The 115,343-nt window shown below is 60.0% G+C and carries 89 protein-coding genes (2 of these 89 cut by a window edge); 38 read left to right on the top strand and 51 right to left on the bottom strand.

The window, feature by feature from the left end:
- Positions 1-216 carry the final stretch of a class I SAM-dependent methyltransferase gene (locus IEW09_RS02655; protein ID WP_229739038.1) on the top strand. Its footprint begins 792 nt before the window's first position, so only the last 216 of its 1,008 coding nucleotides appear in the window; the start codon falls outside the window, past its left edge; its stop codon occupies positions 214-216.
- Between the two features lie 230 nt (positions 217-446).
- The gene (locus IEW09_RS02650; protein ID WP_188552586.1) at positions 447-950 is read left to right on the top strand and encodes a YybH family protein; all 504 of its coding nucleotides are present in this window, start codon (positions 447-449) and stop codon (positions 948-950) included.
- 152 nt (positions 951-1,102) lie between these two features.
- On the opposite strand, the gene IEW09_RS02645 is transcribed toward IEW09_RS02650, so the two are convergent.
- On the bottom strand, positions 1,103-1,741 hold the full coding sequence (locus IEW09_RS02645; protein WP_188552585.1) for an NAD(P)-dependent oxidoreductase: 639 nt from the start codon (positions 1,739-1,741) through the stop codon (positions 1,103-1,105).
- Positions 1,742-2,635: 894 nt separating this feature from the next.
- On the opposite strand from IEW09_RS02645, the gene dnaN reads away from it, so the two are divergent.
- Entirely contained in the window at positions 2,636-3,793 is a 1,158-nt protein-coding gene (gene dnaN / locus IEW09_RS02640) for a DNA polymerase III subunit beta (RefSeq protein ID WP_188553185.1), read from the top strand.
- Between the two features lie 165 nt (positions 3,794-3,958).
- Here dnaN and IEW09_RS02635 read toward each other — a convergent pair whose 3' ends face one another.
- Positions 3,959-7,225 carry a TonB-dependent receptor gene (locus IEW09_RS02635; RefSeq protein ID WP_188552584.1) on the bottom strand — a complete coding sequence of 1,089 codons (3,267 nt, stop codon included), beginning with the start codon at positions 7,223-7,225 and terminating at the stop codon, positions 3,959-3,961.
- Between the two features lie 967 nt (positions 7,226-8,192).
- On the opposite strand from IEW09_RS02635, the gene IEW09_RS02630 reads away from it, so the two are divergent.
- Positions 8,193-10,067, top strand: a complete 1,875-nt coding sequence (locus IEW09_RS02630; RefSeq protein ID WP_188552583.1) for an arylsulfatase — start codon at positions 8,193-8,195, stop codon at positions 10,065-10,067.
- A gap of 75 nt (positions 10,068-10,142) precedes the next feature.
- Positions 10,143-11,348: a formylglycine-generating enzyme family protein gene (locus tag IEW09_RS02625; protein WP_229739037.1), complete on the top strand. Its 1,206-nt coding sequence runs from the start codon at positions 10,143-10,145 to the stop codon at positions 11,346-11,348.
- A gap of 221 nt (positions 11,349-11,569) precedes the next feature.
- On the opposite strand, the gene IEW09_RS02620 is transcribed toward IEW09_RS02625, so the two are convergent.
- The 5 genes from IEW09_RS02620 to IEW09_RS02600 all read right to left on the bottom strand — a co-directional run bounded on the left by IEW09_RS02620 (position 11,570) and on the right by IEW09_RS02600 (position 17,323).
- On the bottom strand, positions 11,570-14,221 hold the full coding sequence (locus tag IEW09_RS02620; protein ID WP_188552582.1) for an ABC transporter permease: 2,652 nt from the start codon (positions 14,219-14,221) through the stop codon (positions 11,570-11,572).
- 1 nt (position 14,222) lies between these two features.
- Positions 14,223-14,579 (bottom strand): PadR family transcriptional regulator, encoded by a 357-nt coding sequence (locus tag IEW09_RS02615; RefSeq protein ID WP_188552581.1) that lies wholly within the window; start codon positions 14,577-14,579, stop codon positions 14,223-14,225.
- A 380-nt stretch (positions 14,580-14,959) separates the two neighbouring features.
- The gene (locus IEW09_RS02610; RefSeq protein ID WP_188552580.1) at positions 14,960-15,487 is read right to left on the bottom strand and encodes a GNAT family N-acetyltransferase; all 528 of its coding nucleotides are present in this window, start codon (positions 15,485-15,487) and stop codon (positions 14,960-14,962) included.
- A 51-nt stretch (positions 15,488-15,538) separates the two neighbouring features.
- Positions 15,539-16,012, bottom strand: coding sequence for a cupin domain-containing protein (locus IEW09_RS02605; protein WP_188552579.1), 474 nt, complete (start codon positions 16,010-16,012; stop codon positions 15,539-15,541).
- Between the two features lie 261 nt (positions 16,013-16,273).
- The gene (locus tag IEW09_RS02600) at positions 16,274-17,323 is read right to left on the bottom strand and encodes a hypothetical protein (protein WP_188552578.1); all 1,050 of its coding nucleotides are present in this window, start codon (positions 17,321-17,323) and stop codon (positions 16,274-16,276) included.
- A gap of 314 nt (positions 17,324-17,637) precedes the next feature.
- Here IEW09_RS02600 and IEW09_RS02595 point away from each other — a divergent pair, with 314 nt between their 5' ends.
- The 6 genes from IEW09_RS02595 (at position 17,638) to IEW09_RS02570 (ending at position 29,760) form a co-directional block, all read left to right on the top strand.
- Positions 17,638-19,026, top strand: coding sequence for a ThuA domain-containing protein (locus IEW09_RS02595; RefSeq protein ID WP_229739036.1), 1,389 nt, complete (start codon positions 17,638-17,640; stop codon positions 19,024-19,026).
- A 333-nt stretch (positions 19,027-19,359) separates the two neighbouring features.
- On the top strand, positions 19,360-20,913 hold the full coding sequence (locus IEW09_RS02590; RefSeq protein WP_188552577.1) for a glycosyl hydrolase family 28 protein: 1,554 nt from the start codon (positions 19,360-19,362) through the stop codon (positions 20,911-20,913).
- Positions 20,914-21,084: 171 nt separating this feature from the next.
- Positions 21,085-22,626 carry a hypothetical protein gene (locus IEW09_RS02585; RefSeq protein WP_188552576.1) on the top strand — a complete coding sequence of 514 codons (1,542 nt, stop codon included), beginning with the start codon at positions 21,085-21,087 and terminating at the stop codon, positions 22,624-22,626.
- A 567-nt stretch (positions 22,627-23,193) separates the two neighbouring features.
- Complete coding sequence (locus tag IEW09_RS02580; protein WP_188552575.1) at positions 23,194-26,529, top strand: outer membrane beta-barrel protein; 3,336 nt, start codon at positions 23,194-23,196, stop codon at positions 26,527-26,529.
- A 94-nt stretch (positions 26,530-26,623) separates the two neighbouring features.
- A complete protein-coding gene (locus tag IEW09_RS02575; RefSeq protein WP_188552574.1) occupies positions 26,624-28,195 on the top strand; it encodes a hypothetical protein in 1,572 nt (523 codons plus the stop codon).
- A gap of 47 nt (positions 28,196-28,242) precedes the next feature.
- Positions 28,243-29,760: a hypothetical protein gene (locus IEW09_RS02570; protein WP_188552573.1), complete on the top strand. Its 1,518-nt coding sequence runs from the start codon at positions 28,243-28,245 to the stop codon at positions 29,758-29,760.
- A gap of 45 nt (positions 29,761-29,805) precedes the next feature.
- Here IEW09_RS02570 and IEW09_RS02565 read toward each other — a convergent pair whose 3' ends face one another.
- Positions 29,806-31,398 carry an alpha/beta hydrolase gene (locus tag IEW09_RS02565; protein WP_188552572.1) on the bottom strand — a complete coding sequence of 531 codons (1,593 nt, stop codon included), beginning with the start codon at positions 31,396-31,398 and terminating at the stop codon, positions 29,806-29,808.
- 175 nt (positions 31,399-31,573) lie between these two features.
- Between IEW09_RS02565 and IEW09_RS18755 the strand changes: the two genes are divergently transcribed.
- On the top strand, positions 31,574-31,702 hold the full coding sequence (locus IEW09_RS18755) for a hypothetical protein (RefSeq protein ID WP_263369043.1): 129 nt from the start codon (positions 31,574-31,576) through the stop codon (positions 31,700-31,702).
- 104 nt (positions 31,703-31,806) lie between these two features.
- Here IEW09_RS18755 and IEW09_RS02560 read toward each other — a convergent pair whose 3' ends face one another.
- Both IEW09_RS02560 and IEW09_RS02555 read right to left on the bottom strand, forming a co-directional pair.
- On the bottom strand, positions 31,807-34,017 hold the full coding sequence (locus IEW09_RS02560) for a choice-of-anchor Z repeating domain-containing protein (protein ID WP_373282786.1): 2,211 nt from the start codon (positions 34,015-34,017) through the stop codon (positions 31,807-31,809).
- A 302-nt stretch (positions 34,018-34,319) separates the two neighbouring features.
- A complete protein-coding gene (locus IEW09_RS02555; protein WP_188552570.1) occupies positions 34,320-34,895 on the bottom strand; it encodes a TetR/AcrR family transcriptional regulator in 576 nt (191 codons plus the stop codon).
- A gap of 149 nt (positions 34,896-35,044) precedes the next feature.
- Between IEW09_RS02555 and IEW09_RS02550 the strand changes: the two genes are divergently transcribed.
- Together IEW09_RS02550 and IEW09_RS02545 are read left to right on the top strand one after the other, a co-directional pair.
- On the top strand, positions 35,045-35,983 hold the full coding sequence (locus IEW09_RS02550) for an NmrA family NAD(P)-binding protein (RefSeq protein ID WP_188552569.1): 939 nt from the start codon (positions 35,045-35,047) through the stop codon (positions 35,981-35,983).
- Positions 35,984-36,061: 78 nt separating this feature from the next.
- The gene (locus tag IEW09_RS02545) at positions 36,062-36,583 is read left to right on the top strand and encodes a DUF8737 domain-containing protein (RefSeq protein ID WP_188552568.1); all 522 of its coding nucleotides are present in this window, start codon (positions 36,062-36,064) and stop codon (positions 36,581-36,583) included.
- A gap of 29 nt (positions 36,584-36,612) precedes the next feature.
- Here the strand turns inward: IEW09_RS02545 and IEW09_RS02540 are convergent, their stop codons facing one another.
- On the bottom strand, positions 36,613-36,756 hold the full coding sequence (locus IEW09_RS02540; protein ID WP_188552567.1) for a hypothetical protein: 144 nt from the start codon (positions 36,754-36,756) through the stop codon (positions 36,613-36,615).
- Between the two features lie 110 nt (positions 36,757-36,866).
- Between IEW09_RS02540 and IEW09_RS02535 the strand changes: the two genes are divergently transcribed.
- Complete coding sequence (locus IEW09_RS02535; RefSeq protein ID WP_188552566.1) at positions 36,867-37,274, top strand: OsmC family protein; 408 nt, start codon at positions 36,867-36,869, stop codon at positions 37,272-37,274.
- A gap of 91 nt (positions 37,275-37,365) precedes the next feature.
- Here the strand turns inward: IEW09_RS02535 and IEW09_RS02530 are convergent, their stop codons facing one another.
- Positions 37,366-40,632: a TonB-dependent receptor gene (locus tag IEW09_RS02530; RefSeq protein WP_188552565.1), complete on the bottom strand. Its 3,267-nt coding sequence runs from the start codon at positions 40,630-40,632 to the stop codon at positions 37,366-37,368.
- Between the two features lie 272 nt (positions 40,633-40,904).
- On the opposite strand from IEW09_RS02530, the gene IEW09_RS02525 reads away from it, so the two are divergent.
- On the top strand, positions 40,905-42,083 hold the full coding sequence (locus IEW09_RS02525; protein ID WP_188552564.1) for an ROK family transcriptional regulator: 1,179 nt from the start codon (positions 40,905-40,907) through the stop codon (positions 42,081-42,083).
- Between the two features lie 131 nt (positions 42,084-42,214).
- Here the strand turns inward: IEW09_RS02525 and IEW09_RS02520 are convergent, their stop codons facing one another.
- Positions 42,215-45,742: a TonB-dependent receptor gene (locus tag IEW09_RS02520; RefSeq protein WP_229739035.1), complete on the bottom strand. Its 3,528-nt coding sequence runs from the start codon at positions 45,740-45,742 to the stop codon at positions 42,215-42,217.
- Between the two features lie 278 nt (positions 45,743-46,020).
- Here IEW09_RS02520 and IEW09_RS02515 point away from each other — a divergent pair, with 278 nt between their 5' ends.
- Positions 46,021-46,500, top strand: a complete 480-nt coding sequence (locus tag IEW09_RS02515; RefSeq protein ID WP_188552563.1) for a GAF domain-containing protein — start codon at positions 46,021-46,023, stop codon at positions 46,498-46,500.
- On the opposite strand, the gene IEW09_RS02510 is transcribed toward IEW09_RS02515, so the two are convergent.
- The 5 genes from IEW09_RS02510 to IEW09_RS02490 all read right to left on the bottom strand — a co-directional run bounded on the left by IEW09_RS02510 (position 46,497) and on the right by IEW09_RS02490 (position 54,082).
- A complete protein-coding gene (locus IEW09_RS02510; RefSeq protein ID WP_229739034.1) occupies positions 46,497-46,826 on the bottom strand; it encodes a CHY zinc finger protein in 330 nt (109 codons plus the stop codon). The genes IEW09_RS02515 and IEW09_RS02510 overlap by 4 nt on opposite strands.
- A 50-nt stretch (positions 46,827-46,876) precedes the next feature.
- Positions 46,877-47,566, bottom strand: a complete 690-nt coding sequence (locus tag IEW09_RS02505) for a M24 family metallopeptidase (RefSeq protein WP_188552561.1) — start codon at positions 47,564-47,566, stop codon at positions 46,877-46,879.
- Positions 47,567-47,597: 31 nt separating this feature from the next.
- Positions 47,598-48,437, bottom strand: coding sequence for an XdhC family protein (locus IEW09_RS02500; protein ID WP_188552560.1), 840 nt, complete (start codon positions 48,435-48,437; stop codon positions 47,598-47,600).
- A gap of 208 nt (positions 48,438-48,645) precedes the next feature.
- On the bottom strand, positions 48,646-50,511 hold the full coding sequence (locus IEW09_RS02495; RefSeq protein WP_188552559.1) for an alpha-amylase family glycosyl hydrolase: 1,866 nt from the start codon (positions 50,509-50,511) through the stop codon (positions 48,646-48,648).
- Positions 50,512-50,605: 94 nt separating this feature from the next.
- Positions 50,606-54,082 carry a TonB-dependent receptor gene (locus IEW09_RS02490; protein WP_188552558.1) on the bottom strand — a complete coding sequence of 1,159 codons (3,477 nt, stop codon included), beginning with the start codon at positions 54,080-54,082 and terminating at the stop codon, positions 50,606-50,608.
- Positions 54,083-54,331: 249 nt separating this feature from the next.
- Here IEW09_RS02490 and IEW09_RS02485 point away from each other — a divergent pair, with 249 nt between their 5' ends.
- The 4 genes from IEW09_RS02485 to IEW09_RS02470 all read left to right on the top strand — a co-directional run bounded on the left by IEW09_RS02485 (position 54,332) and on the right by IEW09_RS02470 (position 61,156).
- Positions 54,332-56,500, top strand: coding sequence for a winged helix-turn-helix domain-containing protein (locus tag IEW09_RS02485; RefSeq protein WP_188552557.1), 2,169 nt, complete (start codon positions 54,332-54,334; stop codon positions 56,498-56,500).
- 140 nt (positions 56,501-56,640) lie between these two features.
- On the top strand, positions 56,641-59,181 hold the full coding sequence (locus IEW09_RS02480; RefSeq protein WP_229739033.1) for a glycoside hydrolase family 31 protein: 2,541 nt from the start codon (positions 56,641-56,643) through the stop codon (positions 59,179-59,181).
- A gap of 33 nt (positions 59,182-59,214) precedes the next feature.
- Positions 59,215-60,342, top strand: a complete 1,128-nt coding sequence (locus IEW09_RS02475) for a glycoside hydrolase family 130 protein (RefSeq protein WP_188552556.1) — start codon at positions 59,215-59,217, stop codon at positions 60,340-60,342.
- Between the two features lie 13 nt (positions 60,343-60,355).
- Positions 60,356-61,156, top strand: coding sequence for a hypothetical protein (locus IEW09_RS02470; RefSeq protein WP_188552555.1), 801 nt, complete (start codon positions 60,356-60,358; stop codon positions 61,154-61,156).
- On the opposite strand, the gene IEW09_RS02465 is transcribed toward IEW09_RS02470, so the two are convergent.
- From IEW09_RS02465 to IEW09_RS02435, 7 genes are all read right to left on the bottom strand, one after another.
- Complete coding sequence (locus IEW09_RS02465; RefSeq protein ID WP_188552554.1) at positions 61,157-64,237, bottom strand: efflux RND transporter permease subunit; 3,081 nt, start codon at positions 64,235-64,237, stop codon at positions 61,157-61,159.
- Between the two features lie 2 nt (positions 64,238-64,239).
- On the bottom strand, positions 64,240-65,361 hold the full coding sequence (locus tag IEW09_RS02460) for an efflux RND transporter periplasmic adaptor subunit (protein WP_188552553.1): 1,122 nt from the start codon (positions 65,359-65,361) through the stop codon (positions 64,240-64,242).
- The gene (locus IEW09_RS02455; protein ID WP_188552552.1) at positions 65,358-66,623 is read right to left on the bottom strand and encodes a TolC family protein; all 1,266 of its coding nucleotides are present in this window, start codon (positions 66,621-66,623) and stop codon (positions 65,358-65,360) included. The genes IEW09_RS02460 and IEW09_RS02455 overlap by 4 nt, the downstream gene beginning before the upstream one ends.
- A 47-nt stretch (positions 66,624-66,670) precedes the next feature.
- Positions 66,671-67,084 carry a hypothetical protein gene (locus tag IEW09_RS02450; protein ID WP_188552551.1) on the bottom strand — a complete coding sequence of 138 codons (414 nt, stop codon included), beginning with the start codon at positions 67,082-67,084 and terminating at the stop codon, positions 66,671-66,673.
- A 140-nt stretch (positions 67,085-67,224) separates the two neighbouring features.
- The gene (locus IEW09_RS02445) at positions 67,225-68,724 is read right to left on the bottom strand and encodes a hypothetical protein (RefSeq protein ID WP_188552550.1); all 1,500 of its coding nucleotides are present in this window, start codon (positions 68,722-68,724) and stop codon (positions 67,225-67,227) included.
- Between the two features lie 8 nt (positions 68,725-68,732).
- Positions 68,733-69,734 (bottom strand): UbiA family prenyltransferase, encoded by a 1,002-nt coding sequence (locus IEW09_RS02440; RefSeq protein ID WP_188552549.1) that lies wholly within the window; start codon positions 69,732-69,734, stop codon positions 68,733-68,735.
- Between the two features lie 209 nt (positions 69,735-69,943).
- A complete protein-coding gene (locus IEW09_RS02435) occupies positions 69,944-72,514 on the bottom strand; it encodes an endonuclease MutS2 (protein WP_188552548.1) in 2,571 nt (856 codons plus the stop codon).
- A 117-nt stretch (positions 72,515-72,631) separates the two neighbouring features.
- Here IEW09_RS02435 and IEW09_RS02430 point away from each other — a divergent pair, with 117 nt between their 5' ends.
- The 11 genes from IEW09_RS02430 (at position 72,632) to IEW09_RS02380 (ending at position 82,223) form a co-directional block, all read left to right on the top strand.
- Complete coding sequence (locus tag IEW09_RS02430) at positions 72,632-73,186, top strand: zinc ribbon domain-containing protein (protein WP_188552547.1); 555 nt, start codon at positions 72,632-72,634, stop codon at positions 73,184-73,186.
- Between the two features lie 210 nt (positions 73,187-73,396).
- Positions 73,397-74,386 (top strand): porphobilinogen synthase, encoded by a 990-nt coding sequence (gene hemB, locus IEW09_RS02425; protein ID WP_188552546.1) that lies wholly within the window; start codon positions 73,397-73,399, stop codon positions 74,384-74,386.
- Between the two features lie 292 nt (positions 74,387-74,678).
- Positions 74,679-75,125: a lysozyme gene (locus IEW09_RS02420; protein ID WP_188552545.1), complete on the top strand. Its 447-nt coding sequence runs from the start codon at positions 74,679-74,681 to the stop codon at positions 75,123-75,125.
- A gap of 257 nt (positions 75,126-75,382) precedes the next feature.
- Positions 75,383-76,801 carry a dihydrolipoyl dehydrogenase gene (lpdA, locus tag IEW09_RS02415; protein WP_188552544.1) on the top strand — a complete coding sequence of 473 codons (1,419 nt, stop codon included), beginning with the start codon at positions 75,383-75,385 and terminating at the stop codon, positions 76,799-76,801.
- A gap of 133 nt (positions 76,802-76,934) precedes the next feature.
- Positions 76,935-77,363, top strand: coding sequence for a lysozyme inhibitor LprI family protein (locus IEW09_RS18850; protein ID WP_373282785.1), 429 nt, complete (start codon positions 76,935-76,937; stop codon positions 77,361-77,363).
- Between the two features lie 57 nt (positions 77,364-77,420).
- Positions 77,421-77,666 (top strand): hypothetical protein, encoded by a 246-nt coding sequence (locus IEW09_RS02405; protein WP_188552542.1) that lies wholly within the window; start codon positions 77,421-77,423, stop codon positions 77,664-77,666.
- Positions 77,663-78,097 (top strand): type II toxin-antitoxin system VapC family toxin, encoded by a 435-nt coding sequence (locus IEW09_RS02400; protein WP_188552541.1) that lies wholly within the window; start codon positions 77,663-77,665, stop codon positions 78,095-78,097. The genes IEW09_RS02405 and IEW09_RS02400 overlap by 4 nt, the downstream gene beginning before the upstream one ends.
- Positions 78,097-78,837: a lipoyl(octanoyl) transferase LipB gene (lipB, locus tag IEW09_RS02395; RefSeq protein WP_229739032.1), complete on the top strand. Its 741-nt coding sequence runs from the start codon at positions 78,097-78,099 to the stop codon at positions 78,835-78,837. Before IEW09_RS02400 ends, lipB begins: the two co-directional genes overlap by 1 nt.
- A gap of 79 nt (positions 78,838-78,916) precedes the next feature.
- On the top strand, positions 78,917-79,918 hold the full coding sequence (locus tag IEW09_RS02390; RefSeq protein ID WP_229739031.1) for an alpha/beta hydrolase: 1,002 nt from the start codon (positions 78,917-78,919) through the stop codon (positions 79,916-79,918).
- 181 nt (positions 79,919-80,099) lie between these two features.
- Complete coding sequence (sucB, locus tag IEW09_RS02385) at positions 80,100-81,701, top strand: 2-oxoglutarate dehydrogenase, E2 component, dihydrolipoamide succinyltransferase (RefSeq protein ID WP_188552540.1); 1,602 nt, start codon at positions 80,100-80,102, stop codon at positions 81,699-81,701.
- Positions 81,702-81,773: 72 nt separating this feature from the next.
- Positions 81,774-82,223, top strand: coding sequence for a hypothetical protein (locus tag IEW09_RS02380; RefSeq protein WP_188552539.1), 450 nt, complete (start codon positions 81,774-81,776; stop codon positions 82,221-82,223).
- Positions 82,224-82,276: 53 nt separating this feature from the next.
- On the opposite strand, the gene IEW09_RS02375 is transcribed toward IEW09_RS02380, so the two are convergent.
- The 22 genes from IEW09_RS02375 to IEW09_RS02270 all read right to left on the bottom strand — a co-directional run bounded on the left by IEW09_RS02375 (position 82,277) and on the right by IEW09_RS02270 (position 103,692).
- Positions 82,277-82,441 carry a hypothetical protein gene (locus IEW09_RS02375; protein ID WP_188552538.1) on the bottom strand — a complete coding sequence of 55 codons (165 nt, stop codon included), beginning with the start codon at positions 82,439-82,441 and terminating at the stop codon, positions 82,277-82,279.
- Between the two features lie 2 nt (positions 82,442-82,443).
- The gene (locus IEW09_RS02370) at positions 82,444-82,773 is read right to left on the bottom strand and encodes a hypothetical protein (RefSeq protein ID WP_188552537.1); all 330 of its coding nucleotides are present in this window, start codon (positions 82,771-82,773) and stop codon (positions 82,444-82,446) included.
- Positions 82,774-82,776: 3 nt separating this feature from the next.
- Positions 82,777-83,106 (bottom strand): hypothetical protein, encoded by a 330-nt coding sequence (locus tag IEW09_RS02365; protein WP_188552536.1) that lies wholly within the window; start codon positions 83,104-83,106, stop codon positions 82,777-82,779.
- Between the two features lie 75 nt (positions 83,107-83,181).
- A complete protein-coding gene (gene purK / locus IEW09_RS02360) occupies positions 83,182-84,378 on the bottom strand; it encodes a 5-(carboxyamino)imidazole ribonucleotide synthase (protein WP_263369036.1) in 1,197 nt (398 codons plus the stop codon).
- Positions 84,375-84,881: a 5-(carboxyamino)imidazole ribonucleotide mutase gene (gene purE / locus IEW09_RS02355; protein WP_188552535.1), complete on the bottom strand. Its 507-nt coding sequence runs from the start codon at positions 84,879-84,881 to the stop codon at positions 84,375-84,377. Before purE ends, purK begins: the two co-directional genes overlap by 4 nt.
- Positions 84,882-84,952: 71 nt before the next feature.
- On the bottom strand, positions 84,953-85,168 hold the full coding sequence (locus IEW09_RS02350) for a hypothetical protein (protein WP_188552534.1): 216 nt from the start codon (positions 85,166-85,168) through the stop codon (positions 84,953-84,955).
- A 12-nt stretch (positions 85,169-85,180) separates the two neighbouring features.
- Positions 85,181-87,499: a hypothetical protein gene (locus IEW09_RS02345; RefSeq protein WP_188552533.1), complete on the bottom strand. Its 2,319-nt coding sequence runs from the start codon at positions 87,497-87,499 to the stop codon at positions 85,181-85,183.
- Positions 87,496-88,758: a phage portal protein gene (locus IEW09_RS02340; protein WP_188552532.1), complete on the bottom strand. Its 1,263-nt coding sequence runs from the start codon at positions 88,756-88,758 to the stop codon at positions 87,496-87,498. The genes IEW09_RS02345 and IEW09_RS02340 overlap by 4 nt, the downstream gene beginning before the upstream one ends.
- 103 nt (positions 88,759-88,861) lie before the next feature.
- Positions 88,862-89,716, bottom strand: a complete 855-nt coding sequence (locus tag IEW09_RS02335) for a DUF3037 domain-containing protein (RefSeq protein ID WP_188552531.1) — start codon at positions 89,714-89,716, stop codon at positions 88,862-88,864.
- An 11-nt stretch (positions 89,717-89,727) separates the two neighbouring features.
- Positions 89,728-90,591: a HipA family kinase gene (locus tag IEW09_RS02330; RefSeq protein ID WP_188552530.1), complete on the bottom strand. Its 864-nt coding sequence runs from the start codon at positions 90,589-90,591 to the stop codon at positions 89,728-89,730.
- A 235-nt stretch (positions 90,592-90,826) separates the two neighbouring features.
- Positions 90,827-92,314: a phage terminase large subunit family protein gene (locus IEW09_RS02325; protein ID WP_188552529.1), complete on the bottom strand. Its 1,488-nt coding sequence runs from the start codon at positions 92,312-92,314 to the stop codon at positions 90,827-90,829.
- A gap of 96 nt (positions 92,315-92,410) precedes the next feature.
- Positions 92,411-96,925, bottom strand: a complete 4,515-nt coding sequence (locus tag IEW09_RS02320; RefSeq protein ID WP_188552528.1) for a hypothetical protein — start codon at positions 96,923-96,925, stop codon at positions 92,411-92,413.
- A gap of 40 nt (positions 96,926-96,965) precedes the next feature.
- Positions 96,966-97,937 carry a hypothetical protein gene (locus IEW09_RS02315; RefSeq protein ID WP_229739030.1) on the bottom strand — a complete coding sequence of 324 codons (972 nt, stop codon included), beginning with the start codon at positions 97,935-97,937 and terminating at the stop codon, positions 96,966-96,968.
- Positions 97,934-98,428 (bottom strand): hypothetical protein, encoded by a 495-nt coding sequence (locus tag IEW09_RS02310; RefSeq protein WP_188552527.1) that lies wholly within the window; start codon positions 98,426-98,428, stop codon positions 97,934-97,936. Before IEW09_RS02310 ends, IEW09_RS02315 begins: the two co-directional genes overlap by 4 nt.
- Positions 98,429-98,574: 146 nt before the next feature.
- Positions 98,575-99,006 carry a hypothetical protein gene (locus IEW09_RS02305; protein ID WP_188552526.1) on the bottom strand — a complete coding sequence of 144 codons (432 nt, stop codon included), beginning with the start codon at positions 99,004-99,006 and terminating at the stop codon, positions 98,575-98,577.
- 4 nt (positions 99,007-99,010) lie between these two features.
- Complete coding sequence (locus IEW09_RS02300) at positions 99,011-99,634, bottom strand: hypothetical protein (protein WP_188552525.1); 624 nt, start codon at positions 99,632-99,634, stop codon at positions 99,011-99,013.
- 214 nt (positions 99,635-99,848) lie between these two features.
- Positions 99,849-100,820, bottom strand: a complete 972-nt coding sequence (locus IEW09_RS02295; protein WP_188552524.1) for a hypothetical protein — start codon at positions 100,818-100,820, stop codon at positions 99,849-99,851.
- A 251-nt stretch (positions 100,821-101,071) separates the two neighbouring features.
- Positions 101,072-101,488: a hypothetical protein gene (locus tag IEW09_RS02290; protein ID WP_229739029.1), complete on the bottom strand. Its 417-nt coding sequence runs from the start codon at positions 101,486-101,488 to the stop codon at positions 101,072-101,074.
- Positions 101,489-101,539: 51 nt separating this feature from the next.
- Positions 101,540-101,926, bottom strand: coding sequence for a hypothetical protein (locus IEW09_RS02285; protein WP_188552522.1), 387 nt, complete (start codon positions 101,924-101,926; stop codon positions 101,540-101,542).
- Between the two features lie 262 nt (positions 101,927-102,188).
- On the bottom strand, positions 102,189-102,698 hold the full coding sequence (locus IEW09_RS02280; RefSeq protein ID WP_229739028.1) for a hypothetical protein: 510 nt from the start codon (positions 102,696-102,698) through the stop codon (positions 102,189-102,191).
- Between the two features lie 164 nt (positions 102,699-102,862).
- Positions 102,863-103,066, bottom strand: coding sequence for a hypothetical protein (locus IEW09_RS02275; protein WP_188552521.1), 204 nt, complete (start codon positions 103,064-103,066; stop codon positions 102,863-102,865).
- 134 nt (positions 103,067-103,200) lie between these two features.
- On the bottom strand, positions 103,201-103,692 hold the full coding sequence (locus IEW09_RS02270; RefSeq protein WP_188552520.1) for a sigma factor-like helix-turn-helix DNA-binding protein: 492 nt from the start codon (positions 103,690-103,692) through the stop codon (positions 103,201-103,203).
- A 679-nt stretch (positions 103,693-104,371) separates the two neighbouring features.
- Here IEW09_RS02270 and IEW09_RS02265 point away from each other — a divergent pair.
- The 5 genes from IEW09_RS02265 to IEW09_RS02245 all read left to right on the top strand — a co-directional run bounded on the left by IEW09_RS02265 (position 104,372) and on the right by IEW09_RS02245 (position 109,269).
- Positions 104,372-105,079 (top strand): hypothetical protein, encoded by a 708-nt coding sequence (locus IEW09_RS02265; RefSeq protein WP_188552519.1) that lies wholly within the window; start codon positions 104,372-104,374, stop codon positions 105,077-105,079.
- Positions 105,080-105,300: 221 nt separating this feature from the next.
- Positions 105,301-106,494 carry an alpha/beta hydrolase gene (locus tag IEW09_RS02260; RefSeq protein ID WP_188552518.1) on the top strand — a complete coding sequence of 398 codons (1,194 nt, stop codon included), beginning with the start codon at positions 105,301-105,303 and terminating at the stop codon, positions 106,492-106,494.
- A gap of 157 nt (positions 106,495-106,651) precedes the next feature.
- Entirely contained in the window at positions 106,652-107,917 is a 1,266-nt protein-coding gene (gene glyA, locus IEW09_RS02255) for a serine hydroxymethyltransferase (RefSeq protein ID WP_188552517.1), read from the top strand.
- A gap of 353 nt (positions 107,918-108,270) precedes the next feature.
- Entirely contained in the window at positions 108,271-108,792 is a 522-nt protein-coding gene (locus IEW09_RS02250; protein ID WP_188552516.1) for a DUF4126 family protein, read from the top strand.
- Between the two features lie 279 nt (positions 108,793-109,071).
- On the top strand, positions 109,072-109,269 hold the full coding sequence (locus IEW09_RS02245) for a Thivi_2564 family membrane protein (RefSeq protein WP_188552515.1): 198 nt from the start codon (positions 109,072-109,074) through the stop codon (positions 109,267-109,269).
- A gap of 106 nt (positions 109,270-109,375) precedes the next feature.
- On the opposite strand, the gene IEW09_RS02240 is transcribed toward IEW09_RS02245, so the two are convergent.
- From IEW09_RS02240 to coaBC, 4 genes are all read right to left on the bottom strand, one after another.
- Positions 109,376-110,698 carry a GGDEF domain-containing protein gene (locus tag IEW09_RS02240; protein ID WP_188552514.1) on the bottom strand — a complete coding sequence of 441 codons (1,323 nt, stop codon included), beginning with the start codon at positions 110,696-110,698 and terminating at the stop codon, positions 109,376-109,378.
- A 378-nt stretch (positions 110,699-111,076) separates the two neighbouring features.
- Positions 111,077-111,910: a pantoate--beta-alanine ligase gene (gene panC, locus IEW09_RS02235; RefSeq protein WP_188552513.1), complete on the bottom strand. Its 834-nt coding sequence runs from the start codon at positions 111,908-111,910 to the stop codon at positions 111,077-111,079.
- Between the two features lie 147 nt (positions 111,911-112,057).
- On the bottom strand, positions 112,058-112,981 hold the full coding sequence (gene panB, locus IEW09_RS02230) for a 3-methyl-2-oxobutanoate hydroxymethyltransferase (RefSeq protein WP_188552512.1): 924 nt from the start codon (positions 112,979-112,981) through the stop codon (positions 112,058-112,060).
- Between the two features lie 439 nt (positions 112,982-113,420).
- Entirely contained in the window at positions 113,421-114,668 is a 1,248-nt protein-coding gene (gene coaBC, locus IEW09_RS02225; RefSeq protein ID WP_188552511.1) for a bifunctional phosphopantothenoylcysteine decarboxylase/phosphopantothenate--cysteine ligase CoaBC, read from the bottom strand.
- Positions 114,669-115,046: 378 nt separating this feature from the next.
- Here coaBC and IEW09_RS02220 point away from each other — a divergent pair, with 378 nt between their 5' ends.
- Positions 115,047-115,343: the start of a TonB-dependent receptor gene (locus IEW09_RS02220; protein ID WP_188552510.1), read on the top strand. The gene runs 2,361 nt beyond the window's last position; only the first 297 of its 2,658 coding nucleotides appear in the window; it begins with the start codon at positions 115,047-115,049; its stop codon lies off the right edge, out of view.

The following is a 115,343-nucleotide window of genomic DNA, read 5'->3' as shown; positions in this document are numbered from 1 at the left end:
GGGACGATTGCGATTGGCGAGTTTCTGGTGAACAAGGATCGGACCGGGCCGGTGGGGTCGCTGTTCTTTGCGACGAACATGCTGGTGAATACGGATGAGGGCGATACGTACTCGTTCGAGGAGATTGGCGAGTGGCTGCGGGAGGCGGGGTTTGTGGATGCTCGCCTGCTGGAGGTGCCGGGGCCTTCGCCGCTGGTGCTGGCTACGAAGGCTTAGCGGGTTTGGGTAGAGCTTGAGTGGAGAGACAACTGCAAAATACAGGGGTCTCTCCACTGCGGCGTGCGATGAAACCGCACGCCTCCGGTCGAGATGACGTGAGTTTGTGGTGGCGTGTGGATGGTTCAGCCCATGTCCCAAAAGCGGGATGTGGGGCCCCCGCATGACGTGCGACTGTGGTGGGTGCGCTTCGCGAAACTTCGGTATCGATACGGCATCTTATGGCTACGATGGCTGATACTACGGATCTCTCTTTGTCTCCTGTTCAGACTGCTGTTACCGGCTCGGAGTTTTTGGGTGAGCGCAGGGAGCCGCTGGAGGCGCTGGCGGAGTTTTATTGCGCTTTGAATGCGCGCGACATGGCGTTGATGGAGGCGCAGTGGGGAGCGTCACCCTCGGCGGAGATGGACAATCCGCTGGGCGGGATACGGCGGGGATGGGATGACATTCGCGCTGTCTATGAGAAGCTGTTTGCCGCGCCGCGTGAGTACCGCTTCGAGTTCTGGGACTACACGCTGCATCGGCAGGGCGAGGTCTTTTGGGTAGTGGGGCGCGAGCGCGGCTATCTGGAGACGGCGGAGGGCAGGATGGAGTTGGCGATCCGCACGTCGCGTCTGTTTCGCTGGGACGGGGTGCGGTGGCGGCAGGTGCATCATCATGGGTCGATCGAGTATCCAGAGATGCTGGCGGCTTATCAGGCGGCGGTGCTGGGGAAGGTTTCGGTGCCGGTGTAGGGTTGGGGGTGGTTCGGAGAGGAAATACAGGGGTCTCTCCGCTACGGCTTCGCCTCCGGTCGAGATGACGTGTTTTTGTGGTGGTTCAACCCATGTCCCAAAAGCGGGACGTGGGGCACCCAGGGTTTGGGTGGTTCTTCTCTGCTTGCGGCTTACCAGGAGATGTAGACGGCTTTGCCGATCCATTGGGGGTTGTCGATCTGCTGCATCATGAAGTCGGCTACGTCTTCGCGGGAGATGCGGTTGGCGTTGGGCGGGAGGGCGTCGGGGTCGATGCGCCACTTGCCGCGGCCGCGGCCATTGGTGAGCATGGGCGGCATGACCATGGTCCAGTCGAGGTGGCTGGCGGAGAGGGTCGCGTACTGGCTGCGCTGCGAGGCGACGGGCCATTTGAGGAAGGTCTTGTAGACGAGGTTTTCTACGATCCAGCGGCGCCAGGCGGGTTGCTTGTCGAGCGCGTCGGGCTTTGCACCGGCGGAGCCGAGGACGATGATGCGGCGCACACCTTTTTGCTGCATGGCGGTGACGATCTGGGGGACGGCGCGCTCGAGGACATCTTCTTTTTTGAGCGAGTTTGCGCCGAGGGCGGAGAGGACTACGTCGGCACCTTCGATGGTTTGGGCGACGGCGGAGAGGTCGAAGGCGCTGCCGGGCACACTGCGGACGATCAGGCGCAGAGGGAAGGTTTCGGGGTGGCGCAGGAGCGCGGTGACATGGTGGCCGGCATCGAAGCAGCGCTTGGTCAGGAGGCGTCCGGTGGCCCCGCTGGCTCCAAAGATGGCTACGTTCATGGTGGCTCTCCTTAGTTTTGATGTAAGGCAAAGGCGAAATATAGGAGTCTCTCCACTGCGGCTTCGCCTTCGGTCGAGATGACGTGCGGTTGGGGTGGTTCGGCCCATGTCCCAGAATCGGGACATGGGGCACCCGCACCCGTCTTTGGCACCCGTCTTTGGTCGAGGTTACGTGCTTTTTGCTCCCCTTTTTGTTGCTGCGTTTTTGGTGCATGGCCGGGATGCGCTTGCTGGTGGGGCTTCTGACGATTTGGAGTGAGTTTTCCTCTGCGGGGTTGGATTAGTGTGAAAAACGTGTGTATAGCAACTGCCTGCGTTTTGTTTTGGTTGGGAGATATTCCCACGATGGGGGCGGGTCTTCTCAGATCGGGCCGAAGGGGGCTGTGGATAAATCGGATAATCGGACGGGTTTCAGGGTCCGGGTGTCGGGTCTTCCTCGGGATGCATTTTTGACGAACAGGTTTTCTAAAACGTGTACCGTTGGGAAGTGATGGGTTGTCAGTCAGATAGGAAGGTTATCCACTTTTCCGACGACAATGATTATGAGGGTGAGTATTTGTTCTGTTTAAGTCTTGTTTCATAACAACACTCGCGCCACAGGCAGTAGTTTGTGCACTGGTATCAGCTGAGCGGCAGCGACAGACGGTCGTCCCCGACTCTCACATAAACCGCCTGTTTCCCACAAAGAAAGTTGTCGCGGTGGAGAAGGTTCGCCCCTAGAATCGAGCCAATGCCGGAGCGCGGACCGGGTGGGGAATGCACGCGGGCTGCGATTCGGTGTAAAGTTTTTGCAAGCGACGCATGCCTGAAATCCGGCGCTTGAGATTTGATGACTGAACCTACGGAGAACCGACAGTGACGACCGCGACCACCAGTGCGACCCAGGAGACCCCGATGGATGAGACAGCAGCAGCAGCACCCACCGGCAACCTCGAAATCACCGTCTCGCGCGCCGAGCTGTTACGCGAGCTGACGGCGGCGCAGTCGGTGGTGGAGCGCAAGACGACCATTCCGATCCTGTCGAACTTTCTGTTCGAGGCCGACGGCGATAAGCTGACGATTACGGCGACCGATCTGGACCAGAGCCTGCGCACGAGCTGCACGGCCAAGGTGAAGAAGGCGGGCGCGTGCACGATTCCGGCGCGCAAGCTGTACGACTACATCAAGCTGCTGCCTGAGGGCGACATCTCCATCAAGCTGATGGACAACCACTGGGTGCAGATTCGCGCTGGCCGTTCAAACACGAAGATGGTCGGCATGGCACGCGCCAACTTCCCTCAAGTCCCGGAGTTTCCCGCGTCCTCCGCAGTCAAGATCTCGGTGCCGTCGCTGAAGAACATGGTCTCGAAGACGATCTTCGCCATCTCGAACGAGGAGTCGCGCTACACGCTGAACGGTGCGCTGCTGGTGCTGAAGGCGGAGTCGATGGCGATGGTGGCGACGGACGGACATCGCCTCGCGCACATTGAGAAGCTGGGCGAGACGCTTGAGGGCATCTCGGGTGAAAAGAAGACGCTGATTCCGCGCAAGGCGCTGGCAGAGATCTCGGGGTTGCTGGGAAGCACGGAGGCGGAGTCGCTGGAGTTTGCCGACGACGACCAGACGCTGTTCTTCAAGATTGGCGGGCGCGTGCTGACGAGCCGCAAGCTGACGGGGCAGTTCCCGAACTATGAGGCGGTGCTGCCGCGCGACAACACCAAGTTTGTGATTGTGCGCTCGGAAGATCTGATGGGTTCGATTCAGCGCGTAGCGCAGTTTGCTGACGAGCGTTCGGGCGCGATCAAGATTCGGCTGGAGCAGAACGAGCTGAAGCTGTCTTCTTCTTCGACGGACGCTGGCGAGTCGGAAGATACGATTGAGACGCCGTACAACTACGATCCGCTGGTGGTGGGCTTCAACAGCCAGTACCTGATCGACTTTTTGAAGGCGATCGGTAACACCGGTGAGGTAAGGCTGGAGTTCAAGGACGCGCAGAGCGCCGGCCAGATGCGGCCAGAGGATGCGAACGAGGATGTGAAGTATCGCTACATCCTGATGCCGATGCGGATTTGAGAATCGGCTCGCTGGCGGTCGGCAGATTCAGCATAAGCTTCACAGCAGCAGAGGAATCCTGTTGAGCTTGCAAACAAGCCTGTCATGAAGTGGAAACGGTGGACGAACGCAGGTTTCTGTGTCGTCCACCGTCTTCAACGTGCGTCAGTTTGTACCCCGGGCCGATCAGAAGACGATCTTGGCAGCAAGCTGAATCTCACGTGAAACCCTCTGCAGTGTGGTTGGAGATCCAGCCGAGGAAACGGTGCCAAACCCCGGACCCACAGTCGCATTGGGATTGTTGAATTGCGGAGAATTGAAGAGGTTGAAGAACTCCGATCGTAACTGCAGGCTTGTCGTCTCATGGAGCGGGACGGTCTTGAACACAGAGAAATCCACGTTCTTCGTACCCGGCCCCTCTAGAATGTTGCGGCCCGAGTTGCCCCATTGCTGCGTGCCCGGATTGGCGAACGCTGCAGTATTGAACCACTGCTTCAGCGTCCGTTGCCCCGAAGGAAGCGAGCCATTTCCTGTTGAGCCAATGAACTGTGCGCGCGGCACGATACCGTCGGCAACGCCGAGTGAATTGGCGCCGGAAGACACTGAGAACGGGATACCGTCGGAATACGTTGCAATGGCATTCACCTGCCAGCCCTGCACGAGTGGCCGATACACTCCCGAACCACGGAAGGGCAACGTGTAGTTCACGCTGCCGACAAATCGACTGGGAATATTCTGATCGGAGTTTCCGTAATCGGCATGCTTGTTATAGGAATTCACAATATTGCCGGGGTTGGATGAATTTTCGTCGAGCGCGTGGCTGTAGGTGTAGGAAAATTGATAGCCCAGGTTCTTTGAGCGCCGCTCCGCCGTCACCTGCAGACCGTTATAGTTCGACACCAGGTTGGTCTGCAGTTGCCAGATCTGCGAGAAGTAAGGGTAAGGACGACGCGTGGCGATCGGCGTCGTTCCCGGCGTAGCCTGGTTGATGTCGAGAAGCCCATCGAGATGAACGCCCACATTCCCGACGTAAGCGACCGTGATTCGGTTGGATTCGCCGATCTCCTGTTGCACACTGGCATGCCACTGCTCGCTGTAGGGCATCTTTGCATTTGGATCGATAGCATAGAGCGGAGCACCTGCAGGTGCGCTGGTGGTTGAGCGCGTGTGAACGAAGCCATTCGAGACATAATTGAATCCCGCGGCGCCATAAGTCGTGTTGTTGAAGGCCCAGTAGTCAATCGCCGGGGCATTCGCGCCCAGAGTATACGAATTCGCAACCTGAGGTGCCTGGTAATAGATGCCGAACCCGCCATGAACAACGGTCTTCGATGCCACCTTGTACGAGAAGCCGACGCGCGGCGAAAAGTCGAGGTTGTTGCCAAGGACGCCGCTCCGCGGAATACCGTGAGTGCCTACCTGAAACACTGCTGTGGTCGAGAGTGCGGGATCGAATTGATACTCGCGGTTGTTAACCTCTGTCCACGGCCAGCCGAGGAAGTTGTCGTAACGCAGGCCGAGAGCCAGCGTTAGCCGATCGCTCACTTTGTAACTATCCTGCCCATAGAACGAAAGATCCAGTTGGCGAAATCCCCTTGTGCCCGGCTGGTATTGATAGACGCCCGAGGTGGGTGCGCCAAGAAGCAGGTCGGCCAATCCGAGTCCGGTGAAGTTTCCGGTAAAGGCCATCGTGCCGTGTTCCGCAAGAGTCTGATACATGTTGTATTGCAGCCGAACCACCTCAGTGCCTACATCGATGGAGTGTTTTCCGTGAACAATCGTGACGTTGTCGTTCCCCTGATAGTTATTGGTGCCGATCTGCGTTGGGCTGTTGATGGAATCACCGATTGCTGTAGCGCCGACGATGCTCATGTACGGCAATCCATCGGTATGCGCTTCATCTCCGGGAACGATGACGCCAGGAATACCCAGTTTTGTAGGAAGGTTCAGGCCAGCATCAAAGTTCTGCGCGGTAATGAAGATGCGCGACCATCCGAAGCGGGCAGTGTTCAACAGTGTCGGAGAGAACACATGCGTTTCACTCAGTACGGCCTGATGCGCCGGCTGCTGGGCAGGCCCGGATACTGCCGCTCCAACAAGTGGGGTCGGTAACAGGCCCGGCTGAAGGATGTCATCGTACGAGTGACTGTAACGCAGGAACGCGCTGTCATTGTCTGTGAACTGATGATCCACCTTCACATCGAAAGCATTGCCGTTATCGATGCGCTGCGGACTATAGAGATAGTTGTTCGCTGTCGTAGTTCCGGCGATGTTGGACTTTACACCGCTGCTGGCGAAGAGGGCTAAGATGTTCTGGCCAACTTGCGATTGCACGCTGGCTAAGTACGATGCTGGAACTACGTTTCCAGGGAAAGCGACTCCGGTCACAGGATCGTGCACTTTTTGCGAGTAAAGCGAAAAGTCGCCGACACCCTGCGGTCCCCACGCCGGGATTGAGTTCACATTGGTCAAGCCCTGGCTGGTTCGCACGCCTGCGTAATCGACAAAGAAGAATGTTCGCGGATTCTTGCTCGGGAAAACTGGTCCACCGAACGTTGCGCCAAAAGAGTGCATATGAAAGGGTGGTTTTTTGCCGCTATCGAAATAGTTCTTGGCATCGAGCGCGGAGTTGCGAAGGAACTCGAATGCTTCGCCATGGTAGTGACTTGTTCCCGACTTGAAGACAAGATTGATGATGCCTCCGGCCGCTCTGCCATAACGCGCATCGGCGTCGGTGGTCTGCTCACGAAACTCTTCCACTGCATCGATGGGCGGAAAAATCACCACACCCAGGCCGTTATGGTTTTCGTTGTCGCCGATACCGTCGAGCAGAAAACGATTGTCGGTCATGCGCTGGCCGTTGATGGCATACGCAGTTGGGCCGCGCTGCTGCGCCAGCGGAACGACGCCGGTCATCTGCGACTGTCCCGGAACCACACCGGCGCCCAGGCCAAGTAACTCCGCAAAGTTGCGTCCATTGAGCGGAAGATTGTGTACGGCCTCTTCCGTGCGCAGGTTCGAAATCGTTGCTGTCTCCGTGTCGAATTGCACAGTATTCGCCTGCACATCGACGGATTGACTCACATCGCCAACCGCGAGTGTCGCATCGACTGTCAAACGCTGCGCAACATCAAGGCGAACATGGCTGATCGAGCCGCTGTACCCAGGCGCGGCGATCTTTACCTCGTAGTCTCCCGGATTCAATGGCGGCGAGACGTAAATTCCTTCACCATTGGTGGTGGTAGTGGTGGGGAGTTCCGTCGCTACGTTTCGTAGCGTCACCTGCGCGTGATCGACCAGGGCACCAGAACTATCCTTGACCTGTCCGGTGATTACTCCCTTTTCCACCTGTCCGTAACTGCGATGGCTCGCAACGAAAATCAGTAAAAGTACGATGAGCGCGAGCAGCTTATTGGCTCGCGCATGAACCTCATTGGATCTTGACAGCAACATCATTGCCTCCAGGTTGCGATCAACGTGTGATCGCAAAGAACATTGGGCGCACGGCCGCGGCCGCAAGCCGGGACACTTTGCCTTGTGGCTACTGCGTCCGATGGATTGTGTTGAAGCAGCCCGTGATGGCGAGCTATCTCAGTTTTTCGGAGAGGTAACTAGCGACAACGCGAAGTAAGACGGCGAATAAGCACCTGGTTGCTCCTTGCGTAGGTGAGCGCAAAACGATGAACTGTAGTAGCTACACGATCGCCGTGCATTCACGGATGACGATCGTGCAGCAACACTGCTATCGCAGCGACTCTCAAAATTTTGTGGGGATGTCTCGGTACAGAGGAATCAACAACAGCTACACGCGCGGCGGGGAGCCGGCGTTGCACACTTGACCGTTGAACTGAATCGCAACTTACTCTGCATGATGCGTATCATGCCATAGAAATCGAGAATCGCCAAGCGTGTTTCACTGACGTGATATTGAGGACTAAATTCGCTCACGCTCTTGACACGAAATCTTCTTCCGTGCACTATCTGAATAACTCATCGCCAAATTAGCAAACTTAATTTGAATCCGCGAGAGTAAGTCAGCATGACAAAGAAACTCCAGTTCCGCAGTTGTTGTTGTCGCCCTGTCTCCCTCTAAGACAGTTGAGCGACTTCGCGGAATTACGCTGACGGCTTCCGGACATTGATTCGGACTGGATCCTCAAGGCGCACCCACGAGTCGAACTCGTGGGTTTTCTATTGGAGCTTCGCTCCTTCGCTGGAAATAAGGAACCAGTTCGCATGAAGCCGTTTCCTGTCATGGCCTAGCGGCACAGGCCAATCTGCAACCTCAATTGCACTTACTGCTACTACCTGGAGAAGGGAAACCTCTTTTCGGGCAGAAGGCACGGGTTTCGTACGGGCCGACGATGGGCTCGATACGTACTCGAATCCTCTTTGAATAACTTGAACCAACAGGAGATCTATGAAAGAGAAAAGCGTACTGAATAAGTTGATCTCGACGTTAATATTTACGACGAGTCTGAGTCTCTCACTGCATGCTCAAACGCCACAGCCGTATCAGGGAGTCGTTGGCAGAACCCTCGCCCAGTCAAAAGAATGGTGGCCGGAGCCTGTGAAGGCACCTGCAGGTGCCCCCAACGTAGTGTGGATCCTCCTCGATGATGTGGGCTTTGGCGCTGCCAACACATTCGGCGGCCTCATCCAGACTCCCACGTTTGACAGTCTGGCTAACAATGGTTTGCGTTATACAAACTTCCATACAACCGCGATCTGCGCCCCAACCCGCGCAGCGCTGCTGACTGGCCGTAACAGCTCCTCCGTGCACGAAGCTGGATTTTCACACACGGTTATGTCCGCCGGATTCCCCGGCTGGGATGGCAGAATTCCGTCCTCAGCCGGAACCATTGCAGAGATCCTTCGTGCGAATGGCTACAACACATTCGCAGTTGGAAAATACGGTGTAACTCCTGACGAAGATGCGACCGATGCAGGGCCATTTGATCGCTGGCCAACCGGAAAAGGTTTTGACCACTTCTTCGGATTCCTTGGTTCGCAAACCGATCAATACAAGCCGGACCTGGTGGAAGATCAGGCCCACGTCCGTCCCGATGGCCGCCACCTGAACGCTCAGATCACCGATAAAGCCATCAGCTATATCGATCGTCAGGAGAGGGTAGCTCCGGAAAAGCCATTTTTTCTTTATTACGCACCCGGCGCCACGCATGCTCCGCACCAGGTAGACAGATACTGGAGCGATCAATACAAGGGCAAATTCGACAAGGGCTGGGATGCTTATCGTGAGGAGGTTTTTGAACGTCAGAAAAAACTCGGCGTTATTCCTGCCGATGCAAAACTTCCTGAGCGCAACCCGGATATTAAGGCATGGGACCAGTTATCACCGGACGAGAAAAAACTTTATGCACGCTTCATGGAAGTGTACGCAGGCTACTTGACGTACACAGATTATGAAGTTGGCCGCTTGATCAACCACTTAAAAGAGATCAACCAATTGGACAATACGCTTATATTCATTTCGATTGGCGACAATGGCGCAAGCAAAGAAGGCACTTTGAACGGGGATATCGATCGCTCTTTAGTGAGCGCTACTTTACCGGAAAAAGAAAACATTGCTTATAACTTGAGAAAGATTGGGGAGATTGGTACGCCCGCTGCTGTCGAGGGGAATTATCCACTTGGTTGGGCACAGGCCGCAAATACTCCTTTCAAGTACTGGAAGGAGGACGCGAATAGTGAAGGCGGTACTCACAATCCGCTTATTGTCTTTTACCCGAAAGGAATTAAGGACAAAGGAGGAATTCGTACTCAGTACAGTCACGTAATTGACATTCTTCCGACGACACTCGATCTTGTTGGCGTCAAGGCGCCCGACGAGATCAGGGGAATCAAGCAGCAGCCCATTGAGGGAACTTCCCTGGCGTACTCGATCAATGATGCCAAGGCGCCCTCCCGCCACACCGTGCAGTACTACTACATCTTTGGCTCAAGAGCGATTTATAAAGATGGGTGGAAAGCCGAATTGCCTTATCCCAACAGCCTGATCACTGGAAACGCGGCGAGCAAACAAGCCTTTGATGAAAACGCGTGGGAACTCTACAACCTGAATGACGACTACACAGAGCGAATTGACTTAGCCAAAAAGTATCCCGAGAAGTTGGCTGAACTAAAAGCTCTGTTCGAAGAGCAGGCCAAAACTCATAATCTCTATCCCTACATCACATGGGACGATGTGATCAACGGGAGGATTCACCGCACCAAAGACTCCAAGTCGTTCTTCGATGCTGTGAAAGATATAACCAAGAGCAGTGAAAACCAATAGCTAGCCAAGAGAGGCGGAGGAAACTCCGCCTCTCTTGTATGACATTTCGTAACCCGCGAATGTCGAGGACCAATTGTGAAGACATATTCTCCAAGCGCTGCCCCAACTCGAGTGCTCTCTGCATTAGCTCTTGCGGTGGTTGCTTTCGCTTGCCTGGGAAAGTCCGGGACGCAGGCTGCTGTCCATCCATCGTCCGCATCGACCACTTCTACGACGCGTGCATTCTTTCTGCCAACGGTGCAGAATCGTGGCCCGGCTCCAGGGAATCCTCCGGCTGGGATGGTGTGGATTCCTGGCGGAGAGTTCTCCATGGGGAGCAAAGATCCGCGCACTCTGCCCGATGGCGGGCACGAAGCGATGAGTGATGCGCGCCCGATCCATCGGGTGTATGTTGACGGCTTCTGGATGGATAAGACCGATGTCACCAATGCGCAGTTTGCAAGGTTTGTGAAGGCGACGGGTTATGTGACCGTAGCGGAACGAAAACCCAGGGCCGAAGACTTTCCGGGTGTGCCCCACGAGAAGCTGGTCGCAGGATCGTTGGTGTTTACTCCTCCCCAGAATCCCGTTTCTCTCGACGACTATTCGCAGTGGTGGAGTTATGTGCCCGGAGCGAATTGGCGTCATCCCCTTGGGCCCAGGAGCAATATCGCAGGGAAGGAAAACTACCCGGTCGTGCAGGTTGCCTATGAAGATGCGGTTGCCTTTGCCAAGTGGGCCGGCAAGCGTCTGCCCACAGAGGCGGAATGGGAATTCGCGGCGCGCGGTGGTCTTACTGGAAAGACGTATGCATGGGGCGATAGCATGCACCCCGACGGCAAGTGGATGGCCAATACGCATCAAGGCCATTTTCCGGACCATGACAGCGCTGAGGATGGGCATGCGGGAATCGCGATGGTTTCGCAATATGCCCCCAATGCTTATGGCCTCTATGACATTACCGGGAATGTGTGGCAGTGGACCAGCGATCTATATCGTGCCGACTACTATGCAAAGCTTGCCGTTTCCGGAAAGGTGTCGCAAAATCCGCAAGGGCCGGAGACGTCGCTGGATCCTGATGAGCCCGGAGCTGTAAAACGGGTGCAGCGCGGCGGCTCGTTCCTCTGCACCTCTCAGTACTGCTCTCGCTATATTGTTGGAACACGCGGCAAGGGTGAGGTCAACAGCGCGACGAATCATGTTGGCTTTCGCTGCGTAAAAGATCGATCAGATGCGGTTGTGACCAAGGTGCGCGAATGCCCGAATAATCGCCGTGCGCTGCTTCTGCACGCTTCAAAGTGATCACCTGCGAAGCGCACTTACTGGGCTATTGAACAGTTAGCGTTACTTCTTGCCGAGTCCACCTTCGTCCAATTAAACCAACAGTGCGATACCGATATCGCTCACGCGTCGACATCCGTGTTCCACCTACTGAGTTTCGCGCAGGCTCGTTCCTTGGGAATCGCAAATACTCGCTATCAGAATGCCCACGGATGGTTTTCACCGGATTTCCTGGCAATTGCTTATTCTGTTCGCAGCGCCTGCATCGGTTCCACTGCTGCCGCACGACGCGCTGGCAATAGACATGCGATTGTCCCTACCGCTAGCAGTACGCCTACCGCGCCAACACTCAGCACCGGATCATATGGGCTGACCTGAAAAAGCAGACCACTTACCATACGCGCCGATCCGAAGGCCACAGCAATTCCCGCAACTGCACCGAGTCCAACCGGCAGTAGTCCGTCGGTGAGAATTAGCCAATATAGGTTCGTCCGCTGCGCTCCAAGCGCCAGGCGCAACCCCATTTCGCGATAGCGTTGCGATACTGAATACGTCAGAACGCCATAGATGCCTAGTCCCGCAAGAAACAGTGCGCTAACAGCGAAGAGAAGCAAAAGGTCCATCTCAAAGCGCCGGTTTGCTATCGAATCCGCAACAATGCCCCCCAGCGCACGCACTGTTGGAACAGGTACACCTCGGTCAATACTCCAAATAGTCTGCCGAATCGCATCTGCCATTTCGGAAGGGTCTTGATGGGTCCGGATTATCAGGCCGCCCATCGATTCGCAGCGATACCAATACGGTACGTAAATCAGCATCGGGTCCGGTTTCGCCAGAGACACCGTCCGGGCGTCTGCTACAACACCGACGACGGTAAATGGTTTTTCAGTGGCCGGATCCTCCAAATTGAATTGCCGCCCAAGGGGATCTTTTCCGGGCCACAGCGTCTTGGCCGTTTTCTCCGAAACCAATGCCAGGTTCTTGCCCCAGTCATCCTCTCCGAATGATTTCCCCGCGATCATTCGGAGACCAATCCCCGAGAAATATTGAGGACTGACAGAGCGAACGGTCTCAAGCGGCAACTGCGTCACGGGCCGACTATCTCCGGTAACCCGTGCCATAAGTCCCCAGCCACCCGCCGTCAACGGCAAAGTACTCGTGAAGGCCGCATGCTCCACCCCGGGCAGCCCATTGATACGCTCAAGAACTTCGCGGTAAAACGCTGCGCGATGCTGGTCATCGCGATAGGACTCTGACGGCAGGTTCACCGTGGCTGCGATGGTCCGCTCAGTTGTGAATCCAGAGTCTACATCCATCAGCTTTACCAGGCTCGCCGTCAACATCGCGGTCATTAGTACCAGAGCGACGCTCACTGCAACTTCAGTTCCTACCAAAAAACGGCGCGCTCGTCGGCTCCCAAGTGATTCACTGGTCAGTCGCGAATCACTGTGCAGAACTTCCTGCGGAGCTGTACGGGAGATCATGAACGCTGGCGCTGCGCCTGCTGCCAAGGTAGCAAGTACAGCCAGAAACAACGCACATCCTACTCCAACCCAGTCCAGATGCAGAGGGCCGCGAAAGTTAAGCGCCGGCGGCAGATATCGCTGCATGCCGGGAACGATGCTGGCTGCCAGCAGAACACCCAGTCCACCTCCCATCACGGCGAGCACAGCGGTTTCACGAATTGCCATACGCACCAACTCGGCACGGCTTGCACCCAATGCGGCTGCCACCGCCATTTGTCGCTTCTGGCTGACTGCGCGAGAAAGCAGTAAATTCGTGACGTTCACACAACCCACCAGCAGCAAACCCATAACAGCCCCTAGCAGGATCATCAGTGGTTGGCGGCTGTTTCCTACCAGTTTTTCCTGGAAAGGCATGATCTGAGCAGAGAGAGTCGCTTTCTCATCCGCAGGCAGATTTGCGGCGATTGTGTGCTGGAGCGCATTCAACTCAGCGTTCGCCACCGCAATGGATGTTCCGGTTTTCAGACGTGCCAGTCCGAAGTAATTCAGATCACCCATCTCTTCGGCGAGCCGCTCCTTCGAGAAGGCCAGTGGCACCAGGATCCCAATGGGCAGCTCGTGGTTGGTACTGCCAATGGTAGCCATCGTCTGTATCGAAGGCATGTGGAAAGACTTTGGCATCACTCCAATGACTGAGTACGGAAACCCATTCACCAAAATCGTCTTACTCAGAATGTGGGGATCTCCAGCGAATTGCTCATGCCACAAGTCATACGTAAGAACTGCAACATGCTCATGTCCCTGTTGCGCTTCATCAACGGTGAATTGCCGCCCCAGTTCGGGCTGCACCCGGAGAACCGAGAAGATTCCGGGCGTGGCCCACAACGCTCCTACTTGTAGGGACCGCCCGCTGGCTCCGAATGGCACAGAGCCTTGCTGCATGACCGCCATTGAGTCGAAACTGCGGTTGTGCTGTTGCCAGAAAGTGAAGTGATTTGCGCTTACCGGCAGGGCCGGATAGAGATTGCTCCATTCCGCGACTTTCTCTTCGATAGTCACAATCCGATCCGGCTGCGCGAAAGGCAGCGGGCGCAGCATCACGTCATAAACCAGCGTGAAAATCGCCGTTGTCGCGCCGATACCAAGTGCAAGCGTCAGCATCACAACGATGCTGAATCCCGGGGCCCTCCATAGTTGTCGAATTGCGTAACGCGCGTCCTGGAGGATTCGTTCCACTGGCGCCCAGCCCCATGCCTCGTGGATGTGTTCCCGAATGAGAGTCGTATTGCCGAAGGCGCGCCGGGCGGCCCGATGTGCTTCCTCCGCAGACAAGCCGTTCGCGCGCTGCTCTTCTTCTTCCAGTTCGAGGTCAGATTGCAGTTCTCGCTCAAGGTCCGCATCGCGCTTCCGAATCTGCCACCCTTTCATGTCAGCTCTCCTCGGGCGCGGGCCACATGACGCGCGCAACCGCTTCCGCCATCTGCTTCCACTGCGACTCTTCGACCGAAAGTTGCTTTTTCCCCTTGTCCGTCAATCGGTAGTACTTGTATTCGCGGTTTCGATCGGGAGCGGTCTCCCATTTGGCGCTCACCCATCCTCTTTCTTCCAGACGATGCAGTGCGGGATAGAGTGACCCGTGCTGCATCTGCAGAAAGTCATTCGTGGTTCGCTGGATATGCTTCCCTATCTGGTGACCGTGTGCGGGCCCATACAGAAGCGTCCGCAGAATAAGCATGTCCAGCGTGCCTTGGAGCAGGTTTGCGCGTTGCGGTGTCTGTTTCGCCATAGAAGACAGTCGACCCTCGATATAACGGCTAGGGTAGACATTCGACTATCGACTGTCAAGGGCTAAGTGGATTTTAATGCTGCTTCAGTCCTTAGCCCGTTTCCATAACACGGGTAGTCTCGAAATGCGCCACAGCGATTACCTGCCTGCGAACTGTAAGCACTTCGATTCTCTGAATGAGCCACGAAACCATTTTTGGACTCCGATGCCTTCGCAATTATCGAATAGGTACACGCGGATGTATTCGTTCAATGGGACAGGCGGACGGCGGTTCGATCTGCCTTAGACGCCGGGTATGTCGGCTTCAACTGTTGATATCAGAGGAATGCACTCATTGAGGATTGATCGTGTCCGATTACTCCCGAGGAATGCGTTTATGGCTACCGCTTCGCCACGCGCCAGGTCTGCGCAGTCATCGCCCACATGCACACCTCGATCTTCTTCGGCCCCCACAGAATGTCGTGCGTGTACTTGAATCCCACCCGCTCCAGCAGCTTTCGCGAGTTATCGTGTGCGGTTCCGTGCCCGGCGACGATGACCGGCAGGCCCAGCGTATCGAAGCCGTGCGCGAGTACAGCGAGCAAAGCTTCCTCGCCCAGGCGCAGTCCCCAGGCAGACCGCATGAGGTTAACGCCGACCTCGATTGTCTCAGGGTCCATCGACCACGGCCGCAGACCGGCACACCCTGCAAATTCGCCTGTCTCACGCAGGAAGATTGGCCAGTACTGTATATCGAGAGAGATGTCACGCTCACGTTCGACATGAAGCCGATCACGAGCCTGTTCCCGGCTCATAGCGCCACCGAAGAAGCGAGTCACGTCAGGATCGCACCATAAGGCTTCGGCCAGGGCGGTATCTTCATCCGTCCAGCTTCGAAAGATCAGACGCGCAGAGGGCGCGGGTACCATGGTTCCTCCTGTGAAGTCGGCTTATGGGCAGCTACTCAGGCGAACAAGCACTTATGAAGTGTGCTTTCCCATCATCTTGATGAAGTAGAAAGTCATACGCGTCTGGCCCGTATTCCTCACGCCATGCAACACATTGGCTTCGGCAAACACCATGTCACCCGTTTTTACCTGCGTGGCGACCCCGTCGATGGAAAACTCTCCGGTTCCTTCGCCCACAATCATGATCTCTTCCTCAGGATGGCGATGCGGTGGATGGGGCTGCGCTCCTGGCTCCAGCGTCACCAACCCCGAGGCAAGCGCAGCGAGCTGCTCCGTGGGACCATTGAAGTGCACGTAGGCTTTTGCTCCGGGCGCGGCTCCCTCCGGCTGAAGACCTTCAGTCTTCACGACACTGCTCCGCAGCAGAGCGCCACCGGTTCTCGTGTCCACATGAGTAATGGGTTGCACGGACTGCGCCAGCACTTCCGGAAACATAGTCGCCCCCGGCAACGCGACCGCTGAGATCAGAAATCCTCGTCTGTTCATTGTCCCTCTCCGTAGCAAGTTTATATCCCTACGCAATCCATCTTCAGTGATGACGGCAACAAGGATTTTGTCTCAAATCGGATGTGCGAAAGCTTGGCCGGACACTCTTTCTAAATCTAAAGAGCAAACGGGCATCTGTGATTGGGCTTCCTGCAGATCAACTTTCGAGAAGGGCGTTTCTCGGTAGTAATCCGATTCCGGTTGCAAACGTCGTTCACAACATCAGCTACGCCAATAACACGCAATCAACGCGACATGTAGCTACGGTAGATCGTATAGATGGAGTTGCATCCCATCTTGCTCAATCACCATGTGGCCGTCTGGAGAAATCTTAAGCACCGCTCCCACTGCGTAACTATGCCGGAAAACGAGCCGTCCATCGGTCGAGTCGAATACGGCGAAACGGTGGAAGACCTCGCCGTAACAATCATCAAAATCACCGAGGAGACAACCTTCAACGCTGTACAAAACGCGACGCGGCTCCATGGCCGATAGCTGCACATCGCTGGTGTCTATGAATGGCGGCCTAATTTTTGTGAGATCAGCCATAGTGGTTTTGTCACCCGTCGGCGTTAGCGTGTAAAGGCTCTTACCACTTCGATCGGCAACGAGAAGCTTGTCTTTCGTTATCAAGCCAGCAATATCGTTTTGAAATGCAGGTTCGGATAATGGAGGAAAACTTCGTACCACTCCCGAAGAGCCGAGAACTTCGCACCGAAGTTGTTTGCAAAGCAGTAGTCCGTCATCAGCGACGGCCCGAACGTTATATCCCTTCGGTACTTCTACTACTGTGTTAGCGGATGGTGATAGCCGATATAGATCGAAGTGACCTGTGCTTGAAATGGCGATGACATTTCGAGATGGATTCAACGCCCCATAGAAAGAACAGCGACTGATGGTCTTTTTTCCAGAAAGTGGAATTGATGCCAAGACTTCTAAGCTGGACGACAGCAGTTCGATTCGGTCGCCCAGGCAAACGCTTATCGTGCCGAGTGGCCCTGCCGATGTTTTGATGACGTCAGATCTCTTGGTGCTACTTAGCGTTCGGCCCTGCCGATCTATCACGGTAATCGTGGTGTCGGTAGGTGAGTCCCACAGACTTTTCTCACATTTCGAGATCGAAGGAGCAATGAGCGCAATATGGTCGTTGTCCAGAAACTCAACGTCGGAACTGCGCCAAAGGCATTTGGTTTTTGTAAATCCGTACTGCCCCAAATCGATCTTTGAAGTGTGTGGAACCTGCGCGTAATTGCTACCCACACAAAACAGCGCAGACAGTATGATGAAGAAGCAGAATCGCAAGACTCTCATACATTTAGATAATATGCGTGTGGTTCTCAATGGAACTGGATAGCGTTGAATGAAAGACCTATGCGGTTAGTATCGATAAGTCGGCTTCTCGGAAGTAATAAGTTCACTCGAGGGCATTGGCGATTTATCGCTCGTCATTCTTCACCGAAATATCTGCTGTCTCGTGTTGGATAGTGATCTTCTTCAAATCACCAAAAACTGCCCAAATATTTTTGACCTGACTCGAAGATCGCACTCGATATAGACTCATTCCGACGGATTTTATGAGACATATCAGATTAATCACAACGACTTGTATCTCGACTGGTGCTGCTGTGCTACTCGCATTTGGTATCGCGGGGTTACAGGCGCAGGGACCGCGCGGTGGCCAAACAGCTCAGGCGCTATTTGCTGCCCTCGACACCCATAAGGACGGAGCGCTGACACGGCCCGAACTGGAGTCTGGCTTCAACTCCTGGTTTACAGCCTGGGACGACACAAATAGCGGAACTCTCACCCAGTCTCAGATTGTGGCCGGGATCAGCAAGCTGCTGCCTGCGCCGCCCGCCGTGAAGCCCGGGCAAGCCAACACTTTTAATCCGGCGGGTAACTCGACGCCGATCCCAGTATCGCAAGCTGCTGTGGATGCGATGATGGCAGCGTTGCCGACTACCCCTGGCGCCAAGCCGCTGCGCCCGCGCAGGGTGCTGGTGCTGGCCCATACGGGCGCGGGAGGGTTTGTGCATGCCTCTATTCCGCTGGCGGCGAAGGCGGTGGAAGAACTCGGGAACCGGGGCGGTCTATGGACCACGACCGTCAGTTACGACGCGGCGGATATCAACACCGATAATCTCAAGAAATACGACGCTATCTTCCTGGACAGCACCACTGCGTGTTTTCTCGACGATCCGAATCCCGCTGTGACGGCCGCGCGGCGAGCGGCATTCCTGAGTTTCGTGAGAGGTGGAAAGGGTATTGCTGGAATCCACGCGGCGACAGATGCGTACCACACCGATTGCCTGGCAAGTGAGGCTGCTATAAAGAACGGCGGTCCCGGACGGAATCTGGGGGCGTTGGTTTTAGCATCGCGGTTCGTCACAGCAGCCGACAAGGATAAGGACGAAACCGTCAGCCGGCAGGAGTGGACCGCACTTGCCGATGATTGGTTCCAGAAGTTGGATACCGGCAATACGGGTAAGATCACCCGCGCCGATTTCGTGGCGCATTTCAATTCCTTGTTACCTCCGCCGGACATGCGTAGTCTGCACCTGGAATCGAAGCCTGTCCTGCAATGGCCGGCGTTCAACAAGCTGATTGGCGGCTACTTCAAATTTCACTGGCCCGATCCGCAACTGATTACTGTCAAGATCGATGACCCGAACAGTCCTTTGACGGCCATGTTCCATGGCAAGGAGTTCGAGATCCATGACGAGACCTATACCTTCGAGCAGGATTCGTTCTCGCGGAAAAACGTGCATGTATTGACGAGTATCGACTACGGCAAGATGAGCGCTGCCGATAAAGCGAAGGAAGTGAATCCGCGAACCGATGGCGATTATGCCTTGAGTTATATTCGTCGCGAGGGCAAGGGGCGAGTGTTCTACGAAGGGCACGGCCACAGTGATCGGGTGTATGCCATGACCCCGATGCTGGAACACATTCGAGCTGGAATTCAATACGCGCTTGGCGACCTGAAAGCAGATGATAGCCCCTCAGTGAAGTAAGCAGTCGGCTGAAAAGAACCAGGCAAAAATGCACTGCACCCTACGCCAATCTGGGTGCTGAGCCTAGACCCTCAGCACCTTTCGGACACTGTCGGAGCGTGAAAGCGTTGCGGAAGGCAAGGTATAAGCTTATGGAATCAATTGGCCGTGATTCAGGTTATTCTTCAATGAGAGATAGACAGAGTCTGGCTCTGTCCCTTCTGGCGCGATCCAAGGTGTAAGTACGAGAGCAGCTTCAAACTTTAAAGGTGCAGCAAAGACACTGTGAACTGCCAACGCGATACGAGCATAAGTCTGTTCGATAGACGCCGCTTCCTTAGGGGAGCGGGCTTGTTGGCGGCGGGATCGTTTTTCGGGGGCGCTGTAACGGGCTGCGGAGCGTCGGAGTTATATATTCCGTGCCTGGGGCCAGCTGACGCGCCCGTGCCTGTAGCGGGAATGACGTATATTCGGGCGTCCGAGATCGGCTGCGCTCTGGATTGCAACCTGGAGAATGGGCGTCATAAATACACCGGCGGCGTTGCTACGGATGATGGACCGCGTATCAATGCAGCTATGGCAGCGGCGAGTGCGAACCATCCGATCACATTGATTATCGATGGAAGCGCGCTGATCTCTGGGCTGTTTCTTCCGGCCGGCGGCTATTGGGGCATTGCGGGACTGGGCTGCGGCACGGGATTCTTTGTAAAAGAGGGCACAAACAACGACGGCATTCACAATGGGCTTCCCAATGCAAATGTGCCATCCGATCCTGGACCGCCAGCGCCGGCGCGAGGAATGAACGTCTCGCTCAGCAACTTTACGCTGAACGGCAACCAGGGAAACGGTTTGAATGGAGACTCGACAAGCAAAGTGCGGCAAGGGTCGGCAAACCTTTGGTACTTCGGTATCAATCTGATGAACCTGGATAATATTTCTCTGAATAACGTGGTTGTCGTAAATACGCCCGCGTATCAAATACGGCTTTCTAATGTCGGTCATGTCACGGCTACGGGATGCGTGATGAGGAGCTTCGGTGTAAACACGGACGGATTGCACTTTGATGGTCCGGCGAACGACATTACGATTTCGGGTTGTGACTTCACGACGGGCGACGACGCAATTGCTTTCAACGCTCCGGAGGGTTACTCGGGCAATATCTCTCGGGTTGCGGTGACCGACTGTACCTTCAACAGCTTCTCTATGATGCGACTCTATACGGCAAATGGGAGTCCTCAGTTAAGCGTCGACACGGTGAGTGTGAGCAATTGTAAGGGGACCTTTTCAGAGGCTGTTTTTAATATTGGCTTTCAAGCCAGCGGCAGTTACCCGAATCCTGTCACGGGCTTGACGGTCTCAAATTGCATCCTGACCGCTCCTGTTGTATTTGCAGTGACAGAAAATTTTGGCAGCATCCAACTGAATAACGTTACCTATATCCCCATTAAAGGGGACCAGCCCTGTGCCATTCTTGCACCCTCTCTCTTCTATCGTGCAAAGATTCACGGGTTGAGCCTGACGCTTAACAATTGCGTGATCTATCGGCTTTCAGGGATAGAAGTCGCCGCTGTGATTCTCGGAGATGGTTCGGCGATCGACAATCTGTCATTCAACGGGTTTGCCCTGCAGGACGGAGGATCTTATTCTCCGGCGTTGGCGCTGATTAATGTAGGGTTGGGCTCGATCGGGCAACTGGTCCTGAACTCTGTGAATGGCGAAAATATCGAAGTTCCAATTGTGATGGATCGATTTGCGAGCGTAGGGTCGATCTCCGGATCAGGAGTGCTGGCGACCGGCTGGAAGTTTGCCGATTCCATGATGGCGAACGGTGTGCCCTATCTCTCGGCGAACTCGAATCAGCCTTCGATCAAGGTGGAGGATGTGGTCGAGCCTTACTCGGCTCCATGATTTGTATAGGATGACGCGATAGCGGTTTGAACGATTGTCCGGACTCTCTGTGACGAGGCTTCTTTCGGCTCCAGTTCTGATTTGCCGGTGGATGGATCGCGTTGGAAGCTGCGCCGTGCGGGGCTGCGCGGGTTTGTCCGGCGTAGCGGCAAACTGCTAAACTTGCGCCGGGTGTCGAGTGAAACGGAATTGACGAACCTTCCACTAATATCTGCTGCCAGGGGCGAAGAGCTTTCCGTTGAGCAGAGCCAGCAACAACTGCAACGAGTCCTGCAATCCAATACCCTGCGCAACTCGCCGACACTGCAACAACTGTTGCAGTTTCTGGGTACGCGCGGCCTCGATGGCAATCCCGAGGGGCTGAAGGAGTACACGATTGGGGTGGAGGCGTTTGGGCGCAAGCCGGACTTCGACCCCAAGACCGACACCATCGTTCGGGTGCAGACGCATCGGTTGCGGCAGAAGTTGAAGGAGTATTACGAGCAGGAGGGCATTCGCGACCATATCCTGATCGAGATTCCCAAGGGGCATTACTACCCGGCGTTTCGGCTGCGGGCGGGCGCGACGGAATCGGCTGAGGCTGGAGGCGAGAGCAGCGGTGGTGCTCCTGCTTCGACTGAAGTTGTTCCGGCGGCGGAGGGAGCTTTGATCTTGCAGCCGGAGTCGAGGCTGGAGGCAGTATCGGGACCTGTTGGCGACAGTCGCTGGGGATGGCTGTGGTCGGGGCCGGTGGTTGCGACGGCCGTGGTGCTGCTGGCGATTGCGGTGGGATATTTGGCGGGCAACCTTCAGGCGCGAACGGCGGTCAGTGGTGTGGCGGCGACGGCAGTCCCGTTCCACCGTTATCCGGCTGACCCGGTGAAGAGCTTCTGGGCGGCTTTGATCGGCAACGATCCTTCGCCGATCATCGCTTATCCGAATGCGGTGTTTCTGCTGGACGACTCGAACGACCTCTTCCGCTTTCGTCAGGGAGCGAGCGACAACCGGGGCGCGCGGGTCGATCCGCACCTGGCAAAGGAGTTTGCCTCGAACCCGGCGCTGGTAGCGAGTGCGGGCCAGCTTTATTACGAGGACGGCTATACCGGGACGGGCGAGCTGGAGGGCGTGGCCATGCTGGCGGGGCTGTTCGCGCAGATGGGGCTGACGCCGACGATCAAGACGAGCCGCAACATTACTCCTGAGGATTTGCAGCAGCATACGGTGATTCTGTTGGGGTCACCGTTTCAGAATATTGCGGTGGCGCAGTTGATGGCGGCGGGGGATTTCCGGTTCGACAATCCGGACTCGCGGCGGGAGGAGTGGCGGGCGTCGATTGTGAACTCGCGGCCGCTGCCGGGGGAGAGCGCGGCCTACCATACGGAGCGCGATCCGGAGACCGAGGTGCTGAAGCTGGACTATAGCCTGATCTCGATTCAGCCGGGGGTGGTGGCCGGACACAACATCGCGGTGTTGGGCGGACTGGATACAAAGGGGACCGAGGGCGTTACGCGGTTCATCACCTCGCGGGCCGGGGTGGAGTCGCTGACGGCGGCGCTGGCGGCCAAGGGGTTGAAGGTGAGCCGGGGCGGGGGTGGGATGCCGTGGTTTCAGGCGCTGGTGCAGGTGCATCTGGAGAAGGGCGACCAGGTGCTGAGCACGGAGCTGGCGGCGGTACATCCGTTTCCTCTGGGTGGGGTGGGTGGGGTGATTGCTCCTGCTGCTGCGAAAAAGTAGGGTGGGTGCTGGGTGGGGTTTGGTTGGTCTTGGTGAAAGGTGTGGGGAGGCAAAGGCGAAATACAGGGGTCTCTCCACTGTGGCTTCGCCTCCGGTCGAGATGACGTAGTTTTGTGGTGGTAGTTTCGGTTGAGAGGACGAGCGGTTGTGGTGGTTCAACCCATATCCCAAAAGCGGGACATGGGACACCCCCCTGACACCCGCCTTTGGTCGATTGGGATGATTTGGTTTGGATTGTGGTCGGTCGGGTTGCGTTAGCGGTGACGTCGGTGGGGAATTTTATGCGGAATCAAGGCGTGTAACGCGACGTAACGTTCTTGTAACTTATAGTGTTTATTGCAGATATCAGCGGAGTTGGATCCGTTGTAGCACCGGGGTATCTGCGTTTATCTAGACTGTTCTTCTTTTCAGCCTCTACTGTTCTCTGGCTATTGAAAACTCCGATTCGAAGGATGTGAGTGGTGCCGGATCTTCGGTTAACACCAGCGGCTTCGATGTAAGCGGATACATGTCGAGAGAGTCCGCCGCAGGAGTGAGATTTTCCGAAAGCCATTTTAAGGAGGCAGTATGCAATCCCCAATGAAATTCAATCAGATGTCCGGCAACGCTGGATGGTTAGAGCAGATTTTGCGGCTTCGCGGCGTGGTGCTGAGTGTGGTGTGCCTGCTGGTTTTTGCGGCGGTGTCGTTTGGGCAGGGCGTTAGCGGACGTCTGCAGGGTACGGTGGCCGACTCGACCGGAGCGCTGGTTCCGGGGGCGAAGATCGCCGTCACAAATCAGGACACGGGGGTGGTGAGCCACCTTACCTCGGACAGCCAGGGGGAGTACATCGCCAACCTGCTGCCTCCGGGCAACTATAAGGTAGAGGCGAGCGCGCCCGGATTTCAGACGACGGTTTCGACCGGCAACGTAGTGACGGTGGATGGCACGACGCGCGTGGATGTAAAGCTGCAACTGGGCACGTCGACCCAGTCGGTTGAAGTGACGGGAGACAACCCGCTGGTGAATACGTCGAGCTCGTCGATGGGCGAGGTGCTGAACACGCGGGCGATTGTGAGCCTGCCACTGAACGGGCGGGTCTTCTCGCAACTGGTGCAGACGGTGCCGGGATCGGTGGCGACGGGATTTGGCAGTGCGCCGGAGGCGGCTGCTGGTGCCGGCGCTTCGGGCTCCATTACGGCGAGCGTGAACGGGCTGCCGTGGGGAGGAACGACGTACACGCTGGACGGCGTGAGCAACATGGAGCTGCTGAACGCCTTCATCAACGTGACGCCGGCGCTGGACTCGTTGCAGGAGGTGAAGGTTTCGACCAGCAATGCGGATGCGACGGTCGGCACGTACGGCGGCGCGCAGGTGAATGCGTTTGTGAAGTCGGGCACCAACCAGTTTCATGGATCGGCGTATGAGTTCTTTCGCAGCGACAGTTTGAATGCGATTCAGTGGCAGGCATTAACGAAGGCACCGTATCGCTCGAACGAGTTTGGCGGATCGCTGGGCGGACCGATCATTCGCAACAAGGCGTTCTTCTTTGTGGACTACCAGGGACTGCTGCTGAACAACGGCATCGCCTACAACCTGACGGTGCCGACTGACTTGATGAAGCAGGGCGAGTTTCTGACCAGCCAGTTCCCTACTCTGTATGATCCTTCGACGGGCAATCCGTTTCCGATTGTGACGACGAGCCAGGGGCCGGCTTACCAGATTCCGACGTCGCGCTTCGATCCTGTGGCGGCGAAGATGGTGGCCGACGCGTCGATCTGGCCGGAGGCGATCAACCAGAACAGCATCAGCCAGAACTACAAGGCGAACACGTCGGAGACGGACAACAACCACCAGTTCGATGTGAAGGCGGACTATCAGTTCGGCAACGGCGACCGGCTGTTTGCGCGTGAGTCGTATCAGCGGCGCGATCTGACGGCTCCTTCGCCGGGGACGCGGTTCATCCAGATCGGCGATGTGAACGCGGCTTCGCGTGATCACAACACAGCGGTTGGATATGACCATACCTTCTCGCCCAAGGCGACGAATGAGTTGCGCTTCGGCTTCAATCGTTTCTACACGAAGGACTTTGGCAACGACTTTGGCACGAACGAGAATACAGCGCTGGGGATTCCGAACGGCAACGACTCTGCGTTTGCGGGCGCGTCGGGCATGGCGATCTTCAACGTCGGCAACATTGCATCGACGGGGTCGCAGGACTGGACGAACTCGCACCGCATCACGAACGTGTATCAAATTACGGACAACTTCATTCGGGTCTTCGGCAAGCACACGGTGACGGTGGGCGAAGACTATCGGAGGTTGCAGGCTTCGCTGACGAATGCGAATGCGAGCCAGAACGGCAGCTTCTCATTCAATGCGGACTATACGAGCAGTTGCACGGGCCAGCCGAATTGCAGCAGCAGTACGGGCGGCAATGCGTTTGCGAGCTTCCTGCTGGGGTTGCCTTCGTCGCTGTATCGCGGCTTTGTCGATACCGATCCGGCGACGCGCGCGCACCTGGCGGGCGTGTATGCGCAGGACGAATATCACATGTCGAAGTCGCTGACGCTGAACCTGGCGCTGCGCTGGGACGTGATTACGCAGGCGATCGACAAATTCAATCGGCAGTCAAACTTCAATCTGTCGACGGGGCTGCTCGATATCGCGAGCAACAACAACCGCGCGCCGAATGTGGACAACTACTATGGCAACTTTGCGCCGCGGGTTGGCTTCTCCTACTCACCTAATAACGGACGGACGGCGGTGCGCGGCGCGTTTGGTATCACGACGTTTCCGGGAAACTTTGGAGCGATCGGCGGCAACCTCGAGCGCAACTTCCCGTTCTTCCAGCAGTACTACCTGAATCAGCAGCTTGCCTATACGCCGTTTACGCAGGTGAGCGTGCAGGGATTGCCTGCGTTCATTCCGCTTTCGACGAATGCGCCGGTAACGCCGCAGCCGAACTCTTCGGTGACGCTGATACCGAGAAACTTCCGTCCCGACAATGCGTATACGTGGAACTTCGGCGTGCAGCAGCAGATGACGCCGTCGACGGTGTTCAGTCTGAGCTATGTGGGAACGAGAGGAATCAATCTCTATCGCGACTACAACATCGACACGCCTGCGCCGGGGCCGGGAGACCTGACGACGCGGCGGCCGTATTACAACATTGCGCCGGAGGTAACGTCGATCAACTATGCGACGTCGGATGGGCAGTCGATCTATCACGCGCTGCAGGCTGAGCTGAAGAAGAACTTCTCACATGGGCTGGAGGGTCGCGTCTCGTATACGTGGTCGAAGGAGATCGACGATATGAACGTCTTCTATCCTCTGCACGATAACCTGAACCGCGCAGTGGGCACGAGCCAGGCGCCGAACGTGCCGAGTAACTTTATCGCGAGCTTCGTCTATCAGCTTCCGTTTGGGCATGGCAGAACGTGGCTGGCGAACAGCTCGCGGCCAGTGGATCTGCTGCTGGGCGGCTGGCAGGTGAGCAGCATTACGACGCTGCAATCGGGCCAGCCGTTGAGCTTCGGTATCTCGAACGACAATCTGAACAGCGGATTTTCGAATCGTGCGGAACTTGCGTGCCCGACGATTCGCAAGATCGGCAAAACGTCGGAGTGGTTCGATACGACGTGTTTGACGACGCCTGCGCAGTATCAGTTGGGCAACTCAGGCGTGGGTAAGGTGCTGGGGCCGAGCTACAGAAACTCGGACGTGTCGCTGTCGAAGACGGTGCGAATTCGTGAGCAGATGGGCGCGAGCTTCCAGGTGGATGCGTTCAACCTGACGAACACGCCACACTACTCCAACCCAAACACGACATGCTGCACGGCGCAGAACCCGAGCTTCGGGCAGATTACTGGCACCAACGGCACGCCGCGCGAGATACAGTTAGGCGGACGCTTCACGTTCTAAGGCGGCTGTGTCTTGATTCTGTGGCTGGCATCGCGCAACACAAAGCGATGCCAGCCTGTTTGCCGGGTTGCATGAAGCACTTAAGGGACAACGAATGAGAATGAGCAGACGGCGGTTTCTCGGCGCATCGGTTGCGACGACTGCGACGACGCTGGCGACGACGATACCGGGCCTTTCGCAAAGCAGAGCAGGGCGGAGGACGAACCTTGTGCCAGTGAAGCCGTGCGATGCGCCGAACTACTGGTGTACGTGGGCGGTGCAGAACTATATGTATGGGCATGGCCTGCGGTCTCTGGACGCAACGCTGCTTGAAGGTGATGCTGGCGCGCAACTAGCACGTGCTGCGATGACCGAGAAGAATGTGTTGGGCGATGCCGGATGGGCGAAGACGTTTTATCCGAAGGTGCGCGGCGATCTTTACCTGATGCTCGATGATGGATGGGAGAGCGGCGGCATGGCGACGTTTGAGGTGGCGACGGCGAAGTTTCCATCGTTCACCGGCGATGCGACGGAGCGGCTGCGTGGCTTGAATCATGCTGTAAAGACGACGGGATGGCGCAGCGCGGCGTTATGGTGCCGCAATCCGCCGGATGGCGACAGCGGCAGGCGCTTAGAGAAGTTGAGCGATGCTGCGGGGATTCCATACTGGAAGATCGATATCGGCGATCCGAATTTTGAGATGGTGCAGATGCGCGATGAGATGCGACTTCCGTTGCGGTTCGAGCATGTGCATGGAGAGTCGGCAGTTAATGGGGATTGGCATAAGGATGGGCGGTTCGGCGTGCAGCCGTGGGGCTCGCGGCGGATGGTAATTCTGCGCAACACGGATGTATATCGAACGTACGATGTGACTTCGATTCTTTCGTTGCCGACGACGCTTGATCGGTTGGCGGAGATGTTGAAGGGGACGCAGGGCCACCCCGAAGTGAAGGCTCTGCTGAATGTCGAGGACGAAGTTTATGTTGCTGCGGCGATGGGATGCACGATGGGAGTGATGCGGCATCCGCTGACGGGATTGAGGCCGGGCGATGATGCCGATCTCTTCTTCAACGGGCCGCGACAGGCGAAGCGGCGCATGGACGAGGTGGTGCGTGCAGTGCGCTGGCAGCGGATTGCGGCGCCGTTTTCTCCGGGCATAGGAACGGTTGCGATTGACGATGAGATTCTGACCGATAGCTGGCGGTTTGCAAAGGGGCAGAGCTGGGAGAGTGATCTGATTGGCGCGGAGGTGCGGCAGGGCGCTCCGGCGCGCATGGCTCGCGGCATGGCGCTGCCCGAAGTGAAGGCGAAGGGCGAGAGGCCGTTTGCTTTTGCGACGCGCTTTCCGAATGGCGCGGTGGCCGTGGCTGCGCAGGAGAGGACGCGCGTCGGCGAGGCGTGGTACATGCCGGAGTGCGAAGTGACGCTGCCGGTTGCCGATGCTCCGGGGCCTTATGGCGTCTTTGGAAATTTCAAAAGCCTGACGATGGTCTTCGAGGCGCCGCTGCATGGGAAGCGTGTGTTGGCGCAGGACCTAGCGGGCGATGAGGCCGTCGATATAACTGGCGACGTGCAGGTTCGCGGCAAGGTGTTGCATTTGCCCGGAGAGGTGCTGCGCAGGGTGGGATTGCGGAGTGCTACTGCGGGCGATTTGTCCTCGCCAGGACTGGTGATTGCGCTTGTGTGAGGCTGCGCGGCGTGGCTTCGACTAAGCTGATCTGAATGGAGGAGAGGATGTTCTTTGAGCGTGCGGCATCGCGAGGCGGTGTGACTCGTCGGCAGGTTAATAAGGCGCTGTGTCTTGTTCCGTTTCTGATGTCGGCGTCGTTGCGAGGCGAGACGCACGATGCGAAATCGGAGCTGGAGTTTGATTCTTCCGATATTGCACTGGTCAATAGTTTTCGTTGGGCGAAGCAAGAGGCGATGTCGTATGTCTTCGACGGCGACCCGGTGGGGCCGTGGTACGAGGCCGCGCTGCCGGGGCGGCATGCCTTCTGCATGCGCGATACGTCGCATCAAGCCGACGGCGCGCAGGCGCTGGGGCTGGCCCGGTACAACCACAACATGCTGCGTAAATTTGCGGAGAACATTGCGGCCTCGCGGGACTGGTGCAGCTATTGGGAGATCGACCGGCTGAACCGGCCAGCGCCGGTGGACTATAAGAGCGATGCGGAGTTCTGGTACAACCTGCCCGCGAACTTCGACGTGCTGGATGCGTGCTATCGCATGTATCTGTGGACGGGAGATACGTCGTATATCGAAGACCCGGTGTTTCTGAACTTCTATGACCGCACGATGACCGACTACATCGAGCGCTGGCAGTTGAGTCCGGAGCGCGTCATGAAGCGGACGAGCAATATCGAGACGCCTCCTTTCTTTCGCGGTGATCCGACGTATGAGGAGAGCAGCCGCGACAACCTGGTAGGCATCGATCTGCTGGCAACGCAGTATGCGGCCTATCGTGCCTATGCGGCGATCCAGTCGATTCGCGGCAATGGGCAGGCAGCGCGGCGGTCGATGGAAAACGCTGCGGAGATGAAGAGGCTGATCAACACAACGTGGTGGAACGCGGCGGGAGGGTACTTCTATGCGTTCTTTAACAAGCAGCATCAGTTCATCGGGCGCGCGGGAGCGGACGTTCTCTATCGCGATGCAGCGGAGGCGGGGCCGAAGACGGCGAGCGCATTGCAAACGTTGTTGGCGACGATGAAGACGGAGCCAGTGAGCGCGGTGGAGGCGAAGTCGCACTATGCGGAGATTCTGTACCGCTATGGTGATGCCGCGGCGGCGCGTGCGCAGATCCTCGATCTGACGCGCGAAGGGCGTGAGCGGCGAGAGTATCCCGAGGTCTCTTATTCGGTGATGGGCGCGATGACGATGGGGCTGATGGGCGTTCGCGTGGAGCCGACGCAGCCGCCGGCGAAGATTGCTGCGGGCAGGCATCTTGCTGTTGTGGTGGAGACGATGCCGCGTTTGACGGCGGCGACGGGATGGGCGGAGCTGCGTAATCTTCCTGTGCAGGGCAGCGTGATCGGCGTGCGCCACGAGGGCGAGCGCAGCACGAAGCTGACGAATCAAGGCACGAAGGCGCTGGTGTGGAGAGCTGTGTTTCCGGGGTCGTTCGCTGCCTTGTTGGTTGGGGGTAAGCCGCTCAAGGCTCATGCCGGATCGGCATACCGGGGCGAAGCTACAAGCTCAGTCGAGGTGATGGTTCCGGCGGGAGATACGGTTGCAGTGAGGGTAGCGTCGTAGACGATGAAGAAGATGCTGCTGCGGATCGATCGGGTGGATTCACTTTCAGTGTTGAAGCCTGGTCTTCTCTTCGCTTAAGAACGTTGCTCTCGCCAGCGGGAAATCGAAGGATGGGTCAGAGGGAGCAAGTTCGATTGCGTGTTCTACGGCCTGCCTGGCATGCACGTTGTCGCCAACGGCGGAGAATCCGTCGGCGAGGCTGTCCTGCAGGTTGGCGTTGCCTGGATGCGCCCATGCATTTAATGAGAAGACAGCGAGGGCGTCTTTTGCGCGGTGCTGTCCGAGCAGGTTATAGCCCCACGTGTTGAAACGATCGACCTCGATGCAGGACGCGATTCCATCGGCTCCGCAACTGGCGAGAAATACCGCCTTTGCCTTGTCGATCCCTTGTGCAGCAACGAGCGTTGCTGCCTCCAGCGGCGATGGCGGCGGCGGAGTTGCGGATTCGTGCCGGATGGTCATGCCGGGCTTTTGTTCGATGGACGCGGTTGCGTTGGCCTTGAGCTTTGCGTCGAGCTCGGAGCGCAAAGTTCGAGCGACCGATTCATAGCCGTCGCGGCCGGTTTCGCGGTTCCAGCCATTGAGGGGATAATCGGTCGGCAGCGGTGTGTGAAAGTAGTCCGCGACCATAGCGAAGGAGGTAAAGTCGCTGTGATGCATGCGGTCGATGGTGATGAAGGTACGGTCGGCATGACGAAAGGACTCTACTACCGATAGGTCGAGCGGCTCGTTGCCTTGAGCTCCTTGAGCGCGGCGCAGATCGATGAAGGCGGCCCTCATTTTATTGGGATCGTATCCATAGGAGTGGGTCAGCACGCCCGAGAGACCGGCGAAGCCGTATGTGCCGTCGAGCCCGATGACAACGGACACGTTGGAGTTGCGCAGGCCGAGAATCACAGCTTCGATTGCGCCTACGCTGTGGCCGAGAGCAGCGACTTTGGATGGGTCCACATTGCTTTCCTGTTGCAGGATCGACCACGCAAACTCCATGTCGCGTACCGATGCCTCAAGGTCATCGGAGGTTCGCGATTGGAAGGCCTGCTCGTTCGAGGGACCGAGCAGAGAGACGCTGGCGAAGATGTAGCCGTGGCTTGCGAGGTATTCGGCAAGGACAACATTCGAATTGATGGGTGCGTTCAGTCCGCCAAAGTAGAGCACCACGGGAAAACGCCCCGGAGCCGGTTGGGCATCGCGTCGTGCGAACATCTGCATCTTTTGCAGATCGGTAATGCGATCGCGCGGAACCGAGTCGATGGCGTCGTCGCGATTGCGCTGCCGCATGATGTCGTTGAATGCAGCGAATTGGGCCGGGGCGGTCTGATCGACATAGTCGTCGAAGGCCATGCTTTGGCCTGTAGATGGCAGCGCCGGATACCACACATTGATTTGAATGGGCCGTCCGTTACGGTCGGGCGAGAAGGCGCCATCGTAGGTGCGCGTGATCTTCCATGTGCGCGAGGTGTCGTATTGGAACAACGTCTTCAACCCCGCACCGTATGGGCCGGGCGTGAGCGTGTCCCACAAAGCAGGCGCGACCGCGGATGATTGCGCCGTCGGCGATGGGGTCTGAGCAGGTACGCAGGGAATGAGAACGAGAGCGCAGAGTGCGGCACATACGAGTTGGCGCAGGATCGGCATAAGAGCAGGTACGAGATCGAGGTTCGCATGGTTCCCGAAGCTATAGGATGTTGCTGGTTCGGCCGCGAGACGCGGGAGCGCGCGGGGTCTTTCACCTCTTTGAAAGCTTGATAGAGCTTTAGTTATTGACGAGATCAGAAGCTGCTTAGAAGAAACTCGCGTGCGGCGGCCGGGCATGAAGGGGAGCATTCTGTCTCTGTACTTCACGAGCCCGACGATGATCGGGCCGCGCATCTGCGGATCGACGCGTGCCATCTCGACGGCGACGGCGGCGGAGATTACGGTTGCGGCGGGAGAGCGTTGAGGTCAAGGTGGTGGCGTAGGGAAATGGAGTATCGCCGAAGGTTGATTGTAAAAAGCGAAGGCCGCTCCAAACGGAGCGGCCTTTTGTTCTGCGCTATTGTTTGGTTATTGCACCTGGACAGTGAGTGAGGCGGATGCCGGTGCGCCGGGGTTGGTGGCGACGAGCGTGCCCGTGCCAGCCGCAGCGACGTCGGATGCGGGAATGGCGACGGTGACATGCGTTGAGTCAACGATGGTAGTGGTGCGGTAGCTGCCGTTCCAGGTGACGGCGACGCCGGGAACAAAGTTGCTTCCGGTTAAGGTGAGCACGGTGTTGCCGGAGCCTGCCGTGATGGTGCTGGAGGAGTCCGCAGTGATGGATGCTGCCGTGTTGGTGTTGAGCTCCTGCGGGACGACGAAGGGGCCGCGCAGCAGATAGAGGAGGGCGCTGCCGGTTCCGAGGTCGTCGCGCAGAAGCAGAGCCAGACCGTCCTGACCCCAGCGATAGAGATCGTCGGAGTAGTAAAGATTACTCGAGCCGGGGACCACGCCTGGTGTCGGCAGCATCACGATGGAGTTTACCTGGTTGGTGTCAGTCGAGGCCGACGTCAACGCCTCGGGGCCATTGCCGCTATAGACGCTGCCGAAGAAGACCTGATGCAGCGAGAGGTCCGGTGCGACCGGCGTTCCGTTGAGCGCGACGACGGTGGTTGGAGAGAGGTTGATGGTAGCGTTCTTGGTGATGGTTGTGGGGGTGAAGGCGTAGACGTTGCCGGTGGTGCTGTAGCTCACGCTGCCTGCAACTTTCATGCATCCGGATTCTTCCGTAGGCGAGGTTGAGGTGTATGAGGCTACCGCAGATCCGAGGCCGGTGCTCGATACCGGATAGAGGTTAATGTCGGAGAGAGTGTTATATGGGTTGATCAGGTAACCCGCGTTCAGGAATACCGGGCAGTATCCATAGTGCGATGGGAAGCCACTTACGTTTCCTGAGCGGGCCGTTACCGTGTTGGTGGCTGTGTCGTAGTCGAAGACCTGAATCTCAGTCGAACCGGTGGTCGATGTTCCTAGTACCAGCTCGTTCTCTGTTCCGGGAGCGATCGAAAAGCTCTGCGTCTGTATCGTGGTACTTCCGCTTATGCCGGGAACGGTGGCGATGGTGACGGTGTTGGTCGTCATGTCATAGCGGGTGACCACGGTGGAGGTCAGAGCGTAGAGCGTCTTGCCGGAGTCGCTGAGTGCGATTGCGTAGGGCATGCTGGCGAGCAGGACGGGAGTTCCGATGGTCCCGGTGGCGGGGTCGATGGATACGAGCGAGTTGCCGGCCAGTGTGCTGGTTGCCGCCCCGATCGTTGCCCACAGCTTGCGATTGTAGGGATCGTAGACGATGTGGTTGACATTGAGCGCGAGCGTCATAGCAACCGGAATTGCGATGGTTGCAGAGGGGGAGGGTGCTGACGGCGTATGCACCGAGAGAGCAAGCCAGCCGAGCGATGTGAGATTGGCTGCAGGAATTACTGCCGTCAACTGCGTGCTGCTGACATAGGTGGTGGACAGCGCGGTGGTTCCGATCATGGCTACGCTGGTGGCGTAGAAGTTCGTTCCGGTGATGGTGATGGTGGTGTCTGTGGAGCCTGTCAGGATGCTGTTGGGGCTGGCGCTGGCGATGGTGGGCGATCCGGCGGCGACCGTGATGTTGAGTGATGTCGATGTTCCTCCGCCGGGCGCGGCATTGCTGACGGTAACGGCGAGCGTCCCGGGCAGGGCGATGTCTTGGGCGGTCAGTGTAAAGCTGAGCTGCGTCGCGTTAACGAAGGTCGTGGTGCGGGACGAGCCGTTGACGAGTACGCTCGAGGAACTGACAAAGCCGGTCCCTGTAATCGTAATCGCAACGGGCGTGCTGCCGGCGGCGATGGTTTGAGAAGAGAGCGACGTGACTGCGGGAGCAGGATTGTTCACCGCGAAGGCTACTGCAGCGGAGGCGCCCGAGGTGCCACCATTACTGGCGGTGATAGAGAGCGTTGCCGCAGTGGCAAGCTGTGCCGCCGGAATGGTCGCCTTCACCTGAGTTGCGCTGACGTAGGTGGTGGCTTCCGCAGTGTTGTTGGCGCTGACCGTCGTTGTGCTGGTAAAGCCGGTTCCGGCAAGCGTCAGGGTGGTGTCCGATGCACCAGCCACCACGGTAGAGGGAGTGACACTGCTTATCGTAGGTGCAGTGGCTGTGCCTCCACCGTTTGAAGAAGAATTGTTGTTAGAGCACCCATAAAGGGAGCACGCACAAACGATAACGATTGCACAGAAAAATCTGTAGGGATGTGAGTTGAACTTCGGCAGCAAGGGTCACCATCTCTTTCTGGCCCAAAACTTACAGTGTTTTGCCTTACGGAAGGCTACTGGATCAGGCAGTGTTCAACAATACAATTCAACGGCAACGACTGCAACATTTTCCCGTTTGGAGACGGATAAATATGTTGTGAATACGATATAGTTTCCAGCCAGCCGGGAGACCCCGGAGGCTTTGTTATGCGGGCTCGCGCCGGGTGGGAAAGAGCGGATTCCTCCGCTTCGCTGCGGAATGGAAATACAAAAAAGAAGCGGAATGGTGATGTAAAAGAGAGCGGAATGGTCGCCGGGAGTAGTCAGAAGCTGCTTAGAAGAAACTCGCGTGCGGTGGCCAGGACCTTTTCCTGCACGGCTCGGTCGGGCAGCATGCGTGCGACCTCCACGGCGCCGATCATGGTGGAGAAGATGACGAAGAAGGCGCGCTCACGCTCGCTGGCGCGGCGGCCGGGCATGAAGGGAAGCATCCTGTCTCTGTACTTCACGAGCTCGACGAAGATGGGGCCGCGCATCTGCGGATCGACGCGTGCCATCTCGGGAGCGAGCGCAGGCAGGGGGCAGCCGCGCTCGGCGTGGTCGCAGTACTCGAGGCTGAGGTAGGTCTTCACGATGGCCTTCCAGCCGGACCCGGCGCGGGCCTGTTCGGCGGCGTGGGTGAGGGTGTCGGCGATCTCGGCAAAGGCATCACGCAGCGACTCGAGCACAAGCTCGTCCTTGTTTTCGAAGTGCTTATAGAAGCCTCCGTGGGTGAGGCCGGTGTCGCGCATGACGGCGGCGACGGCAGCGCCGCCGAGGCCTTCGGCGCGCACACGACGCGAGGCGTCTTTGATGATCTTCTGGTGGACCTCGGCTTTGTGCTCGGGGCGGTAGCGCATGGATGCTTTCCTGATGCTCCTTAATTGCTCCTAAGGTGCTTTTAGGATGCGCGAGATCATCCTTTGATGCAACCGGCTGCTACTGCTTCAAAAAAATCTGAATCCGTAGGATGATATGAGTAATCCTATGCGGGAAAGGAGAACTTCCCGTGCCTGATTCCGTCCACTCCCATCCCATCCTGATTACCGGCGCCGCCGGCGGGCCGCAAGGCTCGACCGGGCGCGTCGTTGCGGGCCTGCTGCTGCGGCAGGAGATTCCTGTTCGTGCCTTCGTGCACAGGCTCGATGAACGCTCGGAGGAGCTGCGCCGCGAGGGCGCGGAGATCTTCGAGGGTGATCTGCTGAACCCGGCCTCGGTCGAGGCGGCGATGCATGGGGTGCGGCGCGCCTTCTTTACCTATCCGGTGACCGATGGGTTGATGGAGGCGGCGACTATCTTTGCTGCTGCGGCACGCGATGCAGGGCTCGAGCTGGTGGTGAATAACTCGCAGTTTCAGGGCGCGCCGGACGACGCCGATTTTCGCGATCTCTGGGCGGCCCCGTCGTTTCGGAACCTGCAACACCGGCTGGCGGACCGCGTCTTCGACTGGGCCGGGGTGGGGGCTGTCCATCTGCAGACGCCGCCATATTACGAGAACCTGCGTGCTCTCTTTCGCAGCGTGGCCGAGCAGGATGCGGTGTTTGTGCCATGGGGCGAGGGCGATGCGGTGCTTCCGCTGGCCGGTGCGGAGGACGTATCACGCGTGGCTGCGACGTTGCTGGCCAACCCCGGCGCGCCGCGCGAGCGTGTCTACGCACTGGTGACCGAGACGCCGACAGTGCGGGAGATTGTTGCAGCGCTTGGCCGCGCGCTGGGAAGGACGATTCGCTACGTGTCCATCACGGACGAGCAATGGGCCGAGGCGGTGCGAGAGCGACTTGGCGCGCATGCTCTCGACCACCTGAGCCACCTTTGGCAGTTCTACCGCAGAAGCGAGCGGCGCTATCGGCCGACCGATGCAATTCGCACGGTGACTGGTCGCAGCCCGCAGACGCTCGAAGAGTTTTTTCGCGCCAACGCGGGACTCTTCCGTAACGCAGGCGCGTGAAGTTCTCTTGCGATCACGCGCAGAGCCGCACCCGCTTATGAAATGACGTACATCATCCTATCGGACAGGAGAAAGAACATGTTGCCGCAGAACCTCTTCCAGATACATCTCGTTGCAGGCTATATTGCGTGCCTGCTGTTATTCAGTACCTACATCTTGCCCAGGCTGCGGGCGATGGGCCGCTTCGAGGCGCAGCGCGCTATTGCGACGCTGCACAGCTTCCGCTTCTTCGGACTGGCGTTTCTGCTGCCCGGCGTGGTCGGGCCGGGGCTGCCTGTGGGCTTCACAGTGTTCTCCGCTTATGGCGACTTTGCGACTGCGGTGCTGGCTATGCTGGCGCTGCTTGCGGCGCGGGTTGGGGCAAGAGGGCTGCGCCCGTTCTTCTGGGTCTTCGTCGCTGCTTTTAATGTTGTGGGCGTGACCGATCTGATCGTCGACTACTACCACGCCATCCATCTGAACCTGCCTGCGCAGGCCGGGCAATTCGGCGCGATGTATATCGTTCCGGTGATCTATGTGCCGATGCTGATGATCACGCACATCGCGGCGCTCTACTGGCTGGTGCGCCCCGAGGCCAGGGCAAAGAGCGTGGCGGCATAATCTTCTTTGTTCGGCGGCCTAGCCTGCAGTTACAGCTTTGAGCCGCCGTCGACCGGGATGCTTGCGCCGGTGATCTCGAGTGGCTGTTGCGGCGAAGCTTCGCGAGGGAATCCTGCTGTGGCTGCGTGATCTTTCATCGCGAGCTGGTTCGCTTTGGGGCTTTGCGTTGTCATATCTTCGGCTTGTGGAACGTTGTGCGGAGACCTACGATGGAGAGAGAGGTTGAGTGATGCGGCTTCCGTTCGCTCTTCTTCTGTCTTAATTATCTGCAAAGGGAATCGTTATGGTCGCCATTGAGATTGAGTATCAGGGAGAGTTGCACTGCAAGGCGGTGCATGGGCCTTCGCACACGGAGCTTAACACCGATGCACCGAAGGACAACCAGGGCCGCGGTGAGAGCTTCTCCCCTACGGACCTGGTCGCAACCGCGCTGGGCTCGTGCATGCTGACGGTGATGGGCATCATGGCCTGCACGCTGAACGTCGATCTGAATGGAGCTACGGCGACAGTCGAAAAGGAGATGACCGCTGCGATGCCGAGAAGGATTCAGAGCCTAACGGTGAGGATTCATGTGCCGGGTTCGGTGAGCGAGGAGAACCGGCAGAAGCTCGAGCAGGCCGCGCATACTTGTCCCGTTCACAAGAGCCTGCACCCGGATGTCCGGATTCCGATTGCATTTAGCTGGGGATGAAAGTGTCGTTCGAGTTTCGATAAAAAAGGCCCCCTTCCTTTATTCAAGGAAGAGGGCTTTGAGTTTGCCCTGGTTCTGCAAAAAAAATTGGTTAGAAGACGAACTTTAGTGCGAGCTGAATCTGCCGCTCGGTGGAGACGGTGGAGGTGATCTGGCCGAAAGCGTTACCCGGCGAGACGTTGTTGGTGGGCGGTGCCAGGCTGGTGGTGTTGAGCACGTTGAAGAAGTCGGCACGGAAGTCGAGGTGCTTGTCTTCGGTGATGTTGAAGGCTTTGCTGAGCGCGGCATCGAGATCGTGGTAGCCTGGTGCGCGCTCCGAGCCTACGCTGGCGGTGCCGAGGCCGGTCGATGACTCCTCCCCGTAGGCGCAGACGCCTTTGTCGGCGTCGGTGATGCAGGGAGTTGCGGAGGGATCGGTGCCGAACCAGTGGTCGACGGAGCGGTTTTTGATAACGAGCTTGCGATAGTGATTGGCGCGGTCGGTGCGCTGGTTGACCGAGTAATGTTCAGCCGACATCATGGTGATGGGCATGCCGGTGTGGAGGCTGGCGACGGTGGCCAGCTTCCATCCGCCGACGGCGAGGTCGGCGAAACGATTCATGTTGCCTCCGAACTGCTTGCCGCGACCGAAGGGAAGATCGTAGTAGCCGGAGAAGGTAAAGATGTGGGTGGTGTCGAAGAAGGCAGGGCCGTAGTCCGTTCCGCCGTCGTAGGAGTTTTGCCAATAGGCGCTCTGCGACGCGCCTGCACCGCCGCCCGCGCCGTAGTAGCCGAGGTTGTTGGTGAGCGACTTGCTCCATGTGTAGTTGGTGAGGAACTCAAGCCCGCGGCTGAGGCGGTGCCGCCCCGTGATCTGCAGCGCGTTGTAGTTCATCATCGAGTTCGATTCGGTGTAGCTGACCAGTGTAACCAGTGAAAGTGCAGGCGAAAGACTTGTAACCGGATACGGGCAGGTGGGGCAAAGTTTCTGATTGGCCTCTCGTGGATCGACGAGATGATCTCCATCCTGTCCGAGATAAGCGACGACTAACGAGGTGGTGTTGTTAAGTTGATATTCGGTGGTGAGGTTGTACTGCTGAATCAGAGCGGGCTTCAGGTTGGGGTCCCAGGCACGAATATTGCCGAAGAGTAGAGAGGGGTCGGCGGGACGGGGGAAGCCATTTTGGGTCTGGAAGAATGTGGTCCCATCGGACGACTTGGAAGAGTCGATGAAGAAGGGCGGGTTGAGGGTGAGGCGCAGGTTGGCGCCGGTGCCTTCGAGGAAGTTGGTGATGCCGTATCCACCGCGAACGACGAACCTGCCGTTGAGATTGCTAGGAGAGTAGGCGAAGCCGACGCGCGGCATGAAGCCTCCCCAGAAGCCGTGGTAGAGAGCGCGGCTGTTGCCGTTCTGCCCGGCGTACTCGATTGCTCCGGTGGTAATGCTGATGTTGGCCTGCTTGTTGTTGACCTCATACATAGGCTGGTCCCACTCCCAACGAACGCCGAGGTTGAGGGTGAGGCTGTCGCTGACTTTGAAGTCGTCCTGCACGAACAAGGCGTCGCGCCACTGGCGCTGTCCCCAGCGTCCGGTGACGGCACCCTGGCCAAAGCTGAAGGCGTCGTTCTGAAGGAAGTCGGCCCATGGATCGCCGGAGGCAGTACCGGTGTATTTAAACCAGCCGAGTGAGCCGTCGTTGCCGGAGTAGTAGCGGTTCTCCTGATAACGAAGCCACTGCGCGCCGAATTTGAGCGCGTGGCGGCCATGCTGCCAGCTCAGGTTGTCGCCATAGGTAAAGGCGTTGACGATGCTGTCGGAGTCGATGCCGGCGTAGTTGCCATTGGTCTGTGCCTGCTTCGTGGTGCCGATGGGATCGACCGACGCAGCGGTAACGTCGAAGGTCGAGATGCCGGGCACGATCTGTGTACCGGGAATGCCGAGCTTCTGGTTGCCGGTGAGGCCGAACTGGCCGCTGAGGTCGGTGGGCGTGGCGATGTAGCGCGTGCGTCCAACACCTGCGCGAGCCTCATTTACGATGCTGGTCGAAAAGATGTGTGTCCAGTTGACGATGAAGCCGGTGTAGGGGTCGGAGTTGTTGGTGGGAATGTCGGTGGGGAGGGAGACCTGGCTATAGCCGTCGTGCTCGCGGCCCATGGTGAAGCGGCCGGAGACGCTGTCGCTGTTGGTGAGCTTGGCATCGAGCTTAACGTCGCCCTGATCGTTATGAGTGGCGTTGGCGTAGGTGCCGCGATAGTCAAAGGTAGTGCCGTAGGGGCCGCTCCCCGTAACATTAGGAGCCGGATAAAGCTCCGGGTGAGCGAACAGGAACTGCGCGACCGGATTGGTGATCGTAACGTTATGACCGAGCACCGGAGCGTATCCTGCGCGCATGGCCGACGTGGGGACGGAGCGCAGCTCGGAGGTGCTGGCGTGCTGGCGCGCGCCCTGGTAGTCGACGAAGAAGAAGAGCCGGTTGCGAATGATGGGGCCGCCGAGGGTGCCGCCGAAGATGCCGCGATTGAGCGCGGGGACGGGGCCGATGGCGGAGGCGGGGAACGTGTGTTTATTCGTCCAGCTATTGGCGTTGAGGTTGGTGTTCTCGAGGAACCAGTAGGCGTCGCCGTGGAACTGGTTGGTGCCGCTCTTGGTGACCATGACGACCTGGCCGCCGTTGGCGTTGCCGTACTCGGCGGTGGCGTTGCCGCTGATGATGTGCAGCTCGCCGATGGCGTCGACATTAGGGCTGTAGCCGATGTAGTTGTCGATGGCCTCGTTGATGTCGGCGCCGTCGAGCGTGTAGTTATTGGACTGCTCGCGATTGCCGTTGATGAAGAAGCCGCCGTTGTATCCGCTGCGGCCGACCATGTTCTGTGCCGAGGGGTTAGGGGTGACTGCGCCTGCAACCAGAGTGGTCAGCGAAGAGAAGTTGCGCGCCTGCAAGGGAAGCTCGGTCGCCGAGGCAGAGGTGATGGTGTCGCCGGTGGTTGCGTTCTGCGTGTCGAGGATAGGCGCTGCGCTGCTGACGACGACGCTCTCATTCACCGATCCGACGGTCAGGTGCACATCGACCTTGGCCTCCTGCGAGACCTCGAGCGCGAAGGGACCGGCGCTGGCAGGCGCAAAGCCCTGCGCGGTGACGGAGATCTTGTAGTGACCGATCTGCAGGAAGTGGAGCGTGTAGATGCCGTCGGCGTTGGTGGTCGCGGGCGTCTGCACGCCAGTGTTGACATTGATTGCGGTCACCTTGGCGTCGTTGACGGCGGCGCCGCTGGGATCGGTGACGGTGCCGGTAATGGAGCCGGTGATCGTCTGCCCGAGCGCCATGGAACAACTGAGGAGAAACAGAGCCAAACTGCGTAAACCAAACCTTGCTTTCATGGGAACCTCCGTAAAGTTTGCGGTGCTGATGTGGTTGGGGCGACGACCGCTCGAAGCGGTCTTTATGTCTGTCCTTGTCTCGTGCCGGTGCCCTTTCGAGGTGCGCTGTTCGCGTGCAGGATTTATTTACTCCGAAAATACGAATTAGTTATCGTCCTGCTAGATGGTATTGTCAAGAGGATTCGTAAACCACTCGGATAATTTAATATGATTTATGAAATAAATTCAGATGATAATGAGAGAGTAGAAGGTACATACCATCAAGAATCGGAATGCACTCTGTGACTAAAAACAACAGAAAGATCTACGGCACCACCTCGTCGAGGCTGGCGGTCATCGAGGCGCTGCTGCAGTCGGGGCCGATGTCGCGTTCGGCGCTGGCGGAAGAGACGAAGCTGGGACGGTCGGCATTGACCGAGATCAGCGATGCTCTGTTGCAGGCGGGGCTTCTGCTCGAGGTTGCAGTGGTTCGCAACAGTCCCGGCAAGGGGCGGCCTTCGACGCTGCTCTCGGTGAACCCGGAGCGCGGCTACTTTGTCGGCGTGGACGTTGGCGAAAACCCAATGCTGATGGTGCTTACGAATCTGGCGGGCGATATTGTCAGTCAATACCAGATACCGGAGAAGAACGATCCGCAGAAGATCGCCGACGCGATTCGCCGCGGCATCAAGCATCTGGTCTCGCCGAAGGAGAGCTCGTCTAAGAAGATTCTGGGGCTGGGCATCGCTCTCTCCGGCGTGGTGGCGCACGATACCGGCGTCTGCATTCACTCTTCGGCGCTGGGCTGGCATGATGTTCCGATTGCGGGAATTGTGACGCAGGCCACGGGCATTCCGACTTATGTCGATAACGACGCCAACGCCGCGGCAATTGCGGAGAAGCTATTCGGCAAGGCGCGCGAGGCGAGGAACTTCAGCGTGGTGACGCTGGGCGCGCGTATCGGCTGCGCGCACTACGTTCGCGGGCGGCTCTATCGCGGCAACGACGGCGGCGCGGGAGAGATCTCGCACATCACGGTCGCACCGGGCGGCGATCTTTGCCCGTGCGGCAAGCGCGGCTGCCTTAACATGCTCGCGGCCAGTGAAGAGATTCTGGAGAAGGCGAAGGCGGCGAAGCTGCCGGGAACGAGCGTTCGCAGCATCGAGGTGCTGGCGACCAAGGGGAACCCGCACGCGATTGCGATTCTGCGTGCGGCGGGCGAGGCGCTGGGCTTCGCCGTGGCCAGCGTGATTCAGGTGAACAACCCTGAGCTTGTGCTGTTTGAAGATATTGCCGGTTTCGACAGCGGCTTGTTTACCGTGACGGCACGGCAGACGATCGAGAATAATATTCTGCCGCGGTTTCTATCTTCGACACGGCTGTTCTTTCATCATGTCGAGCCGACGTTTCTGGCGCGCGGTGCGGCGAGCGTGGCTGCTCATAAGTTTTTGTTTGAGCAAGCTACCCGGTGATGGTGGTTCAACCCATATCCCAAAAGCGGGACATACGGCATCCGTCTTTGATTGGGAGATGACTGGGTGGATGTTAAATAAAAATGTGCCAGCCACAAACATGTGGCTGGCACATTTGTTTTTGCGGCTGGTTAGTAGAGGATCTTCAGGCCGAATTGCAGGATGCGCGGCTCAAAGGTGCTGGTGATCTGGCCTCCGCTGGTGGGCGTGGCTCCGAGGGTTCCGCCGAGGCCGCTGCCGGGCAGGTAGAGGTTGGTGTGGTTGAAGAGGTTGTAGCTCTCTGCGCGGAACTCGACCTTGAGGCTCTCGATAGGAGTGCTGAACTTCTTGTTGAGAGCAAGGTCGGTCTGGTAGAAGGCCGGAGTGCGACCGGGGTTACGCGAGGCGTTGCCGAAGGGGCTCAGCAGCGTTCCGCTTGCGTTGCGGGTTGCAGGCAGCGTGTAGGCCGCGAGGTTGATGTACTGGATGTAGCCGCTCGCGAGCTTCGTCTTCTTGATGACCGGCTGACCGGCGACGACATTAGGACGATACTCGTTGGCTCCGCGATAGGTTGCGGAGATCTGTGGAGAGACGGCGTTGGCCGAGTTGGGCGAGTAGCCGATATTGAACGGCGTACCGGCCTGCATGGTGTTGATGCCGCTGATCTGCCATCCGCCGATCAGTGCATCGACCGCGCCGTTGCTGCTGCTAAGGAAGCGTCGGCCATGGCCGACGGGCAGCTCGTAGACGAGGCTGGTGACGTTGGCCACGGGTAGGTTGTAGTCCGACTGGCCATAGTCAGCCTTGATGTTGTTGGCGTCCTGCGGCGAAGGCGTGTTGCCTTCGAGCGAGGCGCTGGCGTTATCGAGCGAGTGCGACCAGCTAAACGAGTTGAGCAGTGTCAGCCCGGCGACGAAGCGCTGTTCGTAGCGAACCTGTAGAGCGTCGTAGCGAGAGACGAAGACGTTGGGAGCTTCGGTGATGTCGCTGGGCCAGTTGCCGAAGGGCCGCGCGAAACCGTTGGCCGGGTTCTTCTGGTTGCCGTTGAGGAAGCCCTGCAGCTTGAGGCCGCGGTTGCCGACGTAAGCGATATCGAGCAGCGTGTTCTTGGCGACCTGCTGCTGCACGCTGAGGAAGTAGCTCTGCACATAGCTGTCGCGCGTGTCCTTGGGCACCCAGGTGATGTTGTCGGTGGCTGGGTTGAAGGTGGTCACAAGGCCCGAGGGATATCCCTGATCGACCGTCGCGTAGCAGCTTGGAGTGGTGCTGCCGGAGCCGGGCGTGATGATCTGGCTGGGCAGCGGGTTGCAATGGTTGGTGGCGTTAGGTGTGGGCTGGGTAACCGAGGCGAACTGTGCCTGCGGCGCGTTGATGGCGAGGATGTCGCCCGAACCGGCGCGGGTGTAGTGGACGTAGCTGATGCCATAGCCGCCGCGCAGCGCGGTCTTCGGCGTTGCAGCGTAGGCAAAGCCGAGGCGCGGAGCGAAGTCGTTGAGGTCAGGATTGACGAGCGTGCTGCCGTAGACGCCGCTGCCGCTGACAGGCGTGATGCCGTTGCCCTTTACAGCGCCGGGGGTAATAGTGAGGACGGTCTGCGTGGTGGGATCGAAGTTGGAGATGAACTTGTTCTGCTCGGAGTAAGGCGAGCCGTACTCCCAGCGGAGGCCGAGGTTAAGCGTCAGCTTGGGATTGACCTTCCAGTCGTCCTGCGCGTAGGCGCTGTCGAGCGTCTGGCGGAGATGCGCGACGAAGTAGTTTGCCAGCGAGTAGTTATTGGTGTTGCCGAAGAGGAAGTCGGCCCAGTAGTTGTCGCTGACGGCAGAAGAGTTGCCGCCTACGCAGCTTGAGCAGAGGCTGTAACCGCCGCCGTAGCTGAAGGAGCCGTAGAGCGGGTTGTTGTCGTTGACGGCCATCCAGATGTGCTCGTACTCGTAGCCGAACTTGAGCGAGTGATTGCCCTTGACCCACGTGAAGTTAACCTTCGGATCGAGCAGAGCGGGGTTCTGCCACTGTGGGTTGGTGCTCTGACGACCGAAGGCGGTGAAGCCGGTGATGCTGGTAGAGGGAAGTCCACCTGCTACGACCGGGTTGGTCGGCAGGCCGGGGATGGTGATGGCGTTGTTGCCGATGGAGAGGCTATACTTGCCAGCTTTGGTTTTCGAGAGGGCAACGCGGGCATCGAGAATCTTGTTGGAGCCGAAGAGATGCGTGTTACCCAGCACTACCTGCTGATCAAGCACGCGGATGGTGCCGTTGGTCTGGCCGTCGATCGGCAGAGGCAGCGCAGGATAGTTGACGCCGGTCTCCTTGCGGTCGCTGATGCGGAGGAACCAGCTGCTGCTGGCGCTCTGCTGATAGTCGAGGCGCAGGTCACCCTTGTCGGAGTTGTCGGTGAAGGGAACCTGCTTCGAGTAGTCGTTGGTGGCAAGGCCGGTGCTGGGAAGACCTGCCGTGGGCAGGCCGGGGATTCCCTTGAAGTAGCTGATGATCTGCTGCGAGATGGGATTGATGGCGGTGCTGGGGATGGCGGTGTTGGCCTGGTAGACGGTGCCGGTGATGGGGTTGCGCACGGGCACAACGAGGATGCCGTTCAACTCATTCTGCGTGGGCAGGGTAAAGACGTTGAGCGGCTTGAGCGTCTGGCGGAAGCCCTCGTAGTCGAGGAAGAAGAAGAGCTTGTCCTTGCGGATGGGGCCGCCGACGTTCATACCGAACTGGTTGCGGTTGAAGGTCGGCTTCTGGAATGGGATGACGTTGCCGGTGTTGCCGACGGTGGTGGGCTTGAAGTATCCGGCGGCGTTGAGGTCGGTGTTGCGGATGAACTCGTAGAGCGTCGCGTGAAAGCGGTTGGTTCCACTCGCCGACGCGGCGTTGATCGTGGCTCCTGAAGAACGGCCATACTCGGCGCTCTCGTTGTTGGTGACGACCTGGAACTGCGCGACGGAGTCAGGCGGAATGGCGATGATCTGGTTGTCGAAGCCCTGGTTGCTCTCGCCGTACGCGTTGTTGTCCATGCCGTCGAGCAGGAAGTTGTTGAACATGCTGCGCTGGCCGTTGATGTTGTAGGCTCCGGCGCGGACCAGGCTGTTGACCGAGCTTGTCGTCGCTGCCGTAGGTGCCTGACGTGAACCGGTAATCAGGCCGAGCAGGTCGGAGTAGTTTCTGCTGACCAGCGGAAGCGCCGCGCTCTGATACTGCGTAATGGTCTGGCCGCGCTGACTCGAATCGGTCTCGATCTGCAACGCAACGTCGCTGACCTCGACTGTCGTCTGCGCTGTGCCGACTTGCAGCGTGAGATCGATACGTCCGCGCACGCCGACCGAGACGGTGATGTTGTTCGCGACCGCATCGGCAAAGCCGGGGGCCTTGGCGGAGATCTTATAAACGCCGACGCGCAGCGAAGGAGCGTCGTAGTCGCCGGAGGCATTCGTCGTTACCGTCGAAGTTGCCGACGTTGCGGTGTTGGTGATGGTGACGACGGCGTTCGGAACGGCGGCTCCGCTGGCATCGTGAATAGTGCCGACGAGGCTTCCGTTGTCGTACTGAGCGAAGGCGCTCAGGCCGGGGAGGAGCAACAGCAGTGCCAGCGCGAGCGAGAGCCGGCGGGCGATGCTTCCTCTGTTTTTACTGCTGCTTTGGTTTTTGTTGTGAACATAGGTCCGGCTACTTTCCATCAGCATTGAATCTCCTGCCTCCAAATAAATTGATTGCCTGCATCAGTCTCTTCGCCGAAGACGGACACAACGGTACGCCCGGCTTTGATCTCGGTCAATAACGAAGTTACCGATAACGTTTTAGCAGGAAGGTATTAACGAAACATTTATTTATCAGGGGTTTATGGAGAATTTTCGAGAGTAACTCGCCTTCTGCTCTCAGGCTTTGTCTGCGCTGCCGAAACCGGACAGATTTGGAAGAGGCAACGGCGACACGAACCTCGGTTACGCGGGACAATAGAGCTATGGGCACAGCTATGTTCCGCGAGATTCTCTCTGACCTCGAAAAATTTCTGACGACCGCGACCGAGCTGGCTGCTGTGCAGCGGTTTGCGGTCGATGCCATCGCTACCCGGCTGCCCCACTATGACTGGGTGGGCTTCTACATGCTCGATCCCGACGACCGCACCATGCTGGTGCTGGGGCCGTTTCACGGCGCTCCAACCGAACATGTGCGTATTCCGGTGGCGAAGGGCATCTGCGGCGCGGCGGTGGCGCTGGGCGAGACCATCGTGGTCGATGACGTTGCCGCGGACCCGCGCTATCTCTCCTGCTCCATTGAGACGCGGTCGGAGATCGTTGCGCCGATTCGCGTGCGCGGCGAGATCGTCGGCGAGATCGACATTGACAGCCATGCGCCGGCAGCGTTCGGTGCAAAAGACCGTACCTTCGTCGAAGAGTGCGCCGCGCTGGTGGGTCGATTTATGGAGCGCTCTGCGAGTTAAGGCTCGCTCTCGAAGTAGAGGTGGTAGTGGTTGCGGCAGCCGGGGTTGAAGGCGGCGTCGCAGTGCGGGCAGCGGTAGCCGCTCTGCATGTACTCGTCGATGGTCAGCTCGTGGCCGCAGGCTCCGCAGAGGATGGCATGCTGGTCCCACTCGGTGCGCGGCCAGACCTCGATGGGATGATCGGCCAGCGCGGCGTGGCAGTCCTTGCAGGCGTAATAGACACCGCAGCACTTCATCCTGATCGCGATAATGTCGGACGGCGTGCGGTAGTGAATGCAGCGCGTCTGCGGATCGAGATTGATGCCGCGTACTTCGGAGCGAGACATAGACATAGGTTATCGGATCGCGATGGCATGAAGCCACGTAGACGCGATGATTAGAGGGTCAGAAGCTCTTCGTAGAATCCGCCGATCTGGCGCGCGCGGTCGACGAAGTGGATCTCGAGGATCCAATGCCGTGGCTCACCGTCGGTTCCCGGCTCGCGCATCCGCAGAGAATTTTTCGGGTGAACGTAAAGCGAAATTTTATCTTCGGGAATGCGCTCGTGAGGAAACTGGCCGATGAGGTGCCCGGCGATGGGGCCGCCGAACTCCCAGCCAAAGCTCTGAGCCAGTTCGACAGCGTATTGAAAAAGCTCGTTAGCGCGAAGGTCGGGATGCTGCTCAAAGTATCGTTTGCCTGCGGCAAACGCTTCGCCTACGTCATGGCGCAGCTTATGCTTTATCGGGTCGGAGCCGAGAACGAAGGTGCGGCCAAAGTCCGCCTCCCACTGCTCGAAGACAGGGCCGAGGTCGAGGAAGAGGATGTCGTCTTCGCCGAGTGTCAGGTCGGGAGGATTTTCTGCATAAGGCACCAGCGTATTTTTTCCGGCGCGGACGATACGCTTGTGCCAGTAGGTTGTGATGCCGAACATCTCCTGTGCCAGCGCGTAAATCTCGGCGTTCAGCGCGGCTTCGGTGATGCCTGCGCGGATGAGGCCGCGAGCCTCCACCTCCTCGAAGAGTCTCTTCGCATTGTGCTGAGCGCGCAGCAGCTCCTCGGTGCGTACTTGTTCTGGCTCTGTCATTCGCAGCGTCCCTTTGTAATTTTCCTTAATCTTACGAGACGCGTGTCAGCATCGCGATGGCCTTGCCGCTCTTGAGGTGTTGCGCTTCGGCGCGATGGCCGCGACGCACGGCGATCAGCTCGGCGGTGACGGAGACGGCGATCTCCTCCGGCGTCATCGCGCCGATGTCGAGGCCGATGGGTGCGTGTACCTGTTCGAGCAGATGTCGAGGAACACCGTCGGCGGTGAGGTGTTTGAAGATGGAGATCACCTTGCGCTCGGAGCCGATCATCCCGATGTAGCGCGCGTCGGTGCCGATGGCCCAACGCAGAATCTCCATATCTTCGCTGTGGGCGCGGGTCATGATGACGATGAAGGTGTCACGATCGATGGTGAGTTGGGGAAGCAGTGTTGCAGACGCTCCGAGTATTCTCTCGGCGAAGGGGAAGCGCTCTGCGTTCAGGTGCTCGGGCTGGTCGTCGATGACAGTCACATTGAAGCCCGCAAGCTGCGCGACGCGATAGACGGCCATGGGTGTCTGTCCCGCGCCGAAGAGTAGCAGCGTAGGCGGTGGAACGATCGGTTCGAGGTACAGCTCCATCGAGCCGCCGCACACCATGCCGCGGTCGGCGGAGAGATGCTGGTTCAGATCGAAGGAGATTTTTCTGGGGCGCTCGGCCTTCAAAATCTCGGGCGCGAGCCTGCACGCCTCCGCTTCAACGAAGCCGCCGCCGATGCTGCCCAGGGTGCTGCCGTCTTCGCGTATCAGCAGCTTCGAACTGGCCGTGGAGGGCACGGAGCCTTTGCCGTTGATGATGGTCACCAGAACGGCGCGACGTCCCATGCACCTGAGGGCGACGATCTCTTCATAGATATCTAGTCGTTCCTGCATCGACATACTTCTCTCTCTTCAAATGATTTGAGGTTTCGTAACTGGAAAGACTCTTCGTCGAGGAAGGATGTTGCAACGTCGCGCAGCGGGGACAGGGCTGGTAGAGCGGCCGAAGCTCTTCGTCGGGGAAGAAGGTGGCCTGTAATAAGGCTATCACTTGAAACAGCATGAAGCGAAGACACCACGACACACAGAGTCGCGGCGTCTGCTAATCGAAGGAGGCGATGGCCGATGCGTTGGCAGGGATGGTGATGCTGACTGCGTCGTCCTTAACCTTGAACGCTGCGTTCGTTCCCCACAGAGGCTCTTTCACGCTGCATCCTTCGAGCGCGGTCATGGCTTCGGGAATGGTGAGTGTCTGCGGCTGATCTGCTTTGTTCACCGTCACGACGACGCGTTCGCCGGAATCTTTTGCCGCACAGCCCTGTTGCAGTTGATTGCCGCGAACGTAGACCAACACATTAGTGTCTGCTTTTAGAATCTGTTCCTCTCCTGTCTGTAGAGCTGTATGCGCGCGACGCAGCGTGAGCAGGCCCTGCACCCAGTCGTGCATCTCGTTTTGCGCGACGGTGCGTGTGGCGGCATTGAAGGCGTTGGGCTGCGTGCTATCGGGGAAGCCGCCGGGGAAGTCGTGGCGGTTGTCGGGATCGTCTCCTCCGGTCATGGCGATCTCATCGCCGGTGTAGATCTGCGGCATGCCGCGCATCGTGAGAACGATCGTGAAGGCGAGCTTCGTCTTCGCGGGCGTCGAGCCAGCCTCGCTGATAAAGCGCGGTGTGTCGTGGTTGCCCAGAAAGGAGACCAGCCGCTCGGGGTGAGGATAGAGCGCGTCGAGCCGCCACAAGTCGGCGAGCTTCGACATGGGCGCGTCATGCAGCAAGACGTCGCACAGGGTGAAGTAGCTGGGATAGTCGAAGGGCGTGTCGAGCCCGGTATCGACACCGTTGCGCGTGACACCTGCGGCGAAGGCCGAATTGATGGTGGCATCAGGCGTGTGTACCTCGCCCACCATCGTCAGGCGCGGATAGAGCGCGTGAAGCTGTGCATCGTATCCGTGCCAGAATGCGCGGCCGACGTAAGGAAAGGTATCGATGCGCAGGCCGTCGAGTCCTGCCTCTTCGATCCACCAGACGGCGTTCTGCGTCAGGTACTGCGCGACGTCGGGGTTCTCCTGATTAAGATCGGGAAGGATGTCGGCAAACCAGCCCTCGGTGATATCGCGCTGCGCGCTCCAGGGCGCGTGCGGATCGGTGAGCGGCGCGAAGTCGCCCTGCGCAACGTGATGATGTTGTCTGGTGCCGTGAAACCAGTCGGGCTCGGGTGGATCGTTGGCCCAGGGATGCGCGGGGCCGACGTGGTTGGGAACGGTGTCGAGCACGAGCTTCATGCCGCGTTGGTGTAACGATGCGGCCAGCGTCTTGAGATCTGCGAGCGAGCCGTAGTGCTCATCGACGGCGTACATATCGGTCGCGCCGTAGCCGTGATAGCTCTGGTCTTCGTGGTTCTGATAGACGGGCGTGATCCACACCGTTGTTACGCCAAGCTTTTGCAGGTAGTCGAGATGCTGCGTGATGCCGCGCAGATCGCCGCCATGCCAGCCGCGCGGCTTGGTGCGATCGACGCCAGCATCGTTGGTGAGATCGCCGTCGGCAAAGCGGTCGGTCATGATGAGGTACATCACATCCTTGGAAGAAAACCCTGCGAAGCCATCGCGGGTCTTGCGCCGTACTGCAAAGGTGAAGGGAAAAGTCGCGTTGCCAGCGGCATTTCGTGCTACAACGGAGATCGTCTCAGGCTTCGCGGGCGATGCGTTCAGCCATAGCTCGGCCCAGTGGCCATTCTTCGAGATGTGGGTTTTCTGAATCAGCAGAGCTTTGTCGCTCACATGAAACTGCGCGCCTTCGAGATGTTCGCCGCGCACCAGCAGCATGGGCTTCGGCATCGCCGCCCACCAGTTCGGCGGATCGACCTTGATCATGATGGGTGCTTGAGCCTTATGCTGCAACGGCTCTTGTGCACTCCCAAAGCCATGTATCGACAGCACAGCAAATACAAGAACAGCAACAGCCGGCATCTTCATAGAAGGCTCACAGTATCAGGAATAAGAGGAATGAAAGAAGTGCCGCAGCATAGTCTGCTACGGCACTTGTAGTAGAGCAAGACGCCGGTTAGAAGGTGAAGCGCAGGGCGAACTGTACCTCGCGCTCGGAGAAGTCGCGCGTCGCGTTCACCACGCCGAAGCCGCCGCTGCTGCTGGGCGCATCGCTGATGTTGCCGTCAGGATTGGTGAACTGCGGCGTGTTGGTCAGATTGAACGCCTCTGCACGGAATTGGCCCAGAACGCGCTCGGTCACGTTGAAGTTCTTGAACGCGGAGACGTTCAGCGTCTTGTGACCGGGCCCGTAGAACTGGTACGGCTCGACTGTGCCCGGACGATAGTACACGCCAGCCGCATTCACCGGCGGAGCGGCGAAGGCTGCGGGATTGATGTACTGGAAGCCATGTGCGAGGTTGATGCGTTCGCCTACGTCGGGCGTGCCCACAAGGTCAGGACGATTGCCCGGCGAGATCGATCCGCTGGGCGCGTTGACGCTCAGGTAGATCGGCGTGCCGGTGCCGAGGCTCACCAGCGGATTGATCTGCCATCCGCCGATAACGTAGTTGAGCGCCTGGTTGACGTTGCCGCCGAACATCTTGCCGCGACCAAACGGCAGCTCATAGAGCGCCGATGCCGTGAAGGAGTGGCGCTGATCGTTGACGGCGTTGCCGCGATTGAGATCGAGGCGCGGGCCGCTAGCGTCGATGAAGACGTTCGAGGTTGTCGTCTCCGACGGGCTGCCCGCGGAGTTGTCCGTGGCGTGCGACCAGGTGTAGGCGACCGTGAACTGCAGGCCGTTCTGCAAGCGGCGATTCACGCGCGTCTGCAAACCGTTGTAGTGCGCGGTGCTGTTGTCGGCGTTCAGCGTAACGTTCAGGCCCTGCGGCTGAAAGAACTTCGCGCCGGTGCCGAGCTGGTTGTTGGTGTAGTTGATGGCGTTGGCGAGATGGTCGGACTTGGTGCCGACGTAGGCGATATCCATCACCGTGTTAGCGTCGAGCTGCTGCTCGACCTGCATGTTCCACTCCTGAATCATCGAAGTGGGGTTGTGCTTCGGATAGGAGATGACATTGGCATTGGTCGGTGCGGCTTCGTCGATGTTGACGATCTGCTCCGGCAATGCGGCAGTCGCATCGAGGCTGTTGTTGTCGCAGACGCTCGCGTTGTTGATGCAGTTGGACGTCGGCGGCAGGTTGGCGGTGTTCTGCCCGGTGAAGGTGATGCGGTAGCCGTTCTGCGCGTTGTAGGTGGAGGTGCCGTTGAACTCGGGGTTGTTGCTCAGCTCGTTGCCGACGCCGCCGCGATCGAGGAAGTAGAAGATGCCGTAGCCGCCGCGAACCACGGTGCGGCCGTTGTTGCCCACGTCATAGGCGAAGCCGACGCGCGGCGCGAAGTTGTTGAAGTTGGTATCGACGAGGCTGCGTGAGTTGCCGTTGACTCCGGCGCGCAGCAACTGTCCGGTTGCGATGTCGAAGTTCGATTGCAGATTGTGCGTCTCGTACGGATGCGTGTAGAGGTCGTAGCGAACGCCGAGGTTGAGCACAAGCTTGCTGCTGATCTTCCAGTCATCCTGCGCGAAGTAGCCAGTCTCATAGCTGGCGGTGTGGAAGTAGGAGCTCGAGTTTGAGATCGAATACGAGTTGATGAAGCCTGCGAGCAGGTCGGTCACCTCGTAGCCGGTGAACTCGCCGGTGCCGGGGCCGATGTTGAAGAAGCCCTTCGCATCGTTGCCCTGGAAGAAGTCGACCTCGCGCTTCATCACGCTGCCGCCGAAGCGGAAGTTGTGGCGGCCATGCGCCCACGAGAGCGTATCGAGATACTGAAACGACTTCTGCGGAACTTCGTACGGGCCGCCGTCGCCGGTGTAGCTGATCTCAGAGTTGTAGCCGCCGATCAGAGCGCCGCCGCCCAGCAGCGCGTTGCGGTTCGCGTTCTGGATGCCGAGGTTTGCGGAGAAGGGCACGCCTTCAAACGGGTTGATGTAGCCAAAGAACGGACGCGAGTAGCCGAAGCGGAAGTCGTTGACGATGTTGGCGCTGAAGGTATGGGTGTAGCCTGCGGCCACGCCGCGCGGATGGGTGATGTTGTTGCCCGAAGCGAAACCCGAGGGCATCCCGGCCACGCTGACGGTCTTGTCGTACTCGTCCTGGCCATAGCTGTAGCGGGCGAAGAGAAGGTTCTTCGCGCTCAGTGTGTAGTCGAGGCGAACGTCGAAGTCGTTGAAGTGGCGGATGTCGTGCTGCACATTCGTGTAGTTGTTTTCGATGTTGGTGTTGTTCGCATCAGGCAGCGGAAAGGCGTTGAGGTAGGCGAGACCGGCCTTGTTGATGCGACCCGGATCGATCACGTTGGGCTGGCCGTTGTAGTCCCACTGCTTGCAGGTGGTGGGGTCGTAGATTGCGCCGCGAACCTTGGTGATGCCGGTGCAGGCGGTATAGCCCGGCCCGTTGACGGGCAGCGTGGTGAAGTCGGTCGACTGCGTCAGCAGCTCGGAGAAGTCGCCGGTGCGCATCTTCGCCGTGGGCACGGTGTTGGTGGCCACGCCCAGCGGACGGTCCTGCCGCAGTCCTTGATAGTCGCCGAAGATGAAGAGGCGGTCCTTAATAATAGGCAGTCCCAGCGTGCCGCCGAACTGGTTGCGTTTGAACGACGACTTCGGCGTGGTGGGCGAGAAGTAGTTGGGGCTGGCGTCGAAGGCGCTATTGCGGATGAACTCAAACAGCGAGCCGTGGATGCTGTTGGTGCCCGACTTGATCGAGGTCTGGACGACGGCGCCGCCCGCGCGTCCGAACTCTGCCGGGGCTACGCTGGTGTTGATGCGGAACTCTTCCATCGCCTCGACCGGCGGGAAGAAGTTGATGGTGTTCACCAGCGACTCGTTGTTGTCGACGCCGTCGAGGATGAAGTTGTTGGCCTGCGGACGAAGGCCGTTGACCACCAGTGCCGCGCCGCCAGTCTCGCCGTTGCGGAAGGTCTCGGAGTTGCCGCCGACGCCGCTGGCCGCGCTGCCGTAGGCTCCCTGGGTCACGCCGGGCGACAGCAGGGCGAGCTGCGCGAAGTTGCGTCCGTTCAGGGGAAGCTCGGAGAGCTGGCGTCCCTGCACGACCATGCCGGTCGAAGAGGTCTCAGTGTCCACCAGCGGGGCAGCGCTTGAGACCTCGACCGTGGTGGTGGCCGCGCCGACTGCCATTCTGAAGTTGAGCGCCTGTACCTGCGAGACCGTCAGCGTGAAGTTCACGGTCTGGGCCGCGAAGCCGCTGGCGGCCGCCGAGGCCTGGTAGCTGCCACGGGGCAGCACAGGAATGCTGAAGATGCCCGATGGGTCGGAGGTCGCTTTATAGACCGCTCCGGTCGCCGTATTGGTGACCGTGATTGCGGCTCCGGGGATTACGGCGTTCTCCTGATCGGTGACCGTGCCTTCGACGCGCCCGGTGTCGGTCTGTGCTCGCATCACGCCGGTCAACCCCACACCGAAGATCAGGCCGAGGGCCAGAAGTGTCTTCGAGAGCTTACCCGTCATCGACCTTGTATTAAAAATTCGCTTCATACTGCCTCCCAAATAGGTTCAACACACGCCTGTCTCTGTTGAGATCAGGCCGCAGTCCAGGCTGCGGGAAGAACCATCGTCGGTTCGAAGCGATCACTGCAATGCTCCTTTCCACTTTTCTCGTTCAATTCTTTATCCACTGACAAATGCTTTGATTTCATCAACATAACTTGACCCTATCAACACCTTTCGGGTCATGGCAGGGCTTGTGACAACGTGGTAAATTCGTCCCAAGAGGTATTTGGTTCCATGGTTTCGTCAATCGAGAGTCCGTCCAGAGTGACCTTTGGGCTCTTCGAGGCCGATCTGCAGACCGGCGAACTGTGGAAGGCAGGCAAGCGGATCAAGATCCAGAGCCAGCCCTTCAAAGTGCTCTCGGCGCTGCTGGAACATCCGGGCGAGGTCGTCACTCGCGAAGACCTGCAACTGCGTCTCTGGGGCAAAGACACCATCGTCGACTTCGAGCACTCGCTCGGCACAGCTATTAATAAGATCCGCGAGGCGCTCGGCGACTCCGCCGAAAATCCCCGCTTCATTGAGACGCTGGCGCGGCGCGGCTATCGGTTCATCGCACCGGTCAGTTATCCGGTGGCAGTCACCGCGCTCGCAAGCCCCGCCGTGCTGGTTCCGTCAACGGAGCAGAACGCGGTGTCGGCAGCGGCTCCTCTGTCCATTAATCGGTCGCGTGTGTGGCCCTTGCTGTATCTCGTTGGCGGAGTCGCCGCGCTGGCCGCCGCGGCAGGCATCGGTATCTATATAGGAAGCTCGCGTGGCTCCGTCACTCCGGCGCGGATCACGCAGATTACGCACAATGGCCGCATCGCTCCCGGTGCTCCCTCGATGGAGAGCCTGCCCGCCACCGCCACCGACGGCGTTCACATCTTTTCTTCGGTTATCCAGAATGGCCGCGCTGTGCTCTCGCAGGTCTCGATCGCCAACGGCGATGTGCTTCCGCTCTCGATCCCCAGCGATATTCCCGCGCCCTCGATGGGCGATCTCTCGCCCGATGGCTCGAAGCTGCTGCTGCGCAACCATCTCTCCCCCGAATCGGAGCAGCCGCTGTGGGTCGTTCCCGTCGATGGTGGCAGCGCGCTGCGAGTGGCGAACATTCTGGCGCACGATGCGACCTGGATGCCCGACGGCGACGGCATTCTCTATGCGGCGGGCAACCAGCTCTTTGTGACGCACCTTAAAGATGAGGTCTCGACCGTGCTGGCCACAGTGCCGGGCCGCGCCTTCTGGCTGCGTTGGTCGCCCGACCACAAGCTGCTGCGCTTCACCATCATCGACCCGCTCGATCACACCACGTCGCTGTGGGAGTTGGCCGCCGGAGGCCACACCGCGCGTCCGGTACTAGCCAAGTGGAGCAGTCCTGCCTCCGACTGCTGCGGGACGTGGACGGCGGACGGCAAATACTTTGTCTTCCAGTCGGCGCACGATGGCAGCGACGACCTGTGGCGGCTGAACGGAAAATCCACCTCAGATCCGGTAAAGATCACGAATGGCCCGCTGCGCTACGAGGCTCCGTTGGCAGCGCGCAACGGGCATCGCATCTTCTTCCTTGGCCTCGATGCGCAGTCGGAGCTGCTGCGCTATGCCGCCGACCGCAAGGAGTTTGTGCCCGAGAGCAACTTCCTCTCGCTGGCCAATCGCGTGGACTTCTCGCGCGACCACCAGTGGGTCGCATGGACGGACGCGCAGGGTCGGCTGTGGCGCGCTCGCACCGACGGCACCGAGGAGTTGCAGCTTACTCCCGACGCCATGCAGGTCTTTCTCGCGCACTGGTCGCCCGACGGCAAACAGCTTGCGATGATGGCGCGCGAGCCTGGTAAGGCGTGGCACCTCTACTCCGTGCCTGCCGACGGCGGCAGCCCGCAGCTTCTGCTTAAAGAGGACCGCAACGCCGCCGATCCCGGCTGGTCGCCCGACGGCAACTCGCTGGTCTTTGGCCGCGTGCCCGACCTGATGGGCAAAGAGAGCGGTCCCCGAGCCATCCAGCTTCTCGACCTTCGCACCCATGCCGTCACCACGTTGCCGGGGTCGGAGGGTCTGTTCAGCCCGCGCTGGTCGCCCGATGGCCGCTCCATCGCCGCCATCTCGTTCGATCAGCGCAAGCTGATGCTCTATGACGTCGCCGCGAAGACCTGGCGGCTGCTCACGGAGACCAGCGCCGCCGATCCGGTGTGGAGCGCCACCAGCGACGCTATCTATATCCATGCCTTCATGGCGCCCACCCAGCCCATCTATAGAGTTGCGGTGCCCAGCGGCAAGCTCGACGAGGTCGCCAACCTGGCCAGCTTTCACAGCGGCGAGGCGGCAGACTATTTCTTCTGCGGCATCACCCCGGATAACGTCCCGCTGGTGCGCGCGCGGTCGTCCACAGGCAACCTGTACTCGCTCGATCTGGACGCAAAATAGCGCAGCGCGGCCGTCCAGAGCGATTCAACAGCGGCTATATCATGCTGATTCGCAAGCGCTTGCGTGTTGATCGAGAAATGATGGAGAGAGTACCGCCTTTGCATTGCGGCGAAGGTAGCCGATACGATTCTCTGTCTCCCATGAGCCTACGTTCCCAGACTCTTCACCGGACTCTTCGCATGAGTCTCGCTCCTTTGCGCCTTCTGTCGGCGCTCGCCGTGATCGTCTTAGCTGCCTCCGCGCCGTGCGTCTTTGCACAGACCGGTCTTCAGGTAGAGCCTCTCGCCAACGGCGTCAGCGTCACCGGCGGCGGCACCACCTTGCAGATCACCGCCCTGCGCGACGACGTGCTCCGCGTCCGCGAGAGCCACGGTAGTGAAAATCACGATGCGCCGCTCCCCGAAGACGCCTCGTGGGCTGTTCTCCCGGCTGCGCGAACCGCCTCGGTCGCGGTGACGCCCGAGAGCGACGGATTCCAGACCCACGAGCTTCGCGTCCGCATCAGCCCCGACCTCCGCATCACCGTCAGCGACCTCGCCGGAAAGATTCTCCAGAGCGACAGCCGCCCCGCCGAGTGGCACGGCACCGCCTTCCACGTCTACAAGCAGAAGTACGGGGACTCGCACTTCTTCGGCCTTGGCGACAAGCCCGGCCCGCTCGACCGCGCCGGCGAGGCGTTTGTCATGTGGAACACCGACTCCTTCGGCTGGCAGGAGTCGACCGATCCTATCTACAAGAGCATCCCCTACTTCATCGACGACCGCGAAGGCCGCGCCCTCGGCGTCCTCTTCGACAACACCTGGCGCACCTTCTTCGACTTCGGCAAAGAGGTGCCCGACCAATATTCCTTCGGAGCGCCCAACGGCCCGCTCGACTACTACCTGATGTACGGTCCCGACCCGAAGCACGTGGTCGAGACCTACGCCTGGCTCACCGGTCCCACGCCGCTGCCGCCCATGTGGACGCTCGGCTTCCAGCAGTCGCGCTACAGCTACTATCCACAGTCGCAGGTGATGGAGATCGCCGACCGCCTGCGCAAAAACCGCATCCCCGCCGACGCCATCTATCTCGACATCGACTACCAGGACCACAACCGTCCCTTCACCGTGGACAAGCAACGCTTTCCACACTTTGCACAGATGATCCACGAACTGGCGGAGAAGAACTTCCACGTCGTCGCCATCACCGACCTGCACATCGCGAAGCTGCCCAACGCGGGCTACGCTCCCTATGACTCCGGCATGGCTGGCGACCACTTTGTGAAGAACCCCGACGGCAGCGTCTACACCGGTATCGTGTGGCCGGGGCCGTCGGTCTTCCCCGACTTCACGCAAAAGATTACGCGGCAGTGGTGGGGCACGCTCTACAAGGGCTTCGTCGACGACGGCGTCTCTGGCTTCTGGAACGACATGAACGAGCCGGCCGTCTTCACCTATCCTTCGAAGACGATGCCCGACGACGTGCAGCATCGCATCGACGAGCCCGGCTTCAAACCACGTACAGCAATTCATCTCGAGATCCACAATGTCTACGGCATGGAGAACTCCCGCGCCACGCACGACGGCCTGCTCGCGCTGCGGCCCAACCAGCGCCCCTTTGTGCTGACGCGCGCAAGCTACGCCGGTGGCCAGCGCTACGCGGCGACGTGGACGGGCGACAATAGTTCCACGTGGAACCATCTGCGCATGACTGTGTCGCAGATTCTCAATCTCGGCCTCAGCGGCTTCGCGATGTCGGGCGCTGACGTCGGCGGCTTCGCGGGATCGCCTTCGCCTGACCTGCTCACGCGCTGGCTTCAGCTCGCAGCCTTCCAGCCCATCGACCGCGACCACGCTGCCAAAGGCACGCGTCCGCACGAGCCCTGGGTCGATGGGCAGATGCACGAAGATATTCGGCGCCGCTTTATCGACGAGCGTTATCGCCTGATGCCCTATCTCTACACCGTCGCCGAAGAGATGTCGCGCACCGGACTGCCCATCGACCGTCCGCTCTTTTTAGAGTTCCCGCACGCCACCTCTGACGGCCACCCCATCGACCTCGACGCAGGCAACGAGTTTCTGCTTGGCCCCGACCTCCTGATCGCGCCTGCCCCCTCGCCCTCCGAGGTTGGCGACTACGAGGTCAACCTGCCACCGGGAATCTGGTACGACTACTGGACCGGCCAGCAACTCGGCCGCCGCACACAGACGGTCACACGCGATCTGGAGCAGCGCGACGCCGCACAGCCCAACAAACCGCTGCTGATTACGCCGAAGCTCGCCGAGCTGCCGGTGTACGTGCGCGAAGGAACGATCCTGCCCATCGCTCCACTGACGCAGAGCACATCGGAGAAGCCCATCGGCCCGCTCACGCTGCGCGTCTATGCAGGCGACGACTGCCACGGCGACATCTACCTCGACGATGGCAAGACCTTCGACTACCGCTCCGGCCAGTTCTTCCGTCAGCACTTCACCTGCGAGGTCACCGCCGATCATCATCTCGTCGTACATATCGCAGCATCACAAGGCAGCTTCGTTCCGTGGTGGAGCGAGCTTCGCATCGAGGCCATGGGCTGGACCCCTTCAGCAAAAGAACTGACCACGCCGACCGCGAAGACCCCATTGCGGCAAGAGGGCAACGCGTGGACGGCGACTGTTGCCGCGCCACATGTAGCGGCGGCAATGGACCTTACGCTGGAATAGTTCAATCCACAGCGATTGCACTATATTGATCCGATGCCGCCGCAAATAAAACTCTCCGCAGCCAGACAGATCGCAAAAGCCGCAGCGCTACTCGTCGTGTTGGGTTCCACTCTCGCGTTCGGCCAGCAGAGTTGGACCATCGGCCCGTTTCATCGCCCCGTCACCACGCCGGTCATCATGCCGAATGCGCAGTCGGTCTTCTTCGATCCGCTGCGGCAGCAGCCTGTGCACTGGGAGGCGTCGAACACCTTCAACCCTGCGGCCATCGTGCGCAACGGAAAGATCTACGTGCTCTATCGCGCCGAAGACGATAGCGGCCCCAAGGTCATCGGCATGCACACCTCGCGACTGGGGCTGGCCACAAGCGGCGACGGCGTTCACTTCACGCGCAGCGGCGCGCCCGTCTTCTATCCCGCCGACGATGCGCAGAAAGACCGCGAATGGCCGGGCGGCGTCGAAGATCCCCGCGTGGTCGAGGCTCCCGACGGCAGCTATGTGCTGACCTACACGCAGTGGAACCGCAAGTCCACCAGCATCGGCGTCGCAACCTCGAAGGACCTCGTTCACTGGACGAAGTACGGGCCTGTGTTTCCGCCGAGCGATCGCGCAGCGTTTCACAGCTACAAGTCCTCAGGTATTGTCACGCAGCTTGTGAACGGACGCCTCATCGCCGCACGCATCAACAACAAGTTCTGGATGTACTGGGGCGAGGTAGAGATTCATCTGGCGACATCGCCCGACCTCATCCACTGGACCGCGCTAGAAGACGCGAACGGCGATCCCATTGTGCTGCTCAAGCGTCGCGATGGGCTCTTCGACAGCGGCTTTCCCGAGGTCGGCCCTCCGGCGGTCGTGACGAAGAACGGCATCGTGCTCTTGTACAACGGCAAAAATGGTGCAGCGCATGGCGCAGCAGGAATCGATCCCGGTGCGTACTCGGTTGGTGAAGCGCTCTTCTCTGCGGACGATCCAGCGAAGTTGCTCAAGCGCACCGACGCGCCCGTCTTTCGGCCCGAGCTGCCGTTCGAACGCAGCGGGCAGTATCCCACGGGAACGACCTTCGCCGAAGGGCTCGTCTACTTCAAGGGTAGGTGGATGCTCTACTATGGCTGCGCCGACTCATTCGTCGGAGTCGCCGTTGCGGAAAACCCTGCGCCGTAAAAGGGAGGGAAGAATGAAGTCCGGAGTCGAGAGGATCGCCGCCCTTACACTGCTCGGTGTCTTCGCTCTACCTGCTGCGGCGCTCGCGCAATCGGCTTCATCGCCCACGCTCGACGAAGTGCTGCAACAGCTCGATGCCAATCTTCATCATTACGATGCCCAGGTCCCCGACTTCTTCTGCAGCGAGCATGTCGTCTCCTCATTGACCTATGGCCACAAGAGTCAGGTCTCGGTCAACGATTCGATCTTTCGGCTGAAGCGTGTCACGCATCCCAACGGAATCACGACGCTCGATGAGTCGCGCGAGACCAAGGCAGGGAATGGGACAGTCGAAGAAAAGCAGATCCAGGGTCCGACAACACTCAGCGGTGTCTTCTCGGGCGGCCTCGACCTAGTCAGTCTCGACCAGCAATCGTGCATGCGCTACGCGCTCGAACCGGCGAAGCCGGGCAAGCCATACGTCATTCAATTCGCCACGTTGCCGGGAAAGCATGACAACTGTCTGCTCATCGAACAGGGAAATGGCCGGGTCTTTATCGACCCGGCCACCATGCAGGTTCAGCGGATGGAGCTTGTCGTGCCCCACCACGTCATTGTTCCGCTGACGATCGGCGTCTGGCGCATCCAGATTGACTATGCTCCGGTGCTTCTCGATGGGCGCACCTTCTGGATGCCTGCCACCATCGCCTCGACCGCCGTCGCAACCTACGATGACAGAGAAACGGAGTGGGCCTTCAACGCTCGTTACAGCAACTACCACAAGCTCGAAGTCACCTCTCGCATCCTGCCGCCGGGCGACTCCGGCTCGCAATAATTACGCTTCGTCCTCCCTGCGCTTCGGCTTCTGACGCAGCAGCAGCGGAAGAATAAAGAGGATGGCAATGATCGTCGTGATCATGCCACCCACCACAACGCGGGCCAGCGGCTGTTGCGCCTGCGCTCCGATGCCGTTCGACAGCGACGCGGGCAACAGGCCAAGTCCAGCCGCGAGGCACGCCATCACCACCGGACGCATCTCGTCGATGCAGCCCTCTTCGAGCCCCTTGTCGGTGCGTCCATCTTCGGTGATGCTCTCGCGCTGTGCGCGGCGCACGCCTGACATAAAGACGACCGCGCCCAGCGTGGCCACGCCGATCAGCGACGTGAAGCCGACCGCTGCCGAGATGCTGAACGGCGTATGCGTCACGAACAGCGACGCCGCTCCGCCAACAGCTGCAAATGGAAGCGTGGCGATAATAATGAACGCGTCCTTCCAGGTATTGAACTGAATGTAGAGCAGCACCACGATGATCGCCAGCGAGATCGGGATTATCACAGCAAGCCGTCGCTGCTCTTTCTTCAGCGAATCGAACTCGCCTGCCCACGTGTAGTCGTATCCGGTCGGCAGCTTCACCTGCTGCTTGAGCCTGCCTTGCAGATCGCTGATGGTGGTCGAGAGATCGCGTCCGCGCACGCTGAATTTAATCGGAATGTAGCGGCGTCCTCCCTCGCGATAGATCATGAAGCTGCCTTCGCGAATGCTCACATCGGCCACCTGCCCGAGCGGTATGCTGCCGCCGTCGGCGGTGGGGATGAGGATGGCGCGAATCGCATCAGGACTGCTGCGGTCGGCCTCAGGGTAGCGTACCGTCAGGTCGAAGCGGCGATCACCCTGAATGACCTGCGTGATCGGCGCGCCGCCGATGGCCGCCTGCACCGCCGCGTTGATATCAGCCGACAACACACCATAGCGAGCGGCCTTGGCGCGGTCGGTCTGAATGATGAGCGACGGCTGCCCGCCCACCTTGAAGACGCCGACGTCAGCGACGCCGGGTACGGACTTCATCACCGTCTCGATCTTGTCGGCAAGGCTGGTCAGCGTGTCGAAGTCGTCGCCGAAGAGCTTCAGCGAGTTCTCGCCCTTCACGCCCGACATGGCCTCTTCCACGTTGTCCTGAATGTTCTGTGAGAAGTTCAGCTCGATGCCGGGAAAGCGCGAGAGGCGGTTGTTCATCTCGTTGATCAGCTCAGGCTTGGTCAGCCCGGGCCGCCACTTATCGGCGGGCTTCAACGAGACTGAAACTTCAATGTTGTTGAAGGTGCTGACATCAGTGCCGTCGTCAGGGCGGCCCATCTGCGAGACGGTCTGCGTCACCTCGGGCGACTCGGCGATGACGGCGCGAATCTGGTCGGCCATCTTCGCCGCCGTATCGAAGGAGATGTCCTGCGGCAGCGTGGCGCGAATCCACAGGTTGCCTTCTTCAAGCGGAGGCATAAACTCGCCGCCGACAAAGATGAAGCAGAGTACACCGGCCAGCAGCATCGCCGCCGCGCCCACCCAGATCGTCTTGGGAAAGCGCAGCGTGTGGTGCAGCGCTTTTTCATAGATGTGGCGCAGCGAACGGCTCAGCCACGTGTAGCCGTCGCCAACCTTCTGTACCGTCGGCGCAGTCAGGTAGCCGAGCACCGGCGCGAAGACGAGCGCGAACAACAGCGCGCCGAGCAAGGCGAATCCGTAAGTCACCGACATGGGCGAGAAGATCTGCCCGGCTACGCCCTGCATGGTGAACAGTGGAATGAACGCCACGACGATGATGCCGGTCGAAAACAGCACAGGCCGCGCCGCGTCGGTGACGCCTTCGACGATCAGCTCGCCCGTCTCTTCACCTTCGATGCGCCGTGACAGCTTTCGATAGATGCTTTCGAGCACGATGATCGATGCATCGACAAGAATGCCGAAGTCGATGGCACCAATCGAGATCAAATTCGCGGAGCGTCCCGCAAGCACCATCATGCCGAAGGCGAACAGCACAGCGAACGGAATCGTGACCGCCGCAATGAACGTGATGCGCAGATCGCCCAGCATCGACAGCAACACCAGCGTCACCAAAATGAGGCCGGTGATGATGATCTCGCGAACGGTATGCGTCGTCTGGTTGATGAGTGTGGTGCGGTCGTAGATAGTGCTGATGTGCATGCCCGGCGGCAGAAGGCTGCCAGAGTTGAGGCTCGCAATCTTTTCCTTCAGTGCCTTCAGCGTCGGCAGCGACTTCTCATCTTTCTGCAACAGCACAATGCCGAGCACGATGTCGTTCTGCTTGTCGCGTCCGACCTGTCCCAGCCGCGGCTGGAAGCCCTCGCTCACCTTGCCGATATCGTTGACCGTAACCGGCGTACCGTTCTTCTCTGCGACGACGATTGCACCGATATCGGCAATCGTGTGTACCTGTCCAACGGAGCGCACGTTGACGTTTTGATTGCCGAGCTGCAAGTAGTTGCCGCCCGCGTTCGCGTTCGACGACTGCACCGCATTGATGACCTGCGGCAGCGTGACGCCGTAGCTCAACAGCTTATTGGGATCGGCCTCGATCTGATATTGTCGCGTCGTTCCGCCGAAGGTGGTGATGTCGATGACGCCGGGAACCTCCTTCAGCTCGCGGCGAACCAGCCAGTCCTGCGTGGCTTTAATTTCGTTGAGCGTGTAGCCGCGGCCCACAAGTTGATAGCGGTAGATCTCGCCGATGGGCGACCACGGCGAGAGCTGTGGCTGCAGGTTATTCGGCAGCGTCAGCGTCTGCAAGCGGTTCAGCACTTCCTGCCGGTCGCGGAAGCTGTCGCTATCGAAGTCGAAGTAGAGCTTCACGTCGGAGAGGCCGAAGATGCTGATGGAGCGCACCTGGCTCAAGTGCGGCGTGCCGTTGATGGTGGTTTCAACCGGCACGGTGACCTGCTGCTCCATCTCTTCGGCAGACCACGACGGGTTCTGCGTGATGATCTCGACCAGCGGTGGTGAGGGGTCGGGATACGCTTCAATATCGAGGCGTGTCACCAGGAAGCCGCCAAGGGCGAGCATGACGAAGAACAGGATCAGAATGATGGCGCGATAGCGGATGAAGAGACGAATCAGTGGCTGCACGTTTAGTCTCCGCTCGTGGGGCGCAGCAGAGCGCCGCCGGCTGTGACGACCTTCTCGCCGTCGTTGAGACCGCTAAGGACCTCGATGTTCTTCACCGTGCCCGAATCGAGCGTGCGACCCACGGTCACAGCGCGCTGATCGAATCCTCCCGACGCATTCGCGACAAAGACGAAGGTTCTATCAGCCTCATGCAGCACCGCCGTCGCAGGCAGAATGAATGTCTGATGCGGAGCGCCAGCGATGCGAATGGTGGCAAACATATCAGACTTCAATTGATGCTTCGGATTGGGCAGCACCACGCGCACCTTCAGCGTGTGCGTCGTTGGGTCGAGTGCGTCGGAGATGTTGTCGATGCGTCCCGTCAGCTTTAGATCAGGGTAAGCAGGAACAACGATATCGACCGTCCTGCCGGGGCGAACCGAGGCCAAATCTTTCTCGAAGATGTCGCCGACCACCCACACCGTATCGAGATTGGCGATCGTGGCAATCGACGTCGCATTATCGAGCGAGCGCTGCATCTCGCCGGTCGCCGTGCCGATATCGAGTACCGCGCCAGAGATCGGCGCACGCAGCGCCACCGTGTCGGCAGTGCTGTTCTCGGCGAAGCCAAGCTCGTGGATGTGTTGCCGTGCCTGCTCCATCTGCGAGTGCGCAACATCGTCGGTCGCCTGGAGCTCGGCGAAGTCCGCCTTCGAGAGCACATCGTGCGCCAGCAGCAGCTTGCCGCGAGCGAGCGCGCCGTCAGCGCGGATCACCTCGATCTTTGCCTTCTCGAAGTCCGAGCGGGCGACGGCGATATCGTTGCTCTGCAACTGCGCGATCATCTGTCCCTTCACCACATTTTGCCCGGGCAAAATGGTGAGGCCGAAGATGCGTCCGCTGAGCGGCGGATAGATGTGGACGACGTGCGCCGGGTCGGCCATGATGTGCGCCGGAACTTCGAGGTAGTCCGTGCTCACGGTCGGGTGAACGACGGCAGTCTCAACACCGACGTTGGTGGGCTGCTGCTCAGCCGCGGGCGGCGTATGCTTGCAGGCCGTCAGGGGCAGCACAGAGAGTGCAAGGACTGACAGGATTTCAATGCGTGGCTTAAATGTCTTGAATCTCTTGGAAGAAATCGTCATGGGATGATGTCCGTCGCGGTCGCGTAGCTGAGTTGGTGAATGGCAAGCCACACCTGAACGTTGGCGTTAAGGCTGCTGAGATGGATAGAACGGTAGTCGCGCAGAGCGTCGAGATAATCGAGCAGCGTCGAGTTTCCGTTGCGATAGCTGAACTGCAGGTTGTCGCGCACGCGGCCTGCCTCGGCCAGATAGTGTGTGTTGTAGCGAACCGCCTGCTGCTGCGCCGTGTCGAGCGCGTACCACGCCTGATCGACATCGGAGACAACCTGCGTCCGTGCGGCCACAACAGCCAACCGGCTGGAGTCCACCTCGTAGCGCGTGCGCTCCTTCTCTCCTTGATTGCGGTCGAAGATGCGCAGCGGAATTGAGAGACTGACGCCGAAGGTGTTGTCGGCGCCGCTGCGCTCGTACTCGCTCGCGAGAGTAGGATCGGCGGTGCCGTTGGCGATGGCGAAGTGCTGGTTCGCCTGCGCCAGCAATAACGACTGCTTCGCCGCCTGATAATCAGGCCGCGCAGCCAGCGCGCGCGTCTCGGCATCGGCCATCGTCAGCGTGAGCTGCGGCGGCTCCAGCGTACCGGTAATGTCGAACGTCGGCGAAGGATGATCCACACCGAACAACTGCTGCAACTGTGCGCTGGCCTGTTGCAGGTTCAGCCGCGCAGTGTCGTCGTCGGCCTCGAACTGCGCCTGTTGCAAGTCGATCCGCTCGAAGTCGGTACGCGTAATGTCACCCGCATCGAGACGCTGTTTGCTCAGGTCCACCGTCTTGCGATAGTCGGTGAGGTTCTCTTCGGCGATGCCCAGCGCGGCCTTCGCGGCCAGCATGTTGGTGAAGGCCTGCCGCACGCTCAACACAAGCTGCCGCTGCTGATCGTTCAACTGACTCTCGGTCACCGCCGCCGTATCGCTTGCGCCTTCCATCCGCCATTTCCGCTTCTGTCCGCGCTCGAACAGCCGCGAGACATTGGCCGAATAGTAATAAGGGTTGCCGCCGTTGTTGTTGACCTCGGGCAGCGTAACGCCCTGGCCCAGCAACGTCAGCGTCGGATTCTGCCGCGCCTCTGCGGTAAGCATGGTGGCGCGCACCGCAGAGAGATGCTCGCGGGCCGAGGCCAGCGAGGGATTGTCAGCTACGGCGCGATCGACCGCCTGCTGCAGCGTAATCGGTGCAGCGGGCGGCGAAGGAGACGGCGATTGAGCTGCGAGAGACGGCCATGCCATCGAAATGGCGCACAGCACGTAGAAAAATTTCTGCGTCATACTGCCTTCAGTGTCAGATTTTCAGGTTGATGAGGAACGAACTTCCGCTAACAGGAGAGAAGGCCAGCCACGGGAGGCGGGCGAACGCCAAAGGCCCGGATGAACCCTGCCAATAATCTCTCGGCAAAGATGCGTGGGCGCAGGCGTGAGTAGAACAGCGGTGTAGCCATCTTCAGCAGGATCAGAAAGATCGCGCCAAGCAGGCTGAACAGTGCAAAGATCGCGATCTGGCCGTGCGGCGCTTCGCCGGTTCGCATCATGTGGTCAAGCTCGACCGGTGTGCTCATGGCGGCGCGGTCGTCGGTCATGGAGATGGCCGGGAACAGCAGCACTAGCAACAGCATCAGGGCCACCAGAGTGGTCCAATCAAACTCAATATGCCCTTTGCGGATCGACCAGAACCACCCTGCAACGAGGAAGATGGATAGCGTCGCCCAAACGAGATTGAGAAAAAGCTCCACTCTTGGCCGAGAATAGCACAATTGCCCGGGATAGCGTCGGTGCAGGGAGCACAGCGCAGTGGAGAGACCCCTGTATTTTGTCTTTGCCGTACCTAGCTGGTGCAGATCGCTGCTGAGCCTTCAGTTTTTAAAATGCTCTATTACTTTATAGCCAGACGGCAGACGGCCACCGCCGCGTTGCTGTAAGGGCAATCCAATCCGCCTTCCTGTCGCCGCTCAACAACCACCCACGTCACTGGAGAGATCTGCGCCAGCCGTTCGAAGTCGCTCGGCCCAAAGCTGCGCCAGCCGCGCAGCATCTGTTCCTGCTGCTGCCAGTCGTCGAGCAGCCGCGGAAACATGGTGACCGCCCCGCTGTCCTTGTAAGCGTCGGCCAGCATGCTGCGGTCGGACAGCGCACGAAAGCCGTGGAGGTCTTCGCCCGGAATCGCCATGTACTCCGGATCGAGCGCGAAGACCGCATCGACCGGCGTATGCTCGCGCGCCCATGCGAAAGCTTCGAGCCACGCATTGCCCGCGGTCAGCCCCGGCAGCTCGATGTGCGGGCTGTACGCATACTCGCTGCGGTCGAGCGTAAACATGCCGAGAGCGAGCGGCACAAAAAGCGCGATCCATCGCCACGGCTTCGCCCGCAGCACATACTCGCCGATCACGCCGCCCAGCATCACGAACATCAGCAGATAGACCAGGTGGAACATCCGCATCGGCTGCACGCGGGTGAGGTTGTCGAAGCGGTGGCTCGACGAAAAGACGAGGAAGACCACGGTCGAAAAGGCACCCAGCACAATCAGCACGCGACTGGTAGTAGCCATGGCAACAGACGCAGCACGTGGTGTTCGCCATGCGAACAGCGCCAGCAACAACAGCGGCGCAACCGCACCGATCCACTCATACCAGTGCCAGCCGTAAGCGAAAAAATAAGTACGGCTGTAGAGCACGTCACGATACGCGCCCACCGCCGGCTGCAGGCTGAAGCTGTGCAGCAGCCCCGCGCTCGGAGCAGCCATCGCCAACAGTCGCACCGGCTGCTCTGCGTTCTGCGAGCTTCGATCGAAGTACCAATACAGCATCAGAAACGCAGCGCAGTAGACCGCCATCTGCGGATGAAAGAGTGCTGTAACCACCAGCCAGACAAAGGCCATCCGCAGCCGCCCGCGCAACATAAATCCGATCGCCAGCAGAGCGAACGGTGCAGAGAACGACCGCGCCGAAAGGTAGTTGTCCGAGAGCACCAACGCCGTGCCTGCCACTGGAACCGGAAGCAGCGCGGCCAGCAGCGCCACCGCTCCCCACTGCGCGCGCACCGTGCGAAAGAAGATCTGCGCCAGCTGCCAGCCCGCGATGAGAATCAGAAAGGTGCAGCCGATGTACCAGCAGAAGACGGCGAATTCGGCCGAGATGTGCAGCAGTCGCGCCGTCTCACCCACCAGCGGCGAGAACAGCGACATATGCGCGTGGCTCTCGAAGAACTCTGCGCCGAAAGGATAGAGCTTCGGGTTCGCAACTTTTTTAATTGCAGGAATGTAGATCTCGCCGTCGTCGACCCCCAGGTGATAGCCCTGAATCAGCAGCGTCACGCACGCCAGCAGAAACAGTCGAAGCCACGGATAGCGAATGGAAATGGTCTCGTTTCTTTTCAAGCTGCGAGCTACCATCGCGTCGGCGCGAAGATCCGCCCCACGATGGGGAGATGGACGTTAAGCAGAACGATCATGATGGCGCAGGTAAACAGCGCCACCGTCATCAGCGAAGGCTCGCGGTACAGCTTCTCCGGATGCTGCGCCGCGCTGTTGCGTTTAAACGAGAGGTCGAAGTACATCGCCATCAGCAGAGCGATGAAGGGAAAAGCGAGGATCAGCTCGATGCGATAGCGAACGACGAAGATGCCGAACATCATCATGGCCATCGACGCATAAAAGACGACCGAGCCCAGCAGGCTGCGCTCGCTGTAGTGCTCAAACGATTTGCGATACGCGCATGCGCCCTGGTGCGATCCGATCTCGCGAAACTCGCTGAACCGCTTAAGGCCCATGAAGTAGCAGCCCAGCATCCAGTAGGCGCACAGCATCGACGTCGGCGGCACAATCACCTGCGTGACCATGTACCAGCCCAGCAGCATGCGCAGCGGGTTGTTCAACGACTCCGTTAACACGTCGAGATACGTGACGTCCTTCGTGCGCAGCGGACGAATGTTGTAGATGCAGCCCATCAGCCACAACGCACCGGCAGCTACAGCAAAACGCAGTCCCACCCGCGCAGCCAGCGCCATGCCGACAACCATCATCGCCAGCCACTGTGCATAGGCAGCACCCGGCTCAATCAGCCCGCACGCCGCCGGTCGCGAGCACTTGTGCGGATGCAACCGGTCGAAGGGCGCATCCAGCAGCTCGTTCAGCACATAGTTGCTGCACGCAATCAGCGTCACAGCCACGACGCCCACCACGATCGGCATCATTCGCAGTTGTCCAATGCCGGGACGCACCAGGCTCAGCGCCACGACGATGCCGGGCAGCAGAAAAATATTTTTGATGGAATGGTCCAATCGCATGATGGCGATGTGGGCGCGCAGCCGGACTGCGAAGGGAACTGGTAATGCGGAACCGTTTTCAGGCGCGGTGATGACCGCGCTTTCCTGGGCTTGACTCGTCATAGAGTAAATCGAATCCTAAAAAAAATGCCCAAGGCAGTCTTCGTGGCAGCCTTTATTATCGCACTTTGAAGCGCAGCAATTCGGCGGGGTCAACATTATTGACGAGGCTTCACCCATTATTGACGCAGCGAAACTCGATTTATTGATATGGCAATGATCAAGGGCAAATTGATACAACTATCGAGCCAGATCGATACAACCAAAGTTCCTTATTGCCGCAGCTCCACCACGGTCGCGCCCTGACCGCCCTCATTCTGCGGCGGTTCGGTAACAGTGGTGACGTGCGGATGCCCGCGCAGAAACTCGCGCAGCGTGCGCCGCAACACACCCATGCCGGTGCCGTGGACGATCCGGATGCGCGGCAGCCCGGTCAGAAACGCACGGTCCAGAAAGCGCTCCACCTCATCGTGCGCCTCATCCGCCGTGCGTCCAATCACATTAATCTCCGACGACATGTAATCGGGGTCGTTGCTGGTCGCGACGGTCACGTTGCCGCGCCTGCGCGCAGCCTCCAGCGGAGTCACTACTTTCACCGACTCCACCGCGGCGATATCGTCCACGCTCGCACGCATCTTCATCGGGCCGATGGAAACCTCAAACGTCTTCGCATCAACCACGCGGTCCACCCGCGCCTGTCTGCCCAGCGACTTCAGCTTCACCAGGTCGCCCACCTTGATGCCCTTCGGCACATGCGGCTGCGCAGCCGGATCGTTCCTGTCCGCTCCCGTATTGTGTGCCACCACGGTCGAGTTGAACTGCTCCGAAAACTCGCGCCGCAGCCGCGCCAAACGCGCCGCCGAGTCGCGCGCAATCTTCTGCGCAGCCGCCTTGTCGTCGATGGCCTTCACCGTCTCGCGCATCTGGTAGGCAAAGTCCTCTATCAGCGATCCCAGCTTGACCTCAAGCTCCTTCGTGCGTGCCTTCTGCTCGGCACGGCCCTCGGTCTCGAGCCGCACACGCTGCCGCGCAATCTCCTGCTCGCGCCGCCGCAGCGCCTCGCGCTCCGCACCGGCAGCAGTGAGCTGATCGTGAAGCTGATCGAGAAACGCGCCGATGTCCGCGGTCTGCGTGGTCATCTGCGCACGCGCCGCCGCAATGATCTCCGGCGAAAGCCCCAGCCGCGCAGCGATATTCAATCCAGCCGAAGCTCCCGGTACACCCAGCCGTAGCTCATACGTCGGCGTCAGCGTCTCCTGATCGAAGCCCACGGCAGCGTTCAACACACCCGCATGATTGGCGGCATAGACCTTCAACGAAGTAAGGTGCGTCGTGATGCAGCACCACACCTGCGCCGCAAGAAAATGCGAGGCCACAGCAACCGCCAGCGCCGCGCCCTCTTCAGGATCGGTCGCCGAGCCAAGCTCATCGAGCAGCACCAGCGACGACGCCGTGGCCTCGCGCGAGATGCGATCAAGATTAACGACATGCGCGGAGAAGCTAGAAAGATTACGCTCGATCGACTGCGCATCGCCGATGTCCGCATAAACACTGGTGAAGAGAGGAAGCGTCGCCTCCTCCGCCGGAACCGGAATCCCCGCCTGCGCCATCAGCGCCAGCAGCCCCAGCGTCTTCAGCGACACCGTCTTGCCACCCGTGTTCGGCCCGCTGATGATCAACTGCTTCGTCGCCGCCGGAAGAACAATCGTCAAAGGAACCGGCGTCTTCGGTTCATCACCACGCTCATGCGCCTCGGCTCTCATGCGCAGCTCAAGCAGCGGATGTCGCGCCGCCATCAGCGACAGTTCTCCCTCCTCTCGCTCAACCCCAACCCCCACGTCATCTCGACCGAAGCGAAGCGAAGTGGAGAGACCCCTGTATTTCGCCTCTGCAACGTTCGCCGCAAACACAGGCCGAACGCAGTTGAGCGTCTCCGCGAACCGCGCCCGCGCCACATGCGCCTCCACCTCGGCAAGAATGCACGTACCCAGGTGAATCGCCGCCGCATTCTCACCCAGCGCCCGCGTCATCGCCACGAGGATGCGATGAATCTCCGCCTGCTCTTCATCGAGCAGCCGCACCAGTTCATTGTTCTGCTCAATCGTCTCCAGCGGCTCCACAAACACCGTCTGCCCCGACGACGAAGAGCCATGCACCACGCCCGGCACCTTGCGCTTGAACTCCGCCTTCACCGGAATCACAAACCGCTCGCCGCGAATCGTGATCAGATCGTCCTGCGTGCTTCCGCCCTCGGTCAGCGACCGCAGCGACCTCCGCAAACTCTCTTCAATCGCTCGATGCTGCCGCTCCATCGCACGACGAATCCGACGCAGCTCCGGCGAAGCATCGTCATTCAGCGATCCGTCCGGCTCGATCTTTCCCCGCAGCATCCGCAACAACGGCGCAAAGTCATAATCGACCAGCGGCGAAGACAACGCAGCAATCCCCGGCCAGTGATACCGCGCCCCATTCGCAGGCGGATCGATCACGTTGCGCCACGCAGCCACGCGCTCCACAACATTCAGCAGACTGGCAATCTCCATGCCCTCCAGCGCTGCACCGTCAATCCGCGCCTGATCGAGCAGCGTCGTCGGATCGAACAACCCATGAAAATCAAAGCTGCCGCCACCCGCCAGCATCTTCCGCATCTCTTCGGTCCGCTGCTGCTGCTCCTCAATCCACGCCAGGTCAGCGGAAGGCTCAAGCGCCAGCACCCAGGCGCGGCCCAGCGGCGAAAAGGTACGGCCAGCAATCGCCTCGCGCAGACGCGGCCACTCCAGCGCGGCAGCGCTCGTCTCAGGCAGCGGCGAAGGAATCTTCGGAAACAAATCGGACGAAGTCACGTCTATTATCGTAACCGCGCTCGAAAGCGGACATCGCAATCGCCCATGGAACCGCCAGCGCGGAGCATGCGTACCATCGGTTGTCAGCAGTCACGGCCCATCACCGGGAGGTGTCGAATGGTCTGTCAGGCATGCGGTAATCCAGTCACAGCAGAGGTCCACTTTTGCCCCCGATGCGGAGCGCAGATCGCCGCTCCCACTCCGCCGCCACCACCCGCGTATCCGTCGCCCTATCCGCCCCTGGCCATAGCGCCCGAGCATCGTGTGCAGCGAAACCTGCAAACCCTCGGCATCCTGTGGTGCGTCTTCGGCGCGTACCGCATCCTCGCCGGGCTCATCGGAATCTTCGTCCTGCGCATCGCCACCTTCCGCAGCTTCGGTGGCGAGCCGTGGATGTGGGGTGGGCGCATCCACGGTCCATTCGCTGCACCGTGGATGGCCGCGCTGCTGCCGCTGATCGCCGTGGTCTCCGTCGCCGCAGCCCTGCTGGCGTTTCTCGTCGCCTTCGGCCTCGTGACGCGCCAGCCCTGGGGGCGAGTCGTCGGCATCATCGTCGCCATCCTCTCCCTGTTCAAGTTCCCCTTCGGCACCGCACTCGGCATCTACACGCTCTGGGTGCTCGTCCCGGCAGAGTCAGGCATGGAGTACGACACCATCGCTGGCCGTCTCTAAACGCTGTTCATCGTCACCGCAAAATCACGTCATCTCAACCAAAGCCGGGTGCCCCATGTCCCGCTTTTGGGACATGGGTTGAACCACCACAAAAGCACGTCATCTCGACCGAAGGCGAAGCCGCAGTGGAGAGACCCCTGTATTTCGCCGTTGTTGTTGCCGTTGCCTGTTCTAACACCCCACCAACCCGCGCAGAAGTAAACTAAACCCATGAACTTTCCCGCCACGCGTATGCGCCGCCTGCGCCGCACCGACGCCATCCGCTCGCTCGTCCGCGAGACCCACCTGCACCCCGGAGCCTTCATCTACCCGCTCTTCATCTGCCCCGGCGAAGGCGTCCGCAAAGAGATCAGCTCCATGCCCGGCTGCTTCAATCTCTCCATCGACGAGGCCGTCAAAGAAGCCGAAGCCTGCGCCGCGCTCGGCATCGGCGGCCTTCTCCTCTTCGGACTCCCCGCAGAAAAAGACGAGCAAGCCACGGGAGCCTGGGCCGCCGACGGCATCGTGCAGACCGCGCTCCGAGCCTTCAAATCCAACCGCAAACTAGACTCACTCGTGCAGATAGCCGACGTCTGCCTCTGCGAGTACACCTCGCACGGCCACTGCGGCATCGTCGCAAGAGACGGCGACCACTATGAGATCGAGAACGACTCCAGCGTAGCCCTCATCGCCAAAACCGCCGCCTCACTCGCCGCCGCCGGTGCCGACATCGTCGCCCCCAGCGACATGATGGACGGCCGCATCGCCGCCATCCGCGAAGCACTCGACGCCGACGGCCATCAGCAGACGCCCATCCTCAGCTACGCCTCCAAGTTCGCCTCCGCCTTCTACGGCCCCTTCCGCGAGGCAGCCGACTCCGCCCCCCAGTTCGGCGACCGCCGCAGCTACCAGATGGACGGAGCCAACCTGCGCGAGGCCATGCGCGAGATCGAGCTCGATATTGTCGAAGGCGCCGACATGCTGCTGATGAAGCCCGCCATGCCCTACCTCGACGTCATCCGCGAGGCACGCCAGCGCTTCGACCTGCCCATGGGCGCGTATCAGGTCTCAGGCGAGTTCTCCATGCTCCACGCGGCCTTCCAGCGCGGCTGGCTCGAACCCGAACGCGCCATGATGGAATCCCTCCTCTCCATCCGCCGCGCCGGAGCCGACTTCATCGTCACCTATTTCGCCAAAGACGCCGCGAAGCTGTTGGGCTGATCCATCCGGCAACTCATTGACTCAGCGGAAGTTTTGACGGGAGATCTAAAAAACTCCAGCAAAATCGCATGTCAAGCCCCTGCCATTCGGCCGAAACCGCATAACCAGCGCAGCTACAGCCATTTACCCGCAAAAAATATTGCCGCAAAAAACTGCAGGTGAGTTATGCTCCATTCTCTAGACTTAAAGCAGTAGACAAAGAACTCCCGGGCCCAGCATTTCGCTGGGCCTTGGTTTTTAACTCACTGATATTGCAATGGAGCACAATCCACGAAAGCGAGGCAATGCAACTATGTGCAACTTCACCTACAGCGATGCCGGGTTCGCTCTGACCAAACAATTCGAGGGCCTGCGCCTGACCGCCTATCAGGACCAGGTCGGCGTCTGGACCATCGGTTACGGCCACACCGGCGGCGAGGTCCACGGCGGCATGACCATCACCGAAGACCAGGCCGACACGCTGCTGCACAGCGACGTCGCCGCCGCAGTCACCTGTGTCAACCGCGCCGTCACCTCCAACATCGCCCAGAGCCAGTTCGACGCGCTGGTCGACTTCGTCTTCAACCTGGGCTGCGGCAGCCTGCTCAGCTCCACCCTGCTGCGCTACATCAACGCAGGCCAATTCGACCTCGCCGCCCCGCAGTTCCTCCTGTGGGACCACGCCGGCGGAGTCGTCGTCCCCGGCCTGCTCGCCCGCCGCCAGGCCGAGATGGCCCTCTTCCAGTCGACCACACCTTGAATCCGAATCGCCACAAAAGCACGTCATCTCGACCGAAGGCGAAGCCGCAGTGGAGAGACCCCTGTATTTGCCTTTAGCCTTGGCCCAGCCACAACCGCCCAGGAGAGTCCACCCACCCTCCAAGGCATCTAATCTCCGTGAGCCTCTAACCGCCCGCAGATTGCGATATTCGCCCGTGCAAGGCCGATTAACGGGCCATCGCAACCCTCGGAGGTAAGATAAAGTGTTTGGCAAAGCACAGGAAATGGAGCAAACCCTTGGCAGATACGATTTATGACCTTGTAGTGATTGGCGGCGGCCCCGCAGGCTATACCTGCGCCATCCGCGCCGGGCAGTATGGACTGAAGACCGCGCTGGTCGAGTCAACCGACAAGCTGGGCGGCACCTGCCTGCACGTCGGCTGCATCCCCACCAAGGCGATCCTCTTCGCCGCCGAGGTCTGGGACCACCTCAAGCACGCCGAGCAGTACGGCATCGACGGCGTCAGCGCCCCCAAGCTCAACTGGAAGAACGTGCTCGTCCGCAAGAACGAGATCATCGCCAAGCACACCAAGGGCCTCGACTTCCTGATGAAGAAGAACAAGGTCACCGTCGTCAACGGCTACGGCCGCCTCACCGGTCCCGCAAAAGAAGGCGTCTTCTCCGTCGAGGTCGACAAGGCTGGCAAAAAAGAGACCGTCAAGGCGAAGAAGGTCGTTCTCGCCACCGGCTCCGACGCGCGCATGTTGCCCGGCTACAAGGCCGACAACACCATCCTCACCAACATCGAGATGCTCTCCATCGACAAGCAGCCCAAGTCGCTGGTCGTCATCGGCTCGGGCGCAGTCGGCGTCGAGTTCGCCTCCATCTTCAAGAGCTTCGGCACCGAAGTCACCGTCATCGAGGCCTTGCCACGCATCGTCCCGGCTGAAGACGAAGACGTCAGCAAAGAGCTGCTTCGCCTCTTCAAGAAGCGGGGCATCGACGTCCACGTCTCCGCCAAGGTCGACAAGATCGAGAAGACCAAGGACGGCGTCAACGTCCACTTCACCAAGTCCGACGGCAAGGGCGAGATCAAGTCGGCAGAGAAGGTCCTCGTCGCCGTAGGCCGCGCCCCGCGCACCACCGACGTCGGCCTCGACAAGACCAAGATCACCCCCGACCGCGGCTTCATCATGACCAACGAGTGGATGGAGACCACCGAGCCCGGCGTCTACGCCATCGGCGACATCGTCGGCGGCCTGCCCCAGCTCGCGCACGTTGGCGCGATGGCCGGCCTCGTCGTCGCGGCCAAACTTGCAGGCAAATACGCCCGCGCCGTCAACCGTGGCCGCATCCCCGGCTGCACCTACTGCGACCCGCAGATCGGCAGCGTCGGCCTGACGGAAGCCAAGGCAAAGGAAGCGGGCTACCAGGTCAAGGTGGGCAAGTTCCCGTTTGTCGGCAACTCCAAGGCGACGATCCTCGACTCGCACGACGGCTTCGTCAAGGTCGTCTCCGACGCGAAGTACGGCGAGATCCTCGGCGTCCACATCATCGGCCCCAACGCCACCGAGCTGATCGCCGAGTGCGTCACCGCGCTAGAGCTCGAAGCCACGGTCGAAGAGATGATGTTCACCATCCACGCCCACCCCACGCTGTCGGAAAGCCTGCTCGACGCCTTCTCGAGCGTAGAGGGCATGGCCATCAACGTGTAATAGCTGTATTGCTATGAATGAAAGCCCGGTCAATACAGACCGGGCTTTTGCTTTTAAAAGCACAGGCTAACGACCAAACTACGTCATCTTGACCGGAGCGAAGCGCAGTGGAGAGACCCCTGTATTAGGCGTCATGTTGAGATACGATGACCCAATGAAATTGAGTCCCGCGGCTACTCTTCTTTTGGTATTGCTCTTCGCCGATTCTGGTGTTCGGAACAGTATGGCTCAACATATGAATGTCCCTGGAAACCCATGCCAGTCAATAGGTCCAAATTCATCAGAGACTCAGTGCTTCATAACAGCATCCCAGATCGCAGATAGAGATCTGAATTCGTTTTACGGAAAGCTCATAACCCACTTGGACCCAGAGAATCGGAAAAACCTGCAAGCGGCACAACGACTTTGGGTGCAGTTCCGTGATGCGAATTGCAGGGCAGAATACGATCTATATGGTGGTGCAAGTGCCGGACCGACCGTTCGTGCAGCCTGTATAGAAGCGGTTACCCGCCACCGTACGGCGGAACTAAAGATCATGTACGGCTGGACATTAGACAAGTAGGTTGTCCGGTTGAGAGGCGATATTGACATCATGATGCTTTCCTGAAAACATCATGATGTGCGAACCACCTTGACCATCGACGACGACGTAGCAACCCTCCTCGAAAAGGAGATACGCCGCACCGGCCAGCCCCTGAAGCAGACGGTGAATCAGCTCCTTCGCTCCGGGTTGCAACAGGCCGCCGCGCCGGTCAAGCCGCGCCCCTTTCGCGTCAAGCCCAAAAAGGTCGGATTGCCGCCTGAATGGACCTCCGGCAGCGTCGCCGAGCTGATCGAGATGCTCGAAGGGCCATCGCATCGATGATCGTTCTCGATGCCAACATCCTTCTCTACGCCTACGACGCCGACTCAGCTCAGCACCGTCCGGCACGCGCTTATCTGGAGAAGATCTTCTCTGCCTCCGATCCCGTCGGCCTTCCTCTTCAGAGCATCTCCGCCTTTCTCCGCATCATGACGCAGCCGGGCCTGCGAAGCGGCTGTTTCACCCTGCACGAAGCAGTCGAGACCGTGGAGGAATGGCTCAGTCTCCCGCAGGTCCGTCTGCTTACCCCCGGCGAGCGCCACTGGCCGATGTTTCAGCGAATGCTGCTGGAAGGCCACGCGTCGGGGCGGCTCGTGACCGACGCCCAGATCGCTGCGATTACCATGGAATATGGCGGCGAGCTGCAGACCAACGACCGCGACTTCGCCCGCTTTCCCGGTCTGCGCTGGCGCAATCCGCTTGTAAAGAACTGATGTACATCCACCTCCTCCATCTCGGCCGCATCCCCTACGCAGAAGGCCTCGCCATCCAGCAGCAGGTCGTCACCGCGCGCAAGCAGAACCTCATCGGCGACACCCTCCTCCTGCTCGAGCACCCACCCGTGCTCACCCTCGGCCGCAACTCCGTCCGCTCCAACGTCCTCGCCAGCGACGACTTCCTCGCCCAGCGCGGCATCGAGCTGCACGAGATCAATCGCGGCGGCGACGTCACCTACCACGGCCCCGGCCAGCTCGTCGGCTACCCCATCATCGACCTGCGCGGCGATCTCCCCGGAAAGAAGGGCCCACACCTCGGCCCCGTCGACTACGTCCGCCTGCTCGAAGAGGTCCTCATCCGCACCTGCGGCGACTTCGGCGTCATGGCGCAGCGCATCCCCAAACTCACCGGCGTCTGGACCATCCCCGGCGGCAGCATTCAGGAGAAAAAAGTCGCCGCCATCGGCGTCCACGTCTCGCAGGGAGTCACCTCGCACGGCTTCGCCCTCAACGTCACCACCGACCTCCGCGACTTCGACTGGATCGTCCCCTGCGGCATCACCGACCGCGCCGTCACCAGCCTCGAACTCGAGACCGACACGCCCCCCACCATGGAGCAGGCCATCCACTCCGCCGCCCGCAACTTCGGCCGCATCTTCGAGCGGCAAATCCTCTGGAGCGAATCGCTCGAAGAACTGCTTCACCCAGCCGACCCGGCCACGCGCGAAGCAGTTTAAGAACTGCTGTTGCCGTTGCAAGCACTCCCCGGAAATCCTCACGATGCACAGCCCCGCGCACCCTTACCCTGTGGTGACTGTGACCAAGACCCTCCTCCTTACCCTCTGCATGATGTTCGCGTTCAGCGCTCTCAACGCACAAACCCCCACCTGGCAGCCCACGCCGGGCCATACGCAGATTCCGATCTGGCCGGGGGCGGCTCCCGATCCGCAGCTAACCAAGGGACCGGAGACCATGGAAGCGGTCACAAAGGAGCTGGTCGCGGGCAAACCATGGGTCGCCGTGGAAAACGTCACGCGGCCCACGATGACCGTCTACTCGCCAACAGGAAAAAATACGGGCGCGGCAGTCGTCGTCTTTCCCGGTGGCGGCTATCAGATTCTGGCTATCGACCTTGAAGGCACAGAGGTCTGTGACTGGCTCACCGCCAAAGGAATTACCTGCGTCTTGCTCAAGTACCGCGTGACAGATGTTGGACCGTACCCGAAATCCGGACCGTATCCGGAGTCGCCCATGGCGCTTGAAGACGCGCAGAGAACGCTAGGGCTGGTGCGCTTTCACGCCGCCGAGTGGCACATCGATCCGCACAAGATCGGCGTGCTTGGATTTTCAGCGGGCGGCCATCTGGTGGCAGCGATCAGCACCCACTACGCGAAGCGTTTATACCCCGCGGTCGATGCCGCCGACAAAGAAAGCTGCCGCCCGGACTTCGCCGTGCCTGTCTATCCGGGGCATCTGTCGCTTTCCGCCGCCGAATGGGATGCCAGGCAAGGCACCAAAAAGTTTGCGGTTCCTCATCCAGCGAACGCCGATAAGGATCTTTCGCTGAACCCCGAAATTCCTGTCACCAGCCAGACGCCGCCTACGTTCCTGCTCCAGAACGAGGACGACAACGTGGACAACGTCAACGACTCGCTGAGCTACTACATCGCGCTGAAGAACGCCAAAGTCCCCGTCGAGATGCACCTCTACGCCCACGGCGGCCACGCCTTCGGCCTGCGCCGCACCAAGCTTCCGGCGACGCGATGGCCCGAGCTGGTGGAGACATGGCTCGGCACCATCGGGATGATCCCGGAGTAGCGTTTTATCTGTATCGAACGGCACGAGTTTTGCCCGATGAAAATCTCTTAAAAATAACCGTGCTTTATAAGCGCGGTGACCGCCGATTATCGGCTAAACATGCCAGTTTTCAATGCGCAGTCTTATAATCCAAGGTGCGCAGCAATATAACCAGCACCCGGTAACACCATAAGGAACCTTCATGCCGACTGACGTAGTTATGCCCCAGATGGGCGAATCCATCACCGAAGGCACCATCACCAAGTGGCTCAAGAAGCCCGGCGACACCGTCCAGCGCGACGAGCCGCTCTTCGAAATTTCGACCGACAAGGTCGACGCCGAGATCCCCTCGCCCGTAGCCGGCACCCTCTCCGAGATCAAGGTCACCGAAGGCGCGACCGTCGGCATCAACACCGTCGTCGCCACCATCGCCGAAGGCGGTAACGGAGCCGCCGCCGCTGCTCCTGCTGCAAAATCCGAGCCAGCCGCCGCCGCTCCTGCCGCTGCAGCCACACCGGCTCCCGCTGCTGAAGCTCCAGCCGCCGCAGGCCCCGGCACCGAAGTTCTGATGCCGCAGATGGGCGAGTCCATCACCGAAGGCACCATCACCAAGTGGCTCAAGAAGGTCGGCGACACCGTCCAGCGCGACGAGCCCATCTTCGAAATCTCCACCGACAAGGTCGATGCAGAGATCCCCTCGCCCGTAGCCGGAACTCTCACCGAGATCAAGATCGGCGAAGGCAAGACCGTCGGCATCAACACCGTGGTCGCCGTCATCGGCGGCGCAGCCGGTAAGGCCGCCGCAGCACCCGCAGCCTCTGCTCCAGCGCCTGCCGCAGCAGCCCCCGCCGCACCGGCACCGGCTGCAGCCGCAGCATCGCCCTCTGTCTCGACCGAAGGCGTCCGCTCCTCGCCGCTCGTCCGCAAGATCGCCAAAGACAACAACCTCGATCTCACCCAGGTCTCCGGCACCGGCTCCTCGGGCCGCATCACCAAGACCGACATCCTCGGCCACCTCGAAGGCGGCGCCAAGCCTGCACCGGCAGCCGCCGCACCGGCAGCAGCCTCCAAGCCCGCACCGGCAGTCGCGCAGCCGCAGCCCGGCGAGCTCGTCCCCATGTCGAAGATGCGCTCCATCATCGCGCAGCGCATGGTCGAATCCAAGCGCACCAGCCCGCACGTCCACACGGTGTTCAAGGTCGATATGACCCGCATCGTCAAGCTGCGCGAAAAAGAGAAGTCGAAGTACGAGCAGCGTAACGGCGTCAAGCTGACCTACATGCCCTTCATCACCCGCGCCGCGATCGTGGCCCTGCGCAAGCACCCCATCGTCAACGCGGCCATCGAAGGCGACGCCGTCCGCTACAACAAGAACATCAACATCGGCATCGCCGTCGCGCTCGACTGGGGCCTCATCGTCCCCGTCCTCAAGCAGACCGAAGAGAAGAACTTCCTCGGCATCGCGCGCGGCATCGTCGATGTAGCCGAGCGCGCCCGCGGCAAGAAGCTCGCCCCCGACGAGATCTCCGGCGGCACCTTCACGCTCACCAACTCCGGCATCTTCGGCGAGCAGTTCGGCACCCCGATCATCAACCAGCCGCAGAGCGCCATCCTCGGCATCGGCGGCCTCAACAAAGAAGCCGAAGTGCTCACCGACAAGGACGGCAACGACGTCATCGCCATCCGCTCGATCCAGCGCTTCACCCTGGGCTTCGACCACCGCATCGTCGACGGAGCCGACGCCGGCAAATTCATGTCCGACTTCAAGGCCTACCTCGAAAACTGGAACGAAGACATCGGGTAGTTACTCAACTTCATGGCTAAGAAATACGGCATCCGAAAGGATGCCGTTTTGCTGATGTAAAGGAACGGCAACATGGACTTTATAGAGAACCCGGAAAAGGTAATTGGTGCTAAAGCTCGCAGCCACCAAACTCAATGGGCCGCACAATTCGCCGTAGCGAGTGAGCTGTGCAAGCGTGGCTATGAAGTCGCTTTTACCTCGGGACATACGACGCCAGTAGCGGATCTCATGGTGGTGAGTCCGATTAAGAAAGAGATGTTTTTAGTTGACGTCAAGGGACTTTATCGAAAAAATCCATGGCTCATAAAGCGAAAGCTTCCACGCGCGAATCTCTTCTATATTCTTGCCTACGTGCCTACGGGCGAGCCGAACCAGTTCTTCGTTATGACGCAACCAGATGCAACGAAGCTCATCGAAAGTGAACTAAATCGCTTGAAACGAGCCGATAACTACCCGGTAACCGGATTTCTCTGGGCGTTAGCTTTCCCACATCAAAATGCCTGGGACGTGCTGCCGCAATAATTCAAACAGACTCGTCTGAAATCCTATCGCTTATGCAGATCAGGCAGCATATTCTACTTCGCTTTAGCGCCAATCAGCCGAAAGGTGCGAGTTACCGCCGCAATCGCAGCCTGATAGTCCGGGCCGGAGAGCTTCGGCGCGTCTCCATACTTCTTCATAATCTCGGCCTGCTCCTGCATGTAGCGTGTGGCAGTCTCATTTGCCTCTGTCTTCGACATCGTTATCCTCCCTGCTTCTTTGGCTGCGGATTCATCAGCTCCGGCTGCGGAAACACCTGCTCCACAATGTACTCCGCAAACCACGCCAGCCAGAAACGCTGCTTCAGCTTCTTATCCTTCAGATGCCTCTCAAACGTCGGATCGATGCGCACGGCGTTCTGAATCACCGACACCACATCTCCGGGCCGAACCTTTTCCCCTGCGGGAATGCAGGTCTGCGCATAGGCCAGCGCCTTCTGCGCCATCTCCGTATACTTCGCCGCGTTCTGACTGTAGAGCTTGTCGAACTGCTTGCCAGTCAATCGATGTAACTTCTCGGTATCTAAGCTCATAGGTTAGAGATAGCGCAATAACAGAACAAAACCATACAACGCGGTCAGAACCAGCAACACGAAAAACCACGTGACTGCCGTGGTATAGACAGAAGGAGAAGGCTGTAACAGCCATATCAGGCAAAGACCTGCTTCCGCAAGCGATAGGCCGAAGGGTACCAGACCGATCTTGCCGGCTAACTCATACCGCTCAATCGTCTCGTCGTCGGTCGTCTCCGGCGGAAAGCTTCCCGCCTGCGCGAAGACAAAGCCTGCGACAACCAGCAACAATCCCGCCAGCCCCACCGATGCGCCCAGCAGCGCCAGCATCACGTCCTTTGCATACTCCGGCATGCGCGAATTATTACACCGCAACGCAGACTCTATCGAAACAAACGTAAGACGCGATCCTCACGAATTACTGATTCGCTACAGCAGCGCCTTCGCCTTCAGCACCAGCTCCACAGCCTCTTCCGCAGTCTTGCCCACGGCAGACAGGTGCCCCATCTTCCGCCCCTTGCGCGGCTTGTGCTTCTCATACAGATGCAGCCTCACCCCCGGCACCGCCAGCGCTGCATCAAAGTGCGGCTCACGCGCCGAGCCATCCGCGTTCAGCCATACCTCGCCCAGCAGATTCGCAATCGCGGCAGGCTGCACAATCTCCACCTCGCCCAGCGGAAGATCGCACACCGCACGTACCAGTTGCTCGAACTGGCTGGTCACGCACGCCCGCTCACTCGCGTGATAGCTATTATGCGGTCGCGGAGCCAGCTCGTTCACAAGCAGCTTGCCGTCCTTCGTACAGAACATCTCCACCGCCAGCACGCCCTCCAGCTCAAACGCATCGGCAATCGCCTCGGCCAGCCTTCGCGCCTCGGCCTCCATCGCCGCAGGCACCGGAGCAGGCATCGCGCTCCACGCCAGAATCTGGTCTTCGTGGTGATTCCACGCCGTCGGAAAAACCTTAACCTCGCCGTTGGGAGCACGCGCCACCATCACCGAGATCTCGCGTTCCAGCTCAATCGCCTTCTCCGCCACGCCCGGCCCTTCGCCCAGCGCGGCCCACGCGCCGCGCACCTCGTCTTCAAACGAAGCACCGGCGTTGAAGCCAACCTTGCCCTGACCGCGCCCATCGTAGCCGCCGGTCGCGCTCTTGCAGAAACATCTGCCGCCCAGCTCGCTGATCGCCTTACGCAGATCGTCGACCGACCGCACCGCGCGATACTCGCCGATAGGAAATCCCTTCTCCCGCAGCCAGTCCTTCTGCCGAATCCTGTCCTGAATAATGGCTAGCATCGCGCCGCCCGGACGCACCGGCGCAAACTTCGCCGCCGCCTCCATGCTCGCTGGCGCGATCTGTTCAATCTCGAGCGTCACCACATCGCATCCACGCGCTAGATTCGCGGCCTCACGTGCATCATCCCACCCAGCCTCGATGCAGCTATCGACCACAAACCGCGCCGGACAAGCCGGGTCCGGATCGAGCACCGTAATGCGATACCCCATCGCCCGCGCCGCCATCGCCGTCATGCGGCCAAGCTGCCCACCGCCGAAGATGCCAATCGTCGCGCCGGGAAGAATCGGCTGCGCCGCCTGTAGTTTTTTCTGCGACTCAGCCAAGCTCACGCGCCCGCCTCATCTTCGCCAACCACCTGCGCCAACACCTCGTCGCGCCGCGACGCGCGCCACTCCACCAGCTTCACACGCAGCGCCGGATCGGTCGTTGCAAGCATCGCCACGGCCAGCAGGCCCGCGTTCGCCGCACCCGCCGCACCAATCGCCAACGTGGCTACAGGAATCCCCTTCGGCATCTGCACAATACTTAACAGCGAATCCTGCCCCTGCAGCGCCGTCGCCGCAATCGGCACGCCCAGCACCGGAACCACGGTCTTCGCCGCCAGCATTCCCGGCAGATGCGCCGCGCCGCCCGCGCCCGCGATGATGGCGCGCAAGCCGCGTCCCACCGCCGCATCGGCGTACTCAAACAGCAGATCGGGCGTGCGGTGCGCCGAAACCACGCGCACCTCGTGCGGCACGCCAAACTCCTTCAGCATCTCGACAGCACTCTTCATCACCGCATAATCATTGCGGCTTCCCATCACAACTCCAACCAATGGCTCGGCACTCATAGACCTCGATTATACGTTTTGCCACGCTTTACCCCGCAAAAGCGCGTTCTCCCGGCCGCAGCACATCTCCCTCAGCGGCGAAAATAATCCACCACAACCTGCGCGACCGTCACCAGCCCACCCGCAGCCGTAAACAACCCCCGCATCCGCTGCACGCTGCGCTCGTGCCGCTCCACACGCTCCTCCAGTTGCGTCAGCCTCCCCGGCTGACCGATCCCCATGACCTGCTGCATCTGACTCTTCAAAACGCTAAGGTCAGCCAAAACCTGTGCTTCAAACTCCGTCATCACCCACCCCCTTTATGATCCGACCGGCAGATCCGTAAACACCGCACTCGAAAAACGCGAATACACTGGCGGCGTCGAGCCGTCGTACATCCGCACGTAGTACCGCTCGATTTGCGCCTCACGCGGAATCGAAAAATTCCGCACCGGACTGCGCAGCACCAAATCCTGGTCCACACTCGGACCAAAATCCCAGTCGCGCCGCCGCACCTCGAAGCCACCACCCGCAGGCGCAGCCACGCCAGCGTCAATCTGAAGCGCCGTTCCCGTCGCACTCACCACCTGCAACTGCTGCAGATTCTGAAGTACGTTGCCAGCAGCGGTAAGCGCCGTCTGCGGCAAAAAGGCATCGGCAGCAATCGCCTCCGACAGCTTCACTCCCAGCCCCTCGGCCCAGTCATTCGCAAACGCGATGCGATAGGTCATCACTTCAGGCCACGCTGCGCCATCGACGATCTCCACGCGCCGCGCAATCACGCTCATGGTCGTGCCCCCACTCGTGATCGCCAGCACATCTCCCGGCCAAACGTCTGCAGGATTCACCGCGATGTAAGTCCCCGACACCGCCGCAGCCCTGCTGGTCGAAAAACTGAGCACAGCCAGCGCCGCATTTTCGCAATCTGCAGAGCTGCGCGCCGCAGGCGAGACCGCCTTGCCCAGCCACTGCGCCGTCCCCGGCATGTTGCCCGCTGCCTCGGCGGCCACACTCGCCGCGTTCTCCAGCCGAGCCACCGCCCGCTGCTCGCCGCGATACAGAACAGTTACAAGTTCTCCAGTCACAGGAACACGCCCCGCCAAAAATGTAACCTTTCCGGTAGCAGATACCGTACAGTCAACGCCCTCACCCGCCTTGCCGATCAGCCGGGTAAACTTCGTTCCATTAGCCAGCGTGCTCACCACCCAGGCCGAGCCCGTCTGCGTCAACCGGCAGTAACCCATCGACCCAAACAACTGCACGCTATTCACCGCGACAAAGCTGCAGCTCCCCGCCGAGCTCGCCACCGCGCCGTCATACAGTATCGTCGCCGGTGTATTCGAGGCCGCACCCAGATCCTGCGCCTCAAACACAATACTCATCGGTGCTGCCACTGAGCCACCGCCGAAGCTCTGCACCACGCCATCGACCATCGCGTAGAAGCTCTGCATCACGCGCTGCGCCTCGACACAATGTAGCCGTATGCGAAGCGTATACGTGTGGCCGCTCAACAGAGTCAGCGGCGTTCCAACCTCCGCTCCATTCACAAACGGAACCGTCAGCGTCGCGCCACCGCTCTGACGCACGTTGTATCCCGCAAAGCAGTTCGCGCTTTCGACAGTGCCCGAGTACAACCCGCACACGATGCCGGTGCTGCCAGCCGTCAGTTGCAGACTGCCCGCCTCGATCACCAGCGTCCCGCCCAGCTCCACAGCGTCAATCGCGGTCAACGTCGTCTGCCCATCGAAGCCGTTGCCGCCCATCAGCGACAGCCCCGCCGCGCCGAAGCCAAGGTGCGCCCCCGGATCGGTCACCTGCCACACTCGCGTATTGAACGCGCCTTCGTTGAAGCTGTCCGTCAACAGGTTCGAAGAGTTGGCTGTCTTCTTCGGTCGAAACGGCGTCTGCGAAAGTTGAAACACCGTCGTCGTTCCGTCCCCCGCAAACGTCTCGCTGATATAAGCCGCAGGCTCCATCTCGCCGCTCAGCGTCACGTCGTTGGCCAGCTCTTTCACCGAGGTTGTCTTCAACGCGGCGATCTGCAACGTGCCGTCGCCATCGCTCAACGCGTGTGTCACCGCACCCGCGGGTTGCATCGAGACCGCACCATTCACCACGCGATACGCCGCATAGGTAGCGCTGGCAAGCGAGCCCGCATTCTCAGACCACGTCGCCGCCTGCGCCGGCTCAAACACGCCAACGTTGCGGCCGCTCTGAACGCCTGTCGTTGTGAACAACGCTCCATCTACGCGATTCGTCAGCGTCGTCAGCAACGTACCGCCAGGCTGCGCATACCCGGCTCCGCTCAGCACCGCCGACTGTTTGTCCAGCAGCCACTCATCGCTCACCGCGCTGAACGCATAGCGATACACCGCGCCGGTCGTGGCCACGCCTGCGTAGACGCGCTCCGGCTCGGTCGCAACATAACCCGTAAACAAAACCGTTCCCGCATCCGACGTCACCACCACACGCCCGCGCCGCGCAGGCACAGCCAGCGTGCTTGCGCTGATATCCAACATCCCGCCGCACACCGAAGGAGCATTCAACGTGCGCTCAATCTTCAGCGCGCCGTCGGCGGCTACAGCATTGCTGTAGTCCACCGCGCCCGCGCCATCCAGGTTGTCGATCGTGATCTTCACTGCGCCTCCTCCTGCGTCACAGTCGCTGTCAGCGGAGCCAGCCCGCGCATCTGCCGCACTTCGTCGATCGTCAGCACGCCCGCCTTCAGCAGCGTCGTCTGTATCTGCACCTCTTCCGTCTCGTCCCTGCTCTCCAGATCGTTGAAGCAGAACTCGAACTCGCGCCATCCCAGCTTCTTCGCAAACAGATCGCGCGTGATGTGCTCGGCCAACAACTTAGCCACAGGCACAATCGCGCTCTGAAACGCCTCGTCGGCCATCTCGCCCGCGGTCGAGCGGTTCACATCGCTCTGCAATCCAAGCAGCATCGGCGGCAGCTCAAACGCATTCGCAATCAGGCGAATCAGCATCTCCTGCCACGCCAGCCGCAGATCGGCATCGGTGCCGCCGGCGAAGCGCAGCACCTCGGGCTTCTGCTCGCAGCTCAACAACGGCACGCGACCCGTGCCTTCAATCTCATCCTGCCACCAGCGAATCAGGCGGTCATGCTGCTCGGGCGTCGCCTCGTTCAGCCACAGCGCATACTGCACCACGGAGTTCGAAGCCAGTCGCCCCGCATAACGGTTCGCGCTCAAAAACTGGTTCACCGTCTCGAACGCAACCTCCAGCCGCCCCAGCCCAAACGGCGTATGCGTGCGTGGATTGAGCCGCAGATACATCAGCTCATCGTCGAGCAGCGGAATCAAACTCTCGCGCCCCATCTGTCCCATAGACTGGCCAGTAGCCTGCGCATAGCGCGGCTTCGCCGGATCGCCATCCCACCTGCTGTCGATCTGAATCGTCGCGCCATCGACCGCCCAAAGATGAAACGGCCGCGCCGCATCGCCGGTCGCCTCCATCTCCACCGCGCCAAAGCCGCCGACGATCAGGTCTTCGAGCACCTGCTCCCACAACACACGAAAGCTGTCCGCAGCATTCGGCTCTTCGAGACACAGCCGCAGCGCATTCATCCGCGCCGTCGCATCGGCAACTTCGGTAGCGTCGTAGCCGCGACGCACGCGCACCTGCCAGTCCATGCTGGCGATCTTGTCCTTCACCACGTTGATGGCCCGCCGCACCACCGGCGTCTCCGCAAACTTGCGCAGGTTCGCCGGAGTCGGCTTGGGCAGCGCGTTCTGCGCGTTGCGGCCAACCACGTTGTACGGGCTCAATATCGAAGGCAGCATCGTCGTCTTGCGCTCTCCCACCGCCGCATCCGCTGCTGCTTCAACGCCCGTCACCTTCTCCCACACATCCTTCACCATCGAACGAACTCCCATGCCTCACCTCTCTCTTTTCGTCTGCGTTAAAAAGAAAAAGGCACAGCCCACGGGCCATGCCTCAAAATCAAAATCTGCGCTTGTCTACAAAATCAACTAACTTCTAAACTCTCAACTCCGCCCGAGCCATCTCCGCCACACGCGCGAGGTCTGCGATCGTCACCACTTGAATCTCCTGCTGTTCCATCGCATCGACGCCAAACCGATACCGCTCCATCGCCTCATCTTCTGCATCAGAGACAGCCCGCGGCGACTCCACCACCGCCGTCAACTCCAGCCGCGCACTCTCCACGCGCAGCACGCCCTCGCGCAGTCGCGGAGCAGAATAAGCCAAACCCTTCGCTGCCTCCACATCACCCTCAAGCGACACGGCCTGGAACATTCGGATCATTCCATCCGCTCCATCTGCCCTGTAACCGCAGTCGATCTTCATCGGATCGCCCGCTCGCGTGTACAGCGAAGCCGCAATCCGCTTGCGCATCATGCCCCACACGCCCGCCTGCTCAAACTCGCTGCGCATCGCGCCTGCGATGACGGCACGCCCACTTCTCTGTCGCGCCAGCTTCACCTTCAGCGGCTCGACATACATGCGCATCAACTGCTCCAACTCCGCCGGAATACTCTCGGCCAGCGAGGCCCGCGCCTCCGAGATCTGCACGGAGTTAGACAGCGTGTCCTGCAACAGTGCCAGCACCGGCTTCGGATCGGTCGCGCTCATCCGCAGCCGCTCAGCAATCTCGCCTTCGAGCGACTCCAGTAAACCAATGTCGGCGTCCGCATCCATGCACCGAACCCGGCTCCAGTCCCGCGTAAAACGCACCACCGCGTTCTCGGTCTTTGCGCCGTCGGCAGCGTTGCCCGCCTCGCGCAGCAGAACACCGATGTTGGTAAACTCGCCCTTCACCACATCCGGCACATACCGAACCAGGAAGAACTCGCACGGCAAACGTTCCTTCAAAACAGCCTCCCCTACATCACAAACTTACTCGCTACACCCGCCGCAGCAAACTGTGTCGGCACCACAATTCTCTTTCCCGTATCCCACATTGGGAACGGGTCTCGATCTGAATCACGAAACAACGCGATCAACTCACGCACCCGCGACCGCCGCGTGAGCATCTGCTCCATCAGGCGTTCGATCACCGCAGTATCGCCGCCATACCACTCCGGCGGAACCGCCTCTGCGATCTCCCACAGCACGCCTGCGTCCATGTTCTCGATGCGGCTCAGCCACGGCTCAAAACTCTTCCATCCCGTCACCCGCGCATATACGTTGTTGCGCTGATAGACGCCGCGTAGCGGCAGGTCAGGAAATGTCCATTCGCCCGCGTTGAAGCAGAAGCCCTGATCAATAAATGTGGCGCGATATCTGCGCTCGCGCGGCTTGCGTTCAAACACTGCCTGCCGCCCGTTGCAGTTGCCGGTCCACTTATCGATGCACAACATGCCGGCAAACTCCGCGATATTTTTCACCTCGTCCAACTGCTGCTCGGGCAGATAGTCCACCACCTGCCCCGGCATCAGACCACCGACAAACTGCGAACCGAATTGCAACCCTGCTACAAAACGCTCGCGTCCGCGCCTCAGCTCCATCTGCATATCGAGCGCGTTCTGAACGAGCCATTCCGATACTTCAACTACATCGCTCGGCGGCACGGTCAATCCAATTGCAGCGGCCAGGCGAGTCGCGATCAGCTCATTCGCCAACACGCGCAGGTGCTGCGGATTGTTCTGAAACTTCACCACCCACAGCTTGCCGTCGGCCCCCAGCATCAACTGGCTCTGCGCCCCGCCCCGCATCCTTCGAATCGCCTGCACCGCCAGAACTGCCAAGCCGTAATACCTCTCGAACAGAATACAGCGCGTGTCCTGCCGGACGGGCCTCCTGCGCGGAGGGCGGTCACTTCGTGACCTGTATACGCCTTCGGGTGGCCCTCCCGTTGGTCGGGATCAAATATTGTTGCCGACCAGCGGAAGGCCCCCAGCCATCAATATCACCACAACAAGGTACACACGTCACGAAGTGACCGCCCTCCGCGCAGGAGGCCCGTCCGGCAGGACATCATCTTTATCTCTTCTTCACCATCATCTCCGCTCGTACCGCCTGTGCAATCGCCATGGCCATCACGCAATCGTCATGCGCTCCGCTGACCGCGCCAGTCCTGCCGCCCTCCATCGCCACGAACGTCCTGCACTCGCCCAGCAGACGCCGACTGGCAAACAGCTTCGGCGACTCCACCAACAGCGCACCCATGTGGCTGATGATCTCCGGCTTACTGACCGACGTGGTCAACCAGCCCGGCTGACCTGCCTGCGAGTAGATGTTCGCATAGTGCTCCACCGTGTCCAGATAGGCCAGCAACGCCGAGCCGTGGTTGTTGCGTTCGACCACGATCACCGCGTTGTTGTACTTCCGCGCCAGCTCCGCGGCCTGCTTTGCCAGATCCACAGGCCGCAGCCGCTGTTGCAGCTCCGCGCACTGCATCCCCGTCTCCAGATCGATCACCTGAGCCACAGCAAAGTCGCCGTCTGCTCCGCCGCCTGCCGTATCCACAGCCACCAGATACTTCTTGCCCGGCAGCGGCACCAGCCATTGCTGTAAAGCGCCATTGCGCTGCACATCGACGGGATCGCCTAACTCGGCCAGTCTCCTCTCTACTGCTTCAACTTCAAAGCAGCAGTCGCCCGTGGCCTTGAAGCAGGTCTCGGCGTCTTCGGCAAACTCCTGCACGCGCAGTCCGCGATAGCTTGTCTCGAGGCTGCGGCGAAAGCCGATCTGCCCCGGTGTCAGCCCATGCATCGTTACCATCGCAACTTCTTCGTCAGTAAAATCTGTAACCGGAGAAGATACATATGCATCTTCCATCCACCAGGGAAAGAAGTGGCGGACTACACCGTTGCCGCCATCGTCATCGGGGATGGCCTGCCCCCACTCCTCGTAGAAGCAGCCGTAGGCGCCATTTGGCGTCGACTCCATCACCAGCTCGCCGCCTGGAGCGAGCGCCGCCCGCATCCCCGCCAGTGTCTCTCCCGCGTTGCCGGGCCACCGACTCAGCTCGCTGCAATGCAGGTTCTGCATGGTCAGTCCGCGGCCCGCGCCGGTGTCGCCAGCGCTGATCACGCGAAACTCGCTGTCGAGTTCGGTGAAACGCATCTGTCCGGAGTTTGCCCGGTTGCGCCGCAGCGGCCCTTCGCGCAGCTTCTCGGGCAGACACTCCCAGAAACGCTGGGCCATGCGAAAGATGCTCTCAGCCGCCTCCTTTGTATGCGCCACCTGCACCGTCATCACACCGCGAGCTGTAATCGTCTTCAGAAAAAACCGCGCAGCGATCCACGTGCTGATGCCCATCTGCCGCGCCTTCAACACGATGTTGCGCTGCCCGCGTCTCTCTTCAAACTGCCTCTGCACTTTGTTTGCGATCAGCGGCTGCTCGATGCCTTCGCGGTCGCGCACCTTTAACAGCTCCTTTGCAACATCAAAGATCGCTGTACTCTGATCATTCATTGCTCTGCCGTATTCCAACAGGTCCTCTACACTCCACGATTCTTCGCTCATCTGCCTTTCCCCACATCGCTTCACCCTTGAATAAAAAATGCGGCTTCGCCCTCAACCCAGAGACGAAGCCGCGCTTCGTGTCGATCCAACGTGCTTCTAGTTGTTGCTCACCTTCAACCAACTGCATCCTGCCGTGGTGCGGTTCAACACCACCGAGCGCAGCACCAGCGTGGCTCCGTTGGCGATCGTAATCGGCATCGACGACCCATCGATCAGCTCACCCGCTGCCGGAGCCACCGTCACCGTGTTCGCTCCGCTCATTTGAACGTTCTTGATCGAGCGGTTGATGCCGGTGAAGTAGCTGCAGTCCGGCAGCGTGACCGCGACGTTCTGCGTCGCCGGATTGACCGGTAGATACAGATCGGAGTCGACCGAGGTGTAGGTCGCAGCCGTCACCGTAGGGCTGGTCGTCTGCGCCTTGAGTGCGGTGAGCAGGTTGATGGCCCGCGTCTCCGCCGGAGCGACGATGTTCTGTTGCGCCGTCTGCGTCAGGTGGGTCTGATCCGCCTGATAGTAGGTGGAGTTTCCGTATGCTCCTACTGCTCCCAGCCGCGTGTCCGAGGCTAGGTCGAGCACAAGATCGCATCCCGTATCCTGTGTCGTCATCAGCGCATCGAGGTTAAGCATGTCGGGGTCATGATTGACGCGGCTGATCATGTCCGACACGATCGTCTGGAAACCGACCGCCTTCGCCTTTCTGCAATATGAGCGAATGCCGTCGAGTGCCTGTTGTGCGGTTCGTCCATGCGTGCTCAGGTCGTTCGTTCCTGCCCACAGCCGAATGACGTTCCTGCCCGCGTTGTGCCGATAGAGCGGAGCCTCCCGCGCATCGAACAGCTCGAACAGGTCATCGGTGTCGGAGTTGCCCAGCCCATAGTTCACTACATCGAACGTGTCCGTCGGCGTAATGAACTGGCTCGAAGGAGTCACACCTTCGCCGTTGGTCAACGAATCGCCAACGGAGATGTAGAGGTCCTTGATCGTAGGGCTGGGAACAGTGTTGTAAGCGACGCCGCGGCTCTTGACGATCTGCGTTACCGCAGCGGTCTCCTGCTGTATCTGCGCCGGTGTCTTCTCGTCGGAGAACGCTTCGAAGTAATAGAAGTTTCCTCCAAAGTAAGTTGGATAGCCGCTGTTCATTCCGCACACTTGGAAGTCCGCCGTAGCAAGACCCGCGGACGCCGAGCGGTTGGAGATATACGTTGTTGGTGCTCCGTCAATGTAGAACACGTTGGGATCGGTGGTGCTGTTGGTCCCCAGCGTCAGGGCAAAGGTGTGTGTGCCCTGTAGGGTGTCGTTCGATTGGTCAGCGTAGGTTCCTGCGCTGCCAACAGCCGGATGGCTGCCATAGTAATTGCTGCCGCCGAAGACGACACTCAGGTTCGGTACACCGAACGGTGTGACAAACTGCGCTCCAGCCGGGCTGGCCGCGTTCAACTGCGGAGTCAGCGTCGATGACCAGACAAAGGTTCGTGCAGACTTTGTGCCGGTTGCGCCGAAGTATTGGCTCGTCCCGTTGCAGGCGATGCCTTGCGCGGTCCATGTCGGGTTCGCCGTGCCGCCGGGCAACGTGGCGTTGTTGCTGTTGCCGCTTGTGTCCTGTGGCGCGCCGCTGCCATCGGTCAGCGCATAACGCGCCAGCAGATTGGTCGAGAGCTGCCCCGCCGAGCCGATGCTGGTTCCGCTCACCGTGGCCCAGGTTCCGTCTTCGCGCAGATAGCGCGTCGTGCCTGCGGTTGCGCCGGGATCGGGCACTGCGCCGGGTGCGTGGCTGCTGCCGGAGCCGCCGAAGACCGGCAACTGCGTTGCGCTGATCGCTCCGTTCAACGTGGTTGCGTTGATCGTGGTTGCGTTGATGGTCCCTGCCGTAAATGCCTGCGGCGTAAATCCGTAGGCGGTTCCGCGCAGTTTCAAGGTCAGCGTGCTGGTGGTCGGCTGAAAGTTGATCGTGTCCACACTTGTCTGGCTGTCCAGCTCGAACAGGTCATAAGCTGAGTTCCACTTTCCGCAGCCGTGCGAGTTGCAGTGGATCGCAAAGACGCTGCGCTCGCCCGCCTGTGCATCCATCGCCGTCTGCCACACGCCCGAGGACATATAGGCCGCATAAGGCGCGGTGTGCGTTCCGCCGTTGCCCAGGTAGTTTGAGCCGGGAACAGCGTTGTCGATATACCAGCCCGAGAGCCCAGGCCCCGCGCTGCCGGAAAATGTAATTCCCGCCGTCTGCGTGAGCGATGGCCGTGGCGTCGTCTGGCCGATGTACATCATGTCGCCCGAGACCTTTTGCTGATAGTAGTGCGGCTCTTCGACGGGATCGTTTGCCGCCCATGGCACGGTGTTCGGAGCCAGCGTCAGCTCGCCATCGATGGTTTTGGTCGCCGTGTCGAACGTGCTCAGAACCTCGGCCATCGGGTAAAGCGCGTAGCCGCCCGTCAACGTGGCGACGGTGCCTCCGGTGCTTGTGCTGTTAGCGCCGGTGTTCGCGTAGGTCAACGTATTGGCGGCAGTCGTTGTTACGACGTAGCTTCCGTTGTAGCTTGCATCGGCCACGCCCGAGATGGTCAGCGTCAGGCCGCTGACGTCGACCGGAAGATTTCCCGCCGTCGTCACCGTGACCACATTGTTGTTGCGCGCAATCGAGGCAATCGTCGCATTCACGCTGAGGAAGCCGCTGGTCTGTCCGCTGACGCCTACAATTGCGGTCAGGCCACCGGCGTAGTAGAGCGCTGTCGGTGAGTAGGAGCCGATGACCGGAAAGACCTGGCGGATGCCGTTGACCGTATCCACTGTTTGCTCGAGGCCATAGCCGCACAGGCCGCCGATCGCAATCGTTGCCCCTGCGCGGTGCACCTTCAGCAACGTCATCTGCAGATGGGTTCCATCGACGACGGTGTAGTTCACCATCTCGTAGTTATGCGGATTGCTGCTGTTCGGCTGGTCGGTCACGCAGGCGACGCCGCTCTGGGCCGGAGCTGCCGCCGTGTTGGTCGCAAAGCCCGAAGGCACGCCGGTCGTTGCCAGCGCCACGGACACCGTTCCCGGAGCAACGTTGTTTGCCTGCGAGGTGATGACCTGCGCAGTCTCGAAGAACACGCTGATGGGAAAGTTCGTTCCGCTGAAGCTGGCCGCGGCGCCCGGCGTTCCAGCCACCGTTCCGGTTCCGCCGGTCAACGATCCTGTCGTGATGATATCGGCGGGGCTCTTGTCGATCAGATACCTGCCCTCGCCCTGCGTGCCCGGCGCAGAGGTTGCCGCAACCATTACCGCTGTCGAGCCTGTCGTACACCCGGAGCTGCATGTGCCCTGAAAGACCCGCGTGTCCTCCTGGATCTGAAGGTCCATCGGATGCGCGCCCTCATCGGCCTCGTCGCGAAATCCTCCCGACGAGAACATGTACTGCGATCCCATCAGGCAGTCGCCTACGCCGAAGCAGTTGATCTGCTTGGGTGCAAGCACATGCTGGCCCATGGTGTTGTAGGTGCCCTGGATGCTGAACGCGTTGTAATTGCTCTTGAAGTACGGTGTGCTTTCAATGGTTGCCGGATACAGGTTCGATCCGCCTGCCAGCCCTTTATGGATGATCGACATGCCCATAAAGTTCGGCTCCTCCGCACCCGACCTCTGAAAGACGCTGGCCGCGCTTCGTGTCGATTCGACATCGAGCACGTCGCCTGCGTCGAGCCCGCTGCCCAGCGCGTCGACCGGATTGAAGTAGGAGTCATGCAGGCCGCTGCCTCTGCGGTCCTCCACGTGCGTGCCGTTAGTGTTGGTGCTGTTCCAGGTCGAAGGCGTGTAGCCCTCGGTGGAGTTGTAGCTTGGATCGACCTTGATATCGCAGCCGGTGGTGCAGTCCGGGCTGGTGAGCGCATTGGCGATGCCGTTGTTGCCCAGGCCGTTGACGTATTGGCTGGCGTACATCAAGCCGTTCATACGGTTGACGGCAAGGCTGGTGCCGGTGGGCTGGGTCACGATCTGCGATCCCGCAGGCGATAGCGAGACCTTCTGCCCCAGTCCGGCTGCGACGCCCGCGACGCTGGTGTCGACGTACTGCTTGTCGGACGCCTGCAACGCGGTCACGGGATCTCCCGAGAGCTGCAGCGCTCCCGTCATGGTATCGCCCGCCTTGAGCACATAGGGATTGGTGGCGTCGAGCGGATGCCCCGCCACCGCCGTCGCAATTGCCGTGTCGACATAGGCCTTGCTGACCGTCTGCATGGCCACCGAGGTGGGTAGCACCGTGTTCTTGATGGTGCTGACCTGCACCGGCGTCGTGCTCGCCGGAACCACCCAGAACTCGCGGCTCATGGTTCCGTCATCGAGGTGATAGACCGCCGTGTAATAGCTTCCCATGGGCGTTGCGCCTGCGTTCGGCACCAGCGCAATCGTCATGGTACCTCCGCTGGCGATCACGGCAGAGGAGCTTCCGCTCGGCACCGACTGACCCAGCGCGGTGGTAAACGCCTGCCAGCTCACCAGCACTGTGCCGGTCGCAGTCGTTCCATCCGCGCGGTAAACCGTATCTGTAACCGTTGTGGTGGCAATTTGTGCCATCGCACATGCGGTCGTTATTGCCAGCAGCATTCCTACCAGCCATCCTCTTAGCTTCCAGCTCATTCCTGTCCTCCTCATCGCTTGTTCGTTGCTATCCTTCGCGTTAAACCGATCGCATCGCCGCAGGCAGATAGCTGCGGAAGCAGACCACGGTCTCGCCGTCGTTGGCGTCCTTCACCGGAAGCGCGCGAAACGCGCCGGTAAGGCGTATCTGCTCCAGCGTTCCCGCTAACACCTCGGCGGACTCAGCCGCGCTCTGCATCGGCTGCAATCGTGGATAGTGATAGATCACGCGGTCGCCCTGCTCGCCCTGCATGACAAACAGTGCCGACCACTCCTGAAACCAACTGCCGCCCTCGCGATCGACAAACCCGGCCAACCTGCTCACCTGCATGCCCGTTGCCGGAGCGCCCGCAGGCAATGCCGCGCTAAGCTGCAACGCACCATTCGCGATCGCAGTCACGCGACTGACGTTGAGCGAGACTCGCCGCACATAATTGATGTCGTCGTTTACGGCGACCGCAGAGGCGACATATGCTCCGCTGACGCCGCTGCCCACAAAGCCGACCTGGCCGGTGTAGTCGAGATCGACGGCGACCAGGTCGCCGACGTTGAAGCCTGCTGTTGCCGCACCCACGTTCAGTGAGGTGGCCGTCGATCCGGCGGCGAGTGGAACCGGCGCCGCAGCGATGCCTCCGCTGCCGTTAGCTATAGCGCCGTTCGCAGTCGCCAGCAGGTTCATCTGCTGCGAGCCGGCGGCCAGCGCCATCTGCAGCTTGCCCCAGCTCTCGAATGCGAGCGAGACGGTGGCCTCGATCTCTGACCGGACCTGTGTCTGCACCACGGCGGGAGCGCCTGTGCGCAGCGCCTCGATCTTGGTTGCCGACTTGCGCGCAAAGCCTGTGCACCAGCCCAGATCGATCCACGGCGCGGGAGCCGCATTGAGCGCGAAGCTGCCCGACTGTGCCGCATCGAAGACGGCAGGCGTGCCTGTCGCGCGATTCACCGGTGCAAAGTAGGCTCGCACCCTGCGCGTCACCGGAGCCACGGCGTTTACCAACACCGGCGCGCTCATAGCTCACCTGCTTCCTGGTAGCTGAAAACTTCTACCGTTGCTACGCGCTCCAATCGCTCGTCGTTTACTGTGGTCGCGGTGAAGGTAATGTCTCCCCAGAAGACGTTGGTTCCGAGAGCAACCGGCGGCGCGACTGCGTAGTTCATCTTGGCTGTGCTGCGCGGAGCCATCTCGATGGCTGCGGTTAGCTCGGCATCCATCGCAGCCAGCAGCCGACCGCGATCCATGCCTCCGTTGCTCGCGTTGCCGTCGGTCGCATAGCGAATTTCGCAGGTGAATGTCACGAGCGGCAGAGCACGGTTACCGTCGGCCTTCAGCGCCGTCCAGCGCAGGCGAAACGTATCGACAGGCACAGCGTCAGAAGGCAGCTCGTTCTCTTCGACGAGTACTGCGGGCCGGGTCACGCCTCGCACCACCATGGTCCGCTCCGGATTGAGCGCTGCAAGCCTTGCCTGCAGCGTCGTGTAAAACGTATCTTTCGCGTTCTGCATTGATTTGTAACCTTTCTCGATACAGAAAAAATGGCAGGCCGTAGCGGCAGAGTTGTAGACCGGGCTTTCAGCCCTTGTCTCGGTGTTCTAACCGCTCATGGGGCTGCGCCCCATGCTGGTATAGGCCGCGCCTTTGGCGCTCTGCGCTAAACAACCTGCGCCAGTGGGGCGCGCAGCACCAGCCGATAGAGATAGGCCGCTCCGCGCACCTCGGCGGCAGTGGTGGATTCGACCGTCATCAGCACGCCATCGACCAGGACGCCGAAGGCCGCGCCGAACAACGATTCGGCAGCGCCGTAGCCCAGTGAGCCTACGAGCGCCTCGACCGCTGTGGCCGAGACGAGCATCTCCCAGCGAGCGGCCTTGGCCTCGACGACGATGGCGCGCGCCGAGCGAAAGACGACCGGAGCGAGTTCCACGTCCTGAAACTGTGGCGTGGCCAGCCCAAGCTGCTCGGTTACATCGCCTGCGCTTGCCTGTGCGGGCATGCGCAGCAGAACGGAGCGGCCGCCGGTCCCACGCAGTAACACGTCGGCGGTGCGTGCTGTTGCGCCTGAGTCTATTAACAGATCGGCCATGATGTCATCCCAGCCTCTCTGCAAGATAAGGCCGCAACAGCGCCTGTACCTGCGGGTCGATCAGCGATGAGCTGAAGTACTGGATCTGCATGGTGTCCATGCGGTTCGACTTGATGTTCATCGCCGGTGTGGCCTGTGCGTTCTTCACGATCTGCACGCAGGCAATCTTGACCGCGTCGGGGATCGTCGTGAGGCCCGAGGTGTAGGTCACCTCGACCTCGTTGTAGTCGAGCCCCAGGAAGTTCATGGGAAACGTCAGCTCCGCGGTGGTCTGGTTGATGTCCACGCTGTTGATGTCGAGTGCGTTCCAGCTTCCCGGCACGCTGAAGGCCCAGGCAATCTGCGCGCGATAGGGATCGGGCAGCTCGCCGCGGCGAGGCCGACCATAGCGCACCTGCACGCCGACCAGCGCCGAAGTTGCGCCTGCGGCGGGCGCGAGCGGACGATAGCTAAGGCGCACGGTCTGCGAGCCTGCGGTCAGCCGCATGCGTTCGACGTACTGCGTCACCAGCAGGCTGGGGCGCTGGCAGTAGGACTCCATCAGCGCCGAGGCCATCATGATCCAGTCGTCCGTTGTCTCCGCCGTCAAGCCGTATTGCACGTACTCTGCCGGCAACAAATAACCCATAATCACCTCTCTTTGAAAAAGAAACAGGAACCGGCACAAATTGCCGGTCCCTGTTGTTGGTGTTTGATCCCATCGTTTGTGGTGTGTGAGCGGCACAAATACAGGGGTCTCTCCACTGCGCTTCGCTCCGGTCGAGATGACGTGCTTTTGTGGCAGGTCATTTCGGTTAGAGTTTGGCTGGGATGACGTGTATTTGTGCCATGCCGCTTTTGTTTTAGCGGTCGACGAGCACCTGGTAGTGCGCGTAGTTTGCGCCCTTGACCACGAGGCCGCCGAACTTGACGACGACGTACTGCGAGGCGAGCGAGCCGGGTACGCCGAGCTGGAAGATGCGCGGGTTGGGATCGCTGAGCCAGTGGTACTCGATGAGGTCTTCGGTGACGATGTAGGCGGGCAGAACGGCGGTTCCCGAGCCGGGAGTGCCGGTGTAGCTGAGCGTCCACTCTGGGATGAGAGGAATGTCGCCTGCCTGCGTGGAGAGCGTCTTGACCGAGAGACCGGCTGCGATCTCCTTGGTCTCGAGCACGACGTTGAACTCGGCCTTCATCTCGCGGTCGATCAGGTCGAGCAGCACGGGGTTGGCGTAGATAGCCGTGGGCCGCACGCCGTAGGAGCTGTTCGAGACCATCTGCGCGATGGTGGACTTGAAGCCATCGACGATGCTCTGAGTGGTGCCGATGTTGACAGTGTTGCCGCCGGCGGCGATCTGCGCGGCCGCGCCGAAGTATTGCGGCGTGGTGGGCGCGCTGAGGCTGGTGTCGTTGCCGTTCCAGAGGGCGACGTCGTGCGTGCGCAGGACGCCATCGACGGTGTCAGTGAGGTCCTTGGCCTGCAGATAGGCGAACTGGCTCTGCTGCTGGCCAAGCTCGATGTCGAACAGGTTGTAGTTGATCTGCGCGACCAGAGCCTTCAACGGAACGCTGCGCTCGGCACGGGTCGGCGTGACGAGCGGGGCAACGATGTTGCGGGGATCGACAAATCCCGTGGCCGCAGTGGGCGAGGGAATCGCGATCTCTTCGAAGTATCGCGAGGGATGGCCGGTTGCGGGAACCTGCTTGATCCTGCGACCGAAGACGCCGCGCCGCTGGACGAGATCGGTGATCTCGGACTGATACATCGGAACTTCGATTGCACCGGGTCCAATGTAGTCGGCGGTGGCTTGAATCTCGGTAAACTTGGCGTTCATTCTCAAATCTCCTTTTCGAAATAAAAAGGCGCAGCCGAAGCTGCGCCTCTTGTGTGAATGTCTGTCTGCTGTTTGCGAACAACAAATACAGGGGTCTCTCCACTACGCAACGGACGATAAGGCTGTCCGCTGCTCCGGTCGAGATGACGTGCTTTTGTGGTGGTTCAACCTATGTCCCAAAAGCGGGACATGGGGCACCCGGCGTTGTCGAGATGGCGTATTCCAGTGCCCTCATCGAACAGGAAAATGCTCTAGCCGAGCATCCCGGCGCGCATTAACTGGGACTTTACGGCGATACGCTGTTCGACGCTGAGGCTGACGAGCGCGGCATCGAGCGCACCGGCTTCCATCGAATCGACGGTGACGCCCTGCTTGGCGAGCAGGTTTGCCATCTGCACGGGAAGGGTCTTGCGTCCGTTTGTAACCGTGTGCGATACAGATGCGGCAGCGGCGCGCAGCTCGGCGATCTCGGCCTCGGCGACGGCGAGCTTTTGTTCGAGCTCGGTTTCGCGCCGTGCCTCGACGGTGGCTACGATGTGTCCGATGCGCCCGATTGACTCTTCGGAGTCGCTCTGGCGTTGTGCCAGCCGCTCGACTGCCTGCTCGAGCAAGCCTGCTGCTGCGGCGAGACGCTCGACGGTGATTCCTAACTCATCTTTAAGTTCCATCTCCATGCTCTCCCTCTTTCTCTTCTCCAATTTGTTCGTGGTGGCGGTCGGCTAGGCGGCGGCTTTGGTTGCGGGCATGGCCTGCACCTTGAGGATGCCGACGACGGCCGAGACCAGGCTTTCGATGTAGCTGTTGTCGGCCAGAATGCCGGCCTGCTGCAACAGCGTGTTGACAGCAGAGCCGGCGAGCAGCATGACCTCGGCCAGCTTCTGCGGGCCGGTGCCGCTTTGCGCGCCGCTGGCGGCGTACTTCTGTTCGACCAGAAGGACTGCGCCCTGGATCAGCGAGGTGGCGTCGGCCACGGCGTTGATCGCGGGAGCGGCCTGCGGGAACAGCAGACCCACGAGCTTCTCTACCGGGACGGCGTACTCTACCGCCCACTTGAGGCCCTTCTCAAAATCTTTTCCAACTTCTTCCAGCACGTTCAGAAAACTCATTGTGTCTCCTTCTTATTTGGAAATTGCAGCAGTGATTTTTGTGGCAACGGCAACGGCGAAATACAGGGGTCTCTCCACTGCGCAACGGACGATAAAGCTGTCCGCTGCTCCGGTCGAGATGACGTGACTTTGTGGTGGTTCAACCCATGTCCCAGAAGCGGGACATGGGGCACCCGTCTTTGTGCTGCTTCCGGTCGAGATGCTTTTTTGCGATTGCCACAAATCCGGAGAGGTGGTTGCCTCTCCGGATCCAGCCCCCTTGCTAACGAGCCAATGCGGCTCGCCGCGCTATTGGCTGCTTTAACCGAAAGCTTGTGCTTCGGTAGGCAGCCTTGTCCCGCAGTAGAATCGCCGCTCCGGTGAAGGTGGCGCGGGTGAGCGTCCAGATGGATGCCTGCATGTCGGCGACGTGCGCGTCTGCCAGCTCGTAGCTCATGCCCATGGCACCTTCGGCCTGGATCTTCGACTCCATCTCAGGAAAGTCTCGTGCGAAGAGATAACCGGAGACCGTCAGGCGTTTGCCGTCGACCTCGGCGGCGGTGATGATGCCGCACTTCTGCCGCGCGTCGTGGCCGTCCCATCCGGCCTTGTAGTCGACCGCCATGCCCAGCAGGCTGGGGAGGGCGGCCTCGGCGGCGGCCCGCGTCAACACCACACGATGTCCGCGCGCGCCGCTGGGTGCCTTGTCGCTGGGCACATCGACCAGGGTCAGAACGCCTTCAAACGGCAGGCGGTTCGGATGTCCATGCACTACGGGAAACTCGACCGCCATCGCGCGCAGCTCCATTGCCCTTGAAGGCTGTGCCAATCCTGACGCTAAGCCGGGCCTGCAAGTTAACCCGGCCCGTCGGCGACGCATTTGCAAATCTTCTTCCATGCCACCTCCTCGAAACGGCTGTGTGTTCCGCGTCTGTTTGTTGATGCCGTTATGCGGTTTCAGTCGGCGGCCTGCGTCGAGGCTGCGTTGAGGTTGTTGCCTCCGCTGCGCGAACGCTTCCACTTGTCGAGCAACTGCCCGACCAGCGAGCGTGCGCGGCCGGTTGGGGCTTGCGGGTTAGCCGCGGGTGCGGCGATGTTTCTCTTGACGACTCCACCCTTGTCTTCGGGCGCGAAACGGCCCTTGATGCGCTTTCTTTCCATTGGTCCCCCCTTAAAACAAAACGGGAGAGCAGCCCGAAGGCGCTCTCCCGTTTCAGTTCTTAGTTACCTTTCAAGAATAGCAATCGCACCGAAACTCTTTTGCAGTTTCACGACAATTTTTTTCTTCCGTTGAATCAGTGGTATAGCGAGATATCCACGGTCTTCGGCTCTTGACAGCAAATCAGGCGTTCGAGCATTCCGCGAGTCAGGAACATCTCGGTGACCTGATCGAGTGCGTGGCCGTATTGCCGGCTTACGGTCCAGACGGGGAGGCCGAGCATGGCGGCCGTCTCCTCCAGCGTGTACTCCTGCAATGCGATGCGCTCGATGAGCTGGAGAGGGTTGCTCTCCAACTCATTGAGACACTGCTCCACGTCGTGGACGAAGATGACTACGTCGTCGAAGCCGCGGACGACGTAGTTGGTCACCTTGCCGCGGAAGAGCTCCCTGCCTAACAGAGACGGCACCCTGCCCGTCTCCATCGCCATCTGCGAGTATCGTCGCAGCAGCGCCTCCGTGTACTTGCGATAGAGGTCGAGCGAGGCAGCGCGAGCCGGTTTGGGCTGAACTGCTTTTTCGATGGGGGCCGTAGCCCAGACGATCGGCAGAACCAGGGCAGCGCTCATCGTTGACCTCCGTTCGTGTTTGCGGAGCAGCGAGAAGCGCGCGCGAGCCGCGGCTTCCGTCCACCTGCGTGTCTTCCCCGGGGAGCCGGGAAGTGGGCCAGATGCTGGGTACATCTGCGGCAATAGACATCGTCTGCCGCCTGCATACGGAGCCACAGGGCCCCGCACCCTTCACATACCTTTAGAACCAAGCGCAAGTCCTTCATTTCTTTCCTTTCAAGGCGTAGTTCTCCCCTGACGAGCCTCGCTATTTTTCAACGGTCGAAGGGGGCTCGTTCAGGTTGCTATGAAGCGTCTCTGCTGTATCCGCGGGGCTCTGCGGTCCCGTCAAATCAGGTTGAACGCTTATCTGTCGTTGCTCGGTGCAGTCGTACCTTTGAAAAAAAAATCAGAGTTACCTTGCCAATCTCCACAGGCGGGCCCTGTGGCAGAGATCCCTTCGGCGTCCGTTAGCGCGAACTCCGGTCAGATTCTGCCGTGGTTCCTTCAAATGGAAAGTTTCAAGGTTATAGCTTTAGACAAATTTCCTGTCAACTGCATTTTTCCTCAACTTTTGCAAACGCGTAAATCGCCTTAAAGCCGGGTTTTATGCATCAAACCCTATTGCACAAAACGAAGTTTTCGCCTAATCTTCGTCATGCTAAAAGATATGAATTTGAGCGAAGGAGCAGTTGGTTCTATGAATTTCCAAGACTTACACGAACTTCTTCGCGCCGAGCTGGTGCGCCGGATCGAGCGCGGCTCGTTGACGGGAAGCAGGCTGGCGCAGCAGGCAGGTTTTCAACAGGCACATATTTCGAATTTTCTTAACCGCAAGCGAGCGCTCTCGCTGGAGGGGTTAGACCGGGTGCTGGCGTCGCAGAATCTGACCGTCGACCAGATCCTTCCGCTGGAGATTGCCGCAGCGGCTGTGCCGCAGATGACGGAGCCGACGGAGACGGTTCCGGTGGTGTCGTGTTCGGTGGCGATGGACGATGCGCGGGTGGCGGAGGCGGCGGTGATCGAGACGGTGCAGGTGTCGGCGTCGCGGCTGCATGACAATCGTGCGCGGCCATCGACGCGGTACGCGCACTGGCAGCGGTTTGTGGCGGTCCGGGCGGACGCGCAGCAGGCGGCGGCGATGTATCCGCTGCTGGCTCCGGGGGCGATTGCGGTGCTGGACCGCCACTACAATTCGCTGGCACCGTATCGGGCGCAGCAGCCGACGCTGTATGCGGTGCGGTGCGGCGCGGCGCTGCTGCTGCGCTATGTGGACTTCGATGAGGGGCATCTGATTCTGCGGCCTTATTCGCGGGATTTTTCGGTGCAGCTGATTCGGATGGCCTCGCATGAGTCGCCTGCGGATTATCTGGTGGGGCGGGTTTGTCTGGTGTTTTCGGAGTTGTGAGGGAGGCGAAGGCAAAGGCTAAATACAGGGGTCTCTCCACTGCGGCGTGCGATAAGGCCGCACGCCTCCGGTCGAGATGACGTGCTTTTGTGGCTCGGGCTTCTGTTAGGATGACTTGATTTTGTGGTGGTTCAACCCATGTCCCAACAGCGGGAGATGGGGCACCCGGCTTTGTGCCTGTCTTTGATCGAGTTGGTATTGTGGATTGCTAAACTTGAGAGATGCCGCAAAGTCTTTATGCGAAGTGGATGTATGACTGGGAGTATGCGCTTACCACTCGCGATACGAACCGAATTGTGAGGCCGTTGGAGTGGGGGTTTGACTGGCTGGCGGACTTCAGCCCGCTGGCTGCGGCGGCTTCGGCTGAGGAGGATGACGGGCTGGCCGGGCTTGAGCGCATGATTGCGGTCAATCAGGACATTGTTGCGCGTGCCGATGAGTTTTTTGGGTATGAGACGCCTACGGACTTTCGTCTGGAGATGCGGCATCCGCAGTTGTTTCCTACCAATGTACGGCCGGAGACGCTGGCGCAGGATGCGGAGCTGAAGCGGCAGGCGGCGGCGGGTGAGTTGGAGACGGCGGAGTTTCTGCGGTTTACGTCGGCGGTGCGGACGCGCTATCCAGAGAACGATGTGGTGAATGCGCGGTGGTATCCGACGGCGCCAGAAAAACAGGCAGGGAAGCCGAAGCAGGCCATCATCGTGATGCCGCAGTGGAATGCGGACGCCTTCAGCCACAATGCGCTTTGCACGCTTTTTAACCGCTTCGGAATTTCGGCGCTGCGGCTGTCGAAGCCGTTTCATGACATTCGGCGGCCGGCGGAGCTGGAGCGGTCGGACTATGCGGTGAGCGCGAATGTGGGGCGGACGACCGAGGCGTGTCGTCAGGCGGTGGTGGATATTCGGAGCTGCCTGGATTGGCTGGAGTCCGAGGGGTATGAGCAGTTTGGCGTGCTGGGTACGAGCCTGGGGAGCTGCTATGCGTTTATCGCGGCGGCGCACGATGCGCGGCTGAAGGTGTGCGCGTTCAATCATGCCTCGACGTGGTTTGGCGATGTGGTGTGGACGGGGCAGAGCACGCGGCATATTCGCGAGGCGTTCGAGCAGGCGGGGCTGACGCAGGATACCGTGCGGCAGATCTTTACCGGGATCAGCCCGATGTCTTATATGGAGCGGTTTGCGGCCAATCCGAAGCGGGCGCTGGTGGTGCATGCGACGTACGACCTGACGTTTCTGCGCGAGTTTTCGCTGGATGTGCTGGCGAACTTCGATCGGCATTGTGTGGATTATGTGTCGAAGGTGCTGCCGTGCGGGCACTATACGACGGGCGAGACTCCTTATAAGTATCTGGATGGGTGGTATCTGGGGTCGTTTGTTTATGGGGCGTTTAAGCGGTTGCGGGAGGTGGGTGGATAGAAGAGCGACCGTGGATTGGCGCGGGTGGGTGTGGATTTAAAAGCGAAATACAGGGGTCTCTCCACTCCGGCTTCGCCTTCGGTCGAGATGACGTGTTTTGTAGCGATGCATTGAGATGCTGCGTGGTAAGAGATGCTGCGTGACATAAAATAGAGCCATGCCCATTGATTTCAACGCAAACCTTGCCGCCGCGGACCCCGATATCTCCGCGCAGATCGAGCACGAGGTCATTCGCCAGCATGAAGGGCTGGAGATGATCGCTTCGGAGAATTTTGTCAGCCGCGCCGTGTTGGAGGCCGCAGGGACGGTCTTCACGAACAAGTATGCCGAGGGGTATCCCGGCAAGCGTTATTACGGCGGTTGTGAGTACGCCGATGTGGTCGAAAACATTGCGCGCGACCGTGCGAAGCAGCTCTTCGGCGCGGAACATGCGAACGTGCAGCCGCACTCCGGCTCGCAGGCCAATGCGGCGGCTTATATGTCGATCCTGACGCCGGGTGATTGCATTCTGGGGCTTGACCTTGCTCATGGCGGACATTTGACCCATGGCCACAAGCTGAATTTCTCCGGCAAGCTGTATCGCGTGGTCGGCTACCAGGTTCGCAAGGACACCGAGACGATTGACTATGACGAGCTTGAGGCGACGGCCGAGCGCGAGAAGCCGAAGATGATTATCGGCGGTGGCAGCGCCTATCCGCGGCAGTTTGACTTTGCGCGGATGCGCGCGATTGCGGACAAGGTGGGAGCGTACTTTGTCGTCGATATGGCACACTTTGCCGGTCTGGTGGCGGGCGGCGTGCATCCTTCGCCGGTGCCGCACGCGCATATTGTGACGACGACCACGCACAAGACGCTGCGCGGGCCACGCGCGGGCATGATTTTGTGCCGTCAGGAGTTTGCGGCGAATGTGGACCGCAGCGTGTTTCCCGGCCAGCAGGGCGGGCCGCTGATGCACATTGTTGCGGCCAAGGCAGTGGCGTTCAAAGAGGCTTTGCAGCCTGAGTTTGCTACCTATGCCAAGCAGGTGGTGGCGAATGCGAAGGTGTTGGCCGAGGCACTGGCGGGTGAGGGTTACCGCATCATCTCGGGTGGTACGGACACGCACCTGATGCTGGTCGATGTCTTCCAGAAGGGGATTCTGGGCTCGGAGGCGGAGAACGCTCTCGGTGCGGCGGGGATCACGGTGAACAAGAATGCGATTCCGTACGATACGAATCCGCCGATGAAGCCGAGCGGCATTCGCATCGGCACTCCTGCGCTGACGACGCGCGGGATGAAAGAGGCGGAGATGCGTACCATCGCCCAGTGGATCAACGAGGCGCTGGAGCATCGTACGGATGAGGCGAGGCTAGCCAAGATTCGCGGGCAGGTGGGCGAGCTGGCCAACAAGTTTCCGCTGTATGGCTGGCTGCACAAGTCGTAACGGGCTGTAGGTTTTTGTTCAGAGCCGCGTGATGGGAGGCGAAGGTCTCCGGTCACGCGGCTTTTTGGTTGGGCGATACGTCATTGCATGAGTGGTTTTTGGGGTTTGGGGAAAGACGAGATACAAGGGGCTCTCCACTGCGGCGTGCGATAAGCCGCACGCCTTTGGTCGAGATGACGTGCTTTATTGCTGGGCCTTCTGTTGAGATGATGTGGGTTTCCTGGATGGGGTGATGGGTGGTTCAATCCATGTCCCAAGGGCGGGACATGGGGCGCCCGGCTTTGTACCCGGCTTTGACTTGTCTTGGCTTTCGGTTGGAATGATGTGCTTTTGGTGGAGAGAACGTTGTACTCTTGGTCTCGCAAGAGTCGGCGCGGCGAGGAGCAGCGATGGCGATGGCGGTGATGGCTTGGATCGTGGCAATCCCCCTGCTTGGGGCTGCGACCGGGATGCGGACATTTACGCCGATGGCGGTGATCTGCTGGTTTGCCTACACCGGATATCTGCCGGTGGATGGGTGGGCGTCCTGGACGGCAAAGCTGGCGACGGCGGTTGTCTTTACCGTGCTGGCGGTGAGCGAGCTGGTGGCTGACAAGATGCCGCGGATTCCTGACCGGACGTCGCCCGGACCACTGATGGCGCGGATTCTGCTGGGCGGGCTGGCGGGAGGCATCGTTGCGGCCAGTTTGAATGGGTCGGAGTTCGAGGGCGTGATTCTCGGAGTGGGCGGGGCGCTGGTGGGCGCGTTCGGGGGATACCTGATTCGGCGCGAGATCGTGATGCGGTCGGGCAGCAAAGACTGGCCGGTGGCGGTGGCAGAAGACCTGGTGACGGTGGGGTTCGCTGTGCTGGCGCTGGGGATTGTGACTGGGTAGGTTGGGGTAACGGCGATCTGCACCGGGACGTCGCTTGTCGCGGATTGTAAGAACAAGCAACAGCAAGTGCAAATACAGGGGTCTCTCCACTCCGGCTTCGCCTTCGGTCGAGATGACGTGCCTTGTGGTGATTCAACCCATGTCCCAAAGACGGGACATGGGGCACCCGTCTTCGGTCGAGGTGACGTGGTTTTGGATTAAGTGGGTCATCGGGCACGGCGGGGAGCGGGTTTCCGGCATCTCAGATCGAGGAAGCTATTTCGAAGAGGACGATGCCCTATGCTTACGCCTACGCTTATCAGCGTCATTGTGACACTTATTGTGATTGGCCTGCTGTTGTATCTGATCGGGCTGATTCCTATGGACGGAACCATCAAGCAGATCATTCGCGTGGTGGTGATCCTGGCTGTGATTATCTGGCTGCTGCAATCGTTTGGCCTGCTGGGACCGATTGGGCATGGGCATATGCTGCGGTGAGGGTTTTGGGGTGGTGTGATGGGAGGCAACCCATGTCCCAAATGCGGGACATGGGGCACCCGGCTTGGGTGGGTGCAGATGACGTGGTTTTGGGGTGATGGGTGGCTTAGCCCCAGAGGACTTTGCGGGCGGTGGCGCGCAGGTTCGATTCGCTTTGGGCGCCGATGCGGTTTCCGGACATCTCTTCGGGGCGGTGCGAGCTGCCTGTGGCGGAGACCTCGCCGGCGCAGACACGGTTGCGACCGCTGCGCTTGGCTTCGTAGAGCGCCTTGTCGGCGGCTTCGAGCAGGTCTTCGATGCAGTAGCCTTCGCCGGGAAGACAGGTGGCGACGCCGCAGCTTACGGTGGTCGGCATGACGGTGCCGGGCTCGGCTGCCTCGACTGCGGGGGAGCCGGCGACTTCGACCAGTTTGCGGATACGCTCGGCGACGATCAGAGCGGAGCGCTGCGAGGTCTGGGGAAGCAGGACGACGAACTCCTCGCCACCGAAGCGGGCGGCGAAGTCGTCTTTGCCGCGCAGGGACTGTTGCAGCAGCGAGGCGACACGGGTGAGCACCTTGTCGCCGTAGAGGTGGCCGCGCAGGTCGTTGACCGCTTTGAAGCGGTCGATGTCGATGACGATGGCTGAGAGCAGTGTGCCTTCGGTCATGGTCTGCTGCCAGAGGGTGCCGCAGTAGAGCTCGAAGGAGTGGCGGTTGGCGAGGCCGGTGAGGTTGTCGCGGCTGGAGATGCGATGCAGCTCGGCGTTGACGAAGGCCAGCTCTTCACTCTGCATCTCGTTGCGCAGCAGCATGAGGTAGACGAGGCGCAGGTGTCTGCCGAAGCTGAAGTTCGCAACCATCGACATGAGGGTGGAGAAACCGGTGAGCGTAAGCCCCAGTGTACGCTCGGAGGGGGTGAGAAAGTGGTCGAAGTGGAAGAAGACGAGGTCGCCCGCAAACAGGACAACTGAAGTGCTGAACGCGTAGCTGAAGGGCAGGCGCATGACCAGGTTGGCGAAGAGGATGGCGATGATGAGTCCGGCCTGCGCATAGGCCGAGGCGGCGGAGCTTCTGCCAGCCCCGATGTAGAGCTCGGAGAGGCCGACCAGGATGATGACTACGGCGACGCTGGTTTCGCGGTAGATCTTGCCGGGGTTCCAGCGCATGGTGGCGTTGACCAGAAGCGCGAGCGGCGTGATGACGGCGACACGCAGGATGATGGCGCGCCAACTGGCGCCGTCACCGATGAAGTAGTCGATGAGGGCAAAGATGTCGAACAGGACGATGGCGATGAAGCCCTGATACCACAGGTGGGTGGCGCGCTGCTGGGCGATGTTCTGCTCAAAGCGCTCCTCGAGCATCGGGGGCAGTTTGGGCCACTCCAACTTCACACCGGAGAGACGCTCGATCTCTCTGGTGACCTGGTTGTGGATTGAATTGGACTCCATAAAAAACCGCCGTTCCCAAACACTGGCCAGAACCTGGGCTGATCCGTCTGCGGAGGCTCTCCTTAAATTCTAGTCAAGTAACTGTTTTAATTACCTCTTAGAGCGAGATAGCCGATTCTGATTAGTCTGTCACAGTCGGGTATGCGGCGCAGAGCCAGCTTTCTGCAACTTTAGAGTTATTTCTTTCAAAATAGTTATCAGTATAGATGCGCGACGGGGCCCACAAGAGCTTATCGGCTGGTTGGGTGGAAGCTTTAGGGCGAGGGAAAAGTGCGAAATACATGGGTCTCTCCCCTGCGGCGGAAAGTACGCCGCCTTCGGTCGAGGTGATGTGACTTTAGGGTAGCGTAATGGGCAGGTGATGTGTTTTGGGTTGGGCTAATCGGCCAGCAGGTTGTCGATCAGACGGGTTTGGCCTACCCAGGCTGCTACGGCGATCAGCGTTCCCGGTTCTACCGTCGTGACGGGTAGCAGGGTTTGGGCGTCTACGGTGGCCAGGTAGTCGAGTTTTACGTTGGTCAGTTCCGGCAGCGCTTGCTGGATGAGGCGATCGCTTTGCCGCTCGCCGTGGGCGATGGCCTGCTCGATGCGTTGGAGGGCGCGGCTGAGGGCGAGGGCTTCGATGCGTTCGGAGTCGCTTAGATATTTGTTGCGGCTGCTGAGGGCGAGGCCGTCGGCGTCGCGGACGATGGGGCAGCCGATGATCTCGAGGTCGAAGTTGAGGTCGCGGGTCATCTGCCGCAGAACGGCGAGCTGTGCGGCGTCTTTTTGGCCGAAGTAGGCGCGGTGGGGGGCGGCGATGTGGAAGAGCTTGGCGACGACGGTGGCTACGCCGGTGAAGTGGCCGGGGCGGGAGGCTCCGTCGAGCCGGTCGCCGATGCCGATGATGCTGATGGTGGTGGCTGCGCCGGAGGGGTACATCTCGGCTGGGGTGGGAGCGAAGAGGAGGTCGACGCCTGCGGCTGCGAGCTGGCGGCAGTCTTCGTCGAAGGTACGCGGATATTTGGCGAGGTCTTCGTTGGGACCGAATTGGAGCGGGTTGACGAAGATGGTGGCGGCGACGGAGGCGCACTCGGATTTGGCGCGGCGGACGAGCGAGAGGTGACCGGCGTGCAGCGCGCCCATGGTGGGGACGAGGCCGAGGGGAGCGCGGTCGGCGCGGAGGCTGCGGCAGAGGTGCTGCATCTCGGCTACGGTTTCTATGGTCTTCATGCTTTGAGGTTATCCGGGTTGGTTATTTCTGTTGATGAGAAGAACAGGCAACGGCAAATGCGAAATACAGGGGTCTCTCCGCTACGTAACGGACGATAAAGCTGTCCGTTGCTTCGGTCGAGATGACGTAGTTCTGGGCTGGTTCCATCACCCGGCTTTTTCGGCGAGGGCTGCCAGGCGGTCGCGTGTCTCCTGCGAGAGGTGGTAGCTTTCGGCGTCGGAGGGGAAGTCGCGTGTCTCGACGTCGTGCTTGTAGTTGCCGAGGGCCTCGCGCATGACGGTGGAGACGTCGGCGTAGCGGCGGACGAACTTGGCCGGGGGCGAGAAGGTCATCGTCATCATGTCGTGGAGGACGAGGACCTGGCCGTCGCAGTCGGGACCGGCGCCGATGCCGATGGTGGGGATGTGCAGCTCTGCGGTGACCATTTTGGCCAGCTCGCGGGGGACGCCTTCGAGCACGATGGCGAAGCAGCCTGCGTCTTCGAGCGCGAGCGCGTCGGCGCGCAGGTCTTCGATTGCCGCCAGAGTTTTGCCTTGAACCTTGTAGCCGCCCATGCGGTGGACGCTCTGCGGGGTGAGGCCGAGGTGGCCCATGACCGGCACCTGGGCGTCGACGATGCGGCGCACCAGCGCGGTGCGCTCGCGGCCGCCTTCGACTTTGACGGCCTCGGCTCCGGCCTCTTTGACGAAGCGGAGTGCGTTGGCTACTCCTTCGCGGTCGTCGACGTGGTAGCTGCCGAAGGGCATGTCGGAGACGAGCAGGGCGCGGCGGACGGCACGGCGCACGCCGCGGGTGTAGAGCAGCATCTCGTCCATGGTGATGGCCAGCGTGTTCTCGTGACCCTGCATGACCATGGCCAGAGAGTCGCCGACGAGGATGACGTCGAGGCCGACCTCATCGACGAGGCGGGCGCTGGCGTAGTCGTATGCCGTGACCACGGTGATGGGCTGGCGGGAGAGCTTTTTATCGAGGAGGGAGGGGACGGTGACCTTGGCGGCGCTGTCGCGTTCTGGCGATGCACCTTTGGCGGTGCGCTCGGGGGCCGAGGGGCGAAACGTTGTGAGGCTCATTGCAATCTCCAGTGCAGCTCCGCCGTGTGCTGCGGATTGCAGCTTTGGCTGGATACCACCTGTCGCCGGGGTTTCTCCGGCAGCTTTTTAAGGGTACGCGCCGTAAAGTCGCACGGCAAGTCTGGCCGGGGGTGGTGGTTCGGCGCGAAAGCCGACTGCGGATGGGCGCGGGTTGTCGCGGATTTTAAGAACAGGCAACGGCAACGGCGAAATACAGGGGTCTCTCCACTGCGGCGTGCGATAAAGCTGCACGCCTTCGGTCGAGATGACGTGGCTTTTTGTGGCGGGATCCTCCAGATGTCGTTTTGGTGATTCGAGTAAACGCAGATTCCCTTCGGGAATGACAAACAAGGGAGGTGTGCGGTTGGAAGTGATGTATGGTGGTTCAACCCATGTCCCAGAAGCGGGACATGGGCACCCAGTTGGGTTCGGTTCTTAGCTACGAGTTGGGTTGGGTGCGTAGCTTTTTGATCTCGTCGAGGATGCGTTCGGCCATGGCGGCTTTGGTGGTGGGAGGGATGGCTACTTCGGTGGCTTTGGTGAGGATGGTGCCTGCGTTGTTTTGCGAGTCGAAGCCGAGATTGGGGGAGGAGACGTCGTTGACGACGATGGCGTCTATGCTTTTTCGCTCGAGCTTGGCGCGGCCGTTGGCGAGGAGGTCTTCGGTTTCGGCGGCGAAGCCGATGACGAGGGTGCCGGGGTTTCTGCGGGTGGAGAGTTCGCGGAGGATGTCGGTGGTGGGTTCTAGCTCTAGGATGCGGGATTGGTCGCGCTTTAGTTTTTGTGTGGCGGCTTTTACGGTGTAGTCGCTTACGGCTGCGGCCATGATGACGATGGTGGCTTCGTGGAGATGTTTGAGTGCGGCGGCCTGCATCTCTGCGGCGGAGGTGACGCAGACGACCTCGCAGCCTGCCGGGGGAGCGATGGCGGTGGGCGCGGCGATGAGGATGACGCGGGCTCCGCGGCGGCGGGCGGCTTCGGCGATGGCGAAGCCCATGCGTCCGCTGGAGCGGTTGCCGATGAAGCGTACCGGGTCGATGGCCTCGCGCGTGCCTCCGGCGGTGATGAGGATGGTTTCGCCGGTGAGGTCGTCGATCGAGGTGTTGCTTGAGGCGTTAGTTGAGGCGAGGACGGATTGCAGGGTTGCGAGGATTGCCGTGTTGTCGGCGAGGCGTCCGCCGCCGACCATGCCGCAGGCGAGATGGCCGCTGCCGGGTTCGACGAACGTTACGCCGCGAGCGCGAAGGCTTTCGACGTTGGCGCGGGTCGCTGGGTGGTTCCACATATTAACGTTCATTGCGGGGGCCATGATGACGGGCGCAGTGGTCGCGAGGTACATGGTGGAGAGGAAGTCGTCGGCGAGGCCGTGGGCGAATTTGGCGAGCACATGCGCGGTGGCGGGAGCGACGATGAGGGCCTGTGTGGTTTGAGCTTCGTTGATGTGCTCGATGCCGGACTCGTCCGAATCGGAGCCAATGCCGGCGTCTTCGCTCCAGAGGCTGGTGATGACCTTATGGCCGGTGATGGCGGCGAAGGTGAGGGGGCGAAGGAACTCTTCGGCGGCGCGGGTCATGACGACATGGGGATCGTAGCCTGCGTCCTGCAGGAGCCGGACCAACTCTACCGATTTATAGGCGGCGATGCCTCCTGTGACTCCGACCGTGACCTTGAGGCGCTGGGCGCACATATGTCTTTACTCCCAAAAACTTTCCAAAGGGGATGGTCTCATAGTCGTGCGGGGGTTTGCACTTGGGTGCTTTGTGCTGGGTCTGCTTTGCTGCGGTCGAGATGACGTGACTTTGGGATGGTGTGGTGGTGGTTCAACCCATGTCCCAGAGGCGGGACATGGGGCACCCGGCTTTGTACCTGTCTTTGTGCTCGTCTTCGTACCCGTCTGGGTTGATGACGTGTTTTATTGCAGGGATTTGGAATTTTGTTTGTGCTGGGTTGCGTTTGGGTGAAAAGTAACGCAACTGCAACATGGTGTTCACTTTGCTGTCATGTGTCGCTTTCACACTCGAAGCCAGCAAATATTAATTTCAAAATTTAAGAGGCAACCTCCTTGATGTCTTTGACGCCACGACGCACGTGTACCCTGGCTCTCACCGCAATTCTTTCGCTTCCGTTCTTCGCTCCTATTCAATCTCGCTCACTGTTTGCCCAGACTGTCTCGGGCTCAAGCACCGTGACGGGGACCGTGGCCGATCCGGGCGGCAACATGCTGGATACGGCGACGGTGCTGCTGAAGAGCGATTCGAGCAACTTTTCGCGCAAGGCCAATGCGGACTCCGCGGGCCGCTTCTCGATCAGCGATGTGCCGGCGGGCCTCTATACCGTCTCGGTTTCGGCACCGGGCTTTTCG

The sequence above is a fragment of the Edaphobacter dinghuensis genome (genome assembly GCF_014640335.1).
Classification (GTDB): Bacteria; Acidobacteriota; Terriglobia; order Terriglobales; family Acidobacteriaceae; genus Edaphobacter; species Edaphobacter dinghuensis.
This window is presented reverse-complemented; position numbering and strand designations above follow the sequence as displayed.

Coding starts and splice junctions, on each gene's coding strand:
- hemB (WP_188552546.1), top strand. CDS start 73,397: ATGAACTTTCCCGCCACGCGTATGCGCCGCCTGCGCCGCACCGACGCC.
- IEW09_RS02270 (WP_188552520.1), bottom strand. CDS start 103,692: ATGAGCGCTGCCCTGGTTCTGCCGATCGTCTGGGCTACGGCCCCCATC.
- IEW09_RS02285 (WP_188552522.1), bottom strand. CDS start 101,926: ATGAGTTTTCTGAACGTGCTGGAAGAAGTTGGAAAAGATTTTGAGAAG.
- IEW09_RS02540 (WP_188552567.1), bottom strand. CDS start 36,756: ATGACAACGCAAAGCCCCAAAGCGAACCAGCTCGCGATGAAAGATCAC.
- IEW09_RS02265 (WP_188552519.1), top strand. CDS start 104,372: ATGAATTTCCAAGACTTACACGAACTTCTTCGCGCCGAGCTGGTGCGC.
- IEW09_RS02325 (WP_188552529.1), bottom strand. CDS start 92,314: ATGAGCGAAGAATCGTGGAGTGTAGAGGACCTGTTGGAATACGGCAGA.
- IEW09_RS02420 (WP_188552545.1), top strand. CDS start 74,679: ATGTGCAACTTCACCTACAGCGATGCCGGGTTCGCTCTGACCAAACAA.
- IEW09_RS02650 (WP_188552586.1), top strand. CDS start 447: ATGGCTGATACTACGGATCTCTCTTTGTCTCCTGTTCAGACTGCTGTT.
- IEW09_RS02475 (WP_188552556.1), top strand. CDS start 59,215: ATGCCGCCGCAAATAAAACTCTCCGCAGCCAGACAGATCGCAAAAGCC.
- IEW09_RS02275 (WP_188552521.1), bottom strand. CDS start 103,066: ATGGAAAGAAAGCGCATCAAGGGCCGTTTCGCGCCCGAAGACAAGGGT.
- IEW09_RS02525 (WP_188552564.1), top strand. CDS start 40,905: ATGCACTCTGTGACTAAAAACAACAGAAAGATCTACGGCACCACCTCG.
- panC (WP_188552513.1), bottom strand. CDS start 111,910: ATGAAGACCATAGAAACCGTAGCCGAGATGCAGCACCTCTGCCGCAGC.
- IEW09_RS02440 (WP_188552549.1), bottom strand. CDS start 69,734: ATGACGAGTCAAGCCCAGGAAAGCGCGGTCATCACCGCGCCTGAAAAC.
- IEW09_RS02470 (WP_188552555.1), top strand. CDS start 60,356: ATGAAGTCCGGAGTCGAGAGGATCGCCGCCCTTACACTGCTCGGTGTC.
- IEW09_RS02365 (WP_188552536.1), bottom strand. CDS start 83,106: ATGCCGGAGTATGCAAAGGACGTGATGCTGGCGCTGCTGGGCGCATCG.
- IEW09_RS02375 (WP_188552538.1), bottom strand. CDS start 82,441: ATGTCGAAGACAGAGGCAAATGAGACTGCCACACGCTACATGCAGGAG.
- IEW09_RS02545 (WP_188552568.1), top strand. CDS start 36,062: ATGTTGCCGCAGAACCTCTTCCAGATACATCTCGTTGCAGGCTATATT.
- IEW09_RS02555 (WP_188552570.1), bottom strand. CDS start 34,895: ATGCGCTACCGCCCCGAGCACAAAGCCGAGGTCCACCAGAAGATCATC.
- IEW09_RS02245 (WP_188552515.1), top strand. CDS start 109,072: ATGCTTACGCCTACGCTTATCAGCGTCATTGTGACACTTATTGTGATT.
- IEW09_RS02240 (WP_188552514.1), bottom strand. CDS start 110,698: ATGGAGTCCAATTCAATCCACAACCAGGTCACCAGAGAGATCGAGCGT.
- glyA (WP_188552517.1), top strand. CDS start 106,652: ATGCCCATTGATTTCAACGCAAACCTTGCCGCCGCGGACCCCGATATC.
- IEW09_RS02530 (WP_188552565.1), bottom strand. CDS start 40,632: ATGAAAGCAAGGTTTGGTTTACGCAGTTTGGCTCTGTTTCTCCTCAGT.
- IEW09_RS02620 (WP_188552582.1), bottom strand. CDS start 14,221: ATGAAAGGGTGGCAGATTCGGAAGCGCGATGCGGACCTTGAGCGAGAA.
- IEW09_RS02380 (WP_188552539.1), top strand. CDS start 81,774: ATGGACTTTATAGAGAACCCGGAAAAGGTAATTGGTGCTAAAGCTCGC.
- IEW09_RS02370 (WP_188552537.1), bottom strand. CDS start 82,773: ATGAGCTTAGATACCGAGAAGTTACATCGATTGACTGGCAAGCAGTTC.
- IEW09_RS02280 (WP_229739028.1), bottom strand. CDS start 102,698: ATGGCGGTCGAGTTTCCCGTAGTGCATGGACATCCGAACCGCCTGCCG.
- IEW09_RS02645 (WP_188552585.1), bottom strand. CDS start 1,741: ATGAACGTAGCCATCTTTGGAGCCAGCGGGGCCACCGGACGCCTCCTG.
- IEW09_RS02630 (WP_188552583.1), top strand. CDS start 8,193: ATGAAAGAGAAAAGCGTACTGAATAAGTTGATCTCGACGTTAATATTT.
- IEW09_RS02635 (WP_188552584.1), bottom strand. CDS start 7,225: ATGTTGCTGTCAAGATCCAATGAGGTTCATGCGCGAGCCAATAAGCTG.
- IEW09_RS02500 (WP_188552560.1), bottom strand. CDS start 48,437: ATGCAGGAACGACTAGATATCTATGAAGAGATCGTCGCCCTCAGGTGC.
- IEW09_RS18850 (WP_373282785.1), top strand. CDS start 76,935: ATGTTGAGATACGATGACCCAATGAAATTGAGTCCCGCGGCTACTCTT.
- sucB (WP_188552540.1), top strand. CDS start 80,100: ATGCCGACTGACGTAGTTATGCCCCAGATGGGCGAATCCATCACCGAA.
- IEW09_RS02310 (WP_188552527.1), bottom strand. CDS start 98,428: ATGCAGAACGCGAAAGATACGTTTTACACGACGCTGCAGGCAAGGCTT.
- IEW09_RS02580 (WP_188552575.1), top strand. CDS start 23,194: ATGCAATCCCCAATGAAATTCAATCAGATGTCCGGCAACGCTGGATGG.
- IEW09_RS02505 (WP_188552561.1), bottom strand. CDS start 47,566: ATGACAGAGCCAGAACAAGTACGCACCGAGGAGCTGCTGCGCGCTCAG.
- IEW09_RS02490 (WP_188552558.1), bottom strand. CDS start 54,082: ATGAAGCGAATTTTTAATACAAGGTCGATGACGGGTAAGCTCTCGAAG.
- IEW09_RS02515 (WP_188552563.1), top strand. CDS start 46,021: ATGGGCACAGCTATGTTCCGCGAGATTCTCTCTGACCTCGAAAAATTT.
- IEW09_RS02290 (WP_229739029.1), bottom strand. CDS start 101,488: ATGGAACTTAAAGATGAGTTAGGAATCACCGTCGAGCGTCTCGCCGCA.
- IEW09_RS02320 (WP_188552528.1), bottom strand. CDS start 96,925: ATGAGCTGGAAGCTAAGAGGATGGCTGGTAGGAATGCTGCTGGCAATA.
- IEW09_RS02480 (WP_229739033.1), top strand. CDS start 56,641: ATGAGCCTACGTTCCCAGACTCTTCACCGGACTCTTCGCATGAGTCTC.
- IEW09_RS02305 (WP_188552526.1), bottom strand. CDS start 99,006: ATGGCCGATCTGTTAATAGACTCAGGCGCAACAGCACGCACCGCCGAC.
- IEW09_RS02610 (WP_188552580.1), bottom strand. CDS start 15,487: ATGGTACCCGCGCCCTCTGCGCGTCTGATCTTTCGAAGCTGGACGGAT.
- IEW09_RS02295 (WP_188552524.1), bottom strand. CDS start 100,820: ATGAACGCCAAGTTTACCGAGATTCAAGCCACCGCCGACTACATTGGA.
- IEW09_RS02400 (WP_188552541.1), top strand. CDS start 77,663: ATGATCGTTCTCGATGCCAACATCCTTCTCTACGCCTACGACGCCGAC.
- IEW09_RS02495 (WP_188552559.1), bottom strand. CDS start 50,511: ATGCCGGCTGTTGCTGTTCTTGTATTTGCTGTGCTGTCGATACATGGC.
- IEW09_RS02460 (WP_188552553.1), bottom strand. CDS start 65,361: ATGACGATTTCTTCCAAGAGATTCAAGACATTTAAGCCACGCATTGAA.
- IEW09_RS02565 (WP_188552572.1), bottom strand. CDS start 31,398: ATGCCGATCCTGCGCCAACTCGTATGTGCCGCACTCTGCGCTCTCGTT.
- IEW09_RS02315 (WP_229739030.1), bottom strand. CDS start 97,937: ATGAGCGCGCCGGTGTTGGTAAACGCCGTGGCTCCGGTGACGCGCAGG.
- IEW09_RS02520 (WP_229739035.1), bottom strand. CDS start 45,742: ATGCTGATGGAAAGTAGCCGGACCTATGTTCACAACAAAAACCAAAGC.
- IEW09_RS02260 (WP_188552518.1), top strand. CDS start 105,301: ATGCCGCAAAGTCTTTATGCGAAGTGGATGTATGACTGGGAGTATGCG.
- lipB (WP_229739032.1), top strand. CDS start 78,097: ATGTACATCCACCTCCTCCATCTCGGCCGCATCCCCTACGCAGAAGGC.
- IEW09_RS02300 (WP_188552525.1), bottom strand. CDS start 99,634: ATGGGTTATTTGTTGCCGGCAGAGTACGTGCAATACGGCTTGACGGCG.
- panB (WP_188552512.1), bottom strand. CDS start 112,981: ATGAGCCTCACAACGTTTCGCCCCTCGGCCCCCGAGCGCACCGCCAAA.
- IEW09_RS02510 (WP_229739034.1), bottom strand. CDS start 46,826: ATGTCTCGCTCCGAAGTACGCGGCATCAATCTCGATCCGCAGACGCGC.
- IEW09_RS02430 (WP_188552547.1), top strand. CDS start 72,632: ATGGTCTGTCAGGCATGCGGTAATCCAGTCACAGCAGAGGTCCACTTT.
- IEW09_RS02350 (WP_188552534.1), bottom strand. CDS start 85,168: ATGACGGAGTTTGAAGCACAGGTTTTGGCTGACCTTAGCGTTTTGAAG.
- IEW09_RS02340 (WP_188552532.1), bottom strand. CDS start 88,758: ATGGGAGTTCGTTCGATGGTGAAGGATGTGTGGGAGAAGGTGACGGGC.
- dnaN (WP_188553185.1), top strand. CDS start 2,636: ATGGATGAGACAGCAGCAGCAGCACCCACCGGCAACCTCGAAATCACC.
- purE (WP_188552535.1), bottom strand. CDS start 84,881: ATGAGTGCCGAGCCATTGGTTGGAGTTGTGATGGGAAGCCGCAATGAT.
- IEW09_RS02535 (WP_188552566.1), top strand. CDS start 36,867: ATGGTCGCCATTGAGATTGAGTATCAGGGAGAGTTGCACTGCAAGGCG.
- IEW09_RS02600 (WP_188552578.1), bottom strand. CDS start 17,323: ATGAGAGTCTTGCGATTCTGCTTCTTCATCATACTGTCTGCGCTGTTT.
- IEW09_RS02615 (WP_188552581.1), bottom strand. CDS start 14,579: ATGGCGAAACAGACACCGCAACGCGCAAACCTGCTCCAAGGCACGCTG.
- IEW09_RS02570 (WP_188552573.1), top strand. CDS start 28,243: ATGTTCTTTGAGCGTGCGGCATCGCGAGGCGGTGTGACTCGTCGGCAG.
- coaBC (WP_188552511.1), bottom strand. CDS start 114,668: ATGTGCGCCCAGCGCCTCAAGGTCACGGTCGGAGTCACAGGAGGCATC.
- IEW09_RS02485 (WP_188552557.1), top strand. CDS start 54,332: ATGGTTTCGTCAATCGAGAGTCCGTCCAGAGTGACCTTTGGGCTCTTC.
- IEW09_RS02575 (WP_188552574.1), top strand. CDS start 26,624: ATGAGAATGAGCAGACGGCGGTTTCTCGGCGCATCGGTTGCGACGACT.
- IEW09_RS02605 (WP_188552579.1), bottom strand. CDS start 16,012: ATGAACAGACGAGGATTTCTGATCTCAGCGGTCGCGTTGCCGGGGGCG.
- IEW09_RS18755 (WP_263369043.1), top strand. CDS start 31,574: ATGAAGGGGAGCATTCTGTCTCTGTACTTCACGAGCCCGACGATGATC.
- IEW09_RS02455 (WP_188552552.1), bottom strand. CDS start 66,623: ATGACGCAGAAATTTTTCTACGTGCTGTGCGCCATTTCGATGGCATGG.